The following is a 113,922-nucleotide window of genomic DNA, read 5'->3' as shown; positions in this document are numbered from 1 at the left end:
TTCTCGGCGGTGGGTAACTTGATGGGCAACCTCACCGGCAGCGTGATGCTGGAGGGCTGGCTGGCGCGGATGTTCTATGTGTCGTTGTATCGCATGCACCAGATGGCGCTGTATGGGTTCTTCCGTACGGCGATGCTGATGCTGGGCAGCAGGATCGGACGTGGGACTGAGCCACGCCTCAAATTGCATTAACAACCGGGTCTAGAATGTGACCTGATAAATGTGGGAGCGGGCTTGCTCGCGAATTCGGGGGTTCAGTGCCAGATGCACTGACTGACACACCGCATTCGCGAGCAAGCCCGCTCCCACATTTGCTTAGCGGTGAATTCAGGTTTTTTGCACACAAAAAAAATCCCCGTATCTTTCGATACGAGGATTTTTAATATGGTCGGGGTAAGGGGATTCGAACTCCTGACATCCTGCTCCCAAAGCAGGCGCGCTACCGGACTGCGCTATACCCCGGTAAAAAAAAGGCGACCTTTCAGTCGCCTTCTTCGATCAGTGCTTTTGGCCTCTGATCTTAAGATTCGATTCCAGTGTTAACTGGTCTCAAAAATGGTGGGTCGTGTGGGATTCGAACCTACGACCAATTGGTTAAAAGCCAACTGCTCTACCAACTGAGCTAACGACCCAAATATGGTCGGGGTAGGGGGATTCGAACTCCCGACATCCTGCTCCCAAAGCAGGCGCGCTACCGGACTGCGCTATACCCCGATATTGAAATTGGCTCCGTGACCAGGACTCGAACCTGGGACCCAATGATTAACAGTCATTTGCTCTACCGACTGAGCTATCACGGAACTACATATTTCAAAGTACTACGTTACTGCTTACTACCTTCTCTTCGGCTTGCCCGTATCGCTACGTTCATGTCTCTGAGGCGCGCTATTCTACAATCTTAAAAACCCCTGTCAACCCTTTAAATTGCTTTTAAGACAATGATTTGCGCTTGTTTCTGATTTCTTCTTGGGGAGAAGAAACCCGTGGGCTGACGTTGCTGCGGGGCGCACTTTACAAGCCTTTGCCTTACAGTTCAACGCCCTATCGAAAAAAAAGGCCCCGCAATGCGGGGCCTTCCGTTTTCATCTTGCCCGCGGGGCTTAGTGGAAGACGATCTCGTCGTTTTCCACACTCGCCTTGACGCTGGTGCCCGGCATGAAGCTGCCCGATAGGATCAACTGGGCCAGCGGGTTCTCGATCCAGCGCTGGATCGCACGTTTCAGTGGCCGTGCGCCATACACCGGGTCGTAACCCACCGCGATCAGCTTGTCCAACGCCTCCTGGCTCAGGTCCAGGGACAACTCGCGCTCTGCCAGACGGCCGCGCAGGCGACCCAGCTGGATCTCGGTAATGCCCGCGATCTGATCCCGCGCCAACGGCTCGAAGATCACCACTTCGTCGACCCGGTTGATGAATTCCGGGCGGAAGTGCGAAGTCAGCGCATCCATCACAGCCGCACGTTGCGCTTCACGATCACCCACCAGCTCCTGGATCTGCGCCGAGCCCAGGTTGGAGGTCATCACGATCACCGTATTACGGAAATCCACGGTACGCCCGTGACTGTCGGTCAGGCGGCCGTCTTCCAGCACCTGCAACAGGATGTTGAACACATCCGGATGCGCCTTCTCGACCTCATCCAGCAGGATCACCGAGTAAGGCTTGCGTCGCACGGCTTCGGTCAGGTAACCGCCCTCCTCGTAGCCTACGTAGCCTGGTGGAGCACCGATCAAGCGAGCCACCGAGTGTTTCTCCATGAATTCGGACATATCGATCCGCACCATGGCCTCTTCGGTATCGAAGAGGAACTCTGCCAGAGCCTTGCACAGCTCGGTCTTACCCACGCCGGTCGGGCCGAGGAACATGAACGAGCCACTCGGACGGTTCGGGTCGGACAACCCGGCCCGCGAACGCCGTACCGCGTTGGACACCGCCACCACAGCCTCTTCCTGGCCGATCACACGCTGGTGCAACAGGCTTTCCATCTTCAGCAGCTTGTCGCGCTCGCCTTCGAGCATTTTCGACACGGGAATCCCGGTCCACTTCGAGACGACTTCGGCAATTTCTTCCTCGGTCACCTTGCTGCGCAGCAGTTGGTTCTCAGGCTTGCCGTGCTGGTCGACCATCTGCAGGCTGCGCTCCAGGTCCGGGATCACCCCGTACTGCAACTCGGCCATGCGGTTCAGGTCACCTTTACGGCGTGCCGCTTCCAGTTCCTGGCGCGACTGCTCGATCTTTTGCTGGATCTGCGCAGAGCCCTGCACTTCGGCTTTTTCCGAGGTCCAGATTTCTTCCAGGTCCGAATACTCGCGCTCCAGACGGACGATTTCTTCCTGGAGTTTTTCCAGGCGTTTCTTCGCCGCGTCGTCTTCTTCTTTCTTCAGGGCCTGGGACTCAACTTTCAGTTGAATCAGGCGCCGGTCCAGGCGGTCGAGCACTTCCGGCTTGGAGTCGATCTCCATGCGGATGCGGCTGGCCGCTTCGTCGATCAGGTCAATGGCCTTGTCGGGCAACTGACGGTCGGTGATATAGCGATGGCTCAGTTTGGCCGCCGCAATGATCGCACCGTCGGTGATCGCCACCTTGTGGTGGACCTCATAACGCTCTTTCAGGCCACGCAAGATCGCGATGGTGTCTTCTTCGCTCGGCTCTTCCACCAGTACTTTCTGGAAGCGACGCTCAAGGGCCGCGTCCTTTTCAATGTACTGGCGGTATTCGTTGAGCGTGGTGGCACCGACGCAGTGCAGCTCACCCCGCGCCAAGGCCGGCTTGAGCATATTGCCTGCATCCATGGAGCCTTCGCCTTTACCGGCGCCGACCATGGTGTGCAGTTCGTCGATAAACAGAATGATCTGCCCTTCCTGCTTCGACAGTTCATTGAGCAGGGACTTCAGGCGCTCTTCGAACTCGCCACGGAACTTGGCACCGGCGATCAAAGACCCCATGTCCAGGGACAACAGGCGCTTGCCTTTGAGGCCGTCCGGCACTTCACCATTGATGATGCGCTGGGCCAAACCTTCGGCAATCGCGGTTTTACCCACGCCAGGCTCACCGATCAGCACCGGGTTGTTCTTGGTACGACGCTGCAGCACCTGGATGGTGCGACGGATTTCATCGTCACGACCGATCACCGGGTCAAGCTTGCCTTCTTCGGCGCGCTTGGTCAGGTCGACGGTGTATTTATCCAGGGCCTGGCGCGACTCCTCATGGTTGGGGTCGTTCACCGCGTCGCCGCCACGCAGGTTGTTGATGGCGTTTTCCAGGGCTTTCTTGCTCACGCCCTGACCGAGCAACAACTTGCCGAGCTTGCTGTTCTCGTCCATGGCGGCGAGCAGCACGAGTTCGCTGGAGATGAACTGGTCGCCCTTCTGCTGGGCCAGACGATCCGCCTGGTTGAGCAGGCGCGCCAGGTCCTGGGACATATTCACGTCGCCGGTTGGGTTTTGGATTTTCGGCAGTTGGTCGAGCTCTTTGCTCAACTCCTTGCGCAGGCTGTTGACGTCAAAGCCCACCTGCATCAGCAAGGGCTTGATAGAACCACCTTGCTGTTCCAGGAGCGCCTGCATCAAGTGCGCAGGCTCAATGGCCGGGTGGTCGAGGCCCACCGCCAAGGATTGAGAGTCAGACAGTGCCAACTGCAATTTGCTGGTTAAACGATCAATACGCATTAGTCACCTTCCTTTTGAGCAGGCCGGAGCTATAAAACATCCTGAATGAAGAAACCTGCCAGATACCCTTATAGATGGGGTGGATTCTGGAAGATTCAAGCACGCGACGGCGGATATGGACCGGGTTTGACCCAGATCAAGGGAGTCTAGCGTTCAAGCCAGACAAGGGAGGCAAAACGTCCGGTGCGAGGGCTGCGCCGGTAGGAAAAGAAGCGCGGGTCAGTCACGGTGCAGTACCCACCACCATACACAGCAGTAACGCCACGCGCGGCAAGGCGTAGGCGCGCGAGCTTATAGATGTCGGCCATGAACTTGCCTGGGTTGTGGCTGGGCACGAACGCTTCGGCAGTGATCGGCAACGGCTGCATGAAGGCTTCGCGTACTTCCGGGCCGACTTCGAAGGCTTGTGGGCCAATCGCCGGGCCGAGCCAGACCAGCACGTCTTCAGGTTCGGCGCCGAGGCTTTCGAAAGCCCCTTCCAGCCCCCCCGCCGCCAGGCCGCGCCAGCCAGCATGGGCTGCAGCCACGCGGGTGCCAGCGCGGTTGCAGAACAACGCGGGCAGGCAATCGGCGGTCATTGAGGTGCAGGCGATGCCAGGGGTGCTGGTCCAGCTGCCATCAGCTTCGGCAATGCGTGACGGGTCAGCCTCGACCACAGTTACCCCGTGGACTTGGCGCAACCAGGCAGGCTGAATATTGAACGCGTCGGTAAGACGGCGGCGGTTTTCGAGGACCGCGTCAAGATTATCCTCGACATGATCGCCCAGGTTGAGGCTGTCGAACGGCGCCAGACTGACGCCGCCCGCTCGAGTGGTGACGCAGGCTTTCACCTGAGCCGGCGCGGGCCAGTCAGGTATCAGCCAGTCACTCATCCGACAAACGCCTCGCGATCCTGCTTGAGCAGCGTCAACAACCAGACCAGATCGTCCGGCAGAGGCGATTCCCAGCTCATCCGCTTACCGCTCGTCGGATGATCCAGTTCCAGGAAGCGTGCATGCAACGCCTGGCGCGGGAAGTTTTTCAGCGATTCAACCATGGTCTGGCTCGCCGCCGGTGGAATGCGGAAGCGACCGCCGTAGGCCGGATCACCGACCAACGGGAAGTTGATGTGTGCCATGTGCACGCGAATCTGGTGGGTACGGCCGGTTTCGAGCTTGACCCGCACGTGGGTGTGGGAGCGGAAGCGCTCCAGCACACGGTAGTGACTGACGGCCTGCTTGCCGCCTTCCATCACCGCCATACGCTGGCGCTGCTGGCCGTGACGGCCAATCGGAGCGTTGATCTTGCCACCGGCCACTACGACACCGATCACGATGCACTCGTAGATCCGGCTGACGCTGCGGCTCTGCAACTGTGTAACCAGCTGCGTCTGCGCCTGAATGGTCTTGGCCACCACCATCAGACCGGTGGTGTCCTTGTCCAGGCGGTGCACGATGCCACAGCGCGGGACATTGATGATGTCCGGCACATGGTGCAACAAGGCATTGAGCAAGGTGCCATCAGCATGCCCGGCTGCCGGGTGAACCACCAGGCCTGCGGGTTTGTTGATGACCAGGATGTCGTCGTCTTCGTAGACGATATCCAGCTCGATGTCCTGGGCGACCCATTCTCCCTGGGCTTCCTGCTCGGCAGTCAGCTCAAGAATCGCACCGCCATGGACTATGTCTCGCGGGCGGCTAACCGCTCCATCCACAGTCAGGCGGCCGTCTTTGATCCAGGCGGAAAGGCGCGAGCGCGAGTGCTCAGCGAATAATTGTGCGGCGACTTGATCGAGGCGTTGGCCGCCCAATTCGGACGGCACCTCTGCGCGAAGTTCAATTTTATCGGACATGCTCAGACTAGGCGTGGCACAGCCTTTGGTTTCGGCTGCGCGCTTGTGGTTAAATACGGCGTCTTTTGCCCCGAGGCTTTCAACGGGGCGCTCATCATAACAGGACGGCCCCGCCCAAGACAGCGGCCGTCATAGGGACGCAAGCCGCCATGCAAGTGAAACACCTGCTGCTGATCGCCATCCTCGCCATGACTGCTGCTTGCTCGTCAACAAAGGAAGTCGTCGACGAAAACCTGAGCGAAGTCGAGTTGTACCAACTGGCTCAGAAAGACTTGGACAATAATAGCTACACCAGCGCCACAGCGAAGCTGAAGGCCCTGGAGTCGCGCTATCCGTTCGGGCGCTACGCCGACCAGGCCCAGCTCGAGCTGATCTACGCCAACTACAAGAACGCCGAGCCGGAAGCCGCCAAGTCCGCCGCCGAGCGTTTCATCCGCCTGCACCCGCAGCACCCGAACGTCGACTACGCCTACTACATGAAGGGCCTGACCTCGTTCGACCAGGACGTTGGCCTGCTGGCGCGCTTCCTGCCGCTGGACATGACCAAGCGTGACCCGGGCGCTGCCCGCGACTCCTACAACGAGTTCGCCCAGCTGACCAGCCGCTACCCCAATAGCCGCTACGCGCCGGACGCCAAGCAGCGCATGATCTACCTGCGCAATCTGCTGGCTTCCTACGAGATCCACGTGGCCCACTACTACCTGACTCGTCAGGCGTACGTCGCAGCTGCCAACCGTGGCCGCTACGTTGTGGAAAACTTCCAGGAAACCCCTTCCGTAGGTGACGGCCTGGCCGTGATGACCGAGGCCTACCAGCGCCTGCACCTGGACGAACTGGCCAGCACCAGCCTGGAAACCCTGAAGCTCAACTACCCGGACCACTCAAGCCTGAAAGACGGCCAGTTCGTGCCTCAGGTGGCCGAAGCCGACAACCGTTCGTGGCTGAGCAAGTACACCCTGGGCCTGATCGAGTCCCGTCCACCGCTGCCGCCGGGCGAAACCCGCGCCAACCAGGACGTGATCAAACAGTACCAGGATGCCAAGGACGCCATCCCTTCGGAACTCAAGCCGCATGATGAAAACGGCGACGTGATCGAAGAGGAAGCGCCGCAGGCCCTGGGCAATAACCAGGACCGTTCGTGGTTCAGCTACATGACCTTCGGTGTGTTCGACTGATAGCACCTCGCGTCATCAAGAAGGAGCCTTGCGAGGCTCCTTTTTTGTGGGCGGTATTATTGCGCTGTGCGCCTGGCACGTCCTTGGCTAAACTGGTGCATTCCTTGTCGAGAAACTGCCCATCATGCTTCGTCTACTGTTCTGGATTGCCGTCATTGCCGCCGCAGTATGGTTCTGGCGCAAATTCAAAAGCCCGGCCGCCAGGCAGCATCGTGCCAGCGAGCCTGACGCGGCCCTGATGGTGCGCTGCGCCCACTGCGGCGTGCATCTGCCGCAGGATCGCGCCTTGAGCTCACGCCAGGAGTGGTATTGCACCCAGGCGCACCTGGAGCAAGGGCCGAAATCTATCCAGCGTTGAGCCGACCGGCCGGCGCATACGGCGCCGGGTCGATGATCGGTGCACGCGCCAGTAGCAAGTCAGCAAACAATTGGCAGGACGCCGGCGCAAGCACCAGGCCGTTGCGGTAATGCCCGCAGTTGAGCCACAGGCCATTGAAGCCCGGCACACGACCGATGTAGGGAATGCCTTCGGGCGAACCGGGACGCAGACCGGCCCAATGTCCAACCACTTCGGCGTCCGCCAGGGCGGGGATCAGTTCCACCGCTGACGCCTTGAGGCTTTCCAGCGCGGTTTCGGTGGGGGTCTTGTCGAAACCTTCATGTTCCAGGGTACTGCCGATCAGGATGTGCCCGTCCCGCCGAGGGATCGCGTAACGCCCCTTGGCTAATACCATGCTCGACAGGAAGTCCGAAGCGCATTTGTACAGAATCATCTGGCCTTTGACCGGCTCGACCGGCAGCGACAGGCCCAACGTGCCGAGCAGCTCACCGCTCCATGCGCCGGCCGCCAGTACGACCTGATCGCCGAAGATCGGCCCATCAGCGCTGTTCACACCCACGACATTACCCGCATCCAAGACAAAGCCTGTCACTTCGCACTGTTCATGAATGGTCACGCCAGGCAGCGCCAGCAGCGCAGCCTTGAGGGATTTGACCAGGCGCGGGTTGCGCACATTGGCAACGTTGGCCATGTAGATCGCCTGGGAGTAACCGCCGCCCAGCACCGGAACGGCGTCATGGGCGGCCGACACGTCCACCTTGCTCAAGGGCCGGCCTTCACGCGCGGCCCAAGAAAGTGCTTCGGCTTCGTCATCCAGATCGAGCCAGTACAAGCCCGTGGTGTGAACCTCCGGATCAACGCCCGTCGCAGCGAACAGACGCTGCGCCAGCTGTGGATAAAAATCCTGGGACCAATGAGCCAGGGCCGTGACCGCCGGGCTGTAGCGCCAGGGATACAGGGGCGAGACAATGCCACCACCCGCCCAGGAGGACTCCTGCCCCAACCCTACGCGCTCCAGCAGCACCACCGCCTGCCCCTGGGTGGCGAGGTTGAACGCCGTCAACAAGCCGATGACTCCGCCACCGACAATCACTACCTGCTGTTGCTCTGCCATCATTTGATCCAGCCGATAAATAGGAACAAGCGCACCCGGCGCCCAATCATCGAGCACCCTCATCATTGGCCCCAACACAGCTTTCGCGACATCTGCGGTGCAGCGCCCGGGTTGGTCCGCGTACCCGTACCGGTCAGGCTGAAGTCACCGCAAGGATCGCCAGCCATTAACGAGCCGGCGACCGGCGTGGCCACCAGTTGGAAGTCCTGAGGGTTCAATGCAGCGGTGATTCTATAGCGATCATTGCCTGCACTGACGCCGGCTGCATCAATAAAACTGCCGTTCCTCGCATAAAAGCGCTCCAGGTACTGTGCTTGCTCGGTCAACAGCGCGACGATTTCAGCGCGATAGACTTTTTTCAGATGGCCGGTGTAACCGGGGTAAGCAATCCCGGCCAGAACCGCAATGATCACCACGGCGATCAGTAACTCGATCAGGGTAAAACCCTGGCTGTCCATGCCCATTCCACTACTCCTTATTGAAGTTGTCGCCATGCCACTCGCCGAAACCGCGAGCCACCCTCCTCTTCTACCCGCGCATAGGTACTCTCCAGCACCGTGCGCAATTGCCCGTGCAGCCCGACAGCCGTCACTCGATACACCGCTGCAGGGATTTGCGCTGGCAAATGCGCGAGCCCTACCGCAGGCCCGAGGGATTGAACCCCGTATAAGCCACCTTTCAGTGCCACCCAACTGATGCCTGAAACAGGGTCCACTCCAGGCCCGACCACCAAAAATGCCGCCTCCGGCGGTGCACAGTTGACGATCGATTGGCATAGCGGCAACGCTGCAAATGAGCGCTGTATGGCAGATTCCCCGAGTCTCAGGCCACTCTCGGCACTTTGCAGCGACTGATTGCGGTGCCAGAAGCTACCGGCAATCTTTTGCTGAGTAAGCGCAGCCTGCATCGATGACAAACCAATCAACGACAACAGCAGCAACAACACCAGGCAAACCAGCAGCACCATGCCCGCCTGTCGCAGACGAAAACCTTCTGCAAGCATCATGGCAGCCCTACCCCAGCCGGTTTCGCAGCGCCGCCACGACGCTGTAGGTTTGATCTTTCACCCGGGCGGCTGGGTCTTGCAGCGTCATCACAATGCGCACACTGCGTATCAAGGATTCGTCGGCCGGGCCGGCGTCGTAGCGCACCACTTCCGTTGACGCAGGTTTGGCGGACACGCCGAAACTGATATCGAACGCCTTCACGTTATCCACCAATACCGCCTTGGCGGGTGATGCAGGCGTACTGACTTTCAACTGCCCTGCTTCGAAGGTGTAGGTAACTTGGCGTAACGCAAAACGGATTTGCCCGGGTGCCGATGCCGGGGCGCTTCCCGCGTAGGCGTGGGCGCTGCCTGTGCAATCGGACAATACAGTCCAGTCAGGCGTGCCGCTTCCAACGGCGACATCCGTAGTCACCAGCGTCAGCGAGGTTGATCCGCCTCCGACACGCCAAGCGACAGGCCGGTCAAAAGCGGGCGGGGCGTTGTCGATAAACGCTGTCGCCAGACAGCCGAACATGCCCGCCTGACGGATATCCTGGAGCAGCTTGCCCAGCACAAACCGCGCATCATCCTGCATCAACAAAGCGGCCTGCTGGCTGGCGTTGGCGGCCCTGGCATTGATTGCCACCTGGCTGGCCCAGAGCACCAGTACCAACCCCATCGCCAAGGCCAGCAGCAACTCCACCAGGCTGAAACCTCGAACAAGACACCTCATTGCGCCACTCCCGGTTTATCGCGGATGCGACTGGTCAGGGTGAAGGTTTCCCGGGCACCCGGCCTGCCTGTACCTCGACTGTCATCCCAACTGATGCTGACCGTCACCTCGCCGCCACTGATCGACACCGAGCCTTTGGCGCTCTCCCCGGCAAAACCGAGAATGTTGGCCTCGAAATCATGCAAGTCCAGGTCGCGCACACTGGCGGCAACGTTGCCGGCCAAGGCACGCTCGGCCCGGCCCCACGTGTAGTCGGCAGCAGAATTGGCACGGATCCGGTCGAGCAAGTCGTAGGCAATGAAACTGGCCTGGCTGGTCATCCTGGAACTGTCGGTGTACTTGAGCGCATTGAGTTGGATCACCGCCGCACCCAGCAGGCCAATGGTGAGAATCAACACCGCGACCAGCACTTCGATCAGTGTCGTACCGGCTTGGTAGCGGGATAAGGCGTTGGGCAAACAGGTGTTCGTGCAGGCAAGCATTACCGTCGTCATCCGTGTCGAGGTCCGAAAAAGAGCAGGTAAACCCTGCTATGCGGCCCAAGACTAGCGCCGGTTTTTCACCTGCGCTGCAACCGGAACAAAGGGAAATACTTTGGACATGAAGGCCATCATCCGCACCACAGACGGGACGCTATACCTAGGACTACACCCAAATCCACGGAGGGATGGCACATGCAACAACGAGGGTTCACCTTGATCGAACTGCTGCTGGGACTGATCGTGAGCGGCATTCTGGCCAACCTGGCGGTGCCGAGTTTCAAGAGCCTGCAGGAGTCACAGCAGCGACAGAGCGCAGCACAGTCCTTGGCGCAAGGCCTGCGTTATGCACGCACCGAAGCCATCGCACGCAACCGGGCGGTGGTCATTCACGCACTGAAGGATGATTGGGGCCTGGGGTGGCGGGTCATCGTGGACATCAGCGGGCGCGGCCCCCTGGACGATGACAACCCGGTGCTGTTGGAGCACCAGGCCAGCAGGCAAGCGCCGATCGTGGGCAATGGGCCGCTCAAGAACCAGGTGCGCTTCAGCGGGATGGGTGAGCCCATCTTTTCAGGGGGAGGCTTCCGTGCCGGCACTTTGCATGTGTGTGCCACGGACCAGGCGCAGAGCCTGCATCAGGTAGTGCTGGCGCCCAGCGGGCGCATCAGCCTGCGCAGCGAGCGTGCCGAGCAGGCATTGTGCCGGAGTTGATCCGGCACACCGGGTCTTCACAGCAGCGAGCGAACCCGCAGCTCCTTGGGCATGGAGAACGTGATGTTCTCTTCGCGGCCAGCCAGTTCATCGGCACCGGTAGCGCCCCAGGCGTGCAACTGCTGGATAACACCGCGCACCAGCACTTCCGGCGCCGAAGCACCCGCCGTGATGCCAATGCGCTCGACACCGTCGAACCAACTGCGCTGCATATCTTCGGCACCATCGATCAGGTACGCCGGCGTCGCCATGCGCTCAGCCAACTCACGCAGGCGGTTGGAGTTGGAACTGTTGGGGCTACCAACCACCAGGACCACATCGCATTCGTCTGCCAGTTGCTTGACCGCGTCCTGGCGGTTCTGGGTGGCGTAGCAGATGTCGTCCTTGCGCGGGCCGCCAATGGCCGGGAAGCGGCTGCGCAGCGCGTCGATCACGCGGCTGGTGTCGTCCATGGACAGGGTGGTCTGGGTCACGAATGCCAGGCGCTCGGGGTTCTGTACCTGCAGGTTGGCGACGTCTTTTTCGTCCTCCACCAGGTAAATCGCCCCGCCATTGCTGGCGTCGTACTGACCCATGGTGCCTTCGACTTCCGGGTGGCCGGCGTGGCCGATCAGGATGCACTCGCGACCATCACGGCTGTAGCGCGCGACTTCGATGTGCACCTTGGTGACCAGTGGGCAGGTAGCATCGAAGACTTTCAGGCCGCGGCCTGCCGCTTCGGTACGCACAGCCTGGGAAACACCGTGGGCGCTGAAGATGACGATCACATCGTCCGGCACCTGGTCGAGCTCTTCGACAAAGATGGCGCCGCGGGCGCGCAGGTCTTCGACCACGAATTTGTTGTGGACGACTTCATGACGCACGTAAATCGGCGGCCCGAAGACTTCCAGGGCGCGGTTGACGATTTCGATCGCCCGGTCCACACCGGCGCAGAAGCCACGGGGGTTGGCGAGTTTGATTTGCATGCTGTGCCTCGTGTCTTGCAGCCACTTGGGTTCAAGCTAGACGCTAACCCACCTGACAGTAGAGATCAAAGGTGGGAGCGGGCTTGCTCGCGAATGCGGTGGGTCAGTAAATAAATCTGTTGACTGACACTCAGCATTCGCGAGCAAGCCCGCTCCCACATTTTTAACCGCGTCGTTGATCAGAGCGCTTTAACGTCGATGATTTCAACGTCAAAGGTCAAGGTTTTACCGGCCAACGGGTGGTTGAAGTCGATGGTCACTTGCGCGTCATCGAAGGTTTTCACCACACCCGGCAGTTCGGTATTCGCCGCATCGTTGAAGATCACCAGCAGGCCCTCCGACAGGTCCATGTCCTGGAACTGCGAACGCGGGATGATCTGTACGTTTTGCGGGTTGGGCTGGCCAAAGGCGTTTTCCGGCAGGATCTGCAGGGTACGCTTGTCGCCGGCCTTGAAGCCGAACAGGGCCGCTTCGAAACCCGGCAGCAGGTTGCCGTCGCCGACCTTGAAGGTGGCCGGGGCTTTGTCGAACGTGCTGTCGACCGTGTCGCCATTCTCCAGGCGCAGTGCAAAGTGCAAAGTGACTTCCGTGTTCTGGCCGATGCGTTGCTCAGCCAATACCTGATCAGTCATTGACGGTCTCTCCGGTTTTCTTGCTTTTGAACATGTCCAACGCCAGCATGATTGCACCGACGGTGATGGCGCTGTCGGCAAAGTTGAACGCCGGGAAATACCAGCGGTTCTGCCAATGCACCAGAATGAAGTCGATCACATGGCCCAGGGCAATGCGGTCGTACAGGTTGCCCAGCGCGCCACCCAACACCAGGGCCAACGCGATGGCCAGCCAGGTATCATCGCGCCCCAGGCGCTTGAGCCACACCACCAACACTGCGCTGACCACCACGGCAATCAGGGCGAACAGCCAGCGCTGCCAGCCACCGCTGTCAGCCAGGAAGCTGAAGGCGGCGCCGGTGTTGTAGGCCAGGGTCCAGCTGAAGTAATCCGGGATCACCACGATCTGCTGGAACATCTGCAAGGAGCCTTCGAAATGAGCCTTGCTGACCTGGTCGATGACCAGGACCAGCACACTCAGTACGAGCCAGCCCAGACGTCCAAAACGGCTGGCGTTAGGCATAGTGGCGAACCTCGCCAGCACCCGAGATGTTGTCGACGCAACGACCGCAGATTTCCGGGTGCTCAGGATTCACGCCAACGTCCTCACGGCAGTGCCAGCAACGGGCGCACTTAGGGAAGGCCGACTTGACCACTTTGAGCTTGAGGCCCGGCACTTCGGTGGCGACCGCGTCCGCCGGGGCCTGGGCGAATGGCGCCAGGCTCGCGGTAGAAGTGATCAGCACGAAACGCAGTTCGTTGCTCAGCTTGGCCAGGTCGGCGGTGAGACCGTCTTCGGCAAACAGGGTGACTTCGGCTTGCAGGTTGCCACCGACGGCCTTGGCCGCACGCTGTACTTCCAGCTCCTTGTTCACCGCAACCTTCACGGCCATCACGCCTTCCCAGTACTCGCGGCCCAGTTCGAAGTCGGCCGGCAGTTCGGTCAGGCCTTCGTACCAGGTGTTGAGCATCACCGACTCGTTGCGCTCGCCCGGCAGGTATTCCCACAGTTCGTCGGCAGTGAACGCCAGGATCGGTGCGATCCAGCGCACCAGCGCTTCGCTGATGTGGTACAGCGCGGTCTGCGCCGAACGGCGGGCCTTGCTGTTGGCGCCGGTGGTGTACTGGCGGTCCTTGATGATGTCGAGGTAGAAACCACCCAGCTCCTGCACGCAGAAGTTGTGGATCTTCGAGTACACGTTCCAGAAGCGGTACTCGCCGTAGTTTTCCTGCAACTCGCGTTGCAGCAACAGGGTACGGTCCACGGCCCAACGGTCCAGCGCGAGCATGTCCTCGGCCGCCAGGATGTCGGTGGCCGGGTTGAAACCGGTCAGGTTCGACAGCAGGAAGCGCGCGGTATTACGGATACGACGGTAGGCATCGGCGCTGCGAGCCAGGATCTGGTCCGATACGGCGATTTCGCCCGAATAGTCGGTCGACGCGACCCACAGACGCATGATGTCGGCGCCCAGGGTGTCGTTGATCTTTTTCGGCTCGATCACGTTCTTCAGCGACTTGGACATCTTGCGGCCCGTCTCGTCGACGGTGAAGCCGTGGGTCAGCAGTTCGCGGTACGGCGCGTGATTGTCGATAGCGCAACCGGTCAGCAACGACGAGTGGAACCAGCCACGGTGTTGGTCCGAGCCTTCCAGGTACAGGTCGGCACGCGGGCCGGTTTCGTGACCCATCGGGTGCGAGCCGCGCAGCACGTGCCAGTGCGTAGTGCCGGAGTCGAACCACACGTCGAGGGTGTCGCTGATCTTGTCGTACTGCGGCGCTTCATCGCCCAGCAACTCGGCAGCGTCCAGCTTGAACCAGGCTTCGATGCCTTCCTGTTCGACACGCTGCGCCACTTGTTCCATCAGTTCGACGGTACGTGGGTGCAGCTCGCCGCTTTCCTTGTTCAGGAAGAACGGGATCGGCACGCCCCAGTTACGCTGGCGCGAGATGCACCAGTCAGGGCGGTTGGCGATCATCGAGTGCAGGCGCGCCTGGCCCCAGGCCGGGACGAACTTGGTGTCTTCGATGGCTTTGAGCGAGCGGGCACGCAGGGTGTCGCCGCTGGTCGGCTCTTTGTCCATGCCGATGAACCACTGCGCGGTGGCGCGATAGATCAGCGGGGTCTTGTGGCGCCAGCAGTGCATGTAGCTGTGCTGGATGGTCGCGGTCTGCATCAGCGCACCGACTTCGCGCAGCTTGTCGATGATCGGCTGGTCGGCCTTGAAGATGAACTGGCCGCCGAAGAACTCCAGCGAAGGCACGTAGACGCCGTTGCTTTGCACCGGGTTGATGATGTCGTCGTTGACCAGGCCGTACTTCTTGCAGATGACGAAGTCGTCCACGCCGTAGGCCGGCGAGCAGTGCACGATGCCGGTACCCGAACCCAGTTCGACGTAGTCAGCCAGGTATACCGGCGACGGGCGGTCATAGAACGGGTGGCGGAATTTGATCAGTTCCAGCGCGGAGCCGGTGGTGGTGGCGATCACCGAACCTTGCAGCTCGTAGCGGGCCAGGCAGGCTTCGACCATTTCTTCGGCCAACACCAGCAGGCGGTCACCGACGTCCACCAGGGCGTAGGTGAATTCCGGATGCACGTTCAGCGCCTGGTTGGCCGGGATGGTCCACGGGGTGGTGGTCCAGATCACGATGGCGGCCGGCTTGCCCAGGCTTGCCAGGCCGAAGGCCTCGGCCAGCTTGGCGTCATCGGCGACCGGGAAGGCCACGTCGATGGTCGAGGACTTCTTGTCTTCGTACTCGACTTCCGCTTCAGCCAGGGCCGAACCGCAGTCGAAGCACCAGTTCACGGGCTTGAGGCCCTTGAACACGAAACCGCCCTTGACGATTTCGGCCAAGGCGCGGATTTCACCGGCCTCGTTCTTGAAGTTCATGGTCTTGTACGGGTTGTCCCACTCGCCCAGCACGCCCAGGCGGATGAACTCGGACTTCTGCCCTTCGATCTGCTCGGTGGCGTAGGCACGGCACAGTTCGCGGGTTTTATCCGCGCCCAGGTTCTTGCCGTAGGTCACTTCGACTTTGTGTTCGATCGGCAGGCCGTGGCAGTCCCAACCCGGAACATACGGCGCGTCGAAGCCCGACAGGGTTTTCGAGCGCAGGATCATGTCCTTGAGAATCTTGTTCAGCGCATGACCGATATGAATCGTGCCGTTGGCATAAGGAGGGCCGTCGTGCAGGACGAATTTCGGACGATCCTTGCCAATCTCGCGCAACTTTCCGTACAGGCCAATACTGTCCCAGCGCTGCAGGATCTGCGGTTCGCGCTGTGGCAGGCCGGCCTTCATTGGGAAGGCGGTGTCCGGAAGGTTTAGCGTGGCTTTATAGTCGGTCATTTAAGGCTCTTCGGTTAGCGATGGGCGCTAGGTGCGGCTAGTGCACGGGCGGCGGCGACATCCGCATTGATCGCCGTTTTCAACGCCTCAAGGGAGGCGAAACGCTGCTCTTCACGCAGCTTCTGGTGGAAAACCACCGTCAAACGCCGGTCATACAGATCACCGGCAAAATCCAGCAGATGTACTTCCAGGTGGGCCTTGCCATCACCTGCAACCGTGGGCCTGACGCCTATGTTGGCGACTCCCGGCCACGATTGGCCGTCGATGTCGACGCTCACCAGGTAAACCCCGGTCAGCGGCACACGACGGCGCTTGAGTTGCACGTTGGCGGTTGGCGTGCCCAATTGGCGCGCCAGCTTCTGGCCGTGCAGGACCCGCCCGGCAATGCGGAACGGGCGACCGAGCAAACGCTCGGCCAAGGCGAAGTCGGCAGCCGCCAGGGCATTACGCACCTGGGTACTGCTCACGCGCAGGCCGTCCAGCTCGACGGTTTGCGCGGCTTCGACGGTAAAACCCTGGCTGACGCCGGCCTGTTGCAGGAAATCGAAATCCCCGACCCGGTCGCAACCGAAGCGGAAGTCGTCACCGACCTCCAGGTGCTGTACGCCCAGGCCATCGACCAGGATGCGGTCGACGAACTCGGCAGCGCTCAGGCTTTGCAAACGCTGGTTGAAAGCCAGGCAGAGGACGCGGTCAACGCCCTCTTCAGCCAGCAACTGCAGCTTGTCACGCAGACGGGCCAGGCGTGCCGGCGCAGTCTCGGGCGTAAAGTATTCCCGTGGCTGCGGCTCGAAAATCACCACGCAGCTGGGCACGCCCAACTCGACCGCACGTTCGCGCAGCCTGGCCAGGATAGCCTGGTGGCCACGGTGAACACCGTCAAAGTTGCCAATAGTGGCGACGCAGCCCCGATGCTCGGGGCGCAGGTTGTGGAGACCTCGAACCAGCTGCATAACGCGCTTCTTGCTCATAAAGTGGTCGATTATAACCACACCCGGCCCCGGACGACAGGCAACTGAACGGGCCAAATGGGTCGAATCGATAAAACAACCGTTTTATCGCGGCAAACTCTCTAACCCAGGGACTTGCGATTGAAATCCCGCAGGCGGAAGCCCTGCAGCAGCAACATCCCGAAGTACACCACCACACCCGCGACGACCAACACGCCAAGACGCATGAAGCGCTCCAGCATATGGCCTTCATCCCACGCCGGCATGAAGTGCATCAACCCCAGCAACACGGCCGACATCGCCCCGACCGCCACCAGCAGCTTGAGGGTAAACAGGCCCCAGCCCACCTGAGGCTGGAACATCTGCTGCTTGCGCAACTGGTAAAACAAAAGCCCTGCGTTGATGCACGCGCCCGCACTGATGGCCAGGGCCAGGCCGGCATGGGCCAGCGGGCCGATAAACACCAGGTTGAGCAGTTGCGTGACGATCAGCGTGAAAATCGCGATTTTCACCGGTGTACGGATGTTTTGCTGGGCATAGAAGCCTGGCGCAAGCACCTTGATCACGATGATGCCGAGCAGACCGACGGAATAAGCGACCAGCGCGTGCTGCGTCATCAAGGCGTCATGGGCATCGAACTGGCCGTATTGAAACAGCGACACGGTCAGCGGCTCGGCCAGAATTCCCAGGGCCAGGGCGCACGGCAACACCAGCACGAAGCACAGGCGCAGGCCCCAATCGAGGATGCGCGAGTATTCCTGGCGGTCCTTGCTGGCGTAGGTGCGCGACAGGGTCGGCAGCAGAATCGTGCCCAGGGCCACGCCGAGCACCCCGGAGGGCAGCTCCATCAGGCGGTCGGCGTAGTACATCCACGACACCGAGCCCGATACCAGCAGCGAGGCGAATGCGGTGTTGATGATCAGCGAAATCTGGCTGACCGACACGCCGAGGATCGCCGGCAGCATATTGCGCATCACGCGCCATACGCCGGTGTCCTTGAGATTCAGGCGTGGCAATACGAGCATGCCGATCTTTTTCAGGTGCGGCAGTTGGTAGAGCAGTTGCGCCAGGCCACCGGCCAGCACGGCCCAGCCGAGCGCCATCACTGGAGGGTCGAAGTACGGCGTGAGAAACAGCGCGAAGATGATCATGCTGACGTTCAGCAGGGTCGGCACGAAGGCTGGCACCGAGAAGCGGTTCCAGGTATTGAGGATTGCCCCGGCCAGGGATGACAGGGATATCAGCAATATATAAGGAAAGGTCACTCGCAGCAGATCGGTGGTCAGCGCGAATTTTTCCGGAGTATTGGCAAAACCGGGGGCCGTTGCCCAGATCACCCAGGGGGCGGCGAGCATGCCGAGGATCGTCACCAGCATCAGCACTAGGGTCAGCAGGCCGGACACATAGGCAATAAAGGTGCGGGTGGCTTCCTCGCCCTGCTGGGTCTTGTACTCGGCCAGGATCGGCACGAATGCCTGGGAAAACGCACCTTCGGCGAAGATCCGCCGCAGCAGGTTGGGCAATTTAAACGCAATAAAGAAGGCATCCGTGGCCATGCTGGCGCCAAAAATGCGCGCCAGCAGGGTGTCACGCACAAACCCCAGAACCCGGGAGATCATCGTGATAGAGCTGACGGCGGCCAACGATTTGAGCAGATTCATTGAAAGAGTTTGCGCCTTTAGATAAAGAGCAGGCGTACAAAGCGCCCACTTATGCGATACTGCGCGCCTGCAACAGCACAGAGCCAAAGCTCGCGAGTTTACAGGTCAAGCGCCGGAAATAAATCACCCGCCTCTTCAGATCGACCACTCAGCAGTTCGCATCAGCCGCCCTTGACAACCCATCAAGTCATCGGCATGATTCGCGGCCTATTTTGTTTGCTATTTCCTAAAAAGTCTTTCGAGGAGCTCGACGGTGGCCAACACACCTTCCGCCAAAAAACGTGCAAAACAGGCTGAGAAGCGTCGCAGCCACAACGCCAGCCTGCGTTCCATGGTTCGTACCTACATCAAGAATGTAGTTAAAGCCATCGACACCAAAGACGCTGAAAAAGCCCAAGCTGCTTACGTTCTGGCTGTGCCAGTTATCGACCGTATGGCCGATAAAGGCATCATCCACAAGAACAAGGCCGCTCGCCATAAGAGCCGCCTGAATGGCCACATCAAGGCTCTGAGCGTTGCTGCTGCAGCCTAAGTGGTAACAACTGCCACGCAGCCCCGGTTGCGAAACAGTTAAGAAATGCCCCGTACCGAAAGGTCCGGGGCATTTTTGTTGTGGGAGGGGGCTTGCCCCCGATGACGGTGGGTCAGTAAAGAATGCACTGACTGACACACTGCAATCGGGGGCAAGCCCCCTCCCACATTTTTTCAGGCACAAAAAAACGCCCCGAACCAGTCGGGGCGTTTTTGCTACCGATTGATCAAACCACAATCAATGGTGGTGACCGCCTTCACCATGAACGTGGCCGTGGGCCACTTCTTCTTGGGAAGCGTCGCGGATGGCAACGATCTTCACTTGGAAGTTCAGGCGCTGGCCAGCCAGCGGGTGGTTGCCGTCGACGGTGACGTCATCGCCGTCGAGGTCACGGATGGTGACGATCTGCATTTGGCCGTCCGGCGCGGAAGCGTGGAACTGCATGCCCACTTCCAGCTCGTCAACGCCTTCGAACATGCTGCGGCTCAGGGTGCTGACCAGTTCGGCCGAGTACTCGCCGTAGGCATCTTCAGGTTCTACGGCAACGGTCAGCTCATCACCGACATTCTTGCCTTCCAGGGCTTTTTCCAAGCCTGGGATGATGTTACCTGCGCCTTGCAGGTAGACCAGCGGCGCGCCGCCGGCTGAGCTGTCGATGACCTCACCAGCGTCGTTGGTCAGGGTATAGTCGATGGAGACAGCCTTGTTAGCGGCGATCGTCATGGGGCGAGACCTTTTGCATAAGAATGAAGAACGGACAAGTCTAAACAAGGATTTGCCCGAAAGCGAACAGAACCCGGACAGACGGGACCGATCAACGGCATCCTTCATCATCGGGTTCCACCAGGACGACGACCAGTACTGGGTCGCAGAGCTGTCCTGCGGCCACACCCAGCACCTGCGCCACCAGCCACCCTGGCAGTCACGCGCCTGGGTGCTGGACCCCGCGCAACGTATTGAAAAATTAGGCCAGCCCTTTGCCTGCGGCTGGTGTGCGCAGGAGCGCGATTAACGATAACCTTGGCGCCTGATTCGCGGTAGACGCTCAGCCATAGAGCGCCACCCAAGCCATGCACCTCAAGAGAATCCGCATGCAGACTTTTTTTATCGCGCCCACCGATTTTGGTGTGGGTCTGACCTCCATCAGCCTTGGGCTGGTGCGTACCCTTGAGCGAGCCGGGCTGAAAGTCGGCTTTTTCAAGCCGATTGCCCAGCCGCACCCCGGCGACACCGGCCCCGAGCGCTCCACCGAGCTGGTGGCGCGCACCCACGGCCTCAAGCCGCCGCAGCCTCTGGGCCTGGCCCACGTAGAGCGCATGCTCGGCGACGGCCAACTCGACGAGTTGCTCGAAGAAATCATCACCCTCTATCAGCAAGCCGCGGTGGGCAAGGACGTATTGATCGTCGAAGGCATGGTGCCCACCCGCAGCGCCAGCTATGCGGCGCGGGTCAACCTGCACCTGGCCAAGAGCCTGGATGCGGAAGTGATCCTGGTGTCCGCACCGGAAAACGAGGTGCTCACCGAGCTCTCCGGCCGTGTTGAGCTGCAGGCCCAGCTGTTCGGCGGCCCGAAAGACCCCAAAGTGCTCGGCGTGATCCTCAACAAGGTGCGCACCGACGAAAGCATGGAAGCCTTCTCGGCTCGCCTGAAAGAACATTCGCCACTGTTGCGCAGCGGTGATTTCCGCCTGCTCGGCTGCATTCCCTATCAGCCCGAACTCAACGCACCGCGCACCCGCGACGTGGCCGACCTGATGGGCGCGCAGATCCTCAACGCCGGCGACTACGAAACCCGGCGCATGACCAAGATCATCATTTGCGCGCGCACCATGCGTAACACCGTGGAGCTGCTCAAGCCCGGCGTGCTGGTGGTGACGCCCGGCGACCGCGACGACATCATCCTCGCCGTCAGCCTGGCCGCGATCAACGGCGTGCCGCTGGCCGGCCTGCTGCTGACCAGCGACACCCTGCCCGACCCGCGCATCATGGAGTTGTGCCGTGGCGCGTTCCAGGCCGGGCTGCCGGTGCTGTCGGTGAGCACCGGTTCCTACGACACCGCCAACCAGCTCAACAGCCTCAACAAGGAAATCCCGATTGATGACCGCGAGCGTGCGGAAATCATCACCGATTTCGTCGCCAGCCACCTGGATGCACGCTGGCTGCACCAACGTTGCGGCACGCCACGGGAGATGCGTCTGTCGCCAGCCGTGTTCCGCTACCAATTGATCCAGCGCGCCCAGGCCGCCAACAAACGCATCGTGTTGCCCGAAGGTAGCGAGCCGCTAACCGTGCAAGCCGCCGCGATCTGCCAGGCACGGGGCATTGCCCGGTGCGTGCTGCTGGCCAAGCCGGCTGATGTGGAAGCGGTGGCCCGCGCCCAGGGTATCGAACTGCCCGAAGGCCTGGAGATTCTCGACCCGGACCTGATCCGCCAGCGCTACGTCGAGCCGATGGTGGCACTGCGCAAGAGCAAAAGCCTCAACGCGCCGATGGCTGAGCAGCAACTGGAAGACACCGTGGTGATCGCCACCATGATGCTCGCCCTCGATGAGGTGGACGGCCTGGTCTCCGGCGTCATTCACTCCACCGCCAACACCATCCGCCCGGCCCTGCAGCTGATTAAAACGGCGCCGGGCTGCACCCTGGTGTCGTCGGTGTTCTTCATGCTGTTCCCCGAGCAGGTGCTGGTGTACGGCGACTGCGTGATGAACCCGCACCCGAGCGCCGCCGAACTGGCAGAGATTGCCCTGCAAAGCGCCGACTCGGCAGCCGCGTTCGGCATCACCCCGCGCGTGGCGATGATCAGCTACTCCAGCGGCGATTCGGCCAGCGGCGAAGAAGTGGAGAAAGTCCGCGAAGCCACCCTGCTCGCCCACGAACAGCAAAGCTCGCTGCTGATCGACGGCCCACTGCAATACGACGCCGCCGCCAACGAAAACGTGGCCCGACAATTGGCCCCCAACAGCCAGGTCGCCGGCAAGGCCACGGTGTTCGTGTTCCCCGACCTGAACACCGGCAACACCACGCACAAGGCCGTACAGCGCAGTGCCGATTGCGTGAGCCTGGGGCCGATGCTCCAGGGCCTGCGCAAACCGGTTAACGACCTGCCGCGCGGCGCCCAGGTGGACGACATCGTGTACACCATCGCGCTCACTGCGATCCAAGCCGCCAACCGACCTATGGATATCTAAATGCTGGATTTTCTACCTGCCGCCGTGCGCGGGGTGATTGCATCGCTGTTGTTGGCGCTGAACACGATCCTGTTGTGTTCGTTCCTGTTTATCGTGGCGCTGTTCAAGGCCCTGCCGTTTGCCAAGCGTTTCAGCGAATGGCTGATGAACCACACCCATGAGGCATGGGTGACCAACAACAAGGGCTGGATGAACCTGGTGCGACGCACGCGCTGGCACCTCACCGGGCTGGAAGGGCTGGACTACCAGCACTCGTACCTGGTCACCAGCAACCACCAGAGCTGGGTCGACATCATGGTGCTGCAATACGTGCTGAACCGGCGGATTCGCCCACTGAAGTTCTTCCTCAAGCAGGAGTTGATCTGGGTGCCGGTGATTGGCCTGGCGTGGTGGGCGCTGGGCTTCCCGTTCATGAAGCGCTACACCAAGGCCTACCTGGAGAAGCACCCGGAAAAGAAAGGCAAGGATCTGGAAACCACCCGCAACACCTGTGCGAAGTTTCGCGACAACCCGGTGGGTATTTTCAACTTTGCCGAGGGCACGCGGTTTACTGCCGGTAAACATGCCCAGCAGAAATCGCCGTTCCGCTACCTGCTCAAGCCCAAGGCCGGAGGCATCGCGTTTGTGCTGGATGCCATGGGGGAGCAGTTGAAGTCACTGGTGAACGTGACCATTCACTACCCGGCTGGGCGCCCAGGGTATTGGGATTTGCTGTGCGGGAATGTGCGGGACGTGGTGGTGCAGTTTGAAGAGGTGCAGATCCCGGCCGAATTCATTGGCAAGAATTATGAGCAGGATGGGGAATATCGGATGGCGTTCCAGGGCTGGATCAACCAGCTCTGGGAACAGAAGGATCAGCTACTGGAGCAGCTGCACAGAGAATTCCCAGGCAAACAATGATCAAGAATGTGGGAGGGGGCTTGCCCCCGATGGCGGTGGGTCAGTAACAGATGTACTGACTGACACTCCGCTATCGGGGGCAAGCCCCCTCCCACATTTGATTGCGACAGGCTTTAGATCGCGCCGCGCTGACGCAACAGCTCCAACACTTGCTTGACGCTTTCTTCCAACGACAAGGCCTGGGTGTCGATCACCAGATCGGCATTCAACGGCACGTCGTACGGGAAGGATTCGCCCGGGATGTTATCCCCACCGGCCGCGTAGAGGCCTTGCGGATCACGCTCGGCGCACACCAGTGGCGAGGCCTGCACGTAGACGGTCAGCAGGCGATCGTCGCCGATCAGCGCCTTGGCCTGTTCACGGCCTTCGGCATCCGGCGCAACGAACGCGGCCAGGGTCAGCAGGCCGGCTTCGTTGAACTGACGCGCCACATGCGCGGCGCGACGCCAGTTCTCGGTGCGACCGGCACGGTCCTGCGGCAAGCCCTTGTTCAGGTCGTGACGCAGGTTCTGGCCATCCAGCACGAACACCGCACGACCCATGTCGAACAGCTTGCGCTCAACCGCGTAGGCCAAGGTGCTCTTGCCAGCGCCGGACAGGCCGCTGAACAACACGGTGGCCGGTTGCTGGCCGAAGCGCAGTGCACGCTCCTCGGTGGCCACATGGGCCAACTTGCCGTGCTGCGCCGCGCTGCCGTGGCCAACCGGCGGCGCGATGATCATGCCCGCTGCCACGGTGCCGTTGGTCAAACGGTCGATGACAATGAACGCGCCCGTGGTGCGGTTGCTGTCGTAACCGTCCAGGGCGATGGCGGCGTCGAGGCTGACCTTGACCCGGCCAATTTCGTTCAGTTGCAGCGCGCTCGCCGGGCCTTCGGCCAGGGTGTTCACGTCCACGCGGTGCACGATGCTGGTGATGGAACCCGGCACGTAGCTGGTGGCGCGCTTGATGTCGTATTTCTTGCCCGGCAGCATCGGCTCTTCGGCCATCCACACCAGCATGGCATCGAAGGCGTCAGTCACTTGCGGCACGTTGTCGGCGTGTACCAGCAAGTCGCCACGGGAGATGTCGATCTCGTCTTCCATGGTCAGGGTCACGGCCTGGCCGGGACCTGCGTGTTCCAGCTCACCTTCGAAGGTGACGATGGATTTGACGCGGCTGCTCTTGCCCGACGGCAGCACCACGACTTCGTCGCCCTTGTGCACGATGCCGCTGGCCAGAGTGCCGGCGAAACCACGGAAATTCAGGTTCGGACGGTTGACGTACTGCACCGGGAAACGCAGGTCGGTGTAGTTGCGGTCGTTGGCGATCTCGACGGTTTCGAGGATCTCCATCAGCGACTGGCCGGTGTACCAGGGCGAACGCTCGCTCTTGTTCACCACGTTGTCGCCCTTGAGCGCCGACATCGGTACGAAGGCCAGGGTGCTCGGCTTGAAGGCGATACCGTCGGCGAACTTCAGGTAATCAGCCTTGATCTGCTCGAATACGCTCTGGTCGAAGCCATTGATGTCCATCTTGTTGACGGCCACCACGATGTGCTTGATGCCCAACAACGAGGCGATGAAGCTGTGGCGACGGGTCTGGGTCTGCACGCCGTAGCGCGCGTCGATCAGGATGATCGCCAGGTCACAGGTGGAGGCACCGGTGGCCATGTTGCGGGTGTACTGCTCATGGCCGGGGGTGTCGGCGATGATGAATTTGCGCTTGGCGGTGGAGAAGTAGCGGTAGGCGACATCGATGGTGATGCCCTGCTCCCGCTCGGCCTGCAGGCCGTCGACCAGCAAGGCCAGGTCGATGTCGTCACCGGTGGTGCCGGACTTCTTCGAATCGCGGGTGATGGCTTCCAGGTGATCTTCGTAGATCATCTTGGAGTCGTGCAGCAGGCGCCCGATCAGGGTGCTCTTGCCGTCGTCGACGTTGCCACAGGTCAGGAAGCGCAACATTTCCTTGCGCTCGTGCTGGCCCAGGTAGGCGAGGATGTCCTCGCTAATCAAATCAGATTGATGCGACATGACAGCCCCTTAGAAATAACCTTGACGTTTTTTATCTTCCATCGAGCCTGCGCCATCGTGGTCGATGACACGGCCCTGGCGCTCGGAAGTTCGCGTCAGGAGCATTTCCTGAATGATGTCCGTCAGCGTCTCGGCTTCGGACTCCACCGCGCCCGTCAACGGGTAGCAGCCAAGGGTACGGAAACGTACTTTCTTTTTGACGATGCGGGCTTTGTCTTCGTCGGACAGGTGCTCGAGGATGCGGTCGTCGTCGATCATGATCAACGTACCGTTCTTCTCGATCACTTCACGCTCGGCGGCGAAGTACAGCGGTACGATCGGGATGCCTTCCAGGTAGATGTACTGCCAGATGTCCAGCTCGGTCCAGTTGGACAGGGGGAACACGCGGATCGACTCGCCCTTGTTGACGTTGCCGTTGTAGACGTTCCACAGCTCGGGGCGCTGGTTTTTCGGGTCCCAGCGGTGCTTGCTGTCACGGAACGAGTACACGCGCTCTTTGGCACGGGATTTCTCTTCATCGCGACGAGCACCGCCAAAGGCTGCGTCGAAACCATGCTTGTCCAGGGCCTGCTTGAGGCCTTCGGTCTTCATGATGTCGGTGTGCTTGGCACTGCCGTGGGTGAACGGGTTGATGTTCTGCGCCACACCGTCCGGGTTGATATGGGTGATCAGGTCCAGGCCCAGCTCTTCGACCATCTTGTCGCGGAACTTATACATCTCCTGGAATTTCCAGCGGGTGTCGACGTGCATCACCGGAAACGGCAATTTGCCCGGGAAAAAGGCCTTGCGTGCCAGGTGCAGCATCACGGCGGAGTCTTTACCGATCGAGTAGAGCATCACCGGGTTGTCGAACTCGGCGGCGACCTCGCGGATGATGTGGATGCTTTCCGCCTCCAGCTGTTTCAGATGCGTCAGTTTGTCGACCATGGTTACTCACGGAAAAACGATCTTATGGACGGCCAGCTGGCCGTGTTCGAGCGGGGCATGCTAGCACAGCACCTGCTTCTATTCAGGCGGCCTACTAGACCGAAACGGTATATGGATATACCACGGAGTTTGGGGTTAATCGCGGTCAAGTGTGGGAGGGGGCTTGCCCCCGATAGCGATGTGTCAGTCACTGCATGAGTAGCTGATCCACCGCCATCGGGGGCAAGCCCCCTCCCACATTTGTTCGGTGGTGTTTGTTAGATTGGGTTGGGGCAGTCGATAAACAAATGCTCCAACGCGAAGCGTCGCGCCAGGTAATCGCCCAGCGCCTGCACGCCGTAGCGCTCAGTGGCATGGTGACCGGCGGCGATAAAGCTGATGTCGTTTTCGCGGGCGCTGTGGAAGGTCTGCTCGGAGGCTTCGCCGCTGAGGAACAGGTCGACACCGGCCGCAATCGCGTCGTCGATGTAGCCCTGACCACCACCGGTGCACCAGCCGACGCGGCGGATCATCTCGCTGCCTTCGATCAGCAACGGCTCACGGCCCATGACTTCCTGCACGCGGCGGGCAAAGTCGCGAGGCGAAAGCGGCTCGGCGAGTGAGCCGACCAGCCCGACGATTTTGGGATTGCTCGGGTCCAGCGGGCCTTCGACGGTGATGTCCAACTGACGAGCCAACTGCACGTTATTGCCGACCTCGGGGTGCAGGTCCAGCGGCAGGTGATAGGCCAGCAGGCTGATGTCGTGCTTGAGCAGCGTCTTCAGGCGGCGCTGCTTCATGCCGGTGATGCAGGGGTTTTCGCCTTTCCAGAAATACCCGTGGTGCACCAGGATCAGGTCCGCCTGGGCTTCGACGGCCGCGTCCAGCAGCGCCTGGCTGGCGGTCACGCCACTGACGATGCGCATCACCTGGGGCCGGCCTTCGACCTGCAGGCCATTGGGGCAGTAATCGGCAATTTTTGCGCTGCCGAGGTAGCGGTCCGCTTCCTCGACGAGGGTGGTAAGGGGGACGGCCATAAAAGACTCCTAAATATCCGGTTCGCAGGCGTCACAGCCTCGTATAATGCGCGACATTATGGGCGCTCTCCCGCCCCCTGCAACCTGTCAGGACTTACTTGATGCTCAAGGCGCTGCGTTTTTTTGGATGGCCATTGCTGGCTGGCGTGCTGATCGCGATGCTGATTATTCAGCGTTACCCCGAGCTGGTGGGTCTGCCCAGCCTGGATGTGAACCTGCAACAGGCGCCGCAAAGCAATTCGGTGGTGCAAGGCCCGGTGACCTACGCCGATGCCGTGGTGATCGCCGCCCCCGCCGTGGTCAACCTGTACACCACCAAGGTCATCAACAAACCGGCTCACCCACTGTTTGAAGACCCGCAGTTCCGCCGTTACTTCGGTGACAACGGGCCCAAGCAGCGACGTATGGAGTCGAGCCTGGGTTCCGGGGTGATCATGAGCCCCGAAGGTTACATCCTTACCAACAACCACGTGACCACCGGCGCCGACCAGATCGTGGTGGCCCTGCGTGACGGCCGCGAAACCCTGGCCCGCGTGGTGGGCAGCGACCCGGAAACCGACCTTGCGGTATTGAAGATCGATTTGAAGAGCCTGCCCTCCATCACCCTCGGCCGTTCCGACGGTTTGCGCGTGGGTGACGTGGCACTGGCCATCGGCAACCCGTTCGGCGTGGGCCAGACCGTGACCATGGGCATCATCAGCGCCACCGGGCGTAACCAGTTGGGCCTCAACAGCTACGAAGACTTCATCCAGACTGACGCGGCGATCAACCCGGGCAACTCCGGCGGTGCGCTGGTGGACGCCAATGGCAACCTGACGGGCATCAACACGGCGATCTTCTCCAAGTCCGGCGGTTCCCAGGGCATCGGGTTTGCAATCCCGGTGAAGCTGGCGATGGAGGTGATGAAGTCGATCATCGAGCACGGCCAGGTGATTCGCGGCTGGCTGGGGATCGAGGTGCAACCGTTGACCAAGGAACTGGCCGAGTCGTTTGGCTTGACCGGGCGCCCTGGCATCGTGGTCGCCGGGATCTTCCGCGACGGTCCGGCGCAAAAAGCCGGCCTGCAACTGGGGGATGTGATCCTCAGCATCAACGGCGAACCGGCAGGCGATGGCCGCAAGTCGATGAACCAGGTGGCGCGGATCAAGCCGACCGACAAGGTGGCGATCCAGGTGATGCGCAACGGTAAAGAGATCAAGCTGCTGGCGGAAATCGGGCTGCGTCCGCCGCCTGCGCCGGTCAAAGAAGAGGAATAAGCCGCCACTTGCAGGTGCCCTCTCCCGGGCACCTGTAAGTTGATGTTTCAAAGCAATCCATTCTCATTGGACATGTTATATTGTTTCAATACCGCTATTGGAACGCTCTATCATGCCGTCTCGAAGAATCGCCCCCTTGGCTGGCCTGGCCTTGGGTTTGTTGCTCGACCCCGCCTTCGCCGAAGAAAACACCCTGGAACTCGACACTATCAGCGTCACCACCGACGCCTATGAGTCCGCCACCGGCTCGGTCAAAGGCTACCGCGCCACCCGGTCCGCCAGCGCGACAAAAACCGACACCGCCATTCGTGACATCCCACAATCCATCAGCGTGATTCCCGCCACCGTGTTCAAGGACCTGGGCAGTACCAACGTGGAACGCGCCCTGGAATTTGCCGGCGGCGTGTCCAAGCAAAACAACTTCGGCGGCCTGACTCTGTACGAATACAGCGTGCGCGGCTTCACAACGTCCGAGTTCTACCAGGACGGTTTCAGCGCCAACCGTGGCTACCCGAGTACACCGGACGCGGCCAATATCGAGCGCATCGAAGTACTCAAGGGCCCCTCCGCCAGCCTGTATGGACGCGGCGATCCCGGCGGCACCGTGAACATTGTCACCAAAAAGCCCCAGCCAGAAGCCTTCACCACGGTGCAGACCAGCGCCGGCAGTTGGGACCGCTATCGCACCGCCGTGGACGTGAACACCCCGCTGGACAGCGAAGGCAACGTGCTGTCGCGGGTCAACCTGGCGGTGGAAGACAACCACAGCTTCCGCGATCACGTGCAGAGCAAGCGGGTATTCGTCGCGCCGTCGTTCAGTTGGCAACTGGACCCGGACACCAGTCTGCTCGTCGAGAGTGAATTCGTCCGCCACAGCTCTACCTTCGACCGTGGCATCGTCGACGCCCCCGGTGTATCTCGCTCCACCTTCCTCGGCGAACCCAACGACGGCGATGTCGACAACCACAACAACCGTCTCCAGGCCACCCTTGAGCATCACCTCAACGATGCCTGGAAACTGCGCCTGGCCAGCCACTACAAACAAGGCAGCCTGTGGGGCGACGCCTCGGAAAACCGTGCACTGAACGCCGACGGTCACACCATCGACCGCCGCTACCGTGAACGTTCCATGGGCTGGCACGACAGCATTACCCAGCTCGAGCTACGCGGCCTGTTCGACATCGGCAGTTGGCAGCACGAACTGTTGATCGGCACCGAATACGAGGACTATCGCAAGAAAGAGCGCGTCACGGCCATTGGCGGTAGCCGCTACAGCATCGACATCTACAACCCGGTCTACGGCCAGGCCAAACCCAACGGCCTGCGTTCCGGCACCGACTTCTTCGAACAGACCAAGAGCCACGCGCTGAACCTGCAAGACCAGATCATCTTCACCGACCGCCTGCGCGGTATGGTCGGGGCGCGCTTCGAGCATTTCGAGCAGCGTATCGACGACTTCACCCGCAACCACGCCAAAGCCGAGCAAACCCACGACGCCTTTACCCAGCGCGCCGGCCTGCTCTATCAGCTCACGCCGCAAGTCGGCGTATTCGCCAACGCCTCTACTTCGTTCAAGCCCAACAGCGGCCTGGACGCCAACAACAAGTCCTTCAAGCCTGAGGAAGGCGTGGGCTATGAAGTGGGGATCAAGAGCGAGCTGTTCGACGACCGCCTAAGCGCCACCCTCGCCGCATTCCATATCGAGAAGGAAAACGTGCTCACCCTCGACCCCGCCACCAACCTGAACCGCGCCGTGGGCAAGGCGCGCAGCCAGGGCCTCGACCTGCAACTGACCGGGCAAGTGACCGACGCCGTACGGGTGATTGGCGCGTTTGCCTACATTGATGCTGAAGTGACCAAGGGCGACAAAGTCATTCCTGCCGGCAGCCGGATACTCGGCGTGGCCAAGCGCAGCGGCAGCCTGTTGGGGGTGTATGAGTTCCAGGATGGCGCGTTGCGCGGCTCGGACCTGGGCGCGGCGTTCACGTATGTGGGCGATCGTTTAGGGGAGGCCGGCACGCAGTTTGAGCTACCGGCCTATCACACCGTTGATCTGCTGGCCCATTACAAGGCCACTGACAACGTCACTGTCGGACTGAACCTCAACAACCTGTTTGATGAGATGTACTACGAGCGGTCCTACAGCAACTATTGGATCAATCCGGGTGAGCCGCGCAATCTCACGGTCAGCCTGACCCTCAACCTGTAATGCGGTAAAAACTGTGGGAGCGGGCTTGCTCGCGAATGCGGTGTTTCAGTCACTGATTACTTGACTGATCCACCGCATTCGCGAGCAAGCCCGCTCCCACAGGTTGATCTTTACTGACTTCGGTTACAGCGTTGTCGGCGCCCGCTCGCACAAGGTATTGAGCGCCTTCGCCCACTGCGGATCATCATTCAGGCACGGCACCAATACCAACTCTTCCCCCCCAGCCTCGCGGAACTGCTCGAGCCCACGATCGCCGATTTCCTCCAGAGTCTCAATGCAGTCGGCGACAAACGCCGGGCACATCACCAGCAGCTTTTTCACGCCTTGCTTAGCCAGGGCTTCCAGGCGCGCTTCGGTGTAGGGTTCGATCCATTTGGCGCGGCCCAGGCGTGACTGGAACGCCACCGACCATTTATCTTCCGGCAAGCCCAGTCGTTCAGCAAAATCGCGGGCGACGCTGAAACATTGCGCGCGGTAGCAGGTTTTCAACACCTCAGGCGAGGCGTTCTTGCAGCAGTCGGCATCCTTGAAGCAATGCTGGCCTGTCGGGTCAAGTTTGGTCAGATGACGCTCTGGCAGGCCGTGGAAACTCAGCAGCAGGTGATCGTAATCCTGCTCCACATAGGAGCGGACGCTCGCCGCGAGCGCGTCGAGGTATTCCGGCTGGTCGTAGAACGGCTGCAAGATCGAGAACTGCACGCTCAGCTTCTTATCACGTACAACCCGCTTGGCCTCTTCAATCACCGTGGTCACAGTGCTGTCGGCGAACTGCGGGTACAGCGGTGCCAGGGTAACTTTGCGGATGCCCTGGGCGGCGAGGCGCGTCAGCACGCTTTCAATGGACGGCTCGCCGTAGCGCATCGCCAACTCCACCGGGCCTTGAGTCCACTGTGAGGTCATCTGCTGTTGCAGGCGGCGGCTGAGCACCACCAGCGGCGAGCCCTCGTCCCACCAGATGGAGGCATAGGCATGCGCCGACTGCTCGGGGCGCTTGATCAGGATCAGCGACACCAGCAAGCGCCGCACCGGCCACGGCAGGTCGATCACATAAGGGTCCATCAGAAACTGATTGAGGTAGCTGCGCACATCCGCCACCGAAGTGGACGCCGGCGAGCCCAGGTTGACCAGTAACAACGCGTGATCCGTCATGCAACATCCTATCTTCAGAGGCGGCTGGACAAGTCATCCAAAGCCGCACGCAACTCAGTGAACTGGAAAGTGAAACCGGCAGCCAGCAAGCGCTCGGGCAGCGCCTTCTGCCCGCCCAGCAACAGGCCGGACAATTCGCCCAGGCCCACCCTCAATGCAAAGGCCGGCATCGGCATGAACGCCGGGCGGTGCAGCACCTGGCCCAGGGTTTTGGCAAACTCGCGATTGCGTACCGGGTGTGGCGCGCAGGCATTATAGGGACCGCTGGCGTCGGCCTGGTGCAGAAGAAAATCAATCAGGGCGATTTGATCCTCGATATGCACCCACGGCATCCACTGCCGACCACTGCCGATAGGCCCGCCCAGCGCCAGTTTGAACGGCAGCAACAGCCGCGACAAAAAGCCGCCCTGCGCCGCCAGCACCAGGCCGGTACGTACCAGCACCACACGCATCCCCAGGGCTTCGGCGCGCTGGGCGGTTTCTTCCCAGGCGATGCACAACTGGCTGGGGAAATCGTCCTTCACCGGGCCGCTGGCTTCGGTCAATTCGCGCTCGCCGCCATCGCCGTACCAGCCCACCGCCGAACCGGAAATCAACACTGCGGGTCTGTGCTCCAAGCCCTCAAGCCACGCCAGCAAGGTCTCGGTAAGGCTGATGCGGCTGCTCCATAGCAACGCCTTGCGCTTGTGGGTCCAGGGACGGTCGGCGATGGGCGCGCCCGCCAGGTTAATGACCGCGTCGACCGGGCCGATAACCTCTTCAAGGCGGCTGACTCCCGACACCTGGGCGCCGCACACCTTGGCGACCTGATCCGCGTGACGACTCCACACGGTCAGGCGGTGGCCCTGGGCAAGCCAGTATTGGCAGAGTTGGCGGCCGATCAAACCAGTACCGCCGGTCAGCAAAATATGCATGGGACGCTCCTCATGTAACGTTCGCCGCCGATCACTGGTCTATTTTATAAACAGGGATCATTTGTTAGCAGGCGTAACGCGGGCTTAAGCCTCAGCTTTAACCATAGGTTACGCCGTTAGAACAGGTACGCCAAAACTTATACCAAAAAACAATATTGTACAGCTATTGGTGTCCGCGTAGTCTGTGCACAACGGTAAAACGAGGCCTCCCATGACTGTTCCCATCGCGATCATAGGCACCGGCATCGCCGGTCTCTCCGCCGCCCGAGCGTTACGAGACGCGGGGCACGCTGTACAACTCTTCGATAAAAGCCGCGGCAGTGGTGGCCGCATGTCCAGCAAGCGCAGCGATGCCGGCTCCCTGGACATGGGCGCGCAATATTTCACCGCCCGCGACCGGCGCTTCGTCAACGAAGTGCAACGCTGGCAAAGCCACGGCTGGGCCGAGCAATGGAAGCCCCAGTTGTACAACTTCAAGTCCGGTCAGCTCACTCCCTCCCCCGATGAACAGATCCGCTGGGTCGGCACACCGCGCATGAGCGCGATCACCCGCGCCCTGCTCGATGACCTGCCGGTGGTGTTCGGTTGCCGCATTACCGAGGTGTTCCAGGGCAAACAACATTGGAACCTGCTGGACGCCGACGGCGAAAACCATGGCCCCTTCAGCCACGTGATCATCGCCACCCCTGCGCCCCAGGCCACCGCCCTGTTGGCCGCCGCGCCCAAGCTGGCGAGTGCCGCCGCCGGGGTGAAAATGGACCCGACCTGGGCCATCGCCCTGGCCTTCGACAAACCCCTGGATACGCCGATGGAAGGCTGCTTCGTACAAGACAGCCCCCTCGACTGGCTGGCACGCAACCGCAGCAAACCAGGGCGCGACACCACCCTCGACACCTGGGTGCTCCACGCCACCAGCGCGTGGAGCAAGGCGCACTTGGACCTGCCCAAAGAGGCGGTGATCGAACACCTGCACGGCGCCTTTGCCGAACTGCTGCACAGCGCCATGCCCGCGCCGTCATTCAGCCTGGCGCACCGCTGGCTCTATGCTCGACCATCCGGCAGCCACGAATTCGGCGTGCTGGCCGATGCCGACCTGGGCCTGTACGTGTGCGGCGACTGGTGCCTGTCGGGCCGCGTGGAAGGGGCCTGGCTCAGCGGCCAGGAAGCCGCGCGACGCCTGATCGAGCACCTGCAATGAACCGCATCAATCCCGCCAAATTGCTGCTGTCAAAATGGACAGCAGCCCACCCTCGCAACAAAGAAAAACACTTTCTGGTCACCGAGCTGTTTCGTGATGAAGAAGGCACGGTGCTCGACATAGAACTGCAGGCCGTGATGACACACCGCAGCGAACGCCTGCCCTGGCAAACCCTGCAGGATATCGACGCCTGGAAAATCGGCTGGAAATAGCGCACTCGCAAAACTTGTACAAATAATTTGACTTGTACAGCATCGAACCTATGATGAGATTTAGTTGTACAGGATTTAAATCTTGTACAGGAATCTTGCAGAGGGTTCGGGCATGTCCAGCACCACCAAACCGAAGATCGCCATCAGCGCCTGCCTGTTGGGCGAGAACGTGCGCTTCAACGGCGGCCATAAACAATCCCTGCTGTGCAGCCAGACACTCGCCGACTATTTCGACTTCGTGCCGCTGTGCCCCGAAGTCGCCATCGGCCTGGGCATTCCACGCGAACCGATCCGCCTGGTAGGCGACCCCGCCCACCCGCAAGCCGTCGGCACCGTGAACCGCCAGTTGAACGTCACCCAGCCGCTGGACGATTACGGCCAGCAGATGGCTGCGGAACATACCGACCTGTGCGGCTATATCTTCATGCAGAAATCGCCGTCGTGCGGCCTGGAGCGGGTCAAGGTCTACCGCGACAACGGCACGCCGGTGGACGGCGGCGGGCGCGGCATCTACGCCCAGGCCTTCTGTGCCCGCCACCCCAACCTGCCGGTGGAAGAAGACGGGCGATTGAACGACCCCGTGCTGCGGGAAAACTTCCTGACCCGGGTATTCGTCTACGCCAGCTGGCAACGACTGCTGGCCGAAGGCCTGACCCGTCACCGCCTGCTGGCCTTTCATTCGCGCTACAAATACTTGTTGATGGCCCACAGCCCGGCGCACTACAAAAGCCTGGGCCACCTGCTGGGCAGCATGACCAAGGAGGCCAACCTCGATGAGTTGGCGACGGGTTACTTCAGCGAGCTGATGACCGGCCTCACTAAGTGCGCCACTCGCGGCACCCACACCAACGTACTGCAACACATCAGCGGTTACCTCAAGCAGGTCATCAGCGCCGACGACAAGCAGGAAATGCAGACCGTCATCGGCCAGTACCGTCACGGCATCGTGCCGCTGGTGGTGCCACTGACCCTGCTCAAACACCACTTTCGTCAACACCCGGACCGCTACATCGCGCAGCAGGCCTACCTGCAACCGCACCCGGAAAACCTCAGCCTGCGAAATGCGATCTAGACCATGAAAGCTGCCCTGCTAGACGAACCCGGCGAAGACATCGCCCAAGCCCTGGAAGAGGGCTGGCTGCCGATTCGCGAAGTGGCGCGCCAGACCGGCGTCAACGCCGTGACCCTGCGCGCCTGGGAACGCCGTTACGGCCTGATCGTGCCCCAGCGCACGCCCAAGGGCCATCGGCTGTTCAGCGCCGAGCATGTGCAGCGCATCCACACCATCCTCACCTGGCTCAATCGCGGCGTGCCGGTGAGCCAGGTCAAAGGCCTGATCGACTCGGCCCAGTCTCTTCCCGAGGCGGTGGAAAACGAGTGGCACAGCCTGCGCCAGAACCTGGTGCAAGCCATCAGCGAATTGAGCGAACGCCGGGTCGATGACGCCTTCAACCAGGCCATGGCGCTGTACCCGCCGCGCACGTTGTGCGAGCAATTGATGCTGCCGCTGCTGCAAGAGCTGGAACAACGTTGGCAAGGCCAGTTCGGCGCGCAGATGGAGCGGGTGTTTTTCCTCTCATGGCTGCGCAGCAAATTCGGCGCACGCATTTACCACAACAATCGCCAGCTGCACGGCGCGCCGTTGTTGCTGGTCAATCAGTCCGACCTGCCCCTGGAGCCACACCTGTGGCTCAGCGCCTGGCTCGCCAGCAGTGCCGATTGCCCGGTGGAAGTGTTCGACTGGTCGTTGCCCGCCGGTGAACTGGCCCTGGCGGTGGAGCACCTGCAACCGCGGGCCGTGCTGCTGTATTCGAGCAAAGCGCTGCATGTGTCGGCGCTGGCAAAACTTTTGGGCGGCGTCCGTTGCCCAAAGTTGGTCGTCGGACCAACGGTATGCATCCACCAGGCCGAGCTGGCCGTATTAACCCATGACACCCCTGAATTGTTCGTCGCCGAAGAGTTGTTGTCGGCCCACCAGCTACTGATCCAGCGTGGACTCGTTTAAATGCATTTGATCTGGCTGCGCACCGACCTGCGCCTACACGACAACACCGCCCTGACCGCCGCGAGCCAGCGGGGGCCGATCGCCGCCGTGTACCTGATCACGCCCGAACAATGGCTGGCCCATGACGATGCACCGTGCAAGGTGGATTTCTGGCTGCGCAACCTGGACGACCTGAGCAAGGCACTCGGCGAACTGAACATTCCCCTGCTGATCCGTACCGCCGCCACCTGGGACCAGGTGCCCGACGTGCTGGGCACGCTGTGCCGTGAACTGGCGGTGGAGTCGGTGCACGTCAACGAGGAATACGGCATCCATGAAAGCCGTCGTGATGCGGCCGTGTCCAAGGCATTGGAGTCGGTGGGCATCAGCTTCCACAGCTACCTGGACCAACTGTTCTTCCAGCCCGGCAGCGTGTTGACCAAGACCGGCACCTACTTCCAGGTGTTCAGCCAATTCCGCAAGGTCTGCTACAGCCGCCTGCACAGCGCCCTGCCCCGGATAGTCGCGGCACCCAAGGCCCAGGCTGCGCTCACGCTGAAAAGCGACCCAGTCCCGAAGACAGTCGACGGTTTCGAGCCGCCCAGCGAGACTCTGCGTGCCCTCTGGCCCGCCGGTGAAGACGAAGCTTGGCGCCGCCTCGACGCCTTCGCCGACCAACAGATCAGCTACTACAAGGACGAGCGCGACTTTCCCGCCAAGCCCGGCACCAGCCAGCTGTCGGCGTACCTCGCCGCCGGCGTGGTATCGCCGCGCCAGTGCCTGCACGCCGCGCTGCAAACCAACGGCGGCGAGTTTGAAAGCGGCGACATGGGCGCCATCACCTGGATCAACGAACTGCTGTGGCGTGAGTTCTACAAACACATCCTGGTGGGTTACCCACGGGTGTCGCGCCACCGGGCGTTCCGCCCCGAGACCGAAGCCGTCGCCTGGCGCAACGCGCCCAAGGACCTGGCCGCCTGGCAGCAAGCGCGCACCGGCCTGCCGATCATCGACGCGGCCATGCGCCAACTGCTCGAAACCGGCTGGATGCACAACCGCCTGCGCATGGTGGTGGCGATGTTCCTGACCAAGAACCTGCTGATCGACTGGCGCGAGGGCGAGCGTTTCTTCATGCGCCACCTGATCGACGGCGACCTGGCGGCCAATAACGGCGGCTGGCAGTGGAGTTCGTCCACCGGCACCGACTCGGCGCCATACTTCCGGATTTTCAGCCCCTTGAGCCAGTCGGAAAAATTCGACAGCGAAGGCGTGTTCATCAAGCACTGGCTGCCGGAACTGGCCGCGCTGAATAAAAAAGAAGTACACAACCCCGAAGCCGTCGGCGGTTTGTTTGGCGTGGCGGATTACCCGCGTTCGATTGTCGACCTGAAGAAATCCCGTGAGCGCGCCCTGGCCGCCTTCCGCAGCCTGCCCTCGCGACAAGCCGCAGGGGGCGAGTATGAGTGACTTCCTGCGCCGCTTCGCCCAGGCCTTTTCCACGCTGGACAAGCACAACCTGCACCTGCTCGACAGCCTGTACAGCCAGGACATCCGCTTTGCCGACCCACTGCACGAGGTGCAGGGCCTGCCCGCCCTGCACCGCTACTTCGTCGAGCTGTACAGCAACGTCAGCCAGCTACGCTTCGACTTCCACGGTTTCGACCAGGTAGCCGAAGGTGAAGGTTACCTGCGCTGGAAAATGAGTTTCTGCCACCCACGCCTGGCCAACGGCAAGGTGATCCGGGTGGAGGGCTGTTCGCACTTGATGTGGCGCGACAAGGTGTACCGCCATCGTGATTATTTCGATGCCGGCGCCATGCTCTACGAACACTTGCCCGTGTTGGGCAACGTCGTTGGCTGGCTGAAAAGGAGAATGGGATGAGCCGTACATTGCCTCGCCGTTATTGGCTGACCGGCGCCAGCAGTGGCATCGGTGCCGCGCTGGCCGTGGAGTTGCTCAACAGCGGCGCCCACGTCGCCTTGAGCTCACGCTCGAAAGGCCCGCTGGAAGCCCTCGCCCAACGTTACCCTGGCCAGGTGCTGGTGGTGGCCGGCGACCTGACCGACAGCCAGACCGTGCGTGAGATCGGCGAACGCATCGGTGTGGCCTGGGGCGCCCTGGACACGGTCATCCTCAATGCCGGCACCTGTGAGTACGTGGATGCCCGGCAGTTTGACTCATCGATCATCGAGCACGTGGTGCGTACCAACCTGCTGGCCAGCAGTTATTGCATCGAAGCCGCCCTGCCGCTGCTGCGCGCCGGGCACACGCCGCACCTGGTGGGTGTCGCCAGCGCCGTGACGTACCTGCCTATGCCCCGCGCCGAGGCCTATGGCGCGTCCAAGGCGGGTCTGCGCTACCTGTTCGAATCCTTGCGTATCAGCCTGTCGCCGGAAAATATCGACGTCACCGTGATCAGCCCGGGCTTTGTCGACACGCCGCTGACCGAGCGCAATGACTTCCCCATGCCCCTCAGTTGGTCGGCGGATAAAGCCGCACGGCACATTTTCGCCAAGCTGGAAAAGCGCCCGCTGGAAATCGCCTTTCCCGCCTTGTTCATCGCCACGTTGTGGCCCCTGTCGAAACTGCCGAACCGTGCGCAACTGATCATCGGCAAGCGCATGTTGCGCAGCCCGCCGCCGAAAAAGGACGACCTGTGAAGATCGCCATTATCGGCAGCGGCATCGCCGGGCTGACCAGCGCCTATCTGCTCAGCCGCCGTCACGACATCACCCTGTTCGAAGCGGGCGACCGCATCGGCGGGCATACCCACACGGTCAACGTCACCGTCGAGGGTAAACGCTACGCGGTCGACACCGGCTTCATCGTGTTCAACGACTGGACCTACCCCAACTTCATCCGCCTGCTGGGGCAGATCGGGGTGGCGTTCAAACCGACCGAGATGAGCTTTTCGGTGTGCGACGAGAACACCCGGTTCGAGTACAACGGCAACAACCTCAACAGCCTGTTTGCCCAGCGTCGCAACATCCTGTCGCCGGGGTTCTGGGGCATGTTGCGCGATATCCTGCGCTTCAACCGCCAGGCGCCGCTGGATCTGCAGGAGCAGCGCATCAACGCCGACATGACCCTGGGCGACTACCTCACCGCCGGCGGTTACGGCGAGCGGTTTGTGCGGCACTACATCGTGCCGATGGGCGCGGCGATCTGGTCGATGTCCCTGGCCGATATGCTGGGGTTCCCGTTGCAGTTCTTTGTGCGCTTTTTCAAGAACCACGGGTTGCTCTCGGTGAACAACCGTCCGCAGTGGTGTGTGATCGAGGGTGGTTCAAGCAACTACATCGAACCCTTGACCCGCAGCTTTCGCGAACAGATCCGCCTCAACTGCGCTGTGCATAAAGTGGCGCGCACCGATGACGGCGTGGTCATCCACAGCCCTGCCGGCAGTGAAGTCTTTGATTGCGTGGTGTTCGCCTGCCACAGCGACCAGGCCCTGGCGTTGCTGGCCGACCCGAGCCAGGCCGAACAGGAGATTCTCGGCGCCATGCCCTACGCCGACAACGACGTGGTGCTGCACACCGACACCCGCCTGCTGCCCGACCGCAAACTCGCCTGGGCCAGTTGGAATTACCGGCTGACCGGCAATCGCCAGGCACAGGCGGCGGTGACCTATGACATGAACATCCTGCAAGGCATCGACAGCGCTACCACGTTTTGCGTCAGCCTCAACCAGACGCCAATGATCAACCCGCTGAAGGTGCTTGCCCGCTACACCTACGCCCACCCGCAATACAGCCTGGCGGCGGTGGCGGCACAAGCGCGTCGCGAGGAAATATCCGGTGTGCGCCATACGTTCTATTGCGGCGCGTACTGGGCCAACGGCTTTCACGAAGACGGCGTGGTCAGCGCATTGCGCGTGGCCGAAGCCTTTGGGGAAACCCTGTGAACAGCGCCCTGTACAGCGGCTGGATCGCCCATCGGCGGTTTGCGCCCAAGGCCCATGCCTTTCGTTACCGCATCGGCCTGCTGTACCTGGATTTGAGCGAAGAACACCAAGTGCTTGGGCTCTCGCCCCTGGCCGGGCGCAGCCGCTTGGCCCCCTTCGGTTTTCGTCAGCAGGATTACCTGCGTGAATGGACGCGCACCGGCATGAGCTTGAGCGATGCCGTGCGCCAGGAAGTCGGCAAGGCACTGGGGCATACACCCCAGGGCGTTATCTGCCTACTGACCCAGGCCCGCAGTTGGGGCCTGGCTTTTAACCCCGTGAGTTTCTTCTACTGCTTCGAGGCCGACGGACGTCTGGCCGCGATCCTGTGTGAAGTGACCAACACCCCATGGCGCGAACGCTATCACTACGTGCTGCCGGCTCAGGCCCTGGGCGCCGATGAGCACCAGCATTTCGCCGTGGCCAAGGCGTTCCATGTGTCGCCGTTTCTATCCCGCGACCTGGAATACCGCATGAGCTTCAGCCCTCCCGCCGCCAGGCTCGGCGTGCACATGGCCGATTGGCAGGGCACGCAGAAAGTCTTCGACGCCACGTTGAGCCTGGAGAAAGAAACGCTGGATCGCGCCAGCCTGCATCGCTACCTGTGGCGCTTCCCCTGGATGACCGCCAAGACCTGTCTTGCCATTTATTGGCAGGCCCTGCGCCTGTTGCTCAAACGCACGCCGATTTTTTCCCACCGGGCCGCCGATGGCGCCTCTCGCACCGCAGTCGGGTACACCAAGGATCGCCGCCATGAAATCCCCTAGCTTATCGGTCAAGACTCACCGCCTGAACGTCAACGGCATGACCGCCGCGCTGCTGCGCAAGGCGGTATTGCGCCAGCTCAGCCAACTGCGCCATGGCCAGTTGGTGGTGATCGAGGACGGCGAGCGGCAAGTCTTCGGCGCGCGGGAAGCGCACTTGCTGGGAGAAATCCAGATTCTGGACTCTGCCGTGTGGGGCCTGGTGGCCGCCAGCGGGTCCATCGGCGCCGGCGAAGCGTTTATCCACGGTTACTGGACCAGCCCGGACCTGACCGCCGTGGTACGGGTGATGGTCAGCAACCTGGACGTGCTCGACGCAATGGAAGGTGGCATGGCACGCCTGGCGCGGCCGTTCACCCAGGGCCTGCACTGGCTCAACCGCAACACACGCAAGGGTTCGCAGAAGAACATCGCCGCACACTACGACCTGGGCAACGACCTGTTCGAAGAATTCCTCGACCCAACCATGATGTACTCGGCGGCGCAGTTTCTGACGCCCGACGACACCCTCGAACAGGCGCAGTTGAACAAGCTGGAGCGCATCTGCCAGAAGCTTGCCCTCAAGCCCACCGACCACCTGCTGGAGATCGGCACCGGCTGGGGCAGCATGGCGCTGTACGCGGCGCAGCATTACGGCTGCCAGGTCACCACCACCACCCTCTCCAAGGAACAGTTCGCCTACACCCGACAGCGCATCGAAGCCCTGGGGTTGCAAGGCCAGGTCACGCTGCTGCTGCAGGACTACCGCGACCTCACCGGCCAATACGACAAGCTGGTGTCCATCGAGATGATCGAGGCGGTGGGCCATCGCTTCCTGCCGACCTACTTCAAACAGTGCGCGCATTTGCTCAAGAACGATGGGCTGATGTTGCTGCAAGCCATCACCATTCGTGAGCAACGCTTTGAACAGGCCAAGCGCAGCGTGGATTTTATCCAGCGCTATATCTTCCCCGGCGGCGCCCTGCCCTGTGTGCAGAACATGCTGCACATCGTCAGCCGCGACACCGACATGAACCTGCTGCACATGGAGGATTTCGGCCTGCACTACGCACGAACCCTGCGCCTGTGGCATGAGAACTTCCGCCGCGCCCACGGTCGCCTCGCCGAGCTGGGTTACGACGAATACTTCCTGCGCCTGTGGGAGTTCTACCTGTGCTACTGCGAAGGCGGCTTCATGGAGCGCACCATTGGCACCGCGCAATTACTGCTGGCCAAGCCATCGGCGATCAACCCGCCGCTGCTCGGGCGCTTCAATGCTTAAGACGCTGGCCAATGCCGTGCTGTTTCAGTGCGGTTGGTTTGCCTGTGTGCTGGGTGGGGACAGCGCGTGGTTAATGGTGGGGCTTGCCGTGCTGGCAGTTCACCTGCTGTGGATAAGTTCGTGGGCTGAAGACGGCAGGTTGATCCTGAGCGTGGCGGTGTTGGGTACGTTGGTGGATACGGTATTGCGCACCGTTGGTTTCTTTCAGTTCATCGAGCCTGGGCCTTTGATTCCGCTCTGGTTGATGCTGCTATGGGCGCTACTGGCAACCACACTGCGTCATTGCCTGGCGTGGAGTACCCAGCCCTGGTGGCGCGCAGCCTTACTGGGTGCCGTGGGCGGGCCGATGTCCTACTACGCAGGCAGTCAATTGGCAGGCGTGAGTTTCGGGTACGCCCTGGGGCCGAGCCTGTTCGGATTGGCACTGCTGTGGGCTTTGCTCTTTGTACTGCTGGCAAGCGCTGCCAGAAAAAACTGAAACCGGTCGGCTTTTACTTGCAGCTTGCCGCTCAAAGCTTGAAGCTGCCGCCATGCCCAACATCCCCCACACTCAAATCGCCGAACCCGCCGTTACCTGCTCGACGTGCGCGGCCTGCTGCTGCCAGCTGGAAGTGATGCTGATCACCGACACCGGCGTACCGGAACGCTATATCGATACCGATGACTGGGGCGGTGAAGTGATGCTGCGCCTGGACGACGGCTGGTGCGCGGCGCTGGACCGGGACACCATGATGTGCACGATCTACGAGCGACGGCCACTGATTTGTCGGGAGTTCGAGATGGGCGCGCCGGAGTGCCTGGAAGAACGACAGGGTATCGCTACCGCCTACCGCTGAACATTGGCTTTTGTAGTGAGCGGGCTTGCCCCGCGCGAGGCAAGCTCGCTCACTACAAGTCTGCGTGTTAACCGTTGTTTCGAGGGTTATAACGGCAAGGTGTAGTGCAACGAGTAGCTCTCTACACCATCGTTATTGCTGCTGATACCCGCATTGGAGTAATGCGTGGCACGAATCCCCACCTCATGCCCACCCGCGAAGCGCAGGCCGAAACCCAGGCGGTCTTCGAACTGAAAGGCCTGGCCGATGTTGTTGTCTTCCAGCTTGGTGCGGGAAAACACTGCGACCCCGATCCCGGCCTCGATGTAAGGCTTCACCGATTCCCCGGCAAATTCATACACAAACACCGGCGAGAACGACAGGCTGCTGGCGCTGGCTCGCTTGTCCCCATCCCAATAGGTGTAGGCACCACTCCAGTAACCGGTCAATCGACCGGTATCGCTCTGCCACCAACTCTTATCCCAGTCCGATGTCAGCCCCAGCCGGTAGGTCATGGTCGAATCGCTGGTGCTCCCCACCCCCAGTTCCAGGCCAGCGGCCTGTGCCGAAACAGAGTGCCCCACTACAGCGGCCGCAATCGCAGCCAAACAGAACAAGCGCTTCATAAGAAACATCCTTTCCGAACGAAGTTATATGGTTTTGTACAGGCTATCTCGCTATAGAAGCTGGCGTGTAATCAGAAGTTCCAGCTAATAACGCTGGAATTTCACGAAATTTTCACGAGCCGAAGCTTCTCACAACGCCCGGATATTTCCATAGTGTCGGTAGGATATTTCTTAGGTGACACACATCTCCGCTGGTCCAGAACTGTGCTGGTGCTGGATTGCCGACGGCCAATAGGTCGCGCTCCCCCAGCAAACGCTTGAGCTGGCGGGCCACGGCGGCGCCGGTGTCGATGAGGATAATGCTGGGGGGCAGCATGTGCGCCAGGAGTGGCTTGAGGAAGGGATAGTGGGTGCAGCCGAGGATGATGGTGTCACAACCGGCGCTGAGCAACGGGTCGATATAGCCCTGCAATAACTGGCGCAAGGCCGGGCTGGTCAGGTCACCGCTTTCGATCAGCTCCACCAGGCCCGGGCACGGCTGGGTGATGACCTTCACATCGGTGGCGAAACGGTCGAGCAATGCGGCGAACTTGGCGCTTTGCAGCGTGCCGGTGGTGGCAAGCACCCCGACCACGCCACTGCGGGTGGCCGCAGCGGCAGGTTTGACGGCGGGCTCCATGCCCACCAGCGGCCAATCCGGATAATCCAGGCGCAGATCGGCGACAGCGGCAACGGTGGCGGTGTTACAGGCAATCACGAAGGCTTTGGCGCCCAGCGCCTGGAAAAATGCCGCCACCTGCCGGGAGCGTTCAAGGATAAATGCCGGGCTTTTCTCGCCGTAGGGGATGTGTCCGCAATCGGCCACGTACAGCAGTGATTCCTGGGGCAATAGCTGCTGGATTTCGTCCAGCACGGTCAAGCCACCGATACCGGAATCGAACACACCGATCGGCGCGCCCTTAACCATGTGGCGTCCCGCACACGCTGCAACCGGGGTCACGCTTGACGCGCAACTCGCGAAAGCGCGTGGCCAGGGCGTCGATCAGCAACAAGCGGCCTACCAACGGCTCACCGAAACCGGCCAGCAGTTTCAATGCTTCCAGGGCTTGCAGGCTGCCGACCACACCGACCAGTGGGCCGACCACACCAGCCTCGCTGCAGGTGAGTTCGGTATCGCTGCCGTGCCCATATAAACAGTGGTAGCACGGGCTGTCGGCGCGACGCGGGTCGAACACCGACAGTTGCCCTTCAAGACGGATCGCCGCGCCGCTGATCAAGGGCTTGCCGGCGGCGACGCAGGCCGCGTTGACGGCTTCGCGGGTGGAGAAGTTGTCGCTGCAATCGAGCACCACATCGACCGCTTCAACCGCCGCCGCCAGGGAGTCGGCATCCAGCGCGGTGCGATGGGGGACCAGTTGAATCTCGGGATTGATCGCCGCCAGGCGACGTAGAGCCGAGTCGACCTTGGTCTGCCCGACGCTGTCGGTATCATGGATGATCTGGCGTTGCAGGTTGGTCAGGTCGACCGTGTCGAAGTCCGCCAGATGCAACTCGCCGACGCCGGCAGCTGCGAGGTACAACGCGACGGGCGCACCCAGGCCACCGAGGCCGACGATCAAGGCACGGCCGTTTTTCAGGCGCGACTGGCCGTCGATGTCGACATGCTGCAACAGAATCTGCCGGCTATAGCGCAACAGCTCCTGATCGGTCAGCACGGCCGGCGCCCCAGGGTGATGCGCTCATGGCCGCCGAGGTCGATGCGGCTGTGCACCTCTTCAAACCCTTCACTCAACAGCAGGTCGCGCACGGCCGGGGCCTGGTCGTAACCGTGCTCCAGCAACAGCCGGCCACCGGCATTCAGGTGGGCCGGGGCTTCTTTGATGATCAGGCGCAGGTCGTCCAAGCCATCATGGCCGGCCACCAATGCGCTGGCCGGCTCGAAACGCACGTCGCCCGCCACCAGGTGCGGATCGTTGGCGGCAATGTACGGCGGGTTGCTGATGATCAGGTCATAACGATGACCTTGCAGCGCGCTGAACCAATGGCTGTTCAGCACCGTGGCGTTAGTGAGGTACAGCCGCTGGCGGTTGCGCTCGGCCAGGGCCACGGCTTCCAGCACACGGTCGACAGCGGTGACCTGCCAGGCGGGGCGTTCGCTGGCCAGAGCCAGGGCGATGGCGCCGCTGCCAGTGCCGAGGTCGAGGACCTTGACTGGCGTGGCGGGCAACAATTCCAGGGCGGTTTCCACCAGCAATTCGGTATCCGGGCGCGGGATCAACGTGTGGGGCGCGACCTCCAGGTCCAGCTTCCAGAAGCCTTGCTGGCCGAGGATATAGGCCACCGGCTCACCGCCGCGACGGCGTTGCAGGTAGCCGGCAAAGGCCAGCGCGTGCTCGCTGCTGACGATTTTCTCGGGCCAGGTATGCAGGTAACTGCGCGACTTGCCCAGGGCAGCCGCCAGCAACAATTCGGCATCCAGGCGCGCCGTGGGCGAGTCGGGCAGGTCGGCGGCGCGCAGCAAGCTGGCGATGATGGTCATTTATTCACCTATCGCGGCCAGTTGATCGGCCTGGTATTCGGCGAGCAACGGCTCGATCACCGCGTCCACGCCTCCGGCAAGGATCTCGTCCAAGGAGTAAAGGGTGAGGTTGACCCGATGGTCGGTGACCCGGCCCTGGGCAAAGTTGTAGGTACGAATGCGCTCGGAGCGGTCGCCTGAACCCACCAGCAATTTGCGCTCGCTGGCAATCGCGTTGGCGGCGGCGCTGGTCTGCTGGTCATTGAGTTTGGCCGACAACCAGGACATGGCCCGCGCACGGTTCTTGTGCTGGGAGCGTTCTTCCTGGCACTCCACCACGATGCCCGACGGCAAGTGCGTGATGCGGATCGCCGAGTCGGTCTTGTTGACGTGCTGGCCACCGGCGCCCGAGGAGCGGTAGGTGTCGATGCGCAGGTCGGCCGGGTTGATCTCGATGGCTTCCTGCTCGTCCGGTTCTGGCAACACGGCAACGGTGCACGCCGAAGTGTGGATACGGCCCTGGGACTCGGTCGCGGGGACACGCTGCACGCGGTGCGCGCCGGACTCGAATTTGAGCTTGCCGTAGACGTTGTCGCCCTCGACCCGTGCGATAACTTCTTTATAGCCGCCGTGTTCGCCTTCGTTCTCGGACAGGATCTCTACGCGCCAGCCGCGACGTTCGGCATACCGCGAGTACATACGGAACAGGTCGCCGGAGAAGATCGCCGCCTCGTCACCGCCGGTGCCGGCACGGATTTCGAGGAACACGTTGCGCCCGTCATTCGGGTCCTTGGGCAGCAGCATGCGTTGCAGGTCGCCTTCCAGCTCGGCGAGTTTTTCCTTGGCTTCGCGGACTTCTTCCACGGCCATTTCGCGCATGTCCGGGTCGCTGTCCTTGAGCAGTGCCTGGGCACCTTCAAGGTCGGCCTGCACCTTCAGCAGATTCTTGTAAGTGGCCACAACGGGCTCAACTTCGGCGTATTCCTTGGAATAGGCACGGAATTTGGTCTGATCGGAGATGACCTCGCCATCGCCGAGCAAGGCGGTCAGTTCTTCGAAACGGTCCTGGAGCACGTCCAGTTTATTGAGCAGTGACGCTTTCATTGCGGTTTTTTATCCGAAGAGCTATCTGACGCGCCCTCACCGAGGGCAAAGAGTTCCTGGGCCATGGCCAGCGCATCGAGGCGGCCTTCGGCGGTAAGCTTTTTCAGTTGCACACTGGGTGCATGCAGCAATTTGTTGGTGAGGCCACGGGCCAGTTGCATCAGCACCTCCTCGGCGCTGCTGCCGTTGGCCAGCAAGCGCTGGGCCTTGATCAATTCCTCGTCGCGCAGGCGTTCGCCTTGCTGACGATACGCCTTGAGCACGTCCACCGCCGCCAGTTCACGCAGGCGCACCATGAAGTCTTCGGCGCCGGTGCTGACCATTTCCTCGGCAGCCTGGGCGGCGCCCTGGCGGCTCTTGAGGTTTTCGGCGACCACTTCGTGCAGATCGTCGACGCTGTAGAGGTAAACGTCGTCCAACTCGCCGACTTCGGGTTCGATATCCCGGGGAACGGCAATATCCACCATGAAGATCGGCTTGTGCTTGCGCAGCTTCAGCGCGCTCTCGACCGCGCCCTTGCCCAGGATCGGCAGTTGGCTGGCGGTGGAGCTGATGACGATATCGCTTCGCACCAGTTCGGCCGGAATGTCCGCCAGCAACACCGCATGGGCGCCGAACTGCTCGGCGAGGATGCTGGCGCGCTCCAATGTGCGGTTGGCGACCACGATACGCTTCACGCCCAGGTCATGCAGATGGCGGGCAACCAGGGTGATGGTCTCGCCAGCGCCGATCAGCAGCGCCTGGCTGCGTTGCAAGTCACTGAAAATCTGTTTGGCCAGGCTGACGGCGGCAAACGCCACGGACACCGGGTTTTCACCGATGGCGGTGTCGGTGCGCACCTGCTTGGCAGAATTGAAGGTGGCCTGGAACAGCCGCCCCAGCAGCGGGCCGACAGTGCCGGCCTCACGCGCCACAGCGTAGGCGGACTTCATCTGGCCCAGAATCTGCGGCTCGCCCAACACCAGCGAATCGAGACCGGCCGCCACACGCATCATGTGACGAACTGCCGCATCCTCTTCGTGCACATAAGCGCTGGCGCGAAGGTCATCGAGGTCCAAATGATGGTAATCGGCTAGCCAGCGCAGCACGACATCCGCTGAAAGATGCTCCTGCTCTATATAAAGCTCGCTGCGGTTGCAGGTCGAAAGGATCGCAGCTTCGCGACTGTCGGTGAGCCGACAGAGCTGCTGCAGGGCCTCAACCAACTGCTCCGGCGTGAACGCCACGCGCTCGCGCACGTCTACGGAGGCAGTCTTGTGGTTAATACCGAGTGCGAGGAAGGCCATTCAATATCGCTGATGATGTCGGGAAGCCGACAATTGTCCTACTTCGAAAGATTCAGAACAACCACCGTCGTCTATTGTCCTAATGCCTTGTGTCTATAAAGGCATCAACTGAGACTCGGTTATGTTTGGCCGAAGGCTTGTGTCATGATGATCCGACCGCAGGTTAGTCGTCCTCTTCCTATATGAATAGATCTTCCGCGTTGCTCCTCGCCTTTGTCTTTCTCAGCGGCTGCCAGGCCATGGCCCCCGTGTCGCCGGACGGTACGCCACCGGTGGAAGACAGCACACCCGCCCCTGAAAAGCCCAAGGTTTATTCCTCGTTCACCGAAGAAACGGTGTACAGCCTGCTGACCGCGGAACTGGCCGGCCAGCGCAATCGCTTCGATATTGCGCTGGATAACTACGTGACCCAGGCCATCAACACCCAGGATCCGGGGATTTCCGAGCGAGCCTTCCGCATCGCCGAGTACCTGGGGGCCGATCAGGCTGCACTGGACTCCTCGCTGATCTGGGCGAAAAACGCACCGGACGACCTGGAGGCACAACGGGCCGCGGCCATTCAACTGGCACGCGCCGGGCGCTATGACGACTCCATGATCTATATGGAGAAAGTCCTGCAGGGCAAGGGCGACACCCATTTCGACTTCCTCGCGCTGTCGGCTGCCGACACCGACCAGGACACGCGCAATGGCCTGATGAAGAGTTTCGACCGCCTGCTGCAAAAGCATCCGAAGAACAGCCAGCTGATTTTCGGCAAGGCGTTGCTGCTGCAGCAGGACGACGAAGCCGACGCGGCGCTGAAGCTGCTGGAGCAGAATCCGCCGGAAGAAGGCGAAATCGCGCCGATCCTGCTGCGCGCACGCCTGCTGCAGAACCTCAATCGCGGCAAGGAAGCGATTCCGCTGCTGGAAAAAAGCCTCAAGAAGTATCCGGACGACAAGCGCCTGCGCCTGACTTACGCACGCATGCTGGTGGAACAGGACCGCATGGAGGACGCCAAAGTGCAGTTCGCCAACCTGGTCCAGCAATACCCGGATGACGACGAATTGCGTTATTCCCTGGCACTGGTGTGCCTGGAAGCCAAGGCCTGGGACGAGGCCAAGGGTTACCTGGAGGAGCTGATCCAACGTGAAAGCCATGTGGATTCGGCGCACCTGAACCTCGGCCGTATCGCCGAAGAGCGCAACGATCCGCAAGCCGCCCTGCTCGAATATGCCCAGGTCGGCCCCGGCAACGACTACCTGCCCGCCCAATTGCGCCAGGCCGACATCCTGATGAGCAACGGCCGCACCGACGAGGCGGAGAAACGCCTGGCCGCCGCGCGGGATGCCGAACCGGACTACGCGATCCAGCTCTACCTGATCCAGGCTGAAACCCTGTCGGCCAACAACCAGGGCGAGCGCGCCTGGAAGCTGTTGCAACAAGCCTTGCTGCAATTCCCGGATGATTTGAACCTGCTGTACACCCGCGCCATGCAGGCGGAAAAACGCAATGACCTGGCGCAGATGGAAAAAGACCTGCGCCTGATCATCAAGCGCGATCCGGACAACGCCATGGCCCTAAACGCCCTGGGCTACACCTTGTCCGACCGCACCACGCGCTACGACGAAGCCAAGGTGCTGATCGAGCAAGCCCACAAGCTCAACCCGGAGGACCCGGCCGTGCTCGACAGCCTGGGCTGGGTGAATTACCGCCTGGGCAACCTGGACGAAGCCGAACGCTTGTTGCGCCTGGCACTGGAACGCTTCCCCGACCAGGAAGTCGCCGCGCACCTGGGCGAAGTGCTGTGGGCCAATGGCAAACAGCGCGAAGCACGCCAAATCTGGGAAAAATTCCTCAAGGAACAACCCGAAAGCCCCATCCTGCGCAGCACCATCAAGCGCCTGACCGGATCCGAGACCCTTTAAGCTTATGTTTTTGCGCCACGTTGTTATGTTCAGCTTCATCGCCCTGCTCGCCGGTTGCGCGGGCATCGGCAGCCGTGAATCCGTTGAAGGCCAGGGCAACCCGGCGCAATGGAAGCAGCACAAAGACCAACTCAGCAGCATCGATGGCTGGCAGATCGAAGGCAAAGTGGGGGTTCGCGCGCCGAAAGATTCCGGCAGCGGAACGCTGTTCTGGCTGCAACGCCAGGACTACTACGATATTCGCCTGTCGGGTCCGCTGGGCCGTGGTGCCGCACGCCTGACCGGCCGGCCGGGGCAAGTCAGCCTTGAAGTGGCCAACCAAGGCCGCTACGAAGCGACTTCTCCGGAAGAATTGCTGGAACAACAGATCGGCTGGAAACTGCCGGTGTCTCACCTGGTGTGGTGGGTCCGTGGCCTGCCCGCGCCTGACAGCAAGAGTCGCCTGAGCCTCAACGGCGACAGCCGCCTGGCCACCCTGGAACAGGATGGCTGGCAGGTCGAGTATTTGAGCTACGTAGAGCAAAGCGGCTATTCGCTGCCCGAGCGCATCAAGCTGCACGGCCCCGACCTTGACGTCACACTGGTGATCAAGGACTGGCAACCACGCAAACTGGGGCAATAACGTGTCCGTACAAACATTGACCCTGCCCTCCCCGGCCAAGCTCAACCTGATGCTGCACATCCTGGGTCGCCGTGAAGACGGCTACCACGAATTGCAGACGTTGTTTCAATTCCTCGACTACGGCGACGAGCTGACCTTCGCCGTACGCGACGATGGCGTGATCAAGCTGCATACCGAATTCGAAGGCGTGCCTCACGACAGCAACCTGATCGTGAAGGCCGCAAAAAAACTTCAGGAGCAATCCGGTTGCCCGCTCGGCATCGATATCTGGATCGATAAAATCCTGCCCATGGGCGGTGGCATCGGCGGTGGCAGCTCGAATGCCGCGACGACTCTGCTGGGTCTGAATCACTTGTGGCAACTGGGCTGGGACCATGATCGCCTGGCCGCACTGGGCCTGAAACTGGGCGCCGACGTCCCGGTTTTCGTGCGTGGGCACGCGGCTTTCGCCGAGGGCGTGGGGGAGAAACTCACCCCGGAATACCCCGAAGAGCCGTGGTATGTCGTGCTTGTGCCGCAAGTATCTGTAAGTACAGCAGAAATTTTTTCAGATCCGTTGTTGACACGTAACTCTTCTCCCATTAAAGTGCGCCCCGTTCCCAAGGGAAACAGTCGAAATGACTGCTTACCGGTTGTAGCAAGGCGTTATCCAGAGGTACGTAACGCTTTGAATTTGTTAGGTAAATTTACCGAAGCAAAATTAACCGGAACTGGAAGTTGTGTGTTTGGGGGCTTCCCAAGCAAAGCTGAAGCTGATAAAGTCTCGGCCCTTCTTACAGAGACCCTTACAGGGTTTGTAGCAAAGGGAAGCAACGTTTCGATGTTGCATCGCAAGCTGCAAAGTCTGCTCTAAAGGAACCGAGTGTTAGGCACTCGTTGCAACAGATACAGGGGCGTCGCCAAGCGGTAAGGCAGCAGGTTTTGATCCTGCCATGCGTTGGTTCGAATCCAGCCGCCCCTGCCATTTTCCTATACTCATCCAGGTTACCCTCAGCCTCTAGGTACTGCGCGTGTCCAAGATGATGGTCTTTACGGGGAACGCCAACCCCGATCTGGCTCGACGTGTCGTACGTCAGCTGCATATCCCTCTCGGTGACATCTCTGTCGGTAAATTCTCCGACGGCGAAATTACAGCCGAGATCAATGAAAACGTCCGCGGTAAAGACGTCTTCATTATTCAGCCGACCTGCGCTCCGACCAACGATAACCTGATGGAACTCGTCGTGATGGCTGATGCCTTCCGCCGCTCCTCAGCGACTCGAATCACAGCTGTAATCCCTTACTTTGGTTATGCCCGTCAGGATCGCCGTCCGCGTTCCGCACGTGTGGCCATCAGCGCGAAAGTCGTTGCTGACATGCTGACCGTGGTAGGTATCGACCGTGTTCTCACGGTTGACCTGCACGCTGACCAAATCCAGGGGTTCTTCGATATTCCGGTAGATAACATCTACGGCTCCCCCGTATTGGTGGATGACATCGAAGACCAGCGCTTTGAAAACCTGATGATCGTGTCCCCGGACATTGGTGGCGTCGTGCGTGCACGGGCCGTTGCCAAATCCCTGGGCGTGGACCTCGGGATCATCGACAAACGCCGCGAGAAAGCCAATCACTCTGAAGTGATGCATATCATCGGTGATGTCGAAGGGCGTACCTGTATTCTGGTTGATGACATGGTCGACACCGCCGGCACCCTGTGCCACGCGGCGAAAGCCTTGAAAGAGCACGGTGCGGCTAAAGTCTTCGCCTACTGCACACACCCTGTGCTGTCGGGCCGAGCGATCGAGAACATCGAAAATTCCATGCTGGACGAACTGGTGGTGACCAACACCATCCCGTTGTCCGCAGCTGCTCAAGCCTGTTCGCGTATCCGTCAACTGGATATCGCACCGGTTGTTGCCGAGGCGGTTCGCCGCATCAGCAATGAAGAATCGATCAGCGCGATGTTCCGCTAAGGGTCAAACCTTCGGTACATTCCACTGACGAAAAGCGCCCCGCCCCGACATTCTGTTGGGGCGGGGCTTTTTTGCCCATGTCGAGGCCGGCGCTGGTCGCAAACGCCGCTCGATGATGGCTATTTTGGAGATACAAAATGACTGACTTTACTCTGAACGCCCAAGCGCGTACTGACCTGGGGAAAGGTGCGAGCCGCCGCCTGCGTCACGCCGCCAACATCCCAGCCGTTGTATACGGTGGTAACAAGCCTGCTGAATCCGTGACCATCCTGGCCAAGGAAATCGCCAAGCTGTTCGAAAACGAAGCTGCCTACAGCCATGTTATCGAGCTGAACGTCGACGGCGCCAAGCAGAACGTCATCGTTAAAGCGATGCAGCGTCACCCGTCCAAGCAGTTCATCATGCACGCCGACTTCGTTCGCGTTGTAGCTGGCCAGAAACTGACCGCTATCGTGCCTGTTCACTTCATCGGTGAAGAAGCGCCGGTCAAGAAAGGCGGCGAAATTTCGCACGTTCTGAACGAAGTCGAAGTGACTTGCCTGCCGAAAGACCTGCCTGAGTTCATCGAAGTCGACCTGTCGGCTGCTGAAATCGGCACCATCGTTCACCTGTCCGACCTCAAAGCTCCTAAAGGCGTTGAGTTCGTTGCACTGGCTCACAACGATGACAAAGCTGTTGCCAACGTTCACGCTCCACGCGTTGCTCCAGAAGCTGAAGAAGGCGCTGCAGAGTAATTCACTCTGTATTGCCGGAGCTTGAGGAAACATCGCGGACCGAAACGTAGCGAGAAAGCGGGCGATAACGCGGCGTTTACTCTTGAGTAAATGATGTAGTGTCGTCCACTTTCGCCGCACTCAGGTCTGGCGATGTTATCCACAACTCCAAAGGAAGGGCCCCTGTCGTGACTGCCATTAAACTGATCGTTGGCCTGGGAAATCCAGGCGCCGAATACGAACAGACCCGGCATAACGCGGGGGCCCTTTTTGTTGAGCGCATCGCCCACGCCCAAGGTGTGAACCTGGTGGCCGATCGCAAATATTTCGGCCTGACCGGGCGCTTCTCGCACCAGGGTCAGGATGTTCGTCTGCTGATTCCCACCACCTACATGAACCGCAGCGGCCAGGCTGTCGCGGCGCTAGCGGGCTTCTTCCGGATCAAACCCGAAGAAATCCTGGTGGCCCATGACGAACTGGATCTGCCACCCGGCGTTGCCAAGCTCAAGCTGGGCGGCGGACATGGCGGGCACAATGGCCTGCGCGACATCATCGCGCAGTTGGGTAATCAGAATAATTTCTACCGCCTGCGGCTTGGCATTGGCCACCCAGGCGTTGCCAGTATGGTTTCAAATTTCGTCCTGGGTCGTGCGCCACGCGCCGAACAGGAAAAACTCGATGCCAGCATCGACTTTGCCCTCGGCGTGCTGCCGGATATCTTCGCCGGTGAATGGAACCGCGCGATGAAAAACCTGCACAGCCAGAAGGCCTGACTCTTATCGAGGGGAAACACCATGGGATTCAATTGCGGCATCGTCGGCCTGCCCAACGTCGGCAAATCCACCCTGTTCAACGCCCTGACCAAGTCCGGTATTGCGGCGGAGAACTTCCCCTTCTGCACCATCGAGCCCAACAGCGGTATCGTGCCGATGCCGGATCCACGCCTGGACGCCCTGGCGGCCATCGTCAATCCCAAGCGCATCCTGCCGACCACCATGGAATTCGTCGACATCGCCGGCCTGGTTGCCGGTGCGTCGAAAGGTGAAGGCCTGGGCAACAAGTTCCTGGCCAACATCCGCGAGACCGATGCCATCGCCCACGTGGTCCGCTGCTTTGAAGACGAGAACGTGATTCACGTCTCCAACAGTGTCGACCCGAAACGCGATATCGAGATCATCGACCTGGAACTGATCTTCGCCGACCTCGACAGCTGCGAGAAGCAACTGCAGAAAGTCGCGCGTAACGCCAAGGGTGGCGACAAGGACGCGGTTGTCCAGAAAGGCCTGCTGGAGCAGTTGATCGCGCACTTCACCGAAGGCAAGCCGGCACGCAGCCTGATGAAGAACATGGGTGCCGACGAGAAGGCCGTGATCAAGGGTTTCCACCTGTTGACCACCAAGCCGGTGATGTACATCGCCAACGTCGCTGAAGACGGTTTCGAGAACAACCCACTGCTGGACGTGGTCAAGGCCATCGCCGACGAAGAAGGCGCCATCGTGGTGCCGGTGTGCAACAAGATCGAAGCGGAAATCGCCGAGCTGGATGACGGTGAAGAAAAAGACATGTTCCTCGAGGCCCTGGGCCTGGAAGAACCTGGCCTGAACCGTGTGATCCGCGCCGGTTATGAAATGCTCAACCTGCAGACCTACTTCACTGCCGGCGTCGAAGAAGTGCGCGCCTGGACCGTCAAGGTCGGTGCCACCGCACCACAGGCTGCCGGCGTGATCCACACCGACTTCGAAAAAGGCTTTATCCGCGCCGAAGTGATTGCCTACAACGACTTCATCCAGTTCAAGGGTGAGGCCGGTGCCAAGGAAGCGGGCAAGTGGCGTTTGGAAGGTAAGGAGTACATCGTGAAAGATGGCGATGTGATGCACTTCCGTTTCAACGTGTAAACGTCGCTGCTGTGAATCAAAAGCCGATGCCCTGCATCGGCTTTTTTGTACCCCCTTTAAACTTTTACACACTTATACACACTATTTGAAGCACCTAAAACGAGACCGGCCCAACACAAATCAGTCTCCCATCAAACTACTCCATCAAAATTAAAGACTCCCCCTACACCCGTAAGAACATATAAGCCGAACAGCCTCTTGCATTTTCCAAGAACTTTCCCATTCAGACTTGTCAGCAACCGCCCTTCCATGCAAACACGATGACAACCTTGTTGGTTTACGGTTTACTGAAACCGACGCCCCCCACAAAGTTGCGAAAGTAGTGGAGCATTATGCTGATCCCTGACCAAAACAACTTGTTGAATGACATACCTTTCATCGACTGCCCTGACATTGAATACGCTATCAGCAATACCGCCCCACTCAACATTGATGTTCTGTTACTCGGAGAAACAGGCACAGGAAAAGACACTCTGGCGCAACGCATACATTGTTTATCCGGACGCAAAGGAAACTTTGTTGCGGTCAACTGTGCCGCCATACCGGAAACCCTTGCCGAGAGCCAATTGTTCGGTGTCAACAGCGGTGCCTATACCGGCGCGATGCAATCGCGGGCCGGCTTTGTAGAAGCCGCCCATTTGGGCACCTTGTACCTCGACGAAATCGATAGCATGCCGTTGTCGCTCCAAGCCAAGCTGCTGCGGGTACTGGAATGTCGAGGGGTCGAACGCCTGGGCTCGACCCGATTCATCCAAGTGGATATGCGTGTCATCGCTTCTGCCCAGCAGTCCCTGCATGAGATGGTGGAACGAGGCGCCTTTCGACGGGATCTGTATTTCCGTCTCAATATCGTCAATATCCATCTTCCCCCTTTGCGGGAGCGACGGGAGCTCATTATTCCGTTGTTTCTTAATATGATCAAACAAGAAGCAGAGGCCTTTAAGTGCCCCGTGCAAGCGCCAGCAGGCGCGCTACTACAGCAATTACTCTGCCACCCCTGGCTCGGCAACGTTCGCGAACTTCGTTCAGCCGCTAAACGCTTCGTGTTGGGCCTAACCCCGCTCCCTACGAGCGTTACCCCCCAGACAGAGATGAATTTGAAGGCACGCCTGCAACAGATCGAAAAAGTATTGATTGAAGAGTCGCTGCAGCGGCATGAACACAGCGTCGACAGTGCAGCCACAGAGTTGGGGGTCGCGCTTCGCACGCTTTACTATCGAATGAAACAACTAAAAGTATTCACCCCTTGAAGCCAAGCAGAGTTAGCCGAGCTGATTTCAAGCTCACTCACTTTAAACAAGCTTGAAATATTTACAAACATACACCTTGTTAAAATCAGGAACGAATCTCACGGCATCAGTCACTCAGGATATGAGCAGCACAATCGCTCAAAAACTGTGCAGACGCAGAACCACCGCTGCACACTCTCATATTCAGTAAAGAGGTAACTTGAATGACTACTCCAATTAGTCCGGTAGATAGTACAGCAGCGTGGGCCAGGCTACAAAATCAGCAAACTGCCGTTGAGAGACTCATAGAAGGCGTCCAAGACACGAAGACAAGCAAGGCGGTTGATAGCGCCAACTCGAAAATGACGATCGCTGGCAAGGTCCAATATCCACGCTAAGTAATCCTGGCCTCCCCTGCTGGCGCTGGGGAGTGCCAGTACCCCTGTCATCGCCAGCACTGTAATAGACAGATTTCAAGGAGTTTCATATGTACATCGACGACGCCGAGCGCGTGAAAATAGGGTCCAGGGGGGTTCTGGCTGAATCGCCCGCCGCATTTGATGAGATCGCTGATATGAATTTCTTCAACGCGCAACTTGATCATTCCGCAGAGCTCTTCAAAAGTACCCCCCCTGTTATTCCCGTTAGCTTATTCAACCTGAGCGCTTCTGAGTCGTCGTTCAAGCGCGTGAAAAAAGGGATGGATGACACCCTGCGGAACAAGCAGACCAAAGAATCCTATGCACTGCCACAATCACTCGCCCTCGCGAATTTTGAAGTGGTCAGTCGAGTCAAGGTGCTCGGCATGCTGGTGAAAGGCGTCGATAAAATCTCCAACCTGGCTTAGACGCATGCATCGCTATCTATCCATCACACTCTTTTGTTTATCGACATTGATGCTCGCCGGCTGCGGTGAGAGTGTTGAACTCCATCGCCAGTTGTCCGAGCAGGAAGCCAACGAAGTCGTTGCCGAGCTGGCGGACAAGCAGATCCGCGCCCAGAAGATTCCGGCCAAAGACGGCGTGGTCGTTCGCGTCCGGGCCAACGACATCAGCCGTGCTGTTCGCACGCTGGAGGCCGCCGGTCTACCCAAAGTGGGCCGCTCCACGTTAGGAGATATCTTTCGCAAAGAGGGGGTAATTTCCACCCCGCTGGAAGAGCGGGCGCGCTATATCTATGCACTGTCACAAGAATTGGAAGCCACGCTGTCGAACATCGATGGTGTGATCGTTGCGCGTGTCCATGTTGTGCTGCCGGAGCGGGTGGCGCCTGGAGAACCGGTACAACCGGCGTCCGCCTCGGTGTTTATCAAGCATGATCCGCGACTAGACCCCGACAACATTCAACCGCGCGTGCGCAGAATGGTTGCCAGCAGCATCCCCGGTATGGCCTCAGCGATAGAAAATACGCAAAAACTGACCGTCGTTTTCGTGCCGGCTACCGCTTATCAGGAGACGCAGCAACTCAACTACCTCGGGCCCTTCCTGGTACCGGAGCAAGACCTCGTGTTCTGGCGCACCAGTATCATGGCCTCCTTGATCGCCTTACTGCTGGGAGGTGCTGCATGGTTATTCTGGCGCCGACGGACCAAGGACAACCCGCCGAAAGAGTCTGCGACCGTACCTTCTTATGAATAAGAACCTCATGTGGGTTCGATGGTGGGTTTCCCCATGGGAAAACGCGCACCGCGACTGGCGCATGCAGAACCGCTTTGTGGAAACAGAGGCGCTTTCACGCGCTTATCATCAACGGGTGAGCCTTCTGTTCGAGATCGAGCCTGAACTTCCTCCCCGCCCTTCTGAGCCTGTATTTCAACTGGTACTGACCTGTAGTCCGTCACAACAAGACCTTGCTCTTTTATTGGTCAGAGAAATAGACAACCCCAGCCACGACAGCCGCTTGAACCAGGCACATCACCTCTGGTGCCAGCGCCTGACCAAGGCAATGACACCCGAGGTGCTGTTGCCGGTGAACGTTGACGACCCGCTGCATTACCTGCGCGCCTGGGTATCACCGGCCATCTGGCAGCGTTTGCGTCTGAGCTTTGCCCGCGAGCGAGTACTTGAACTGGAATCCCACCCCAGGTTGCTCAGCACCCACGGCCGCTTGGACACCATGTGGCAAGCCGCGCTCTGGCGGGCAACTTCAACCCCCCTCAACGAAACCCAACACCTGCCTTCGTGAGAACCCCCAGTATGTTCTGCGGCAAAAAAATCGAGGTGCACACCGTTAACACACCGTTGCCGTCGGCTCTGATTCCTCGGGAAATGCTTGTCGACTTCACTCAGGCCAGCAAGTTGATCGAGCACGCCCAAGCTCAGGCACGTTCACTCATAGAACAGACTCAAGCCCAGTGTGAGCGTGTGGTGGAAGATGCACGCGAACACTTCTGGCAACGCGCCAACCCCATTCTGCAACGCTGGGAGTCGGAACGTCAGGCGATGCATGAGGGCCTGGAACAGGTCGCGACCTCAGTGATCAACACCGCCATTCGGGGTTTCCTGGATGAGACCGTGCCCCCTCAACGCATCAGCGCCCTACTCAACCAACTGCTGGCGGCTCAACTGCCGCCCGTCAGCGCAACCCTGCTGTGCCATCCACAAGACCGAGAAGCCGTCGAGCAGTGGCTCGCTCGCCGGGGGGATGTGCCTTGGACACCTCGAGTCGACAACGAAGTCAGCGCCCAGTCACTGCTGCTCGAAACAGAAGACGGCGGCCTTCATATCAATTGGGTCGATGCTCTGGACCATCTGATACCCCCCCCCTCAAGTGACTCACGGTGTCGGTGAGCGATGTTTTTTAACAAATTTCCAGACAGATGGAACCTGTTACACATCTGCGGCCACACATCAGCTAGCAACCACCGGAGACAACCCATGATTGGTGACGACCGCAGGCTTCCGAAGCTATACCGAGAGCTGGCCCAGGACGAAAGAAACTTCAGTCAATTCACAAATGGCATTCATGAAATGCAAGACATAGAAGAGCTGAAAACGCTGTTCACCCAGATGACCGAGCAATCACTCGGCATGGCCAAGAAAATGTCGATGGCGTCAGCCTTGCACAGCCTCAAGAACGAGACGATCAACTATGTTCTCGCAAACAGCTCCTGATGATTGGCGCTCAGCCTTGCTTGATTGTTTGAATGGCCATCAATCGAACGCGAGGCTGTATGAAAACGACGACGAGCTGAGCCTGAATTGCCATGAAAATCATCTGCTGCTGCGTATTCAACTGACTCGCCCTGGTCTCACAAGCTACCCATTGCAGGCCTGGCTGCGTCTCGGAGGACCCAGCCTGGCGCATTTCAAGGGCACACTGGCCCTATGTCCCAGTACCGGCCACCTCTGGCTGATGCAAGGCCTGTCACGGGGTTGCAGCCTGGACCAACTGTTGAACGCTCTTGAGGCACTCCTGAACCAGCGCGATACCTGGCGCAGAGTCGTTGCTCGCCAAGCGAAACCTGCGCGCAAGAGCCACGCCACTGCGTTACGTAAGCCGCTGCACTGAAATAGAGAACCTATCATGTATAACAAACACCACAAGCGCAGCAGCTTGCGCGTAAACCCGCCTGAAATTTCACTTCGACGTGCAGGTTGGCGATGCCTGATCGCACTGGCCTGTGTGCTCGCTCCGGCGCACAACAGTTTTGCTGCCATTCCCGCCGAGTGGAAGAACACCGCCTATGCTTATGAGGCAGAGCACAAACCGCTAAGGGACGTGCTTGAAGACTTCGCTCAGACCTTCGGCACACAGTTGCAAATCGAAGGCCTGCTGGAAGGCAACGTCAACGGCAAGATCCGCGCGAATACCCCGCAGTCCATGCTGGACAGGCTGGCCGTCGAGCATCGTTTTCAGTGGTATCTGTACAACAACACCCTATTCGTCAGCACGCTGGACCAGCAGGAGTCCGCGCGCCTGGAGGTCTCTTCAGAGACGATAGCGGACCTCAAGCAGGCGCTCAGCGATATTGGCCTGCTCGACAGCCGTTTCGGTTGGGGCGAGTTACCGGAAGACGGTGTGGTACTCGTCTCCGGTCCCAAGCGTTACATCGAACAGATCAAGCACTTCAGCAGCCAACGCCGCTCACCAGATGAGAAACAGAGCGTGCTCAGTTACCCACTGAAGTTCGCCAATGCGGGGGACCGCCAGGTGGATTACCGTGGCGAAAAGCTCAATGTGCCTGGGGTCGCCAGCATTTTACGCGGGCTGCTGGAACCGCGTTCCGCTTCGACGCTCACAGGACAGCTCCAACGCCCAACATCCCAGCCAGCCCCTCTCACGCCAAATGTGCCGCGGTTGGGAAACCCGCTGCTGGGCCAGATACTCGGTGCCAACGGCCACACAGGACACGTGGACGCAGCGCCGGCACTGACCCCGCGAGCACCGGTGTCCGGCGGTCGAATACGCGTCGAAGCCGATGTGCGCAACAACGCGGTGCTTATTTATGACCTGCCTGAACGCCAGGCCATGTACCGCGAGCTGATCAACCAACTCGATGTCGCGCGCAAGCTGATCGAAATCGATGCGATCATTCTCGATATCGAGCGTACGCAGCTGCGCGAATTCGGGGTGAACTGGAGTTTCCAGAACAGCCGCTTCCGGGGTGGCGTCAACATGGCACCCGGGACCTCGTCGCAGCTGTCGATTGAACACCGCGATCGCTTCTACGCCGACATACGCGCGCTCGAAGAAAAGGGACTGGCAACCATGGTCTCGAACCCTTCGGTGCTCACCCTGGAAAACCAACCAGCGGTAATCGACTTCAACCGCACCCAGTACCTCACTCGCGGCAGTGAATACGCAACCATTTTGCCGGTCACCGTGGGCACCAGTTTCCAGGTGATCCCCAGGGTTACCACCAGTCGCGGCAGTCACCAGATCCATTTGGCCGTGGACATTGAAGATGGCAATTTCGACGAGAGCAACCCTGATCCCAACCACCTTGATGTACGCCGGGGCAAGGTCAGCACCCAGGCCGTGATGGCGGAAAAGCGCTCGCTGGTGGTTGGCGGCTTCCATGTCACTGAAAGTGCCGACAGGCAAAGAAAGGTCCCTCTATTGGGCGATATTCCGCTGTTGGGCAAGGCATTGTTTTCCTCGAGCGAACGCCAGAACAATCGCCGTGAACGCCTGTTCATCCTCACCCCACGCGTCATCGGCGACCAGGACGACTCGTCGCGCTACTTGCCGCAAGCCGATCAAGCCGAGTTGCAAGCGGCCCTGGCACCGCTGGCCAGACGCTACGCCCCCCATCAGCCCGTCATAAAACGCAGTGACATCACCGCCACCCTGGCGCATCTGGTCAGCGGGGAAGTCCCCAAGGCTTTCAAGGCGGCACCGATGCCTCTGGGGCTGAACACCCTATGCAGCACCCGCGACCTGCTGTCACTGAACACAGAGCGCAGCCAGTGGTACGCAGGCCCGGAATACAACGTGGCGGTCGTGGTATTGCGCAACCAGTTCAACCGTAACGTCCGTATCGACGAGAAAGAGTGCAGCAACTCGCAGACACTGGCAGTCACCGTGTGGCCGCGCGCCTGGCTCAAGCCGGGCGAAGAGGCCGAGGTATTTGTCGCCATGCGCCCCGTAGTGAAGGATGAACACCTCAGTGTGCCCCGCCCCTCCTTGATCACACCCGCTCAGAAGGCCATGCCATGAAATACAGACCGTTACCCATCATCTTGATCGGTGCAGCATTGCTCGTCAGCGGCTGTACGCCCACCTGCAAAGGTGATTCGTGCTCACGCCCACAATCGACCAAAGACAAGATGGTGATCTGGTGGCCCTCATCGATGCGCGTCGAACCCGGCCCCGCCGGCGAGCGTGCGGACTACCAGACCGTGTCACTGGAACGATGAATCGCCAGCGAATGCCTGACGATCAACGCCAGGTATTTCTGGATAACCTGGTGAGCGGCACTGCCGCTCACCTGTCCCTGGCACCCGGTATCAGCGCTTGCGCACTGCAGGCTGGAAACCGCCCGGGACTGGCACTGAAGATCGCTCGCGAAGCAGTGCAGGCCGGGCAATTGCAGCGGGTGTTGGAAAGGCGATTTGAGCAGGCGCTGGCGTTCGATGGTTGTTTTATCTACGTCGACGACCAAGACGCTCTGGTGATCTGGCACGCCCTGCCCACAACCCACAGTACTGTGGACAGAGTCCTCAGCCGGCTGCTGTCGCTGGCCAATCTGCAAACCTTGGACGCAGATAGAATCCGCTGATCAACGTTGCTCAAGCTCCGGCAACTCCAGGGTTTCGCGCTTGGCTTCATCATCGAGCTCACGCAAGGTGCGGTAAATCACTGCAACCGCCTGCAGGGTTTCGCGGGGGATACTGGCACCCAGCTTTCTCGTGTAGAGCGTACGGGCCAGCCACACGCACTGGATCACCGGTACGTCGGCAACCTTGGCGCGATGGATCAGTTTACGGGCTTCTGCATCCGTACCTTTGCTGACCAGCAAGGGCAGCGGGGTTTTACCGGGACGGTAATACAAGGCGACAGCAAAGTGCGTCGGGTTGACCACCAGCATATCGGCCTCTTCCAGCTTGGGCAGCTTGACCTTCGGCTCCTCCTGGGCCAATTGTTGCGCCAGTGCGCGCCGCTGGCCTTTTACATGGGGGTCGCCTTCCATGTCCTTGTACTCTTTGACCACCTCCACCTGGGTCATGCGCATGCGCTTGGCAAAAAAGTGCTTCGCCATGATCAGGTCGATGAGCGCCAGCACCAGCAGCATGCCGAGGCAGACATGCAACAGGTGACGGAACAACGCGATCAACGCCAGGATGTAACTCTGCAGATCACTGGTGGCCAAATTGATCAGCGTGCCCAATGAGGGCCAGATCACCACATACAGAATCAACGCGATCAGGCAGGCTTTTGCGACGCTCATCAACAAGTTCATCAACTGCTGGGCCGAGAACATTTGCTTGATTTGGCTGATCGGGTTGAGGCGATTGAAATCCAGCTTCAGGGTCTCCGGTGCAAACAGCAATCCGAACTGCATCCAACTGCTGATCAGCTTGGCGGCGATCGCCACCCCGGCCATCAACAGGGCAAATGAGAAAAAAACCACCATCCCTTCAAACAACACCTCCTCCAACGCTCGCGCAAAGGGCTGAGCCAGGCGTGACATCGGCAGCAGCATCAATTGTTGGAAGCGTTGCAGGCTGCTCTCGGCGGTGAACAAGGCAATTTCGCTGATGGCCGTCAACGCCACCAGCTTTGCCACATCCTGGCTTTGGGCAACCTGGCCCTTCTTGCGCTGGTCACGCAGCTTCTTGGCAGACGCCGGGTGCTTTTTTTCGCCGGAGTCACTCATGGGATAGCGACCTTGATCAACAGCCCCACTGAATGCTTAAGATCGCCCAACAGCCCCATGCGCCCGACGATCAGGTCCTGCAACAGCGCGTAGTAGAGCAAGAGAATACCAATCCCCGCCAGGCTCTTTACCGGTGGCGCCAGCGTACTCACTTGTAACTGTTGGCTGTAGACCCCCAGCAGAGCGATGCCGAACTCCAGCAACAACAGCACCGCAATAAACGGCGCAGCGTAGAGCATCATGTGCGTAAAGGTGTCACCCAACAGACCAATGAACACACTCATGCCATTCGCCGCCGGCAACGGGAACCACACAGTGGGTGGCCAGATCAGGTAACTGTCCCAGATGACTTGGGTCAACGCGCCCAACCCCAAGCTCGCCATCAGCAGGAAAATCGCCAGTTGCTTGAACAAGTGCCCGATCGGCGTCGCGTCCGGTCCCAGCGACGGGTTGAGCTGACCACCGGCCAAGGCGCCGCGCTGGTTATCCAGCAGCGCACCCACGGACTCAAACATCCAGAACGGCATCGATAGCAGCACGCCCAGTAAAACGCCCAGAGCCACTTCCTTGAGCACCAGCGCAATCAGCAGCATCGAGGAGTAATCCTGTCCCGCCAGCGCCGCATGGATACCCGGTGCAGGCATCAAGGCCAACACCATCACGATGGTATGGCGCGGCATGCCCTTTATATGCTGAAAACAGAACGCCGCGACCAAAATGCCACAAGGGTAGATGCGCGCCATGCCGATCACCAGGCTGGGCAAATACTCGAGATAGAGCTGCATGGGCAGGGTCTCAGTTCAAGGCCGACCGGCCGATCATGTCAAAGGTCAGGTTCATCAGCTGGATCAACTCCACGCCAATCCAACGGCCGGTCATGATGAGTGTGATCCCCACCGCCACCAGCTTGATGCCGAAGGGCAATGTCTGGTCCTGCACCTGCATCAACGCCTGCACCAGGGACGTCATCACGCCCACCACCACTGCTATGATCAACGGCGGTGCCGACAGCACAACCACCAGCAACATGCCTTGCTTGAACAGCACGATGGGTTCCATAAACCACTCAGAGATAAGAGAGGGACAGACTATCGAACAACCGTGACCAACCGGACACCAGCACGAACAACAGTAATTTGAGCGGCAGGGAAATGGTCATCGGCGAGACCATTTGCATGCCCAGCGCCAACAGCAGGTTGGAGACAATCAAGTCGATGACGATGAAGGGGATATAGATCAGGAAGCCGATCTCGAACCCCGCCTGCAGTTGCGACAACACGAACGCCGGGATCAACAGGATAAAGTCCTCGCGCTGCACCTCTTGGGCCATCTGCGCCGGCCACAGGCGTGCGGTGTTTTCAAGCAGGTGTGTCAGCACATCCGGATCGATGTTGCGCAACATGAAGGCACGCAACGGTTTGATGGCTTCATTTCCGGTCTGCAAGAACGTTTGCACGCTGCTCAGGTCAAGCGGCGACGCTTTGACGTTCTCGGCGACTTCATACCCCACAGGCGCCATGATAAACAGCGTGGCCGCAAGCGCGATGCCATTGATGGCCATGCTCGGCGGCACCTGCTGCACACCAATGGCGTTGCGGGTGATCATCAGCACAATCACGATCTTCAGGAACGCCGTGCAGACGATCAACAGCATGGGCATCAACGACAACGTTGCCAGTAGTAAGGCCAGGATTAAGGGGTCCACCCCCTGAAACGTCATCGGTCGAACATCACGCGGGAGAGTTGCAACCCCAGGCGCCCATCGACTTCCACCAACTGCCCCTGACCAAGCGGTCGGTCACCGTAATAGAGCCCAGCCGTGCCTGGCGCGTAACCGGTAATGCCCAGCACCGCGCCTGGCGCGAGGTTGCGCAACTCGCCCAGGGTCAGGTTCAACGTGCCGCAGCGTACGTTCAGCGCCATGCTCAACTCATCGAACGGCTCGTGGCCGAATACGTCCATCACAGGCTCATCGCCCTCATCCCCGGCGTAGTGGGGGGCTATAAATTCTTCGTCCACAGACGTCTCCTCGATTGAAGTTAGGATCAGGCACAACGGCCCGCTGTCATCGCCAATGCACCCATGCAGTCGCTGTTTGCCAACCTGGACATGGCCACTGCCCTGGGGGTGGAAAAAGGTCTGCTCAAGCACCAACACATCCCCAGTGCGCAGACTGCGTGCTTGGGCGATCGGTAATTGCAAGTGCCCAAGGGGCACCGCAATCGCCAACCGAAACGACGCGGGCAACGGCCCGGCCGTGGCACGCCATAGCCCAGCGTCGCAAAATGCCAGGAAGCTCTCGGCGCTCATCCACATATACCCCTCGACCCGGGATTGCCCGAGGGTCACACTAAGTCGGCAGCCAAACGCCTTGGAGGGTTTGGTCTCCAGCAAGCGAATATTACCCAGCAGGGCTTTTACCTGAGGACTCAGGTGATACTGGAACAACGTCCAAAACCAGGAGTCCGGATCGTTGCCCGACGGAGCCAGCGTCACAGGACACTCACCCAGCAGGCTGAGCAGCGGCCCCGCGTCGGCCAGCGCCAGTACGCCATACACCGTATCGAAGCACGCCACCTCACCACGTGCCGGGGCACGCCCAGGTTCGAGCCTCAGCTGACCTCGCTGCCCGGCTACCTGAAACGGCATGCACAGGCCACGCCCCAGCCTGCGTCGGGCAGCAACTGTGTTGCCATTGACCGTAGGTAATGTCAGCAACGGCACTAGCATGCGCAGCCGGCATCGGGTAAAAACACGCTGACCGGCTGTCCCAGCATGCGTGCGAAGCGATCCTCACATTGTTGCCGCATACCGCTGAGCCATCGCGCCGTCGCTTCCTCTTGCGCCTCCAAATCGATACTCCAACTGCTCTGCTCGCGGTGCACACTGGCATTGATTCGCCCCAGACGAGGCAAGTGGAACACCGCCTGAAGCGGCCACTGCGAGGCGCCCTGCAGACGCGTCGCCAGCTGTTCGGCAAGCGCCTCGATCATCGCGGCACCGCCCAGTGACTTTGATCTCGATAGGTAAGCGCCCCCGCCTGAGCCCTCACCGTCCTCAGCCCACATCTGGTTGAACAACCGCGTCAACTCCACAGGCACGACGCCTCCTGCTCCGGGCTCACGCTCTTCTCGTTGTTCAAGCCCCCGTGGACGTTCAGCGGGTTTATCTGAAACCTGGGTCATACCGACTCCTGCACCAGTAAAAAGGATAACTCCTGAAGTTTTTCCACTTGTCGCAGGCATTCAGTGGCCTGTTTCTGGGCACTGCCGACACAGGCTTGCTTCTCTTCTTGCTGGCCCCGCAAAACCTCCAACTGCCCGATATTCCGCTGGGTATTGGCAGACAAACCGCGCTCCTGCGCGCCCCAGGATTTCAGGGCCTGCAGGCTCAGTACCTGGCCCTGATGCTGGCTGAGCAAACGAGCACTCTGCCGGGCCTCTTCCTGCCGGGTTTGCTCAAGGGTGTCCTGGGCCTGTTGGATATGTGCAAGCAGGGCCTGCTGGGCCCGCTTCGCTTCACGCAGGGCGCGCTCGGCGCGGTCTGCCCGATGGCGGCGCAGGCGCCGCAGCGTTTCGACTTCACCTAGCAGCTCGTCAGAATGGGACATAAGCGGTCAGCTCCTTGAGTTGCTCCAGCGTCATTGCCATCGGAGAAGGCTCACGCAAGTCCTGACGCAGGAAACCATCGACGGCCTGGCGGCTGTCCACTGCCAGGTCGGTCAAGGCATCACTGCCTGGCTGGTATTCCCCCAGCTTGAGCATCAGTTCGATCTGCTGATAGGCCGACAACAACCGTCGCAACGCGGTACCCGCCTGGATATCCGCAGGCTCGGCGACATTGCTCAGTATCCGCGACAAGCTCGCCAGCACATCCACCGCCGGGTAGTGCCCGCGCTCAGCCAGCTTGCGGGACAACACGATATGGCCGTCGAGCAGCGAGCGAACTTCATCGGCCACCGGGTCATTCATGGAGTCCTGCTCGATCAGCACCGTATAGATCGCCGTGATCACGCCCTCATTGGTCAACCCGGCGCGCTCTACCAGCCGCGGTAGAAGGCTGTAGACCGACGGAGGCAAGCCGCCGCGGCCAAGGGGTTCGCCAGCGGCCAGGCCGATTTCACGCTGCGCCCTGGCGAAACGCGTCAGGGAGTCGATCAGCAGCAACACACGTTGCCCCTTGCGGCGAAAACCTTCAGCCAGAGCGGTTGCCGTAAATGCCGCACGGGCTCGCTCCATGCTGGAGCGATCGGACGTGGCACACACCAGTACCGCCTTGGAGCGCAGCTGTTCATCCAACTCGTGATCGAGAAACTCACGCAGCTCACGGCCCCGCTCACCGATCAAGCCGAACACGATGACATCGCACTCCACGTTTCGGGCGATCTCGGCCAACAGGGTAGTCTTGCCGCAACCCGCACCGGCGAATAGGCCCACACGCTGGCCTTCGCCCAGCGTCAGCAGGCCATCGATCGAGCGTACCCCGGTGGCAAGCGCACGGTTGATCCGTGGCCGTTCGGTGGGCAACGGTGCCTCACACAATACTGCGCTGGTATCCGGCAAATCGGCCTCAACAAAGGCGCTGGGACCGTCTCCCGCGATCGGTCGTCCGAAACCATCCAACACCTGACCCAGCAATGCTTCGCTGACCTGTACCCGATGTGACACCCCAAGACGCTCGACGCCGGCGCCCACCCGCACGCCTTCCAGGTTACCCAGGGCACTGAGCACAGCATCCTGCTGATCAAAACCGATGATCTCGGCGAGCATGTAGTCGCCAGGCTTTTTCTCCACTTGGCATAAATCACCGATACGCGCCTGGGGCAGTCGGCACTGCAGTAACATGCCATTGACGCGCTGGATGCGCCCACGCATTGTCACGGGCGCGAAAGTCGCCAACGACTGCGCCTGACGCTGTTGCCAGGCGTCGAGACGCGCTTGCATTTGCGTACTCACCAGCGCACCTCATAACGCTGCGCCCCATCGAACACGACTTTGCTGTTATCGATCAGCACCAGGCGCAGGCCATCCACTTCATCGCCGATAAACAGCCGGCTGCCCTCCTCCAGGACCACATGACCATTGGGCCCGCCCACAATCTGCACAATCTTGAACGGCAAGGTTGCATCGCGCACGCGCACACGGCTGATCACCGGTACCGCGCTGTCATATTGCTCGCCAAAACGGTTGAGCATGCGCGCCACCATCGCTACATCATCCTGGGATACGTCGCCATCGAGCGCGACCTGGCCATTGATCACCTGCAAGTTGACTCGCTGGCCCAACTCGCGTTCGTTGAGCATCTTCAACAGCTGTTGGCGCACTTCGAACGGTGAGGCCAACGCCTGCTTCTGCACCACTGGCGGCCTCAAGGACGCCTTGGCCTCCGGGTCCCCGGTGGACGCCATGCCCACCACGATGAAAATGACCGTTATCGCCAGCACCAGGCTGATCAGGCGCTTTTGCTGGGAATGGGAGATAGCCGACAACGTGAGTTCCCGCGCCGGCTCATTGAGCGCGGGCGGCGCTACCGGTGCAGGGGCGGGTGATTGAGGCCAGGGCTCGTCGGCCAAGCTGACACACAGCCGCACGCCCCCCACCCAAAAGACGCCATTGAGCGCCAGGCAGGCGATCTGGGCCAGCACCTGACCATCAGCGCCACGTAACAACCCGGCTTCGGCCTGCACCGACCAGTTCGCGTCTATGAGCCTCAGCCTTGCATGCTGCTCGGCGATGCCTGCATCGTTGAGCACCAAGTCTGCATCGCCCTGGGCACCGATGCTCCACTGCTCCCCAAACAAAGGCAGTGCAGCCCCCTGGTGCAGTCCATCAAGCACGCGTAACTCGAACATCATCAAGCCCTCATGCCACCGCACCGCGCATCAATTCGTCCTGGCCCAGGTCAAAGCGGCCCAACACCTTCACCTTGGAAGTACTACCCAGCTCGGCGAAAGACAGCACCGGCACATGATTGAACTCTTCCACCAGTAACGTGCGCAGAGGGCTGCGCAAATCCTGCGCGACCAGCATCACGCTCTTGAATTTGGGGCGCGCGGAAAAGGCTTGATTGAGCAGGTTGATCAACGCCGCGCTATGCTCTTCGTCGAGTGCGAAGAACACGCCGGTCTGGGTCTGGCGCAATGCCTCACGCAGGATGTTTTCGGTCTGCGGCGACAGTAGCCATGCCTGCAGGCCGTCGGCTTCGCGGTACTGATGGTAGATCTGCGCCTTGAGCGCAATGCGCGCGTAGTCAGCCAGTGCGTCCGGTTCACGCTCATGCTGGCCGTACTCGATCAGTGATTCGACAATCAGCCGCACCGCCCGCAACGGAACACCTTCACTGGCCAAGCGTTGCAACACCGCCGAAAACCGCGACAGCGGCATGATCCGCTGCAGTTCCTGGACCAATTCCGGTTGGTTTTGCTCCAGCCAGCTGAGGATCGATTTGCTCTCCTGGATCCCCAGGAACTGTGGCCCGCTGAACATCATCGCCTGTTTCATGCGCTCTACGATCAGGCTCGCCGCGGTGAAGCGCTCCAATAGCGGATCATCGAGCAGCGGATCATCCGGCGCCAACCAGAGCCACTCCTGTTCATCGCGCTCCGCCTGCCCCGGTATGGCGTGAGCCGGCTCAACCGTGAGCGCCTTGCGCTCAACCGCAACCAGGCTGACGACCGAGGCCTTGACCATTGGCACTTCGTGCACACAAAAGCGCATTTCATCGTCGGCCAGCGTGTCATCGAGTTCCACCTCGAACGGTGGCAATGTCAGGCCGATATTGGCGACCAGCGCATTTCGCGCCTGGCGAATCGCGTGAATAAGATCGGTCACCTCAGGCGTCCCACGCAGCACTGGAGAGAACTGCAACAGGTACGGCCTTGAAGGATCAAACCCACGCAAGTCCTCACGACCGTTCTCTTCCGGGCGCACCGCTTCTGCAGCTTCAGCGCTGGGTTGTTCCAGCCGCTGGCGCTGTCGCACCAAGTAATACCCCAGGCTGCCAGTGACCAACGCTATGAGGATAAATACCACGGTGGGCATGCCAGGCACAGCCGCAAAGGCCAGCATCCCTACCGAAGCGATCATCCAGCTCTTGGGTTCGCTGGTCATCTGCCGGGCAATTTCGGCGCCCATGTTCGTGATGCCCTTGCGGCCATCCGGCGCTACGCGGGTGATGATCATGCCGGCCGTGAGAGAAATCAGCAGCGCCGGGATCTGCGCGATCAGGCCGTCGCCGATGGTCAGCACCGAGTACAGGCTGATAGAGTCGGAAGCGCTCAAGCCATGCTGGAACATGCCTGTGGCGAAGCCGCCCAACAGGTTGACCACGACAATGATCAGGCCTGCGATAGCGTCGCCCTTGACGAATTTCATCGCACCGTCCATGGCCCCGAACAGTTGACTCTCACGGGACAACTGATCCCGTTTGTCCCTTGCTTGCATGCCGTCGATAAGGCCGGCGCGCAAGTCGCTGTCGATGGACATTTGCTTGCCGGGCATCGCGTCCAGGCTGAAACGCGCCGCCACCTCAGCCACTCGCTCCGAGCCTTTGGTGATGACCAGAAAGTTGACCAGGGTCAGGATCAGGAAGATCACCATGCCCACGGCCAGGTTTCCGCCGACCACGAAATTACCGAAGGCCTCGACGATGTCACCAGCGTCTTGCTCCAGCAGGATCAGACGCGTGGTCGCAATCGACAGTGCCAGGCGAAACATGGTGGTCAACAGCAGAATCGATGGGAACGATGAGAACGCCAGTGGCCCTGGCAGGTACAGCGCCAATACGATCAACAGGCACGAGATGCAGATGTTCAGCGCGATCAGAATATCCACCAACCAGGTGGGCAGCGGCACGATGAAAATGAACACGATGGCCATCACCACCACGGCGCCCAGCACTTCGGCGCGCTGCGCGACTTTCAGCAAAAAACGGTTGATGGCCGAAAGCGCAGTCACGCAAAAGTCTCCGGCGTTGCTGTGGCTTGCAGGTACTCACGCTCCATTTGCGTGAGTTCCCCCGCTCTTACCAACAGGTTGTGCAGAAGCTCCTCACGTGTCCGGTGGTCAAACCACAACGCCAGAGGGAACTTCTTGAATACCGAGTAAATGGCATTGAGGGCTATCAGGGTGCGGCTAAGTTGGCTGCCCGCGTCCAGTTCCTCCAAGAGTTGTTGAAACTCATGGGAGTCCATGCCTGTAGTGGTGTAACCCAACAAGCGCTGCATCAGCTTCGACGTAACGCGCTCTATCCTCAGACGCTCGATCAATGCCTGGCACAGGGCAAATACTCCACTCAACTGCCAACAGCTTTGCAGGCCCAGGAGCAAGGTACGCAAATGCGCCGGGGGCAATGATGGCACCTTCGCCGCGATATCGTCCGCCAAGGCTTTTTGCATCACCTTGAGCCCTTTTGAAAACCGATCGACACCGAATAGATCCAGCAGCTCCTGCAACATCTTCGCCAGGGATTGGTGCAAAACCACACAGGTGTAATAGCGCATTCGCACCGCCAGACGCTCTTGCAGGTCGGGACAGCCCTCCTCAAGTGCAACCGCAGTATTCAGACCGGCCTGGATCTGTCCTGCGAACCTAGCCTCCAGCTTGATGCGTGCATCGCGTGCCAACGCTGCTTCCGCGCCCGCCTGGGCCTCCACATTCTTGAGCACAAGACAGGTGAGCGTGGGGTCGCCTGCGCAAACCTCAAGCAACTCACCAACATCGGCACGTATTTGCAGATGCTGCTTGAACTGCAATGTGGCCATTGCCAAGGTCTTCTTGGCGGGATGACCCAATTGGTTATAAAGCTGCCTGAGTATCTGAACCGATGCCACAGGCAGGATGAGCGGCCGCTGATTCAGCGCCCGGCTGTTGGCTACCACTTCCTCGTTGAACAGAAGAGCCAGGTCATCGGTAACCGGGCCAGCAACAGCAGTAGCAGGTGTTGAGGGTTGGCTGATGCTTGTCCGATCCCCGGGGTGGATCTTTTGCAGTTCGGAAGGGAAATCAACCATGACTGGACCTGAACAGGAGGAATGTTTCCCTGTGTGGCAAGACCTGCCCAAACAGTTCCATCAACAAACGGCCGACTGCACATTTGAAAAGACTTGCACGCGCTTGCAACGCTCTATGCAAACCCTTGCACAAAATCGCATCAATACAAGATATTTATGTATATAAATCAATATCTTATGAGTTTTTTCCGCCTGGCACAGCCAGTGCAACCGGGGTTCTCGTCGACACCTTTCGACTGCGTCTACTCCAAGGAAAAATCCATGAATATCCCTATTGAAGCTTTAGCGCACCTGGTTGGCAGCTCGCCTCAATTCATGCTTCACCTGACAGACGACCAGCAAAAAAAACTTCGGCGCTTCATTCACAAGCGCGTACTCAACCCCGAAGATGCAGACGACCTTCTGCAATTGACCTACCTGGAAGCCTGGCGCAACCGTGAACGTTTCAGCGGGAATGCCACGCTCAGCACTTGGATGTGCGGTATCGCGCAAAACCTCATACGCAACCACTTCAGACGCCTGTATGCCAAACCCGTGCATTGCGAATTCGATGAATCGCTGTGGCATGGCCAGGAAGACACGCAAAACCTGGACTGGGAATTTGAAATCAATCGGCGCCTGGAGAAAACCTTGAGCGCCATAGACCACCTACCGATAGAAATGCGCAAGACGCTGTACGCCTCACTGGAAACTGACGGCAGCTACCAGGACACCGCCGACGCACTAGACATTCCGATCGGGACGGTTCGATCACGCCTATCACGGGCGCGCGAACAGCTTAAACGTGCCACCCACAACTCGAAGTATCCCTAAAGCCAGACCCACGTTGGGCGGCAGGGATATCTGCCCAACGTGATCAGGCCTTTCTGGCGGTGCAGACGGGTGAATCGCGAACCACTCGTCGCCCGATCCGGTGATTTCGCTTAAACAGTTGAAAGCGCAGATAAAAATTCAAAATAAATACTTGACGCATTGCCGTTCTGCGCGAATAATGCGCGCCACTTGGCTACATAGCTCAGTTGGTTAGAGCATAGCATTCATAATGCTGGGGTCCGGGGTTCAAGTCCCTGTGTAGCCACCAAGTACTAAAAACGGCTTACCGAAAGGTAGGCCGTTTTTTATGCCTGGCAAAAAGTGCTGGGGCGATGGTATTGCGGTTACAAGCGGCGCACTTGCGTCCGAAAAAAGGCGCCATCTGTATTTTGACGCCCTCTTGACCCGCTGTTAGTGTCCAGCCTCCCTTCTACGCGCGGAGTGCTCCACGGTGAAACTGGACATCTACCAAGTCGACGCTTTCAGCCAGTCCCCCTTCGGCGGCAACCCGGCAGCGGTCTGCCCGCTCACCAAGTGGCTCAGCGATGAGCAACTGCAAGCCGTCGCCGCCGAAAACAACCTTTCCGAAACCGCCTATTTTGTACCTCGCGACGGCTTCTACGAACTGCGCTGGTTTACCCCCGAAGTCGAAGTGGACCTGTGCGGCCATGCCACGCTTGCAGCGGCGTGGGTGTTGATTCACCAACTGGCAGATGCGCCAGAGGTGTTGCGCTTTGCCACGCGCAGCGGCGAACTTCGGGTGACACGCAATGGCGATGAGCTGGCGATGGACTTCCCCGCCAAGCAACCGCAACCCTGCGAGCCGCCTGATGGCATGTTGAGCGCGCTCGGCATTGAACAGGCTGACGTGTTCAGCACCGATGACTACATCGTACTGCTGGACGACGAAGCGCAAGTCGCCGCACTGACACCGGACTTCGCCCGCCTCAAGGGCCTGCCCAAACGCGGCATTGCCGTCACGGCCAAAGGCGCGCGGTTTGATTTCATCTCCCGTTGGTTCGGGCCGAATGTGGGTGTGAATGAGGACCCGGTGACCGGTTCGGCCCACACGTCGTTGGCGCCATTCTGGGCTGAGCGCTTGGGCAAGAACCTGTTGACCGCCGAACAGGGCGGCAAGCGCCGTGGTCAACTGCGCTGCGAGTTCAAGGGTGATCGCGTGATCATTTCCGGCCACGCGGCGCTTTACCTGAAAGGCACCATTTACCTGTAAACAGCAGTACCTCAAGGACAACAGATCATTCTCAAAATGAACGGAGTTCAGCGCGTGCTTTCGATTTCCCGCCGTCAACTGTCGGTGATTGCCGCAGCCTTTGCCCTGGCTGCCTGCCATACCCCTGTCAACGAACAGCCACCGGCACCGGAGCTGGGCTCCGGTTATCGCACCGACCTCACCACTCAACACGCCGAGCGCCATATGGCCGCGGCGGCCAACCCGCTGGCGGCGCAGGCCGGGCGCGAGATGTTGCGCATGGGCGGTTCGGCGATCGATGCGGCGATCGCGATGCAGGCGGTATTGACCCTGGTGGAGCCGCAGTCTTCCGGCATCGGTGGTGGTGCGTTCATCATGGTGTGGGACGGGAAAAACGTACACGCCTATGACGGCCGTGAAACCGCGCCGGCCGGGGCTACCGAGCGTTTGTTCCTGCGCAGCGACGGTACGCCGATGGCATTTCCAGAGGCGCAGATTGGAGGACGCTCAGTCGGTACTCCAGGGGTATTACGTGCGCTCGAAATGGCGCACAAGAAGACCGGCCGGTTGCACTGGGCCACGCTGTTCGAGCCGGCGATCCGCCTGGCAGAACAGGGCTTTGCGATTTCTCTGCGCCTGCACAGCCTGATCGCGGCTGACCGGTACATTGTGCAGTCACCCGACATGGCGGCGTATTTCCTGAACGCGGATGGCACGCCGAAAGCCACCGGCACCGTGTTGAAAAACCCGGCGCTGGCCAATGTGTTCAAACGCATCGCCAAGGAAGGGCCGGACGCGCTGTATCAAGGGCCGATTGCCGATGAGATTGCACGCAAGGTGCAGGGCCATGGCAACGCGGGCAGCCTGTCCCAGGTGGACCTGAAGGACTACACCGCCAAGGAGCGCACGCCGCTGTGCACCGATTACAAGCAGTGGAAAGTCTGCGGCATGCCACCGCCGTCGTCGGGCGGGATCGCCGTCGCGCAAATCCTGGGCACCTTGCAGGCGCTGCAAGCCCGGGACATCGCAGCAATGCCACCGCTGAAAAGCGCATCGCCTGCCGGCCTTGAACCAACGCCCGAAGCCGTGCACCTGCTGGCCGAAGCCGGTCGCCTGGCCTTTGCTGATCGCGGGCTCTACGTCGCCGATACGGACTTCGTGCCCGTGCCGGTCGCGGGTCTGGTCGCACCGCAATACCTGGCCAAGCGCGCGGCGTTGATCGGCGAGCGCAGCATGGGCATCGCCAAGCCGGGCGTACCGGCAGGTATCCAGGTGGCCTATGCGCCGGACCGCTCGCCGTTGCGCATCTCCACCTCACAAGTGGTGGCGGTGGATGACCTGGGTGGCGCCGTGTCGATGACCACCACGATTGAGGCGGCATTTGGCTCCCATCTGATGGTCCAGGGTTTCTTGCTCAACAACCAGATGACCGACTTCTCGTTTATCCCTGAAGAAAATGGCCAGCCGGTGGCCAACCGCGTCGAGCCCGGCAAGCGCCCACGTTCGGCCATGGCGCCAACCCTGGTGTTCGACCGCAAGAGCGGCGAGCTGCTGGCCACGCTCGGCTCGCCCGGCGGCTCGCAAATCATCGAGTACGTGAGCAAGTCCCTGGTGGCGATGCTTGACTGGCAACTTGGCCCGCAAGCGGCCATCAGTCTGCCGAACTTCGGCAGTCGCAATGGCGCCACCGAGCTGGAGGCCGGCTTGTTCAGCCCCGAGCTGAAACAGGCACTCAAAGACAAAGGGCATGCCCTGAGCGAGATCGACATGACCAGCGGCATCCAGGCCATCGTTCGCACGCGGGATGCTAAGGGCAAGGTGTCGCTCAGCGGCGGCGCCGACCCTCGGCGTGAAGGCGAAGCGGTCGGCGACTGAACACTTCAATCAACGGAGAAAGCGCTCGTGCAACAGGCAGACAATCTCGGCGCCATCCCAGGCGTCGACCACGGTTTTTGTTCGATCAATGATCCGCTGCGCCCGGATGAGGTGTTCATCTGCAAGCAGGTGCACAGCGCTTCGGTGATCGAGTGGCAGGCCGACCAGGTGCCCAACACCGTTGAGGCGGACGGGGTGTGCACAGGTGAGCATCAGCCCATCGCTGTGATCACCGCTGACTGCCTGCCCCTTCTTATTGCCGCGCAGAACGGCGAAAAGGTCGCTGCGGTGCATGGAGGATGGAAGGGGCTGCAAAGCGGGATCATCGCCAATGCAATCAAGCGTTTTACCGACGCAGGGATTGCAGTCGACCAGTTGCGCGTGGCGATCGGACCGTCGATCAAACAGTGCTGCTATGAGGTGAGCGAGGGCTTTGTTGCGCAGTTCCAGGCTGACCAGGGACACCTGTGGTCAACCGGGCGGGCGCCGTGGAGCGCAGCGCAACCCGCACCATTATTGCCCCCGCAAATTGCACCGCCCCACGCCAGGCAAGCAGGAAGCGCGTGGTTTGACTTGAGCGGGTATGGCGTGATGTTGCTGCAAGCGGCCGGCATCCGGCGTGAACAAATCGAGGTGAGTGAGGTGTGCACTTACTGCACCTCCCCCACCTTTGCCAGCTACCGCCGCAGGACGCATCACCCAGAGGAAGTGAAGACACTGATTTATTCGTGGATTGCTCGCATCACCGACTGATCTTCAACCCCTTGCGCCCCGCATGCCGCTCCAGCGCCAGCTCGATCAGCCGGCTCACCAGTTCGCTGTAGCTCATGCCCGCCGCCTGCCACAGCTTGGGGTACATGCTGATGCGAGTAAAACCGGGCAGTGAGTTGATTTCGTTGATCAGCACTTCGCCATCGTCGGTCAGGAACACATCGACCCGTGCCAGGCCGGAACAGCCCAGCACCTCGAAGGCCTCGATGGCCAACCGACGAATACGCTCGCTGGCTTCATGGCTGATATCGGCCGGCACCACCACCTGGGCGGCCTGGTCGTCGATGTACTTGCTGTCGTAGGAATAGAAACCGCTGCTCACCACAATCTCGCCGCAACCACTGGCGATGGGGTGTTCATTGCCCAGCACCGCACATTCGATTTCACGGCCTTTTACCGCCGACTCGACCAACACTTTTTGATCAAAGCCCAGCGCAAGTTCGACGGCTGCGTGGTACTCGGCTTCGTCGCCGACTTTGCTCACGCCCACCGATGAGCCTTGGTTGGCCGGTTTGACGAACATCGGCAGGCCGAGCTTGCTCACTGCCATATCAAAGGCGGTACGCGCCGCATTGCTGCGGGTCAGGGTGATGAATGGGGTGACGGCAATCCCGGCATCGCGCAGCAAGCGCTTGCTGATGTCCTTGTCCATGCACACTGCCGAGCCGAGTACGTCGGAACCCACGAAAGGCAGGTCGGCCATGCGCAGCAGGCCTTGCAGGCAGCCGTCCTCACCGAGGGTGCCGTGCACGATAGGGAAGATCACGTCGACATGTTCCAGCAGGCCACTGCCGGAAGTCTCCACCAGTTGCTGGCTGGCCTTGCCGGGCACCACCGCCAGCTCACGGTTGGACTGGTTGAGGGCGATCAAGGCTGGGTTTTCCTGGTTGAGCAGGAAGTTCGAAGTGTCGTTGAGGTGCCAGTGCCCGGCCTTGTCGATACCGATCAACACCGGTTCGAAGCGCGAGCGGTCGAGCGCATCGACGATATTGCGCGCCGATTGCAACGACACTTCGTGCTCAGCCGAACGGCCACCAAAAATAATGCCTACCCGCAACTTGCCCATGACCCGACCTCACTGTTGAACGTAAGGCTTCTTACCACGGGCCGTCAGCGATTCGCTACCAGATGTGCTCCGAACAACACATAGCAGCCACCGGCAAAGCGGTCGAGCCACTTGCGCGAACGACTGTAGAGGCTGGCCATGCGCTCACTGGAAAACACCAGGGCTACGCTGGAATACCAACTGAACGACAAGGTGGCCATGGTGATCACCGCCAGGGTCAGCAGCATCGGCGACGGCGAAGGCGGCATGGTTGACGCGAAGATGGTGGCAACAAACAAGGCGGCCTTGGGGTTGGACAAATTACCCAGCAACCCCAAGCGCCATGCGGAAAACAACGAGCGCCGGGCTTCGTCCGGCAACACGTTCTGACTCATGCTCGGTGAAGAGCGCTTGAACAGTTTCAACCCGAGGTAGATCAGGTAGCAGCCGCCGATGATCTTGAACGCCAGGTACAGCATCGGTGCCGCCGTAAACAGCGACTTGATGCCCAGGCCACCCGCCAGGCCCCACATGATCGTACCCGTGGCCACTCCGGCGGATGCCACCACACCATGGCGGCGCGAACAACTGGCGGCCAATTGCGCCGTGTTGAAGAAGTTGGGGCCGGGCGTGACCACCGCGACCGTCCACAGCAAGGCCAGCGAAACCAGGGGCATCACATAGGCAGGGTTGAGAAAAACCATGGTAGGCAGCTCCATCAGCGCGAGGCACGAGCGACGATCATAGGCCGCTGCCCAGCCCTGCACAATCGTACAAGACCCCGGCAGACAAGGGATGCAGACTGGGTTAACGTATTTCCCTCTCTTTTTTGTGACCCCTCACCATGGGCAAACCCACCGCCACCCTCGACTGGCTGCACCGCGCGCCCCATGCCAGTGGCCTGGACCGTATCGAAGCGTACTTTGCCGGTTTCGCCTTCGACCCGCATCGCCATGACACTTACGCCATCGGGCGTACGTTGACCGGCGTGCAGAGCTTTCACTATCGCGGCGAGATGATCCACAGCGTGCCGGGCACGACCATGGTGCTTCACCCCGATGAAACCCACGACGGTCACGCCGGCAGCGACGAGGGCTTCAAATACCGGATGATTTACGTCGAGCCCTCGCTGATCCAGCAGATCCTCGGCGGCAAGCCGTTGCCGTTTATCCCGGGCGGCCTGTCCACCGATCCCAGGCTGTTCCGCGCCAGCGAAGTGCTGCTGCAGAACCTCGACAACCCCATCGACCCATTGCAGGAACAGGACGCCCTGTTCGACCTGGCCCACGCACTGAACAACGTCTCGGGCGGGATCATCAGCCGCAAGACCTTCGACTACGTGGCCGCCGAGCGCGCCCGCGAATTCATCCACAGTGCCCTGGGCCGTAGCATCACCCTGGATGAAATGGCCGACCACGCCGGTCGCGATCGCTGGGCCTTGTCGCGGGATTTTCGCCTGCTGTTCGGCACCAGCCCCTATCGCTACCTGACCATGCGCCGCCTGGACCTGGTGCGCAGCCTGCTGGCCCAGGGCCAATCGCTGGTGGACGCGGCGATGACGGCCGGCTTCACCGACCAGAGCCACATGACCCGGCAATTTCGCAGCACCTACGGTATGCCGCCGTCGCGCTGGGTGAAGATGCTCGGGCGCTGACAAAGCTTAGAGCGCGTGCCCATCAATCGGCTGGCCGATGCTGAGAAAATGCCCGCCCGCCACATGGTGCAAAGTACGCAATTCATCATGCCCCTCGAAATGCCAGTGCCCTTCGCTGAACACGCGCTCGTCGGCATAGGCCGCGATCACTTCGCCGAGGAACAGGTCGTAGGTCTGCTGATTATGCGGCTCGGGCAACAGTCGGCATTCCAGCCAGGCCACGCAGCCTTCCAGCAGCGGCGCCTGAGTGTATTCGCCATTGAATGTTTGCAGGCCGTAAGCGGCAAACTTGTCGGTGTCGGCACCGGTGACGTTACCGACGGTTTGCACCAGATCGGCCTGCGCCACGCAAGGCACCTGCAACACAAAAGTGCCGGCGCCTTCCAGCAGTTGGCGGGTCCAGGTGGCCTTGTCCAGCACCACCGCCACTTTCGGCGGTTCGAAATCCAGCGGCATGGCCCAGGCCGCGGCCATGATATTGCGCTGGCCGTTGTGGGCAGCGCTCACCAGCACCGTAGGGCCGTGGTTGAGCAAGCGGTAGGCCTTGGGCAGTGGGACGGGGCGACGGTGGGTAGGGCTCATGGACGATCGGCTCTTCATGCAAGAAAGCCCCTACGATACCTGAAGCCCTACGCTCAACTCGACAGTTGGTTGGCGAACTGCCCCACCGCGCTGACCACCTTCTGCGCACCGTCCTGGATTTCCACGATCACCGTGCCCGCTTCGGCCGCCAGCGCCAGGCCTTGTTCGGCTTGCAGGCGTCCGTCGGTCATCAGGGCAACCGCGTCGCGGGCCATGTCCTGGTTCTGACGCACCACGCCGACAATCTCTTCGGTGGCCTTGCTGGTGCGCGAGGCCAACTGCCGTACTTCATCGGCAACCACCGCAAAACCTCGTCCCTGTTCACCGGCACGCGCCGCTTCGATGGCGGCGTTGAGCGCCAGCAGGTTAGTCTGTTCGGCAATGCCGCTGATGGTCTTGACGATGGTGCCGATCACCTGGGACTGGGCGTTCAGCGCCTCGATGCCGTCACCGGCTTGCTGCATATGCTTGGCCAGGTCGCGCATCACATCCACCGCCTGAGTGACCACGGTGGTGCCACGCTGGGCGCTGTTGTCGGTTTGCAGCGAGGTGCTGTAGGCAATGTTCGCCGCTTCCGCGACCGCCTGCTCCTGGTTGACCTGATCGGTGATGACCGTGGCGAACTTGACCACTTTGTACAACCGGTCATTGGCGTCCAGCACCGGGTTATAGGTGGCTTCCAGCCACACCACACGGCCATGGCTGTCGACCCGTTTGAAGCGGGCCGCAACGAACTCACCGGCGTTCAAGCGCTTCCAGAAGTCTTGGTACTCGGTGCTGTTGTATTCCTCCGGCTCGCAGAATATCCGGTGATGTTTGCCCTGAATCTGCGCCAGGCTGTAACCCATGCCTCCAAGGAAACGGTCATTGGCGGTCAGCACGTGCCCGCCGAGGTCGAACTCGATTACTGCGGTAGAGCGCACCAGGGCGTTCATGAGGTTTTCATGCTCGCGGGAGGCTTCGATGGTGCGGGTAAGGTCGCTGGAATAGATCGAAAAATGCTTGATGCGCCCATCGGAACTGCGCACCGGCTGCACAATCGAGCGCAGCCAGGCTTCCTGGCCATTGCCCCGCATCAGGCGCACGGTGCCGGCGAAATGCTCGCCGCGCACCAGGGCGTTCTTGAAGCGTTGCTGGAACTCATCCCTGCGCACGTGGGCCGGCTCCAGGTCTTCGATCGCGCGCCCCAGCAGTTGGCCACTCTGGTAAGCCAACTCTTGTAGGAAGTTGGCGTTAGCCCATTCCACCCGGCCTTCGGCGTCCAGCGTCAGGCACAGCATTTCACTTTCCAGGCTCTCCTTGACCTGATTCAAGCTGGACAATTCTTCGCGAAGAGCCGACAGCTCCTGCTTCAAACGGGTGTTGAACATGGGGCACCGATGGTCAAATGAGGGAGAGGAATCTGACCTGCATCGGCGCTGCTGGCATTTTCTTAAGCGGTCTTCCGGCCCTGGCCCAACTATTTTTTTGGATCCATCAGCCACCGTTATTTCGGCACACGCCCATCACTTGATACTCAAGGGTATTGAGCTTGCCGTTGGAGTCTTCATAGGTCATGCGCGACGGCACCGGGTTGCACGAGCGGATCGGCGGCGTGACGTTGACCACCGTGGCGATGTCCAGCTTCATGCCGTAGCGATAGGCCTGCACCTCGGGCGCCGGCTTGCCCTTTTTGGCGGCGTAGTCGGCCATGGCTTTTTCGTTGCGCTCCATCATCAGTGCGAACGTACGGTCCCCCCCACCTTCAGCCAGCGCACCGAACGACAAGACTGCAGTTAAAACACCCAGCGCGACTTTATAAAGTTTCATGATTAGTTCCTCGACTGAAAGATTCAGTGCGCAGACTAACCAACTGACCCTGACGCAATCTTCACCAGAACATTACTTATTTGTTAGATAAGTGTGAGCTTCCAGAATTGTAATCTTCGCGCCACTTCTTCGTTATCTGTGGTTTGCAACTATCAGCCCGGGCCAGATCAATAAGAACGCCCACTCTCATAAGAAGCTGAAACTGCCAAGAACCAGGAGCGAACCATGCGTATCCGTCTTTACAGCCTTCCCCTTTCACTGTGCGCCGCTTTCCCGCTGGCTGCCGTGGCCGTGGAGGACCCGCCCGAGGGTTTTATCGAAGGCAGCCGGCTAAATGTGCTGGCGCGTAATTTCTACTTCAACCGCGATGATCGCAAAGGCCAGTCCAGCCCCACCGGCAATGGCTATTCAGAGGCGTGGGCGCAGGGTTTGACCGGCCGCTTTGAGTCCGGCTTCACCCAGGGCACCGTGGGCTTTGGCGTGGATGCGTTCGCCATGGTCGGCATAAAGCTGGACTCGGGCACCGGTCGCAGCGGCGGCAAAGGCTCGTTCGGCGTGCTGCCGGTGGACAGCGAAAACCACCCCGAGGACACCTACAGTAAAGTCGGCGGTGCCGCGAAACTGCGCGTGCTGGATACCGTCATCAAGGCCGGCGACGTATTCCCGCTGACCCCGGTCGTGGCCTACGGCGATTCACGCGTGTTGCCGGAAAGCTTTCGTGGCGTGACCGCACAAAACACCAGCCTCGAGGGCCTGACCCTGCAAGGCGGCCGTTTGAGCGGCATGAGCCAGCCGAGCGAAAGCGGCATGAACAAAGGCTTCGCGACCTTCTACGCCGGGCCCGTCGACTCACCTTGGATCGGCTATTTCGGCGGTGATTACACCGTCAACCAACACCTCAGCGTCAGCCTCTACAGCAGCCGCTTGAAAGACGCCTGGGACCAGTACTACCTCGGCAGCGCCGCCAGCTATCCGCTGGCTGAAGAAGTCTCGCTGTTCGGCGACGTCAACTATTACAAGGCGGTGGACGAAGGCCAGAAAAAGCTCGGTGAATTCGATAACAACATCTGGAGCGCCAGGCTCGGGGTGAAGGTCGGCGCCCACAGCCTGGCCCTGTCCCACCAGCGCAACAACGGCGATGACGACTTCGACTACCTGCGCCAGTCAGACTCGATCTTCCTCAACAACTCGATCCAGTACAGCGACTTCAACTCGCCCAAGGAGCGCTCGTGGATGGTGCGCTACGACCTGGACATGCAGGCATTCGGCATCCCCGGCCTGTCGTTCATGACTCGCTACGGCAAAGGCACCGGCGCCGACTACAGCAACGCCAACGCGGTGTACATGCGTCGCGATGCAGCCGGCAACCCACTGACCGATCAACGCCGCTGGGAGCGGGATATCGAGGCCAAATACGTGGTGCAAAGTGGAAACTTGAAGGACTTATCACTGCGACTGCGCCAGGCAACCGTGCGCTCAAGTGCATTTGAGTCAGACTTGGAAGAAGTTCGGCTGATTATCGAGTATCCAATTGCGGTGCTTTAAGGTAGGCCAATTACATTCACTTGCCGATGCACTACATCTCTTCACAGGTTGAAGTCTGTCAGAACTGTAATATGGGTCTCACCTTCTTGTTAAGTTGCACTTTCTACACTGCACACCGAACACATCTCATCTCTGCGGCTTTTGTGTAGCTCCTTTGGAACAGAGATGAATTTTTGCGCCCCGCTCGGGGCGTTTTTTTTGTGTGCAGGTGCAGTGACGAATCGTCGCACCTGCCTGACATGGCTTGACCCTAAAGCTACTTCACGGTTCAGAGTTTTCCTACAGCCTCCCCCGCCTCGCCATGAGGCCATGCCCTTTTCGTTTTCTTTGAAGGTAACTCCCCATGCGTATCCTTGTGGTTGAGGACGAGCAAAAAACCGCCGACTACCTGCAGCAAGGCCTGACCGAAAGCGGTTATGTCGTCGACTGCGCCGCCAGCGGCATCGATGGCCTGCACCTGGCCCGACAGCACAGCTACGAATTGGTGATCCTTGATGTAAACCTGCCCAACACCGACGGCTGGGAAGTGCTGGAGCAACTGCGCCGCGACGGCAACCAACGCGTGATGATGCTGACCGCACGCGGCCGGCTGGCCGACAAGATCAAGGGCCTGGACATGGGCGCCGATGATTACCTGGTCAAACCCTTCGAGTTTCCCGAACTGCTCGCTCGCGTGCGTACGTTGCTACGGCGCAGCGAACACATTCCGGTGCCGGACGTGCTGCGCGTCTCGGACCTGGAACTGGACCCACGCCGGCATCGCGCCTATCGCGGCAACCGCCGGATTGACCTGACCACCAAGGAGTTCGCCCTGTTGCACGTGCTGATGCGCCAGGCCGGTGAGGTGATGACCCGCACGCAAATCATCTCGCTGGTGTGGGACATGAACTTCGACTGCGACACCAATGTGGTGGAGGTCTCCATCAGCCGCCTGCGGGCCAAGGTCGATGACCAGAGCGAGGTGAAGTTGATCCACACCATTCGCGGCGTGGGTTATGTGCTGGAGGCGCGGCCATGAAGACCAGCAGCCTGTCGATGCGCCTGGGGTTGACCGTCAGCCTGATGGGCGCCGGGTTGGTTGTGCTGCTGGCGACCCTGGCGTACCTGGCCCTGACGCACGAGTTGGACAAGCTCGCCCGCAAGGGTCTGGAAAACAAAATGGAGCAACTGGCCCATACCCTCGGCCAGGGCCTCGACGAACACCGCATCACCAACCGCCCCCATTCACTGCTGGACCTGGTGATGGGCCACGACAACATCTACCTGACCATCATCGGCGCACGGCCCGATGCACCGGTACTCCTCAGCGTCGGCGCCAAGCCCCAGCAACCGCTGCTGCTCGACGTGCCCACCGGCAAGAACCTGGCCTATTTGAACTGGGTCGATGGCCAGGGCAACCGTATTCTCAGCGCTACGCGCCTGATGCCCTTGCAAGGGGGCGAGTACGTACGCGTGCTGCTGTCGCTGGACCGCTCCGATGATGAAGCGCTGCTCAGTGCCTACCTGCGCTCCACGGTGATCGCCCTGCCGATGCTGTTGATCCTGATCGGCATGGGTGCCTGGTGGCTGGTGCAACGCGGGCTTGCACCCTTGCAGCAGTTCAGCCGGGTGGCGGCCAAGGTCAGCACCCAGGACCTGACCCATCGCCTGGCCCTGGACAACCTGCCCAAGGAACTCGGCGAGTTGGCCCAGGGCATCAATTTCATGCTGCATCGCCTGGACGCCGGGGTGCAGCAGTTGTCGCAGTTCTCCGACGACCTGGCCCACGAACTGCGCGCACCGCTGACCAACCTGATGGGCAAGGCCCAGGTGACCCTGTCCCGCGAGCGGCCCTCGGCGGAGTACAAGGCCGGCCTGGAATCCTGCACCGAAGAAATGGAGCGTCTGTCGCGCATCGTGTCCGACATGTTGTTCCTGGCTCAGGTCAGTCACCCGGCGGCACGGGCCGGGTTTGCCCCGGTGTCGCTGGCCGAGGAAGCGCAACGGGTGATGGAACTGTTCGCCCTCAGCGCCGAAGACAAGCACGTGACCCTGAGCCTGCGCGGTGATGCCTGGGTGACCGGGGACCGCTTGATGATCCAGCGCGCCATTTCCAACCTGCTGTCCAATGCCATTCGCCACACCCCCTGCGACTCCAGCGTGTTATTGCTGGTAGAGAGCTACGACCTGAACGTGTCGCTGTCGGTCGGCAACCCGGGGCGTGGAATCGAAGCCCATCACTTGCCCCACCTGTTCGAACGTTTCTACCGTGCCGACAGCAGCCGTACCCGTGCCGAAGGCGGCACCGGCCTGGGGCTGGCGATTGTGCAGTCGATCATGCACCTGCATCAGGGGCACGCCGACGTCAGCAGCCAGCCGGGCCGGTTCACACGGTTCAGCCTGGTGTTTCCTCTTCCTTGAACACGCCGTGTTTCAGTAAGCCGGCTTGATGTGGTGAGCGGGCTTGCCCCGCGCCGGGCTGCGCAGCAGCCCCATCACCAGCTCCATGTCTCCTCAAATAAAAATGCGGTGCCTGGTTTTGGGGCGGCTTCGCCACCCAACGCAGGACAAGCCTGCTCACCACAACGATCACACCTCAGGTATTTGCTCTTCCTTGCGATGCGCCCACTGATACAGCGCCGGTAGCACCAGCAGGGTCAGTAACGTCGAGGAAATGATCCCGCCGATCACCACCGTCGCCAGCGGCCGCTGCACTTCGGCGCCCGTGCCGGTGGCGAGCGCCATGGGGATAAACCCGAGGGACGCCACCAATGCTGTCATCAACACCGGGCGCAGTCGGGTCAGCGCGCCTTCGTTGATCGCCATCGACAACGAGCGCCCTTCCTCACGCAGGTTGCGGATAAAGGCGATCATCACCAGGCCGTTCAGCACCGCCACGCCGGACAAGGCGATAAAGCCCACGCCCGCCGAGATCGACAGCGGAATATCCCGCAGCCACAGCGCCATGATCCCACCGGTCAAGGCGAACGGAATCCCGGTGAACACCAGCAGGCCGTCCTTCAGATTGTTGAACATCATGAACAACAGGCCGAACACCAGCAGCAACGCCACTGGCACCACGATGCGCAGGCGCTCGGAGGCTTCCTTCAACTGTTCGAACTGGCCGCCCCAGGTGGTCCAGTAGCCCGCCGGCACTTTCACCTGGGCGATCAAGGCAGCCTCGGCCTCCTCGACAAACGAACCGATATCCCGCCCCCGCACGTTGGCGCTGACGATCACCAGGCGCTTGCCATTCTCGCGGCTGATCTGGTTCGGGCCGAGCACCAGGTCCAGGCTGGCGACCTGGGACAAGGCGATAAACCCCAACTGGCCAGACGCGCTACCCGGCACCGGAATCAACAGGCGTGACAGCCCGTCGATATCGGTGCGCAGCGCGTCGGACAAACGCACGACCATGTCGAAACGCCGGTCACCTTCGTACAACGTACCGGCCTGGCGCCCGCCCACGGCGACGGCAATGGTGTCCTGCACATCACCCACATTCAGGCCAAATCGCGCTGCCTTGTCACGGTCGATATTGATGGTCAGCACCGGCAGGCCGGAGGTTTGTTCAACCTTGACTTCCGAGGCGCCATTGAGCTTTTTCAGCGTCTCGGCGATTTCCCCGGCGGTCTTGTTGAGCACGTCCATGTCATCGCCGAACACCTTCACCGCCACATCACTGCGCACGCCGGAAATCAGTTCGTTGAAGCGCAGTTGGATCGGCTGCGACAACTCGTACGCACTGCCCGGCACAATCGCACTGGCACGTTGGATATCGGCGATCAGGGTTTCCCGGGACTTCTTGGGATCCGGCCATTGGTCCTTGGGTTTAAGCATCACGTAGCTGTCGGAAATGTTCGGTGGCATCGGATCCGAAGCAATTTCCGCCGTACCGGTACGCGCGAATACGCGCTCGATTTCCGGCACCTGGGCCATCAAGGTTTTTTCCAACTGCTGCTGCATCTGCACCGATTGCGTCAGGCTGGTGCCGGGCACACGCAAGGCTTGCTGGGCAAAATCACCTTCGCTAAGGCTAGGAATAAACTCACTGCCCATGCGACTGGCGACAACGCCAGAGGCGACGATGGTCAGCACGGCCAGGCTGAACACCAGTGGTCGGTGCGACATCACCCAATCCAGCACCGGTGCATAGACCCGGCGCGCGCTGCGCATGACGATATTTTCTTCTTCCTTGACCTTGCCGGTGACGAACAACGCAATCGCCGCCGGCACGAAGGTCACCGACAGGATCATCGCGCCCAGCAGGGCAATCACCACGGTAAACGCCATCGGGTGGAACATCTTCCCGGCCACCCCGGTTAGGGCGAAGATCGGCAGGTACACCACCATGATGATCAGTTGCCCGAAGATCAGCGCCCGCCGCGCTTCCTTGGCTGCGGCGAAGACTTCATGCAGGCGTTCACTGCGGGTCAGCAGGCGACCATGACGCTGTTGCGCATGGGCCAGGCGGCGGATGGCGGTCTCGACGATCACCACCGCGCCGTCAACGATAATGCCGAAGTCCAGCGCGCCGAGGCTCATCAAGTTGGCGCTGACCTTGTTGGTGAACATCCCGGTAAAGGTGAACAGCATCGCCAGGGGAATCACCATCGCGGTGATCAGCGCAGCGCGGATGTTGCCGAGGAACAGGAACAGCACCGCCACCACCAGCAGCGCACCTTCGAAGAGGTTTTTCTTCACGGTGGCGATGGCTTTTTCGACCAGGTTGGTGCGGTCGTAGACCGTGACCGCCACTACGCCCTTAGGCAGCGAGCGGTTGATCTCTTCGAGTTTTTTCGCCACGGCCTGGGAAACGCTGCGGCTGTTTTCGCCAATCAACATGAACACCGTGCCCAGTACGACTTCACGGCCGTTTTCCGTGGCGGCGCCGGTGCGCAGTTCGCGGCCGATCTCGACCTGAGCCACATTGCGCACGCGAATCGGCGTGCCGTCCGAGCTGCTGATGACGATATTGGCAATGTCATCGATGGACGCCAACTGTCCCGGCGCACGGATCAGCAATTGCTCGCCGCTGCGCTCGATGTAGCCGGCGCCGACGTTGGCGTTGTTGCGCTCCAACGCCGTGACCAGGTCATTCAGGGTCAGGTTGTAGGCGGCCAGGCGCTTGGGATCGGGGGCAATCTGGTACTCCTTGGCGAAGCCTCCAATGGTGTTGATCTCGGCCACGCCCGGCACGTTGCGCAGTTGCGGCTTGATGATCCAGTCCTGGATGACCCGCAGGTCGGTCGGCGTGTACGGCGTGCCGTCCTCTTTGCGGGCGCCGTCCTCGGCCTCGACGGTCCATAGGAAAATTTCCCCGAGGCCGGTGGAGATAGGCCCCATGACAGTTTCGATGCCGGAAGGTAATTGTTCGCGAGCCACTTGCAGGCGTTCGTTGACCAGTTGGCGGGCGAAGAACAGGTCGGTGCCGTCCTTGAAGATCACCGTCACCTGGGACAAACCGGAACGCGACAATGAGCGGGTCTGCTGCAAGCCAGGCAAACCGGCCATGGCGGTTTCGATGGGAAAGGTGATGCGCTGTTCGGTTTCCAGCGGCGAATAACCGGCCGCCGCCGAGTTGATCTGCACCTGCACGTTGGTGATATCGGGCACCGCGTCGATGGGCAACTTCTGGTAGCTGGCGATGCCGACACCGGCCATCAACAGCACCGCCAACAGCACGATGATGCGCTGCTCGATGGCAAATTGGATAAGGCGCTCAAACATGGGAAATCACTCGCAGGATCAATGGGCGTGCTCGGCCGAGCCTTTGCCCAGTTCGGACTTGAGGGTGAAGCTGCCGACCGTGGCCACCTGCGCCCCGGCGTCGAGGCCCTGGCGCACTTCGACGTAGCCGTTTTCACTGGCGCCGAGCTCCAGGTGGCGGGTGATAAAACCCTCTGCGGTGCGGACGAACACCGAGGGTTTGTCCTCGACGGTCTGGATCGCGGTCTGCGGGACGGTGACCTTGGCCTGGTAGGAATCCGTCGCCAATTGCACGCTGACAAACAGCCCAGGGCGCCAGGCGTCGTCGGGGTTGGGCACACTGATGCGCACGGTGGCCGTGCGCGTCTGTTCACCGAGCAGGTTGCCGACATACGCCACAGTGCCCTGCACTTCGGTGCCCATTTCGCTGGAGCTGACGGTGACCGGTTTGCCGACCCGGACCTTGTTCAAGTCCTTGGGAAACACACCGAAGGTCACCCACACTTGGGACAAATCGGAGAGGGTGAAAGCGTTGCTGGTCTCGCTCACGACTTCACCAACGCCCAGGTGTTTTTCCACCACCACGCCAGCGAACGGGGCGCGCAGTTCGTAGCGATTACCGCCGACCAGCACAGCGCTGCCGCTCAACGCAGTCATTTTTTGGCGAGCATTGTTGAGGGCAATCTCGGCTTCCTGCATAGCCTGGCGCGCCAGCAGGTAATCCTGTTCGGCGGAGATCTTGTCCTGCCACAACTGCCGTTCGCGCTGGAAGGTGGTGCGCGCCAACTCAACCCGGCGCTCGCTGGCGGCCAGCTCACTGCGTTGGTCAGAGATCTGCTGGCTGGCAATCACCGCCAACAGCTCGCCCTTCTTCACCGCCTGGCCGAGGTTGGCCTTGACTGACTCCACCACACCCGCCACACGCGGAATAATGTGGGAGGTGCGGTCTTCGTCGAAACGCACTTCGCCGGGCAGTACCAGCATCGTGCTGAGGGTGCGGGGCTCGGCCAGGGCCAGTTGAATGCCGGCGGCCTGGATCTGCTGTTCGGTGAGTTCAAGTGCGCCTTCGTCTTCGTCGGCCCTGGCAAGGCCGGACAGCATCAGGCCGAGGGCGACGGCGAGTGCCACACCGTGTCGGTTGTTCATAAAGGACTCCAAAGACAATCAAAACCGGGCGAGGTCGCCGTAGATCCGTTCGATACGCACCCAGGCGTCAGTGGCCTGGGCGGTGGCGGTGAGGTACTGGGTGCGCGCAGCGATCAGGGTGCGCTGGGCGTCGAGCACGTCGAGGAAGCTGAACTTGCCCATTTCGAAACCACGGGTGGCACTGTCCACCGCACTTTGCGCGGCGGGCAGGATCTGCTGGTTGAACGCGCGCACTTCGGTATTGGCGGTTTGCCACAGGTCCAGCGCCTGGCGGGTTTCGGTGCGCAAGCGCAGCTCGGTGGCGTTGCGCAGGTCGCGGGCCTGGTCGGCGCGGCGGGTGGCGGCGAGCACGTTGCCTTGGTTGCGGTTGAACAAGGGGATCGGCATCGACACGCCCACCAGGTTCACGCGCTCGCGCACGCTGGCGTCGTACTGGCTGCCGATGGACACATCGAGGTCGGGAATGCGCTGGGCTTTTTCCAGGCCGACGCTGGCTTCGGTTTGCAGGATGTTCAATTCGGCCAGGCGCAGTTCCGTGGTCTGCTCAAGGCGCGTCAACAACTGCGCAACCGGCGGCAGGGGCGGTGTGGATTGGGGCGGTGTGGCGACGGCCTGGAAATCCGCGCCGCCACTGCCAGTACTCGCGGCCAGGCGGCGATAGGCGTCGGTGAGGCCGACCTGTGCACGGTTCAATTCCAGGCGCATTTCCGACAGCTGTACCTGCGCACGGGTTGCCTCCACCGGCGACGCTTTGCCCGCCGTGACGCGACCATTGGCAACGCGCAGGCCGCGCTCGGCCACAGCCATGGAACGCTGCGCCAGGTCGAGGCGTTCCTGGGCACGCAACGCGCCGTAGTAGTTGTCGATGACGTCGGCACGCAGTGTGTTGCGGCGCTGTTGCAAGGCCAGGGCGGCGGCGTCCTGGGCACGGCTGGCCACGTCAATGCGCGCACCACGCTTGCCGCCCAGTTCCAGGGCCTGGCTGAGCTTGATCGAGGTGGTTCGAGAGTTGCGACGGGTGTCTTCGGCATCCCAGGAGAGCACCGGGTTGGGGAGCAACCCAGCCTGCTGGCGGCCGCCCTGGGCGATGTCGATTTCCCATTGTGCAGCCGCCAGGTCAGGGTTGTTGGCGAAGGCGGTTTGCAGGGCCGAATCGAGGGTCAGGGCCTGTGCCTGGGCAGCGCCGGCAACCAGCAACAACGCCCCCGTCCCCAGAAGTTTTCTAACGGAAATTGCCATAACGAGAGTTCCACGCCCATGAAGTACAAGCGCAGGCAATGTAGCGAGCGCGACTTATCAGGGCGGTGGAGCAAAGATTACAAATCCGACAGCAATGGCTCTGCGGCGGGCATTTCGGCGGCCTGCCGCTGATCGCACCAAAACGATACATAAGCACTTGGCTATCGCGGTATCAGGTATGCTTTTCGGGCAGGAAACAAAAAGAAACAATTCTCCCAACCTGTTCGATAAGGAGTCCCGCCTTGGAGTTATCGACTGCCGCGTGGATGGTTCACGACACTCGCCTTATGTTCTGTGTACTGCTGGCCATCGCCAGCATCATCGTGTTGATCAGCGCGACCAAATTGCCGCCATTCCTGTCGATCCTGATCGGCACCTTCATCGCCGGTGTCGGCGCCGGCCTGCCGCCGGAAGAAGTGGCCAAGGCCTTCAGCAAAGGCGCCGGGGCGATCCTTGGTGAAGCCGGGATCATCATTGCCCTGGGCTCGATGCTCGGCGCATTGATGGCCGAATCCGGCGCGGCCGACCGCATTGCCACCACCCTGCTCGGGCTGGGCAAGGGCAAGTCATTGCCGTGGGTGATGGCGCTGGTGGCGATGGTGATCGGCCTGCCGCTGTTCTTCGAAGTGGGCCTGGTGATGATGGTGCCGATCATCTTTGTAATGGCCAAGCGGTCGAACCAGCCGCTGCTGAAAATCGCCATCCCGGCACTGGCCGGCATGACCACCCTGCACGCCCTGATGCCACCGCATCCGGGGCCGCTGATTGCGGTGGGCGCGTTGCACGCCGACCTCGGCCTGACCATGTTGCTGGGTTTCTGCCTGGCGGTGCCGGCGGTGATCCTGGCCGGCCCGATCTACGGCAACTGGCTGTCCAAACGCCTGCAGGTGGATGCACCGGCGGACATCGGCGCACTGTTCAGCGCACCGCCCAAGGCGCCGCGCCAACCGAGCTTCGGCGTGTCGTTGCTGATCATTCTATTGCCGGTGATCCTGATGCTCGGCAGCACGCTGGCCAAGGTTGCGTTACCAGCGGACAGCAGCGTCGGCCTGACATTGAAATTCCTCGGCGAGCCGCTGATCGCCCTCGGCCTGGCCGTGATCGCCGCCGTGATCTGCCTGGGCTGGGCCGCAGGCATGCCAAGAGCCGACGTGGGCAACACCCTGCGCAAAGCCCTCGCCCCCATCGCCGTCTTGCTGCTCACCATCGGCGCCGGCGGCGGCCTCAAGCAAACCCTGCTGGATGCCGGTGTGAGCCAGACCATCAGCAAGGTCGCCGAAGGCGCGCACATGCCCTACCTGCTGCTGGCGTGGCTGATCGCAGTTGCGCTGCGCCAGGCAACGGGTTCGGCGACAGTCGCCACCACCACGACGGCGGGCATTCTCGCGCCGATGATGGCCGGGCTGGCGGTGACGCAAAGCTCGTTGGTCGCGCTGGCAATCGGCGCCGGCTCGGTGTTCTTCTGCCACGTCAACGACGCCGGGTTCTGGATGGTGCGTGAGTACTTTGGCTTGCAGTTGAAGCAGACGATCTGGGTGTGGTCGGTGTTGCAGACGATTGTTTCAGTCGTCGGCTTGGTGGGTACGCTGGTGCTTTGGCACTTCTTGACCTAACCCCTACGCAGCCAAGGTGTGGCGATTGCCAAACAACGCCACACTCCCCACCCCCACCGCCCCCATCACCACGCAATACCCCACGCAGATCCACGGGCTGGTCGGCATCAACGCAATCAGCAGCAGCGGCGTGGTACTCGCCCACAGCGCGTAGGCAATGTTGTAGGTGAAGGAAATCCCCGACACCCGCACCTGCGCCGGAAACAGGCCGACCATCACCGACGGCACCGCGCCGACCACGCCGCAACTGAGGCCCGCCACGGCATACGCCGCGCCCAGCCATATCCCGCCGTTGATCAGGCTGGCGTACAGCACCGCAATCCCCAGCGGCAGCAACAGGCTGTAGACCAGCACCGCGCGCCAGGCGCCGATGCGGTCCACCAGCAGGCCGGCCAGTACGCAACCGATGTTCAGGAACACGATGCCCAAGGCGCTCAAGGCGAAGGTGTGGCTGGGGCTCATGCCGAAGGTTTTCTGCATCATGGTCGGGGTGATGACTACCAGTACGACCACGGCGGAAGTGAGCACGCAGGTGAGGATCATCGCCGGTAGCAGCACGGCGCGGTGGTCGCGCAGCACGGTGCGCAAGGGCAGTTCGGCGGCGGCCTGGCGGCGGGCCTGCATTTCGAGGAACACCGGGGTTTCGCTGAGCCAGCGGCGCAGCCACACGCCGATCACGCCGAACACACCGCCGAGCAGGAATGGGAAGCGCCAGGCGTAGTCGAGGATTTCTGCGGGGGTGAAGACCTGCGCCAGCAGCGTGGCGGTGAGGGCGCCGAGCAGGTAGCCGAAGGTCAGGCCGGCTTGCAGGAAGCCCAGGGCGTAGCCGCGATGATGGGGCGGCGCGTGTTCGGCGACGAAGGTCCAGGCGCTGGGCACTTCACCCCCGACCGCCGCACCTTGCAGCACGCGCAGCGCCAGCAGGATCAATGGGGCGAAGTAACCGATTTGCGCATAGGTGGGCATGATCCCGATCAGCAGGCAAGGCAAGGCCATCATCAGGATGCTCAGGCTGAACACGCGCTTGCGTCCCAGGTGATCGGCGAAGTGCGCCATCAGGATGCCGCCCAGCGGGCGCGCCAGGTAGCCGGTGACGAAGATCCCGAAACTTTGCAGCAGGCGCAGCCACTCGGGCATTTCCGGCGGGAAGAACAGTTGGCTCAAGGTCAGTGCAAAAAACACGAAGATGATGAAGTCGTAGATTTCCAGGGCACCGCCCAGGGCGGCCAGGCCCAGGGTTTTGTAGTCGGAGCGGGAAAAACGCTGCGCCTGTGTAGGAAAGGTGGCAGTCATGTGAAGGCTCGGCAGACAAACAAAATGGCGTGCAGGTTATGAGCTGCGCCCAATGATGGCAATCGCGGCAGATATATTTGTTTTCCTCATGGATCGATGAAGATAACTGCATTCCCATATCAATGGCCGTAGCGGAACATGCCGGAAAATTGCCTGCACCCTAATAACTATAAGAGGAAAGACTCGTGGCCGATGCTATCGAAGAAAGCCGCTATGCTCGATTTGCCCTGCGCTGTTCCAATTTCGCCGAGCGTTGGTTTCCAGACTCCTGGGTATTCGCCGCCCTCGCCGTGATCATCGTCGCCGTGGCGACCCTGGGTATGGGCGCCGCACCGACCGAAGCCGCCAAGGCCTTTGGCGATGGGTTCTGGAGCCTGATCCCGTTCACCATGCAGATGGCCTTCGTGGTGATCGGCGGGTATGTGGTGGCCAGCTCGCCGCCCGCGGTGAGACTGATCGACCGCCTGGCGCGTATTCCGAAGAACGGCCGCTCAGCGGTGGCCTGGGTGGCGCTGATCTCGATGGTCGCCTCGTTGCTGAACTGGGGCTTATCCTTGGTGTTTGGCGGTTTGCTGGTGCGGGCGCTGGCGCGACGCACGGATCTGCGCATGGATTACCGTGCTGCCGGTGCCGCCGCGTATCTGGGGCTTGGCGCCGTGTGGGCGTTGGGGCTGTCGTCATCGGCGGCACAGCTGCAGGCAAACCCGGCGAGCCTGCCGCCGTCGATTCTGTCGATCACGGGGGTGATCCCGTTCACCGACACCATCTTCCTGTGGCAATCCGGCGTGCTGTTGCTGGCGTTGATCGTGGTGTCGCTGATTATCGCCTACGCCACCGCACCCGGCCCGAACAGCGCCCGCGATGCCAAGGCCTGTGGGGTCGACCCGGCGTTCAACCTGCCCAAGCTGCAAGCCCCGACCCGGCCGGGCGAGTGGCTGGAACACAGTCCATTGCTGACTATTTTGCTGGCGCTGCTGGCGGCCGGTTGGCTGTTCCATGAGTTCTCGACAAAGCCGGCGATCAGCGCGATCTCGGGGCTGAACACCTATAACTTCCTGTTCATCATGACCGGTGCCCTGCTGCACTGGCGCCCGCGCAGCTTCCTTGACGCGGTGGCGCGGGCGGTGCCGACCACCACTGGCGTGCTGATCCAGTTCCCGCTGTATGGCTCGATCGCAGCGCTGATGACTGTGGTCAAGGGCGGTGACGGCCAGACCCTGGCGCACCATATCTCGACCTTCTTCACCTCCATCGCGTCCCACGACACCTACGCGTTGTTGATGGGTGTGTACTCGGCGGTGCTGGGTTTCTTCATCCCGTCGGGCGGTGGCAAGTGGATCATCGAAGCGCCGTACGTGATGCAAGTGGCCAATGACCTGCAATACCACCTGGGCTGGGCCGTGCAGATCTACAACGCCGCCGAGGCGCTGCCGAACCTGATCAATCCGTTCTATATGCTGCCGTTGCTGGGGGTATTGGGGCTGAAGGCACGGGACTTGATCGGATTCTCGTTCGTGCAGTTGCTGGTACATACGCCGCTGGTGTTGTTCCTGCTGTGGGCGCTGGGGACGACGTTGAAGTATTTGCCGCCGGTAATGCCCTAATCAATGGATGAAGCACCTGTTGCTGCAACAGGTGCTTCATTCAGGCGCAACAGGAAGACATTCCAATAGATCAGGCAGGGCGCTCTGGATCGTGTCCCAAACCACATCAAGGTTGATATCGAAATAACCGTGGGCGATTCGGTTGCGCATTCCGCACATGCTACGCCATGGGACTTGCGGGTGACGTGACGCAAAATCCGGATGCTGGTCCATGATTTTCGTAGAAGCTTCACCAATGATGATCAGGCTCATGATCACCGCTTGCTGAGTACGCCGATCTTCCAAAAAACCTTCTTTACCCAAGCCGTCAACAAAGGTGATCGCATCAGTGGCAGCTCTGCGGATGTGACTCAGATAATCTTCAAGACGGTTCATTGTCATACCGGCCGCGCCTCAGCCAAGACTTTTGCGCGAAACGTCAAAGGCAAATCGGCCGGCGTCAGCAAGTCCACATTGACACCCAGCAGATCCTCAAGTTCTACCTGCAGCCCACCCAGATCAAAGAGAGTGGTTCCCGGCGGAGCATCGACCAGCAAATCCAGATCGCTGCCCTCTTGGTCGGTACCCAGTAATACAGACCCAAATACTCTCGGATTTGAGATGCGAAAACGGCCTACCACTTCTCTTACGGCTGCACGCTGTAGGTCAAGGGCGGTTGAAGGTTTCACGGTTCACCTCAGTGGTATCCATTACTGATCCAGTCTAGCAGCGCTGACCGTCTGTAGACACATGCATACGGCCCGTGGCGGTGTTACCAAGAGATTCGATACAGCCCAAACATCTGATCCTTATAAATACGGCACATGTCTGATCGAACGCGTGGGCATATCTCACGCGGATGAATGGCAACCTCTGGCTCCACCCACCAATACCTTTGATTAACCTGACTCGGACTCCTACTCACCTAGCACCAAGGAAACTCCGATGACGCCCCTATCCAAATCACTGGAAGAGTTGATCACTGATATCTACCAGGACGGCAACGTTTCAGTCACTGAATACAGGACCTTGCGCGACGACGCAGATCGCCGCATGGCCGCGGTGATCAAGGAATTCGGCCTGCACAACAACGTGACCGCCTTCCAGAAATCGATCGACGTGGCCATGCAGTTGTTGCAGACCAGTGTCATCGATGCAAAGAAAGCCAGGCTGACCGACACGGGCGAGGCCATCGTCAAGGACGCGGTGACGGCCCAGGTCGAGTACTTGCGCGCCGGCAGCGAGTTGGCACTGCGTCTGCTGTGATCCTCTGATTCAAATCACTGTCTTCGTTCCGTCACATTGCATTGCTACCGTCCTGCGAAATATCTTGCAACATCTCGCCAAGGACTCCCCCGCAATGAGCGACGAGCACGAAGACCGCCCTTCCCCCGATTCCACAGCCCAACCGCCCGTCGACACCAGCCGCCGGCGTTTCCTGGGGGGCGCGGCGGTGTTGGGGGTCGGTGCGACCCTGAGTGCCTGCGGCAATACCAGCGAAGCACCGGGCAAACCGGTGGCACGGCCGCTCACGCCGCAAGAGCTGGACAAAGCCTTGCACGAGCAGGTGAAAACCGTGGTGGTGATCTACGCCGAGAACCGCAGTTTCAACAACCTGTTTGCGGATTTCCCCGGCGTTGAGAAACCGCTGTCGGCGCTATCCGCTGCCGACACGCAGCAGCGTGACCGCGATGGCAGCTTGTTGACCAGCCTGCCTCCGGCGTGGGGCGGCGTGCTGCAAGTCGGCCCGCAAACGGTGGACGGGGTGACCTACCCCAGCGAAGTGCAATTTCAGGAAAACCTGCCCAACGCGCCCTTCGCCCTCAAGGGCCCGAACGCCGAAGACCTGCCCCTGAACCTGGTCACCCGTGACCTGTGGCACGTGTTCTACCAGAACCAGATGCAGATCAACGGCGGCAAGAATGACAACTTCGTCGCCTGGGCCGACTCTGGCGGCCTGGTGATGGGGCATTACGCCCAGAGCCGTTATGCCCTGCGCCTGTGGGACGTGGCCAAGGAGTTTGTGCTCTGCGATAACTTCTTCCAGGGTGCGTTTGGCGGCTCGTTCCTCAACCACCAATACCTGATCAGCGCCACCGCGCCGTTTTACCCGAATGCCGCGCAATCGGTGGCCAAGGCGCAGATCGCCACGCTGCAAAGCGATGACCCGACCGACCCGCGCCTCAAGCCCCTGGACAAGTCCCCCGCCAGCGCCATGAGCGGCCCGCCGCAGTTCGGCCCCAGCGCGCTGACCCCGGATGGCTACGGCGTGAACACCCTGGCCCCGCCCTACTGGCCGACCTGGATCCGCGACCCGGAAAACCCGGATTACTCCAAGCCTGACCTGCCCAACGTGCTGGTGCCGCAAACCCACGAACACATCGGCGACAAGCTGTCGAAGAAGAACGTCGACTGGGCGTGGTACGCCGGCGCGTGGCAAGCGACGCTGGACCAGTTCAAGGATTCGGGCGGTATTCCGAAAATCCCGAACTTCCAGTATCACCACCAGCCGTTCAACTACTTCAAGCAGCAGGGTCCCGAGAACCGCACCGAGCGCGACAAGCGCCTGCGTGATGGCGGTTTGGGAGACGAGTCGAGCACCAACAAGTTCTTTGCCGACGCCCAGGCCGGCAAGCTGCCCGCTGTCACCTTCTACAAACCCCAGGGCAACCTGAACATGCACGCGGGCTATGCCGACGTGGCCTCGGGCGACCGCCATATCGCCCGTGCCTTGAAGGTACTGCAAGAGAGCCCGCAGTGGAAAAACATGGTGGTGGTGGTGACGGTCGACGAAAACGGCGGTTGGTGGGACCACGTGGCACCGCCCAAGGGCGACCGCTGGGGCCCTGGCACGCGGATTCCGGCGCTGGTGGTGTCGCCGTTCGCCCGCAAAGGCACGGTGGACCATACGGTGTACGACACCGCATCGATCCTGCGCCTGATCACCCGGGTGTTCCAGCTGGAAACCCTGGACGGCCTCAAGCAGCGCGATGACGCGATGATCGCCCGCGGCCAGAAACCCATGGGCGACTTGAGCAACGCGTTGCAGTTCAGCGTGTAGGTTTTCTTATCCAATAGCGACACGCCCGGTGATTTAGCACGCGGTTTTCCTGGTCAGCCGCTACTGTGTTGGGGTGGGCTTTCACCCCGCGCAGACGGGCTTTCGCTGACAAGGAAACAACCATGTTCAAACCAACCAGGCTGTCCTTCACCCTGGCCGCACTGATGGCGAGTGCGGCAGTACAGGCCGACATCGAGGTGCCGCTGGGGAGCACGCAACGTGTGACTCAACTATTCGCTTTCCCCAACAACTGCAACGTGATCTGCTTTCGGCCCTGGACGCTGGAACAGACTGCCGAACATTACTTGAACCAGAGCCTGCAACGGGATGGGTACAGCCGGGCGAAAGTCAGCGTCAAGACCCATGACGGTCAGGTTTCGGCGACTTTCAGCGGTGTGCCGGACAGTTATGGCCAACCGCTGACCACCCTGCTCAATACCGCCGACCTGGCTTATCAAGGCGCCAGCAAGCTCAACAGCGATGGCAAGTGGGCCTACAACTGGTACCTGTTCCTGCCGCTGGGCATGGCCCTGGAAAATCGCAAAAGCATCGAGCTACTGCACTTCCCGCCGGACTACTCGCTGACCCAGGCCCAGGACTACCTGGAATCGGCCACCACCGACCGCTGGGCCACTCTGCTGACCGACAATGGCATCCCGGCCACCGAAACCCCGGCCTACCAGACCATCATCGATATCGCGCCCATCGCCGCGCCGTCCAATGCGGGCAAGGACCTGGAAGGCCTCTACAGCTACTTCACCGATTACCAGACGCGCATGGTCCGGGAGTTGAGCCTGCCGGCCAAAGGGGCATTGCCCATGGTGGCGTTCGGCGCACCGGTGCGCAGCTGGATCAAGCAACAATACGGGCAGACGGTAGGCGTGCTGGGCCTGGCGCAGATCAGCCCAGCCGCCGGCCAAACCGTTTCGGTGCTGGGTTCGAACCACCCCAGTTACATCTGGTATGCCGCGAGCCCCGACACCTACGACGGCAACGAGCAGAAAGCCGACGAGGCCGGCTTGAAGGTCATGGGCCAGGACCTGAGCGCCGCCTGCTGGCAGGCCGGGATGGGCCAGAAACCCGCGAGCGATCCGAATGTATTGCTCAAGGCCTGCATGAATACCTGGCAAGTCACGCGCAAGGAGCAGACGTGCGAGCTGTTCTACACCTCGGTGCGCAATCTTTCCCCGCAAGACGCGAATGCCAAGTGCGCTACGCCCACCATCAAGACCCAGTTAAAACAGCTGCGCAATGCGGCCCCAGCCCCGACGGTCAGTGCGCCGGCGCTGTAAATTACACAAAAAAAAGCCGATTTCTACTGTCAACATTGACAGTAGAAATCGGCTCCATGTTCAGCGAGTCTTGAGCCGCGCCCATCCGCTGCAAGACTGGTAGTCAGCCACCACCCGCAGGTCGATGCAGCCTAAACCAGGAGAGTTATGAAAACTCAGGCCATGGATAAGGCTAAAACCGCTGCGAGTGACTGCCTTTATCCCTTCGCGAGCACGTCTTTTACGCGTGGCTACCCTTCGAGCCGTGAATTTCAGGTGGTCCACGACCCAGAGGGGGAACCCACGGGAATAAAGGCTCGTATCAATTTTGGCAGCCGGACATGCATCGCCAAGGTATCAGGCTATGCGTTGAGCGAAAGGTGCAAGCATACCTTTCAGATTTCTTCGCGCATTTACCTGTATGACCGATGGTTCTGCGGCCAATTGCGCCACTCCTGCAGCCCAAACACCTTTCTCGATACTCAATACTTGGAGCTTTGGGCAGTGGCTCCGATCTGCGCAGGAACCTGGATCACGCTCGACTACGCCAGCACCTGCGACATCCTGGACGTTCAATTCGCTTGCACCTGCGGCGCGCCCTGCTGCAAGGAGTGGATCAAAGGCTGGAATGAACAGATCAATGCAGAGGGGCTGCGCTTCCTCGAAGAGAAGCGCAGCCTGGGCGTCCCTTAGGCCTCACCCAATGGACGCAAGCGATACTGCGGTGGCAACTGCTCGAAACCACTGATAGTGGTATTCAAGCTCTTCCAGCGCCCATCCTTGATGCCGTAGATGCAGCCGTGGATCGACAGGCTCTGCCCACGGTGCCAGGCGTTCTGCACGATGCTGGTGTGACCGACGTTGGCCACTTGCTGGATCACGTTCAACTCGCAAAGGCGGTCGACGCGTTCTTCTTCAGTCGGTAATTGGGCCAGCAGGTCGCGGTTCTCGTAGTAGAGGTCGCGAATCGTGCGCAGCCAGCCGTCGATCAGGCCGAACTGGCGGTCCTGCATCGAGGCGCGCACGCCGCCGCAACCATAGTGGCCAGTCACGAGGATGTGTTTGACCTTGAGCACGTCCACCGCGTACTGGATCACCGACAGGCAATTGAGGTCGGTGTGCAGCACCACGTTGGCCACATTACGGTGCACGAACAGATCCCCCGGCAGCATGCCGACGATCTCGTTGGCCGGTACGCGGGCATCGGAACAGCCGATCCACAGGTATTCCGGGGTTTGCTGGCGGGCGAGCTTGGCGAAGAATTCGGGATCTTCCTGTTTGATCGCGTCCGCCCAGCGTTCATTGTTATCAAGCAGGTCTTGTAGTTCGTTCATCAGGGAAAGCCTCAGGAATGATGCGCAGTTTTGTGACTGACAACCCCGCGTCCAGGTCACGCTCAGCACGAATCAGCTTGAATCTTTAGCCTTCCGTGCCTGTCCACACACTATAAGCCCCACAGTATGAGGATTGGCCATGACTGAATCACGACGTCCCTACGGCGCTACACAGCCCGAACCGATTGATGACAATGAAGATCGCATGGGCTCGATGCGTGAGCTGGATTTTGACGAAGACGCGCCCACCACGCATATCGGCGACGAACGGGTGCGCGAGGCCGGGCTGACCGGGGCTTCGACCGAAGACCATGAAGCGACGGACGATGACATGAGCCCTGAAACGCTGATCCATGAAGATGGAGCACGGGATGCTCAGGAAGCGGGCGAAGGCGAACCGGCGGACTGGGACCTGAGTATCGTCGATGAGGATGAGATCGGTGGGGGCAATGGCCTGGATGAGGCCGAATTGGCGGATATTGATCCAGTAGACGGTAACCGCTGACAAAACGTGGCCCTACAGGTGGGAGGGGGCTTGCCCCCGATAGCGGCATGTCAGACTGATAAGGTGTCTGGTACACCGCCATCGGGGGCAAGCCCCCTCCCACAATGGGGCGATGTATTTAGTCGACCAGGGTGCAGGCCATGACGACCGCATCTTCGCGGCCACCGACAGCCGGGTAGTAGTCCCGGCGACGGCCAATCTCGTTGAAGCCATAGCGCTCATACAGGCGAAACGCGCCGGTATTGCTGTCGCGCACTTCCAGGAAGCATTCCCGTGCACTGGCGGCATAGGCGCGGGACATCAGGTGTTCCAGCAGCGCCAGGCCAAGGCCGCGTCCCTGGTTTTCCGGTTTGACGGTGATGTTCAGCAGATGCGCCTCGTCGAGGATGATCTGCACCACGCCGTGCCCCACCTGCTGTTCACCTTCAAACATCAGCCAGATCTGGTATTTGCCCAGCCCATCGAGAAAGATCCCACGGGTCCAGGGGTGGCTGAACGCCGCATATTCGATTTTCAGCACAGCGTCGAGGTCGGCCTCGGTCATCGGGCGGAAGGATAAAGCCTCACTCATCGGTTGTTTTCCAGCGCGCCATCAGCCGGCGCATGGCTTGCCAGACATCAGCCTTACGCTGTGGCTCTTCCATTAATAATTCCAGACCCGGCAGGGCCCACACCGAACCCAGGCTTTCGACCTGCAGTTCGCGGTACCAGGCTTCGGCATTGGCCTCGCCCGCAAAACGCACGGCGGGCAGGCCGATCAGCCACAGGCACACGCAGGGTTCGTCCTCCAGGCGCGCAGACACAAAACCTTGCACAAAATCCCGCGCGGCCTCGGGGCCCTGGTCCATGTTGCCGCGCACCAGCAGCGGCCAACGCACCGGGTCGCCGACGATTTGCGGGCTGTCGGGCAGGCCGGCGGCGCGCAGCATGTCCTTGAGCAGCATGTAGGCGGGGTCGCGGGTCTGGAAACGTTCGCCGGTGGGTAACTCCACCAGCAGCAGGCAGCGCCCGGCGCGCAGCAATTGCAGGGCAAAGCGCGGTGGCGGCACCACCGGGGCCTTGACCACCGGGGCCGCCTCTTCGACCACCTTGGCGGCCTTGGTGATTGGCGCAGGACGCGGCACTTCGATCTTGGCGCGCTCGACCACCGGTCGCGTCTCCGGCGTGGGCTTGACCACCGCCACCGGCGCAGCCGCTTCCTCGCCCGAAGACTCGAACGCCTCATAGGGCTCAAGCGCCTGCAACAGCTCGGGCCGCGACGGCGCGGCAAACGGCAGTTCGGTGCGGGGCAGCCAGTTGACCACCTGCATGGCGGTCAAGTAAGCGCGACGTCGGGACTCGATAAGCACAGCTCGGCCACTTGTGGATAACTAAAGAGCGGCGATTCTACCGCTGTTCGGCAACAATCGCCCACTGCGTACTGACCGGCTGTGGATAAATCCCGCGTCCGATGCAGTACAATCGCGACTTTTAATCGCCAACCAGCCGGCCATTCCAATGATCGAACCCAAGCGCGTCTTGCGCGCCCTCGCCGAACACTGGGCCCTGCTTGAGCCACTGTGCGAACACTTCGACCAAGGCACCCTGAGCCTGAGTGAACTGCGCGCACAACTGGCCGCCCAACAACTGGACAGCACGCCACAGGACATCACCAGCCTGCTGGACGTGTGGATTCGCCTGGACATCCTGGTGCCTGTCGCCAAGAGCCCGAACCGTTTCGAGCTCAATGCACAGATCCACGATTTCCTGGCCTATCTTCGCAAGGAGCACCGGCTTGGCCTGTGCCTGGAAATCGAAGCCTACCTGCGCCACCTCGAGCGCCTGGCCGGCTACATCCAGGACGCCTTCGACATCCGTGACGGCCACGACCTGGCCCGTCAACTGCGCCTGCTCGACATGCGCGTGCGCGATGTGCTGAAAAAACTCGCCAACGACGAACAGGCCCTCGCCGCCGTGGCAGACCGCGCCAAGACCAGCGACCGGCAGATCCCGTTGCGCCAGCGTTATGCCGAGGTCCTGGCGACCTGGGACGAATACGTCGAACCGATGATCCAGCTGGTGAACGCCGACGGCGCCTTCGAACAAGGCGTGCGCAAGGTGGAAAATGTGTTGCTGCGCATGCTCACCGAACAGCAGCGCCTCGGCCACCTGGTGGACGACGACATGTTGCTGCGCACCCACGCGCGCATTCTGGAAATGCAGACCAGCGCCCAACTGACCTTGCGTCATGCCCGCGAACTGCTGCTGCCGCTGCGTGAAGAAGCGCGTCGGCACAACGCCGTGACCCGTGGTGCGGCGCTGGCCTTGTCGGCGATCCGCCGTAAAGGCCTGGACGCAGTGCCACAGGCGGCGATGCCGATGTTCACCCGGCCGCAGAGCACCTTCCTCGGCAGCGCCAGCCAGGTCGAAGCCTATGTGTATGCGCTGGCGAATTTCGAGCCGAAACCGGCGCGCTTTCCCAAGGCGCACAAGTCCCACAAGGGCGACGCCCAGCGTGCACCGCGCACGGTCAAGGAGATGCTCGAGCGCTGCGAAGACGCCCTGCCGATGCCGGACCTGATGACCTGGCTGCTGGAGCAGGAACCAGACGGCGCCACCGACGAATTGCTGTACTGGTTCTCGCGCCTCTCGCGGGAAAAACGCTTCAAGCGCGAACGCCTGGAACGCCGCGATTACCACACACACGAGCACCAGGTCAGCCTGCGCTCATTCGCCCTGCTCCCGGCCGGATCCGACGCCGCCGAGCACCCTGCGAGTACACCTCATGCATCTTGATCTATCCGAACTGTCCCAGCTGGCGCCAATCTTTCGCGAGCTGTTCAAGGGTTACCACGTCAGCCGCCGCGACCCGGAGCTGTACGCACAACTGTCGAACTTCCAGGACCAGTACCGCACGCTGTTCAAGGCCCTGGGCTTTGAACTGGTGTGCGACACGCGGGGCTTCTACTACTTCGTGCCGGACACTGCCGTGGCCGCCGCGCAGGTCAACAAGACCGCCCAGCGCCTGGCGCTGTTCACCTTCATCATCGTCGAGCACCTGGCCGACCAGGGCCGCGACCCGATCGCCGTGCTTGACGGTGGCAGCCTCGGCCGTGATGAGCTGCCGTCGTTGCTGGAGAAATACCGTGACCTGTTTATCCAGGCCGAAGTGCAGACCCAGGAAGAACTCGAAGAAAAAATCATGCGCCGCATGACCCAGCTGGGTTTTGCCAGCGAAGACAACGGCATCTATCGCTTCCTGCCGCCGATGCACCGCTTCCTCGATGTGTGCCTGTCGGTGCAGCAAGACCGCGACCTGGCAGCCAGCGTGCACAGCGTGTTGCCGCTGCCGGCACCGGTGATCATCGACGAAGACAGCGATGAGAAATTGCTGAAAACCGATGACCCACTCGACTTGAGCGACTTCGCCGATGAAAGCGAAGAAGACGCCCTGGCCCGCGCCATTGCCGAAGAACAGGAGACCGATGCATGAGCAAGGAACGCTACGGCATCCGCCGCTTCGCCCTATTGAACACCGCCGGCTACAGCCTGGGCCTGTTCCCGCTGGAAGAGCCGCTGTCCGTGTATGGCGCGAACAACCTGGGTAAATCCGCCTCGATCAACGCCTTGCAGTTCCCGATCCTGGCGCGCATGTCGGACATGAGTTTCGGCAAGTACACCCTGGAACAATCGCGGCGCTTCTACTTCGCCACCGACACCAGCTACATCCTCGTGGAAGTCTCGCTGCCCCACGGCCCCCATGTGATCGGCGTGGTCGGGCGTGGCCCGGGCGGTGGTTTCGGTCACCAGTTCTTCGCCTATGCCGGCAAGCTGGACCTGGCGCACTACCAGAAGAATGACACCTGCCTGCGTCAGAAAGAGCTGTTCACCAACCTCGAGCGCGAAGGCCTGAAAGCCTACGAACTCAAGCCGGATGAACTGCGTCGCTTGCTGGTGGGCGGGCATACGTCGATCCCGCTGGACCTGACGTTGATTCCACTGCGCTCCACCAGCGAGCAGAGCCTGAAGACCTTCCGCGCACTGTTTATCAACCTGCTGCACATGCGTGAAATCACCGCGGCCAAGCTCAAGCAATTGTTCCTGGATGCGTTTGAGCACAGCCTGCGCTCGGGTAGCGTGGACTACATCGCGGCGTGCGAAGAAGCCTTCCGTGATGTGCGACGGATGGAGCAGGACTACAACTCCCTGGTTGCAGCTGGCCCGTTGGTTGAAGCGCTGTCCAATGGCGTGAAGCAGCGCGACATTTTGCGCGGCAAATTGCATCGCCTATCGCCGCTGCTGGATTCGTTGCTCGGCACTTGGTCGGACTACGCCAGCGCGCGCAAGGAAGAACTGACGATCCAGGCCGAACACTACCGCAACGAGCAGGACGCGTTGCAGAACGACCAACGTGGCGGCACCCAGGAGCTGATGCGCCTGGAGCGGGAAATCAGCGGTATCCAGCGTTGGCTGGGCGAGTTGTCGGTGCTCAAGCATCGCTTTGCCCTGGTGGATGACGTGAAGGTGCTGGAGCAGCAACTGCTGGCGGCCAAGGATGCCCACGATGAACTGGCGGGCGCCCTGGCGCAGTCGCGGCAGTTCAGTGCCGAGGATCTGGACGAGCGTTTGCGCGATCTGGAAAAGCGCCTGAAGTCGGTCAAGCAGCAGCTCGATCACGCGGACAACAACAGCTACGCCAAACTGCGGGAGGAATTCTCACAGCAAGACGTCGAGCGTCTGATGCGCCTGTTCAACAGTTCGTTGTTCAGCCTGCCGTTGGGCGAACATGGCATCACGCTGGACGAGGACGGCCAGTGGGTCAAATCCCTGGAGCAGATACTCGACGGCTTCAAGGGTGAGCGCTTTGAAGTACCGGGGCTGTCCATCGACATCTCCCATATCGAACCGCCGGCCTTGCAGGCCCTGGCGGATCGCGCGGCGTTGCGCGACCAGAAAGAGCGCCTGGAGAAAGAACTCAAGCAACTGAAAACCCAGCAGGCTGTCGCGTCTGACCGTGCCGCGAGCAAGACTCAGACAGAAGCGCTGTACCAGCAGGTGCTCGATGCGCAGAAGGCGCTGGAAGACTTCCGCCGTGCGCAAACCCTGAGCGCGGAGGAAGGCGAAAAGCTGGAAAACCTGGCGCAGATGGAAGCCGCACAAGACGAGTTGAAGCGTTCCAGTGATGCGTTCACCGAGCGTGTTCAGCAACTGTCGGCGAAGCTGCAACTGGTGGGCCGCCAGATCGGCGACATGGAAGCCAAGCAACGCACGCTGGACGACGCGTTGCGTCGCCGTCAATTGTTACCGGCGGATTTGCCGTTCGGCACACCGTTCATGGACCCGGTCGACGACTCCATGGACAACCTGCTGCCGCTGCTCAATGACTATCAGGACAGCTGGCAAGGCTTGTTGCGCGCCGATGGCCAGATCGAAGCGCTGTACGCCCAGGTCCGCCTCAAGGGCGTGGCCAAGTTCGACAGCGAGGATGATGTCGAGCGCCGCCTGCAATTGCTGATCAATGCCTATGCGCACCGCACGGATGAAGCGCTGACACTCGGCAAGGCCCGCCGTGCGGCGGTCACCGATATCGCACGGACCCTGCGCAACATCCGCAGCGACTACGACAGCCTTGAGCATCAACTGGCGTTGTTCAACCGTGAGATCAACAAGCGCCAAGTCTCCAACCTGCAAAGCTTCCGCATCGTGCTGGCGCCGAACAAGGAAGCGCTCAAGCATATCGACCAGATCATCCACAGTGCCGGTCAGTATGAAGAAGGCGAAACCCTGTCGGTGTTCGACCTGAGCCAGAGCGCCGAGCAGGACAACAAGAACGAAGAAGCCAAGGAGTACCTGGCGCGGCTGGTGGCAGCCAACCATAACCAGCTGGGTCTCAAGGACTTGTTCGAGCTGGCGTTCGAGATCACCAAGGTGCATGGCCAGCCGGTGATCCACACTGACATCGATGGCGCCGCGTCCAACGGCACCACCATGACCATCAAGGCGCTGACCAACATGTACTTGTTGCTGCACTTGATGGACCGTGACCAGGCCGGGCGTGTGCGTTTGCCGTACTACCTTGACGAAGCGGCGGACATCGATGAGAAGAACCAGGCTGCCCTGTTGGAGACCAGCTTGCAGCTGGGCTTCGTACCGATCCTGGCCAGTGTGAAGCCGCAGGTCTCCGCCCAGGTGGCGATCGACCTGGAAGGCGGCAGCGGGCCGAATGGGATCTACATCGATGAGGCGGACTGGAAGTACATCCGTCGTCATGATGTGGTGAAGGCGACGATGAATGTGCAGGCGGATGAGCCGGAGCTGGATGAAGTCTGACGTCATGCGCTGAAATGCAAAAAGGCCGCGATCTATGGATCGCGGCCTTTTTTGTGGCGCTTATTTGCCGAGCGGAATTTTAGGTGCCCAGGTCAGCCACTCATCTTCAAACTTGTCGAACAGCGGGAAGGTTTGCTGTGGCCGGGCGGCATTGCCCATGCGCTCGCCATCGGGTGTGGCGAAGGCGATACCGCCAGCGACCAGCGTTTCCAAGGATTCCGTGCGTACGGTTGCGCCCTTGAACAGGCCGAAGTCGAGGCCAAAGCCGCTGGTGTTCCAGAATCGGCTACCGCTGCGGACCAACGGGGCATATTTGGGCTCGATCAGAATGTGGATCAACACGCGGTCGGCGGTTTGGCCCAGCTCGTAGCCGGTGACTTTGCCCACGGTGACTTCGCGGTAGGTGACTGGTACGCCCTCCTTCAGCGAACCGCGGCGTGCGGCGCTAAGGGTCAGGCTCAGGCCGGCTTCCTGATGGGCAGCTTCAGGGGGCTGGTCCAGCGCGACGAAACTCTTCTGCGGGCCGGCGTTTTTCACAGCCGGTTGTACTTCGATGTATTGCCCGGTGACCAGGGTTTCCAGGTTGGCGGTTTTCATCAGGCCCAACTCAGGCTTGACCACCCAGAACTGGCTGCCGACGCGGGCGATCCGATCCGCCACCTGGGTGATACGTGCACTGAGCAACACCGACTGCATGTCGGCACTGAGGTCGACACTTTCGATCTTGCCCACGTCCAGACCTTTGAAACGTACCGGTGTACCAGGGCGCATGCCGTCGGCGCGGTCGACCTTGATGGTCACCAGGGTACCGTGCTGGTTGGCGGCCTCGCGGTCGGCAAACAGACGGAAACGTGGGATGCGCTTTTTCAGCGGAACGTTCTGCTCGGGTGTTTCGAAGGCGATACCGCCAGCCATCAAGCTGGCAAGGGATTCACTCTTCACTTGGATGCCGCCAGTGAGGCCACCGGTCAGGGTGACGCCGCTGGCATTCCAGAAGCGTGTCGAACCGTTGACCAGGTTTTCGTATTCCTTCTCGATGTGGACGCCGATCACCAATTGTTTGTTCTTGCGCGAGAACTGGTAGCTCTGCACCGAGCCGACCTTGACCTGCTTGTAGAGAATCGGGCTGCCGACATCCAGAGAGCCGAGGTTGTCGGTAAACAGCACCATGTGCAGGCCAGGGGAACGCAGGTCCAATGGTGGCGCCTTGGCCCGTGCGACGTACTCACGCTGTGGAGGCGTCCCTTTGTCACCTGGGCGAATGGCGATGTAGTTACCTTTGACCAAGGCTTCAAGCCCAGTGATACCCGCCAGGGAAATAGACGGTTTGACCACCCAGAACTGAGTGTCCTGTACCAGGTAATCTTCAGCCAGGGGATCAAGGGTCAGTTCGGCGTTAGCACTGGAAAGGTCTGGGTTGATCTTCAGCGTTTTCAGGCTGCCGACCTGAATACCTTTGTACATCACCGGTGTACGGCCGGCCTGCAGGCCTTCGAAGTCGGAGAGTGTGACCTTGACCTTGATGCCGGCCGCAGCGGCGTCGAAATCTTCGTACAGCCGGAATGGCAGGCTCGGATCCGTAGGCGGACTGTCCTTGCGGTTCTCCGGCGTGGCGAAGGCGATGCCGCCGGCAACGATGCTGGAGAGGGATTCGCTGCGCACTTTCACGCCGGAGAGGTTCGCATCGATGCTGATGCCGCTGGCGTTCCAGAAACGTGTGTGTTTGCGCACGAGACTGGCGTAGGTCGGTTCGATATAGACCTTGATCTCGACGGTACTCTGGTCTTCGGAGAGCAGATAGCTTTTGACCTGGCCCACCTGGATCTGCTTGTAGAACACCGGGCTGCCACGGTTGAGCGAACCGAGACGGTCAGCCTTGATGGTCAGGTGCAAACCGGGCTTGGCGTCGGACAGGGGCGGCTCTTCGGAGAGCGCCTTGAACTTGCGTGTGGGCTCACCGTCGCCCGGGCTGGCGGCGATGTAGTTACCCGACACCAGGGTTTCCAGGCCGGTGATGCCAGCGAGGCTGACACTCGGCTTGACCAGCCAGAAACGGGTATTGGTCTTCAGGTATTGTTCGACGTCCTTGTTCATCTCGATGGTGGCAATCACCCCGCGATTGTTACCCTCGTCATCCAACGCCAGGGCCTTGACCTTGCCCACCGGCATGCCTTTGTAGACCACTTCGGTCTTGTTGACCTGGATGCCTTCGCCGCTTTCAAAGCGCACCTGGATGTCGATGCCCTGCTGGGAATAGGCACGCCACCCCAGCCATCCACCGATGATCAGGGCAATCAGAGGCAACACCCAAATGGCCGACCAGTTGGAGGCTGGGCGGGTTTTAGCTTTTGGCAAATCACTCATGGTCGTCGTCCGACTCCGTGTTGTCCCAAATCAGTCGGGGATCAAAAGTTACTGCGGCAAGCATCGTCAAGATCACCACACTGGCGAACGCCGCAGCGCCGAGATTGGCCTCGACACTGGCAAGTCGCCCAAAGTTAACAACCGCCACCAGGATGGCGATCACGAAGATATCCAGCATGGACCAGCGGCCAATGAATTCGATAAAGCGGTACATCACAATGCGTTGTTGCGCGGACAACGGTTGGTGACGCTGCACCGAGAACAGTAGCAGACCTATGCCGACCAGCTTGAAGGTTGGCACCAGGATGCTGGCGATGAACACCACAGCCGCGATCGGGTACATGCCATGCTGCACCAGTTGAATCACCCCAGCCATGATAGTGCTGGGGTCACCCTGGCCAAGCGAATTGATGGTCATGATAGGTAACAGGTTGGCGGGAATGTACAAGATCGCCGCGGTGATCAGCAGCGCCCAGGTACGGGTAAGGCTGTTGGGGCGACGGGCATGGATCAGCGCACCACAACGGGTACAGGTTTGCTCGTCGCTATCAGCGTCTTGCTTGTTCAACTCGTGGCATTCGGTACAAATCAGAATGCCTGCATCAATCGCCCGCATGATCATCCTCTCCTGATAGCGCTTGCCAGATCTGGTGGGGCGACATCACCACCTCAAGCAACACCTGAACCACCAATAGGCTGACAAAGCAGACCAGCCCCAGGCCGACCGTGATGGCGGCCATGTCGGCGAGCTTTACGATCGCCACCAGTACGCCCATCAAATAGACCTCCAGCATTCCCCAATCTTTCATGTGATGGTAAATGCGGTACAGCAGTAGCCCATAACTACGCCCGACATTCCAGCGGATGCTGAGCAGCACTGCCAATTGGCAAAGCAGCTTGAGCAAGGGGATGCCCATGCTGCACAGAAAAACGACAACGGCGACACCTTGCATGCCGGTGTCGAACAAACCAACGACGCCACTCCACACGGTGTCTTCGGAAGACTGCCCAAGTAGATTGAGCTGCATGATGGGTAGAAAGTTCGCGGGGACATACAGCAGCAGTGCTGCCAGCACCAAGGCGAGACTTCGCTCAACGACATTGTGGCGGTGAGCGTACAGCTCGTAACCGCAACGCGGGCATTGGGCTTTTTCGCCGAGGGCGAGCACCGGTTTGCGCATCAGCAAGTCGCACTCATGGCATGCCACCAGGTCGTCCAGTGGTAAATCCGATAGCTCGAGGGCATCAGCCGGATCGGGCATAGATAGGGCTCTGACTCTAAAAATGGTTAGGTGCCTATTCTAGTGCTCTGGTTCAGAAATAACTGTGCAAATTTGTCGGGGGATAAGTAGCGCTTGAGTTTTCGACCGCCCAAAACAAAACCCCTGACTGCATAAGCAATCAGGGGTTCTGGAATTTAATCTTGACGATGACCTACTCTCACATGGGGAAACCCCACACTACCATCGGCGATGCATCGTTTCACTACTGAGTTCGGGATGGGATCAGGTGGTTCCAATGCTCTATGGTCGTCAAGAAATTCGGGTACTGAGTCGTGGCCTAGGCCTCGCTTCAGCAAATTGGGTATGTGACAGCTTTCGGTGTTTTGTGAACGTCGAACTTTCGGTTCATTTCGTCTTCACACACCGCAATCTGATGCTCGTTAGAGTAGTCAAATTGCTTGGGTGTTATATGGTCAAGCCTCACGGGCAATTAGTATTGGTTAGCTCAACGCCTCACAGCGCTTACACACCCAACCTATCAACGTCGTAGTCTTCGACGGCCCTTCAGGGAACTCAAGGTTCCAGTGAGATCTCATCTTGAGGCTAGTTTCCCGCTTAGATGCTTTCAGCGGTTATCTATTCCGAACATAGCTACCCGGCAATGCCACTGGCGTGACAACCGGAACACCAGAGGTTCGTCCACTCCGGTCCTCTCGTACTAGGAGCAGCCCCTCTCAAATCTCAAACGTCCACGGCAGATAGGGACCGAACTGTCTCACGACGTTCTAAACCCAGCTCGCGTACCACTTTAAATGGCGAACAGCCATACCCTTGGGACCGGCTTCAGCCCCAGGATGTGATGAGCCGACATCGAGGTGCCAAACACCGCCGTCGATATGAACTCTTGGGCGGTATCAGCCTGTTATCCCCGGAGTACCTTTTATCCGTTGAGCGATGGCCCTTCCATACAGAACCACCGGATCACTAAGACCTACTTTCGTACCTGCTC

109 protein-coding genes, 6 tRNA genes, 2 rRNA genes and 3 pseudogenes (2 of these 120 cut by a window edge) are annotated in these 113,922 nt (G+C 60.5%); 59 read left to right on the top strand and 61 right to left on the bottom strand.

Annotated features, from left to right (window positions below):
• Nucleotides 1-192, top strand: the end of a protein-coding gene (locus tag BLR69_RS25685) for an NAD(P)/FAD-dependent oxidoreductase (protein WP_058423065.1). 1,107 nt of this gene lie to the left of the window's left edge; the window shows 192 of its 1,299 coding nt (coding positions 1,108-1,299); its start codon lies off the left edge, out of view; it ends in the stop codon at nt 190-192.
• Between the two features lie 193 nt (nt 193-385).
• Here BLR69_RS25685 and BLR69_RS25680 read toward each other — a convergent pair.
• The 7 genes from BLR69_RS25680 to rluD form a co-directional block, all read right to left on the bottom strand.
• Nucleotides 386-462, bottom strand: a tRNA-Pro gene (locus BLR69_RS25680).
• Between the two features lie 94 nt (nt 463-556).
• Nucleotides 557-632 (bottom strand) — tRNA-Lys (locus tag BLR69_RS25675).
• 5 nt (nt 633-637) lie between these two features.
• Nucleotides 638-714: transfer RNA gene (locus BLR69_RS25670), tRNA-Pro, on the bottom strand.
• Between the two features lie 10 nt (nt 715-724).
• Nucleotides 725-800: transfer RNA gene (locus BLR69_RS25665), tRNA-Asn, on the bottom strand.
• Between the two features lie 300 nt (nt 801-1,100).
• Nucleotides 1,101-3,665: an ATP-dependent chaperone ClpB gene (clpB, locus tag BLR69_RS25660; RefSeq protein ID WP_071494197.1), complete on the bottom strand. Its 2,565-nt coding sequence runs from the start codon at nt 3,663-3,665 to the stop codon at nt 1,101-1,103.
• 146 nt (nt 3,666-3,811) lie between these two features.
• A complete protein-coding gene (gene pgeF, locus BLR69_RS25655; protein WP_071494198.1) occupies nt 3,812-4,537 on the bottom strand; it encodes a peptidoglycan editing factor PgeF in 726 nt (241 codons plus the stop codon).
• Complete coding sequence (rluD, locus tag BLR69_RS25650) at nt 4,534-5,496, bottom strand: 23S rRNA pseudouridine(1911/1915/1917) synthase RluD (RefSeq protein ID WP_071494199.1); 963 nt, start codon at nt 5,494-5,496, stop codon at nt 4,534-4,536. The genes pgeF (BLR69_RS25655) and rluD overlap by 4 nt, the downstream gene beginning before the upstream one ends.
• A 149-nt stretch (nt 5,497-5,645) precedes the next feature.
• On the opposite strand from rluD, the gene BLR69_RS25645 reads away from it, so the two are divergent.
• Both BLR69_RS25645 and BLR69_RS25640 read left to right on the top strand, forming a co-directional pair.
• On the top strand, nt 5,646-6,671 hold the full coding sequence (locus BLR69_RS25645) for an outer membrane protein assembly factor BamD (RefSeq protein WP_071494200.1): 1,026 nt from the start codon (nt 5,646-5,648) through the stop codon (nt 6,669-6,671).
• Nucleotides 6,672-6,795: 124 nt separating this feature from the next.
• Nucleotides 6,796-7,029, top strand: coding sequence for a PP0621 family protein (locus BLR69_RS25640; protein ID WP_071494201.1), 234 nt, complete (start codon nt 6,796-6,798; stop codon nt 7,027-7,029).
• On the opposite strand, the gene thiO is transcribed toward BLR69_RS25640, so the two are convergent.
• From thiO to pilV, 5 genes are all read right to left on the bottom strand, one after another.
• Nucleotides 7,016-8,125 carry a glycine oxidase ThiO gene (gene thiO, locus BLR69_RS25635; protein WP_071494202.1) on the bottom strand — a complete coding sequence of 370 codons (1,110 nt, stop codon included), beginning with the start codon at nt 8,123-8,125 and terminating at the stop codon, nt 7,016-7,018. The two genes, BLR69_RS25640 and thiO, sit on opposite strands and share 14 nt — an antisense overlap.
• Before the next feature lie 62 nt (nt 8,126-8,187).
• The gene (locus tag BLR69_RS25630) at nt 8,188-8,589 is read right to left on the bottom strand and encodes a type IV pilin protein (RefSeq protein WP_071494203.1); all 402 of its coding nucleotides are present in this window, start codon (nt 8,587-8,589) and stop codon (nt 8,188-8,190) included.
• 11 nt (nt 8,590-8,600) lie between these two features.
• Nucleotides 8,601-9,131, bottom strand: coding sequence for a pilus assembly PilX family protein (locus tag BLR69_RS25625; RefSeq protein ID WP_071494204.1), 531 nt, complete (start codon nt 9,129-9,131; stop codon nt 8,601-8,603).
• 7 nt (nt 9,132-9,138) lie between these two features.
• Nucleotides 9,139-9,846 (bottom strand): PilW family protein, encoded by a 708-nt coding sequence (locus tag BLR69_RS25620; RefSeq protein WP_071494205.1) that lies wholly within the window; start codon nt 9,844-9,846, stop codon nt 9,139-9,141.
• Nucleotides 9,843-10,328 (bottom strand): type IV pilus modification protein PilV, encoded by a 486-nt coding sequence (gene pilV / locus BLR69_RS25615; RefSeq protein WP_071494206.1) that lies wholly within the window; start codon nt 10,326-10,328, stop codon nt 9,843-9,845. The genes BLR69_RS25620 and pilV overlap by 4 nt, the downstream gene beginning before the upstream one ends.
• A gap of 192 nt (nt 10,329-10,520) precedes the next feature.
• On the opposite strand from pilV, the pseudogene BLR69_RS25610 reads away from it, so the two are divergent.
• Nucleotides 10,521-11,103, top strand: a pseudogene (locus tag BLR69_RS25610) (GspH/FimT family pseudopilin).
• Here the strand turns inward: BLR69_RS25610 and ispH are convergent.
• The 6 genes from ispH to murJ all read right to left on the bottom strand — a co-directional run bounded on the left by ispH (nt 11,057) and on the right by murJ (nt 18,573).
• Nucleotides 11,057-12,004, bottom strand: a complete 948-nt coding sequence (ispH, locus tag BLR69_RS25605) for a 4-hydroxy-3-methylbut-2-enyl diphosphate reductase (RefSeq protein WP_012722142.1) — start codon at nt 12,002-12,004, stop codon at nt 11,057-11,059. The pseudogene BLR69_RS25610 and the gene ispH sit on opposite strands and share 47 nt — an antisense overlap.
• Before the next feature lie 179 nt (nt 12,005-12,183).
• Entirely contained in the window at nt 12,184-12,621 is a 438-nt protein-coding gene (gene fkpB, locus BLR69_RS25600; protein ID WP_010213263.1) for an FKBP-type peptidyl-prolyl cis-trans isomerase, read from the bottom strand.
• Between the two features lie 7 nt (nt 12,622-12,628).
• Entirely contained in the window at nt 12,629-13,138 is a 510-nt protein-coding gene (gene lspA / locus BLR69_RS25595; protein ID WP_071494207.1) for a signal peptidase II, read from the bottom strand.
• The gene (gene ileS / locus BLR69_RS25590) at nt 13,131-15,962 is read right to left on the bottom strand and encodes an isoleucine--tRNA ligase (RefSeq protein ID WP_071494208.1); all 2,832 of its coding nucleotides are present in this window, start codon (nt 15,960-15,962) and stop codon (nt 13,131-13,133) included. The genes lspA and ileS overlap by 8 nt, the downstream gene beginning before the upstream one ends.
• 14 nt (nt 15,963-15,976) lie before the next feature.
• Nucleotides 15,977-16,915: a bifunctional riboflavin kinase/FAD synthetase gene (ribF, locus tag BLR69_RS25585; protein ID WP_071494209.1), complete on the bottom strand. Its 939-nt coding sequence runs from the start codon at nt 16,913-16,915 to the stop codon at nt 15,977-15,979.
• Nucleotides 16,916-17,034: 119 nt separating this feature from the next.
• Nucleotides 17,035-18,573 (bottom strand): murein biosynthesis integral membrane protein MurJ, encoded by a 1,539-nt coding sequence (murJ, locus tag BLR69_RS25580; protein ID WP_071494210.1) that lies wholly within the window; start codon nt 18,571-18,573, stop codon nt 17,035-17,037.
• Nucleotides 18,574-18,826: 253 nt separating this feature from the next.
• Here murJ and rpsT point away from each other — a divergent pair, with 253 nt between their 5' ends.
• Nucleotides 18,827-19,105 carry a 30S ribosomal protein S20 gene (gene rpsT / locus BLR69_RS25570; RefSeq protein ID WP_016976313.1) on the top strand — a complete coding sequence of 93 codons (279 nt, stop codon included), beginning with the start codon at nt 18,827-18,829 and terminating at the stop codon, nt 19,103-19,105.
• A 237-nt stretch (nt 19,106-19,342) separates the two neighbouring features.
• Here rpsT and BLR69_RS25565 read toward each other — a convergent pair whose 3' ends face one another.
• On the bottom strand, nt 19,343-19,828 hold the full coding sequence (locus BLR69_RS25565) for an FKBP-type peptidyl-prolyl cis-trans isomerase (RefSeq protein ID WP_003188398.1): 486 nt from the start codon (nt 19,826-19,828) through the stop codon (nt 19,343-19,345).
• Here BLR69_RS25565 and BLR69_RS25560 point away from each other — a divergent pair.
• The 3 genes from BLR69_RS25560 (at nt 19,827) to BLR69_RS25550 (ending at nt 23,196) form a co-directional block, all read left to right on the top strand.
• Nucleotides 19,827-20,117: a DUF3565 domain-containing protein gene (locus BLR69_RS25560; RefSeq protein WP_071494211.1), complete on the top strand. Its 291-nt coding sequence runs from the start codon at nt 19,827-19,829 to the stop codon at nt 20,115-20,117. The two genes, BLR69_RS25565 and BLR69_RS25560, sit on opposite strands and share 2 nt — an antisense overlap.
• 79 nt (nt 20,118-20,196) lie before the next feature.
• Nucleotides 20,197-22,296 (top strand): phosphate acetyltransferase, encoded by a 2,100-nt coding sequence (gene pta / locus BLR69_RS25555; protein ID WP_025856577.1) that lies wholly within the window; start codon nt 20,197-20,199, stop codon nt 22,294-22,296.
• Nucleotides 22,297-23,196, top strand: coding sequence for an acyltransferase (locus tag BLR69_RS25550; RefSeq protein WP_071494212.1), 900 nt, complete (start codon nt 22,297-22,299; stop codon nt 23,194-23,196). It abuts the gene before it with no gap.
• Between the two features lie 113 nt (nt 23,197-23,309).
• On the opposite strand, the gene cysN is transcribed toward BLR69_RS25550, so the two are convergent.
• The 3 genes from cysN to BLR69_RS25535 form a co-directional block, all read right to left on the bottom strand.
• Nucleotides 23,310-25,208, bottom strand: a complete 1,899-nt coding sequence (cysN, locus tag BLR69_RS25545; RefSeq protein ID WP_071494213.1) for a sulfate adenylyltransferase subunit CysN — start codon at nt 25,206-25,208, stop codon at nt 23,310-23,312.
• 9 nt (nt 25,209-25,217) lie between these two features.
• Nucleotides 25,218-26,135 (bottom strand): sulfate adenylyltransferase subunit CysD, encoded by a 918-nt coding sequence (gene cysD, locus BLR69_RS25540; RefSeq protein ID WP_016971196.1) that lies wholly within the window; start codon nt 26,133-26,135, stop codon nt 25,218-25,220.
• A 257-nt stretch (nt 26,136-26,392) separates the two neighbouring features.
• Nucleotides 26,393-27,151 (bottom strand): Nif3-like dinuclear metal center hexameric protein, encoded by a 759-nt coding sequence (locus BLR69_RS25535; RefSeq protein WP_071494214.1) that lies wholly within the window; start codon nt 27,149-27,151, stop codon nt 26,393-26,395.
• Nucleotides 27,152-27,252: 101 nt separating this feature from the next.
• Here BLR69_RS25535 and algW point away from each other — a divergent pair, with 101 nt between their 5' ends.
• Nucleotides 27,253-28,407 carry a Do family serine endopeptidase AlgW gene (gene algW / locus BLR69_RS25530; protein ID WP_058423087.1) on the top strand — a complete coding sequence of 385 codons (1,155 nt, stop codon included), beginning with the start codon at nt 27,253-27,255 and terminating at the stop codon, nt 28,405-28,407.
• Between the two features lie 112 nt (nt 28,408-28,519).
• Entirely contained in the window at nt 28,520-30,616 is a 2,097-nt protein-coding gene (locus BLR69_RS25525; protein ID WP_071494215.1) for a TonB-dependent siderophore receptor, read from the top strand.
• A gap of 123 nt (nt 30,617-30,739) precedes the next feature.
• Here BLR69_RS25525 and hemH read toward each other — a convergent pair whose 3' ends face one another.
• Nucleotides 30,740-31,765, bottom strand: a complete 1,026-nt coding sequence (hemH, locus tag BLR69_RS25520; protein WP_071494216.1) for a ferrochelatase — start codon at nt 31,763-31,765, stop codon at nt 30,740-30,742.
• A gap of 14 nt (nt 31,766-31,779) precedes the next feature.
• The gene (locus BLR69_RS25515) at nt 31,780-32,679 is read right to left on the bottom strand and encodes a TIGR01777 family oxidoreductase (RefSeq protein WP_071494217.1); all 900 of its coding nucleotides are present in this window, start codon (nt 32,677-32,679) and stop codon (nt 31,780-31,782) included.
• A 211-nt stretch (nt 32,680-32,890) separates the two neighbouring features.
• Here BLR69_RS25515 and BLR69_RS25510 point away from each other — a divergent pair, with 211 nt between their 5' ends.
• From BLR69_RS25510 to BLR69_RS25455, 12 genes are all read left to right on the top strand, one after another.
• Nucleotides 32,891-33,877, top strand: coding sequence for an NAD(P)/FAD-dependent oxidoreductase (locus tag BLR69_RS25510; protein ID WP_071494218.1), 987 nt, complete (start codon nt 32,891-32,893; stop codon nt 33,875-33,877).
• A complete protein-coding gene (locus tag BLR69_RS25505; RefSeq protein WP_058423092.1) occupies nt 33,874-34,089 on the top strand; it encodes a TIGR02450 family Trp-rich protein in 216 nt (71 codons plus the stop codon). Before BLR69_RS25510 ends, BLR69_RS25505 begins: the two co-directional genes overlap by 4 nt.
• 112 nt (nt 34,090-34,201) lie before the next feature.
• Nucleotides 34,202-35,161 (top strand): YbgA family protein, encoded by a 960-nt coding sequence (locus tag BLR69_RS25500; RefSeq protein ID WP_071494219.1) that lies wholly within the window; start codon nt 34,202-34,204, stop codon nt 35,159-35,161.
• A gap of 3 nt (nt 35,162-35,164) precedes the next feature.
• A complete protein-coding gene (locus BLR69_RS25495) occupies nt 35,165-36,094 on the top strand; it encodes a MerR family transcriptional regulator (RefSeq protein WP_071494220.1) in 930 nt (309 codons plus the stop codon).
• Complete coding sequence (gene phrB, locus BLR69_RS25490; protein WP_071494221.1) at nt 36,095-37,540, top strand: deoxyribodipyrimidine photo-lyase; 1,446 nt, start codon at nt 36,095-36,097, stop codon at nt 37,538-37,540. It abuts the gene before it with no gap.
• Complete coding sequence (locus BLR69_RS25485; RefSeq protein WP_071494222.1) at nt 37,533-37,955, top strand: nuclear transport factor 2 family protein; 423 nt, start codon at nt 37,533-37,535, stop codon at nt 37,953-37,955. Before phrB ends, BLR69_RS25485 begins: the two co-directional genes overlap by 8 nt.
• Entirely contained in the window at nt 37,952-38,734 is a 783-nt protein-coding gene (locus tag BLR69_RS25480) for an SDR family NAD(P)-dependent oxidoreductase (protein ID WP_071494223.1), read from the top strand. Before BLR69_RS25485 ends, BLR69_RS25480 begins: the two co-directional genes overlap by 4 nt.
• Nucleotides 38,731-39,978, top strand: a complete 1,248-nt coding sequence (locus tag BLR69_RS25475) for an NAD(P)/FAD-dependent oxidoreductase (protein ID WP_071494224.1) — start codon at nt 38,731-38,733, stop codon at nt 39,976-39,978. The genes BLR69_RS25480 and BLR69_RS25475 overlap by 4 nt, the downstream gene beginning before the upstream one ends.
• The gene (locus BLR69_RS25470) at nt 39,975-40,784 is read left to right on the top strand and encodes a DUF1365 domain-containing protein (RefSeq protein WP_071494225.1); all 810 of its coding nucleotides are present in this window, start codon (nt 39,975-39,977) and stop codon (nt 40,782-40,784) included. Before BLR69_RS25475 ends, BLR69_RS25470 begins: the two co-directional genes overlap by 4 nt.
• Nucleotides 40,771-42,042 carry an SAM-dependent methyltransferase gene (locus BLR69_RS25465; protein ID WP_071494226.1) on the top strand — a complete coding sequence of 424 codons (1,272 nt, stop codon included), beginning with the start codon at nt 40,771-40,773 and terminating at the stop codon, nt 42,040-42,042. Before BLR69_RS25470 ends, BLR69_RS25465 begins: the two co-directional genes overlap by 14 nt.
• The gene (locus BLR69_RS25460) at nt 42,035-42,520 is read left to right on the top strand and encodes a DUF2878 domain-containing protein (protein ID WP_071494227.1); all 486 of its coding nucleotides are present in this window, start codon (nt 42,035-42,037) and stop codon (nt 42,518-42,520) included. Before BLR69_RS25465 ends, BLR69_RS25460 begins: the two co-directional genes overlap by 8 nt.
• Before the next feature lie 52 nt (nt 42,521-42,572).
• Nucleotides 42,573-42,878, top strand: a complete 306-nt coding sequence (locus BLR69_RS25455; protein ID WP_071494228.1) for a YkgJ family cysteine cluster protein — start codon at nt 42,573-42,575, stop codon at nt 42,876-42,878.
• 86 nt (nt 42,879-42,964) lie between these two features.
• Here BLR69_RS25455 and BLR69_RS25450 read toward each other — a convergent pair whose 3' ends face one another.
• The 6 genes from BLR69_RS25450 to hemA all read right to left on the bottom strand — a co-directional run bounded on the left by BLR69_RS25450 (nt 42,965) and on the right by hemA (nt 48,331).
• Entirely contained in the window at nt 42,965-43,483 is a 519-nt protein-coding gene (locus BLR69_RS25450; RefSeq protein ID WP_058423103.1) for an acyloxyacyl hydrolase, read from the bottom strand.
• 112 nt (nt 43,484-43,595) lie between these two features.
• A complete protein-coding gene (murI, locus tag BLR69_RS25445) occupies nt 43,596-44,390 on the bottom strand; it encodes a glutamate racemase (protein WP_071494229.1) in 795 nt (264 codons plus the stop codon).
• Nucleotides 44,383-45,138, bottom strand: coding sequence for a molybdopterin-synthase adenylyltransferase MoeB (locus BLR69_RS25440; protein WP_071494230.1), 756 nt, complete (start codon nt 45,136-45,138; stop codon nt 44,383-44,385). The genes murI and BLR69_RS25440 overlap by 8 nt, the downstream gene beginning before the upstream one ends.
• On the bottom strand, nt 45,132-45,962 hold the full coding sequence (gene prmC, locus BLR69_RS25435; RefSeq protein WP_071494231.1) for a peptide chain release factor N(5)-glutamine methyltransferase: 831 nt from the start codon (nt 45,960-45,962) through the stop codon (nt 45,132-45,134). The genes BLR69_RS25440 and prmC overlap by 7 nt, the downstream gene beginning before the upstream one ends.
• The gene (gene prfA, locus BLR69_RS25430; RefSeq protein WP_071494232.1) at nt 45,963-47,045 is read right to left on the bottom strand and encodes a peptide chain release factor 1; all 1,083 of its coding nucleotides are present in this window, start codon (nt 47,043-47,045) and stop codon (nt 45,963-45,965) included.
• On the bottom strand, nt 47,042-48,331 hold the full coding sequence (gene hemA / locus BLR69_RS25425; RefSeq protein WP_058423108.1) for a glutamyl-tRNA reductase: 1,290 nt from the start codon (nt 48,329-48,331) through the stop codon (nt 47,042-47,044). Before hemA ends, prfA begins: the two co-directional genes overlap by 4 nt.
• A gap of 182 nt (nt 48,332-48,513) precedes the next feature.
• Between hemA and BLR69_RS25420 the strand changes: the two genes are divergently transcribed.
• The 18 genes from BLR69_RS25420 to BLR69_RS25335 all read left to right on the top strand — a co-directional run bounded on the left by BLR69_RS25420 (nt 48,514) and on the right by BLR69_RS25335 (nt 62,872).
• Complete coding sequence (locus BLR69_RS25420) at nt 48,514-50,238, top strand: tetratricopeptide repeat protein (protein ID WP_071494233.1); 1,725 nt, start codon at nt 48,514-48,516, stop codon at nt 50,236-50,238.
• A gap of 4 nt (nt 50,239-50,242) precedes the next feature.
• Nucleotides 50,243-50,860: a lipoprotein insertase outer membrane protein LolB gene (lolB, locus tag BLR69_RS25415; protein ID WP_071494234.1), complete on the top strand. Its 618-nt coding sequence runs from the start codon at nt 50,243-50,245 to the stop codon at nt 50,858-50,860.
• Nucleotide 50,861: 1 nt separating this feature from the next.
• Complete coding sequence (gene ispE, locus BLR69_RS25410) at nt 50,862-51,713, top strand: 4-(cytidine 5'-diphospho)-2-C-methyl-D-erythritol kinase (protein ID WP_071494235.1); 852 nt, start codon at nt 50,862-50,864, stop codon at nt 51,711-51,713.
• 36 nt (nt 51,714-51,749) lie between these two features.
• Nucleotides 51,750-51,824 (top strand) — tRNA-Gln (locus BLR69_RS25405).
• A 46-nt stretch (nt 51,825-51,870) separates the two neighbouring features.
• A complete protein-coding gene (locus tag BLR69_RS25400; protein WP_003208392.1) occupies nt 51,871-52,812 on the top strand; it encodes a ribose-phosphate pyrophosphokinase in 942 nt (313 codons plus the stop codon).
• 137 nt (nt 52,813-52,949) lie between these two features.
• Nucleotides 52,950-53,546: a 50S ribosomal protein L25/general stress protein Ctc gene (locus BLR69_RS25395; RefSeq protein ID WP_071494236.1), complete on the top strand. Its 597-nt coding sequence runs from the start codon at nt 52,950-52,952 to the stop codon at nt 53,544-53,546.
• A gap of 167 nt (nt 53,547-53,713) precedes the next feature.
• Nucleotides 53,714-54,298: an aminoacyl-tRNA hydrolase gene (gene pth, locus BLR69_RS25390; protein WP_010213318.1), complete on the top strand. Its 585-nt coding sequence runs from the start codon at nt 53,714-53,716 to the stop codon at nt 54,296-54,298.
• A 21-nt stretch (nt 54,299-54,319) separates the two neighbouring features.
• Nucleotides 54,320-55,420 (top strand): redox-regulated ATPase YchF, encoded by a 1,101-nt coding sequence (gene ychF / locus BLR69_RS25385; protein ID WP_003171595.1) that lies wholly within the window; start codon nt 54,320-54,322, stop codon nt 55,418-55,420.
• A 332-nt stretch (nt 55,421-55,752) separates the two neighbouring features.
• Complete coding sequence (locus BLR69_RS25380) at nt 55,753-56,670, top strand: sigma 54-interacting transcriptional regulator (protein ID WP_071494237.1); 918 nt, start codon at nt 55,753-55,755, stop codon at nt 56,668-56,670.
• A 466-nt stretch (nt 56,671-57,136) separates the two neighbouring features.
• On the top strand, nt 57,137-57,496 hold the full coding sequence (locus BLR69_RS25375; RefSeq protein ID WP_071494238.1) for a hypothetical protein: 360 nt from the start codon (nt 57,137-57,139) through the stop codon (nt 57,494-57,496).
• A 4-nt stretch (nt 57,497-57,500) separates the two neighbouring features.
• Nucleotides 57,501-58,286 (top strand): type III secretion system inner membrane ring lipoprotein SctJ, encoded by a 786-nt coding sequence (gene sctJ, locus BLR69_RS25370; protein ID WP_071494239.1) that lies wholly within the window; start codon nt 57,501-57,503, stop codon nt 58,284-58,286.
• Nucleotides 58,279-58,833, top strand: a complete 555-nt coding sequence (locus tag BLR69_RS25365) for a type III secretion protein (protein WP_071494240.1) — start codon at nt 58,279-58,281, stop codon at nt 58,831-58,833. Before sctJ ends, BLR69_RS25365 begins: the two co-directional genes overlap by 8 nt.
• Nucleotides 58,834-58,868: 35 nt before the next feature.
• Entirely contained in the window at nt 58,869-59,438 is a 570-nt protein-coding gene (gene sctL / locus BLR69_RS25360; protein ID WP_232000937.1) for a type III secretion system stator protein SctL, read from the top strand.
• An 87-nt stretch (nt 59,439-59,525) separates the two neighbouring features.
• Nucleotides 59,526-59,762: a hypothetical protein gene (locus BLR69_RS25355; RefSeq protein ID WP_071494242.1), complete on the top strand. Its 237-nt coding sequence runs from the start codon at nt 59,526-59,528 to the stop codon at nt 59,760-59,762.
• Nucleotides 59,740-60,159 (top strand): hypothetical protein, encoded by a 420-nt coding sequence (locus BLR69_RS30840; protein ID WP_076955288.1) that lies wholly within the window; start codon nt 59,740-59,742, stop codon nt 60,157-60,159. The genes BLR69_RS25355 and BLR69_RS30840 overlap by 23 nt, the downstream gene beginning before the upstream one ends.
• Nucleotides 60,160-60,174: 15 nt before the next feature.
• Nucleotides 60,175-62,310 carry a type III secretion system outer membrane ring subunit SctC gene (sctC, locus tag BLR69_RS25345; protein WP_071494244.1) on the top strand — a complete coding sequence of 712 codons (2,136 nt, stop codon included), beginning with the start codon at nt 60,175-60,177 and terminating at the stop codon, nt 62,308-62,310.
• The gene (gene hrpT / locus BLR69_RS25340; RefSeq protein WP_071494245.1) at nt 62,307-62,510 is read left to right on the top strand and encodes an HrpT family type III secretion system protein; all 204 of its coding nucleotides are present in this window, start codon (nt 62,307-62,309) and stop codon (nt 62,508-62,510) included. The genes sctC and hrpT overlap by 4 nt, the downstream gene beginning before the upstream one ends.
• A gap of 11 nt (nt 62,511-62,521) precedes the next feature.
• A complete protein-coding gene (locus tag BLR69_RS25335; protein ID WP_071494246.1) occupies nt 62,522-62,872 on the top strand; it encodes a transcriptional regulator in 351 nt (116 codons plus the stop codon).
• On the opposite strand, the gene sctU is transcribed toward BLR69_RS25335, so the two are convergent.
• From sctU to BLR69_RS25280, 11 genes are read right to left on the bottom strand one after another with little or no spacing between them, the layout of a single operon-like run.
• Complete coding sequence (sctU, locus tag BLR69_RS25330; RefSeq protein WP_071494247.1) at nt 62,873-63,970, bottom strand: type III secretion system export apparatus subunit SctU; 1,098 nt, start codon at nt 63,968-63,970, stop codon at nt 62,873-62,875.
• Nucleotides 63,967-64,755, bottom strand: a complete 789-nt coding sequence (gene sctT, locus BLR69_RS25325) for a type III secretion system export apparatus subunit SctT (protein ID WP_071494248.1) — start codon at nt 64,753-64,755, stop codon at nt 63,967-63,969. Before sctT ends, sctU begins: the two co-directional genes overlap by 4 nt.
• A gap of 10 nt (nt 64,756-64,765) precedes the next feature.
• Entirely contained in the window at nt 64,766-65,029 is a 264-nt protein-coding gene (sctS, locus tag BLR69_RS25320) for a type III secretion system export apparatus subunit SctS (RefSeq protein WP_071494249.1), read from the bottom strand.
• 7 nt (nt 65,030-65,036) lie between these two features.
• Nucleotides 65,037-65,690, bottom strand: a complete 654-nt coding sequence (gene sctR / locus BLR69_RS25315) for a type III secretion system export apparatus subunit SctR (protein ID WP_071494250.1) — start codon at nt 65,688-65,690, stop codon at nt 65,037-65,039.
• Nucleotides 65,687-66,700 (bottom strand): FliM/FliN family flagellar motor switch protein, encoded by a 1,014-nt coding sequence (locus tag BLR69_RS25310; protein WP_071494251.1) that lies wholly within the window; start codon nt 66,698-66,700, stop codon nt 65,687-65,689. Before BLR69_RS25310 ends, sctR begins: the two co-directional genes overlap by 4 nt.
• A complete protein-coding gene (locus BLR69_RS25305) occupies nt 66,694-67,155 on the bottom strand; it encodes a type III secretion system HrpP C-terminal domain-containing protein (protein WP_071494252.1) in 462 nt (153 codons plus the stop codon). The genes BLR69_RS25310 and BLR69_RS25305 overlap by 7 nt, the downstream gene beginning before the upstream one ends.
• On the bottom strand, nt 67,152-67,580 hold the full coding sequence (gene sctO / locus BLR69_RS25300; protein ID WP_076955289.1) for a type III secretion system stalk subunit SctO: 429 nt from the start codon (nt 67,578-67,580) through the stop codon (nt 67,152-67,154). Before sctO ends, BLR69_RS25305 begins: the two co-directional genes overlap by 4 nt.
• On the bottom strand, nt 67,567-68,913 hold the full coding sequence (locus BLR69_RS25295; protein WP_208527878.1) for a FliI/YscN family ATPase: 1,347 nt from the start codon (nt 68,911-68,913) through the stop codon (nt 67,567-67,569). The genes sctO and BLR69_RS25295 overlap by 14 nt, the downstream gene beginning before the upstream one ends.
• 8 nt (nt 68,914-68,921) lie before the next feature.
• A complete protein-coding gene (locus tag BLR69_RS25290; RefSeq protein ID WP_071494293.1) occupies nt 68,922-69,821 on the bottom strand; it encodes an FHA domain-containing protein in 900 nt (299 codons plus the stop codon).
• 10 nt (nt 69,822-69,831) lie between these two features.
• The gene (gene sctV / locus BLR69_RS25285) at nt 69,832-71,925 is read right to left on the bottom strand and encodes a type III secretion system export apparatus subunit SctV (protein WP_071494255.1); all 2,094 of its coding nucleotides are present in this window, start codon (nt 71,923-71,925) and stop codon (nt 69,832-69,834) included.
• Nucleotides 71,922-72,980 (bottom strand): HrpJ domain-containing protein, encoded by a 1,059-nt coding sequence (locus tag BLR69_RS25280; protein ID WP_071494256.1) that lies wholly within the window; start codon nt 72,978-72,980, stop codon nt 71,922-71,924. The genes sctV and BLR69_RS25280 overlap by 4 nt, the downstream gene beginning before the upstream one ends.
• 261 nt (nt 72,981-73,241) lie before the next feature.
• On the opposite strand from BLR69_RS25280, the gene BLR69_RS25275 reads away from it, so the two are divergent.
• The 5 genes from BLR69_RS25275 to pgeF (BLR69_RS25255) all read left to right on the top strand — a co-directional run bounded on the left by BLR69_RS25275 (nt 73,242) and on the right by pgeF (BLR69_RS25255) (nt 77,631).
• Nucleotides 73,242-73,793, top strand: a complete 552-nt coding sequence (locus tag BLR69_RS25275; RefSeq protein ID WP_071494257.1) for an RNA polymerase sigma factor — start codon at nt 73,242-73,244, stop codon at nt 73,791-73,793.
• A gap of 191 nt (nt 73,794-73,984) precedes the next feature.
• A tRNA-Met gene (locus BLR69_RS25270) sits at nt 73,985-74,061 on the top strand.
• A 183-nt stretch (nt 74,062-74,244) separates the two neighbouring features.
• Complete coding sequence (locus BLR69_RS25265; protein ID WP_071494258.1) at nt 74,245-75,024, top strand: PhzF family phenazine biosynthesis protein; 780 nt, start codon at nt 74,245-74,247, stop codon at nt 75,022-75,024.
• A 36-nt stretch (nt 75,025-75,060) separates the two neighbouring features.
• Nucleotides 75,061-76,878, top strand: a complete 1,818-nt coding sequence (ggt, locus tag BLR69_RS25260; protein WP_071494259.1) for a gamma-glutamyltransferase — start codon at nt 75,061-75,063, stop codon at nt 76,876-76,878.
• Between the two features lie 27 nt (nt 76,879-76,905).
• On the top strand, nt 76,906-77,631 hold the full coding sequence (pgeF, locus tag BLR69_RS25255) for a peptidoglycan editing factor PgeF (protein ID WP_071494260.1): 726 nt from the start codon (nt 76,906-76,908) through the stop codon (nt 77,629-77,631).
• Here pgeF (BLR69_RS25255) and ddlA read toward each other — a convergent pair.
• Both ddlA and BLR69_RS25245 read right to left on the bottom strand, forming a co-directional pair.
• Entirely contained in the window at nt 77,621-78,715 is a 1,095-nt protein-coding gene (gene ddlA, locus BLR69_RS25250) for a D-alanine--D-alanine ligase (protein ID WP_071494261.1), read from the bottom strand. The genes pgeF (BLR69_RS25255) and ddlA overlap by 11 nt on opposite strands.
• A gap of 44 nt (nt 78,716-78,759) precedes the next feature.
• On the bottom strand, nt 78,760-79,398 hold the full coding sequence (locus BLR69_RS25245; RefSeq protein ID WP_071494262.1) for a LysE family translocator: 639 nt from the start codon (nt 79,396-79,398) through the stop codon (nt 78,760-78,762).
• Nucleotides 79,399-79,538: 140 nt separating this feature from the next.
• Between BLR69_RS25245 and BLR69_RS25240 the strand changes: the two genes are divergently transcribed.
• Nucleotides 79,539-80,348, top strand: a complete 810-nt coding sequence (locus BLR69_RS25240) for an AraC family transcriptional regulator (protein ID WP_071494263.1) — start codon at nt 79,539-79,541, stop codon at nt 80,346-80,348.
• A 6-nt stretch (nt 80,349-80,354) separates the two neighbouring features.
• On the opposite strand, the gene BLR69_RS25235 is transcribed toward BLR69_RS25240, so the two are convergent.
• The 4 genes and pseudogenes from BLR69_RS25235 to BLR69_RS25225 form a co-directional block, all read right to left on the bottom strand.
• The gene (locus tag BLR69_RS25235) at nt 80,355-80,930 is read right to left on the bottom strand and encodes a flavin reductase family protein (protein WP_071494264.1); all 576 of its coding nucleotides are present in this window, start codon (nt 80,928-80,930) and stop codon (nt 80,355-80,357) included.
• A 53-nt stretch (nt 80,931-80,983) separates the two neighbouring features.
• Nucleotides 80,984-81,415: pseudogene (locus BLR69_RS31605) on the bottom strand (methyl-accepting chemotaxis protein); the annotation flags it as partial.
• A 108-nt stretch (nt 81,416-81,523) separates the two neighbouring features.
• Nucleotides 81,524-82,210 (bottom strand): annotated as a pseudogene (locus tag BLR69_RS31600) (PAS domain-containing protein); the annotation flags it as partial.
• A gap of 196 nt (nt 82,211-82,406) precedes the next feature.
• Nucleotides 82,407-82,739, bottom strand: coding sequence for a DUF2790 domain-containing protein (locus BLR69_RS25225; RefSeq protein WP_071494266.1), 333 nt, complete (start codon nt 82,737-82,739; stop codon nt 82,407-82,409).
• Between the two features lie 225 nt (nt 82,740-82,964).
• Between BLR69_RS25225 and BLR69_RS25220 the strand changes: the two genes are divergently transcribed.
• From BLR69_RS25220 to BLR69_RS25210, 3 genes are all read left to right on the top strand, one after another.
• Nucleotides 82,965-84,284 (top strand): OprD family porin, encoded by a 1,320-nt coding sequence (locus BLR69_RS25220; protein ID WP_071494267.1) that lies wholly within the window; start codon nt 82,965-82,967, stop codon nt 84,282-84,284.
• A 343-nt stretch (nt 84,285-84,627) separates the two neighbouring features.
• Nucleotides 84,628-85,302, top strand: coding sequence for a heavy metal response regulator transcription factor (locus tag BLR69_RS25215; protein WP_058423142.1), 675 nt, complete (start codon nt 84,628-84,630; stop codon nt 85,300-85,302).
• Nucleotides 85,299-86,684 (top strand): heavy metal sensor histidine kinase, encoded by a 1,386-nt coding sequence (locus BLR69_RS25210; protein ID WP_071494268.1) that lies wholly within the window; start codon nt 85,299-85,301, stop codon nt 86,682-86,684. The genes BLR69_RS25215 and BLR69_RS25210 overlap by 4 nt, the downstream gene beginning before the upstream one ends.
• A gap of 168 nt (nt 86,685-86,852) precedes the next feature.
• Here the strand turns inward: BLR69_RS25210 and BLR69_RS25205 are convergent, their stop codons facing one another.
• Genes BLR69_RS25205 through BLR69_RS25195 form a run of 3 tightly spaced genes read right to left on the bottom strand, consistent with a single transcriptional unit; the run spans nt 86,853 to nt 92,357 of the window.
• Nucleotides 86,853-89,993 carry a CusA/CzcA family heavy metal efflux RND transporter gene (locus BLR69_RS25205; protein ID WP_071494269.1) on the bottom strand — a complete coding sequence of 1,047 codons (3,141 nt, stop codon included), beginning with the start codon at nt 89,991-89,993 and terminating at the stop codon, nt 86,853-86,855.
• Nucleotides 89,994-90,011: 18 nt separating this feature from the next.
• Complete coding sequence (locus BLR69_RS25200; RefSeq protein ID WP_071494270.1) at nt 90,012-91,118, bottom strand: efflux RND transporter periplasmic adaptor subunit; 1,107 nt, start codon at nt 91,116-91,118, stop codon at nt 90,012-90,014.
• A gap of 18 nt (nt 91,119-91,136) precedes the next feature.
• A complete protein-coding gene (locus tag BLR69_RS25195; RefSeq protein WP_071494271.1) occupies nt 91,137-92,357 on the bottom strand; it encodes a TolC family protein in 1,221 nt (406 codons plus the stop codon).
• Nucleotides 92,358-92,599: 242 nt separating this feature from the next.
• On the opposite strand from BLR69_RS25195, the gene BLR69_RS25190 reads away from it, so the two are divergent.
• Nucleotides 92,600-93,970: a GntT/GntP/DsdX family permease gene (locus BLR69_RS25190; RefSeq protein ID WP_071494272.1), complete on the top strand. Its 1,371-nt coding sequence runs from the start codon at nt 92,600-92,602 to the stop codon at nt 93,968-93,970.
• Nucleotides 93,971-93,973: 3 nt separating this feature from the next.
• On the opposite strand, the gene BLR69_RS25185 is transcribed toward BLR69_RS25190, so the two are convergent.
• Complete coding sequence (locus tag BLR69_RS25185) at nt 93,974-95,263, bottom strand: MFS transporter (protein ID WP_071494273.1); 1,290 nt, start codon at nt 95,261-95,263, stop codon at nt 93,974-93,976.
• Nucleotides 95,264-95,448: 185 nt separating this feature from the next.
• Between BLR69_RS25185 and BLR69_RS25180 the strand changes: the two genes are divergently transcribed.
• Nucleotides 95,449-96,867, top strand: coding sequence for a short-chain fatty acid transporter (locus tag BLR69_RS25180; RefSeq protein ID WP_071494274.1), 1,419 nt, complete (start codon nt 95,449-95,451; stop codon nt 96,865-96,867).
• Nucleotides 96,868-96,903: 36 nt separating this feature from the next.
• Here the strand turns inward: BLR69_RS25180 and BLR69_RS25175 are convergent, their stop codons facing one another.
• On the bottom strand, nt 96,904-97,248 hold the full coding sequence (locus BLR69_RS25175) for a HepT-like ribonuclease domain-containing protein (protein WP_071494275.1): 345 nt from the start codon (nt 97,246-97,248) through the stop codon (nt 96,904-96,906).
• Complete coding sequence (locus tag BLR69_RS25170) at nt 97,245-97,535, bottom strand: nucleotidyltransferase family protein (protein WP_076955290.1); 291 nt, start codon at nt 97,533-97,535, stop codon at nt 97,245-97,247. The genes BLR69_RS25175 and BLR69_RS25170 overlap by 4 nt, the downstream gene beginning before the upstream one ends.
• A 256-nt stretch (nt 97,536-97,791) precedes the next feature.
• On the opposite strand from BLR69_RS25170, the gene BLR69_RS25165 reads away from it, so the two are divergent.
• The 4 genes from BLR69_RS25165 (at nt 97,792) to BLR69_RS25150 (ending at nt 101,871) form a co-directional block, all read left to right on the top strand.
• The gene (locus BLR69_RS25165) at nt 97,792-98,112 is read left to right on the top strand and encodes a hypothetical protein (RefSeq protein WP_071494277.1); all 321 of its coding nucleotides are present in this window, start codon (nt 97,792-97,794) and stop codon (nt 98,110-98,112) included.
• 94 nt (nt 98,113-98,206) lie between these two features.
• Entirely contained in the window at nt 98,207-99,907 is a 1,701-nt protein-coding gene (acpA, locus tag BLR69_RS25160; protein WP_071494278.1) for an acid phosphatase, read from the top strand.
• Nucleotides 99,908-100,029: 122 nt separating this feature from the next.
• On the top strand, nt 100,030-101,199 hold the full coding sequence (locus BLR69_RS25155) for a hypothetical protein (protein WP_071494279.1): 1,170 nt from the start codon (nt 100,030-100,032) through the stop codon (nt 101,197-101,199).
• Nucleotides 101,200-101,346: 147 nt separating this feature from the next.
• Complete coding sequence (locus BLR69_RS25150; protein WP_071494280.1) at nt 101,347-101,871, top strand: SET domain-containing protein; 525 nt, start codon at nt 101,347-101,349, stop codon at nt 101,869-101,871.
• On the opposite strand, the gene can is transcribed toward BLR69_RS25150, so the two are convergent.
• Nucleotides 101,868-102,512 (bottom strand): carbonate dehydratase, encoded by a 645-nt coding sequence (gene can / locus BLR69_RS25145; RefSeq protein ID WP_010213394.1) that lies wholly within the window; start codon nt 102,510-102,512, stop codon nt 101,868-101,870. The two genes, BLR69_RS25150 and can, sit on opposite strands and share 4 nt — an antisense overlap.
• A 139-nt stretch (nt 102,513-102,651) precedes the next feature.
• Between can and BLR69_RS25140 the strand changes: the two genes are divergently transcribed.
• Nucleotides 102,652-103,017 carry a serine kinase/phosphatase gene (locus tag BLR69_RS25140; protein WP_071494281.1) on the top strand — a complete coding sequence of 122 codons (366 nt, stop codon included), beginning with the start codon at nt 102,652-102,654 and terminating at the stop codon, nt 103,015-103,017.
• 118 nt (nt 103,018-103,135) lie between these two features.
• Here BLR69_RS25140 and rimI read toward each other — a convergent pair whose 3' ends face one another.
• Nucleotides 103,136-103,588, bottom strand: a complete 453-nt coding sequence (rimI, locus tag BLR69_RS25135; protein WP_005784514.1) for a ribosomal protein S18-alanine N-acetyltransferase — start codon at nt 103,586-103,588, stop codon at nt 103,136-103,138.
• Nucleotides 103,581-104,327 (bottom strand): energy transducer TonB, encoded by a 747-nt coding sequence (locus BLR69_RS25130; protein WP_071494282.1) that lies wholly within the window; start codon nt 104,325-104,327, stop codon nt 103,581-103,583. The genes rimI and BLR69_RS25130 overlap by 8 nt, the downstream gene beginning before the upstream one ends.
• 187 nt (nt 104,328-104,514) lie before the next feature.
• Between BLR69_RS25130 and mksB the strand changes: the two genes are divergently transcribed.
• From mksB to mksF, 3 genes are read left to right on the top strand one after another with little or no spacing between them, the layout of a single operon-like run.
• Nucleotides 104,515-105,792 carry an Mks condensin complex protein MksB gene (gene mksB / locus BLR69_RS25125; protein ID WP_071494283.1) on the top strand — a complete coding sequence of 426 codons (1,278 nt, stop codon included), beginning with the start codon at nt 104,515-104,517 and terminating at the stop codon, nt 105,790-105,792.
• Nucleotides 105,782-106,489 (top strand): Mks condensin complex protein MksE, encoded by a 708-nt coding sequence (gene mksE, locus BLR69_RS25120; RefSeq protein ID WP_016974932.1) that lies wholly within the window; start codon nt 105,782-105,784, stop codon nt 106,487-106,489. Before mksB ends, mksE begins: the two co-directional genes overlap by 11 nt.
• Nucleotides 106,486-109,326: an Mks condensin complex protein MksF gene (mksF, locus tag BLR69_RS25115; protein WP_010213400.1), complete on the top strand. Its 2,841-nt coding sequence runs from the start codon at nt 106,486-106,488 to the stop codon at nt 109,324-109,326. Before mksE ends, mksF begins: the two co-directional genes overlap by 4 nt.
• A 60-nt stretch (nt 109,327-109,386) precedes the next feature.
• On the opposite strand, the gene BLR69_RS25110 is transcribed toward mksF, so the two are convergent.
• From BLR69_RS25110 to BLR69_RS25090, 5 genes are all read right to left on the bottom strand, one after another.
• A complete protein-coding gene (locus tag BLR69_RS25110; protein ID WP_071494284.1) occupies nt 109,387-111,690 on the bottom strand; it encodes a PqiB family protein in 2,304 nt (767 codons plus the stop codon).
• Nucleotides 111,683-112,306 (bottom strand): paraquat-inducible protein A, encoded by a 624-nt coding sequence (locus tag BLR69_RS25105; protein ID WP_058423161.1) that lies wholly within the window; start codon nt 112,304-112,306, stop codon nt 111,683-111,685. The genes BLR69_RS25110 and BLR69_RS25105 overlap by 8 nt, the downstream gene beginning before the upstream one ends.
• Nucleotides 112,293-112,952, bottom strand: a complete 660-nt coding sequence (locus BLR69_RS25100; protein WP_071494285.1) for a paraquat-inducible protein A — start codon at nt 112,950-112,952, stop codon at nt 112,293-112,295. The genes BLR69_RS25105 and BLR69_RS25100 overlap by 14 nt, the downstream gene beginning before the upstream one ends.
• Before the next feature lie 159 nt (nt 112,953-113,111).
• Nucleotides 113,112-113,227: ribosomal RNA gene (gene rrf / locus BLR69_RS25095) — 5S ribosomal RNA — on the bottom strand.
• A gap of 155 nt (nt 113,228-113,382) precedes the next feature.
• Nucleotides 113,383-113,922, bottom strand: a 23S ribosomal RNA gene (locus BLR69_RS25090); it runs 2,352 nt beyond the window's last position.

The sequence above is a fragment of the Pseudomonas azotoformans genome (genome assembly GCF_900103345.1).
Lineage (GTDB): Bacteria > Pseudomonadota > Gammaproteobacteria > Pseudomonadales > Pseudomonadaceae > Aquipseudomonas > Aquipseudomonas azotoformans.
The sequence above is the reverse complement of the archived record's forward strand: the minus strand, read 5'-3'. Positions and strand labels throughout refer to the sequence as shown.

Bases quoted from the DNA above. Each gene is read 5' to 3' on its own strand.
- BLR69_RS25195 (WP_071494271.1), bottom strand. From the start codon at position 92,357: ATGGCAATTTCCGTTAGAAAACTTCTGGGGACGGGGGCGTTGTTGCTG.
- BLR69_RS25100 (WP_071494285.1), bottom strand. From the start codon at position 112,952: ATGCCCGATCCGGCTGATGCCCTCGAGCTATCGGATTTACCACTGGAC.
- BLR69_RS25550 (WP_071494212.1), top strand. From the start codon at position 22,297: ATGCTGGATTTTCTACCTGCCGCCGTGCGCGGGGTGATTGCATCGCTG.
- BLR69_RS25105 (WP_058423161.1), bottom strand. From the start codon at position 112,306: ATGCGGGCGATTGATGCAGGCATTCTGATTTGTACCGAATGCCACGAG.
- BLR69_RS25515 (WP_071494217.1), bottom strand. From the start codon at position 32,679: ATGCATATTTTGCTGACCGGCGGTACTGGTTTGATCGGCCGCCAACTC.
- BLR69_RS25395 (WP_071494236.1), top strand. From the start codon at position 52,950: ATGACTGACTTTACTCTGAACGCCCAAGCGCGTACTGACCTGGGGAAA.
- BLR69_RS25485 (WP_071494222.1), top strand. From the start codon at position 37,533: ATGAGTGACTTCCTGCGCCGCTTCGCCCAGGCCTTTTCCACGCTGGAC.
- can (WP_010213394.1), bottom strand. From the start codon at position 102,512: ATGAACGAACTACAAGACCTGCTTGATAACAATGAACGCTGGGCGGAC.
- BLR69_RS25565 (WP_003188398.1), bottom strand. From the start codon at position 19,828: ATGACGATCGCCGCTAACAAGGCTGTCTCCATCGACTATACCCTGACC.
- BLR69_RS25560 (WP_071494211.1), top strand. From the start codon at position 19,827: ATGGGGCGAGACCTTTTGCATAAGAATGAAGAACGGACAAGTCTAAAC.
- mksF (WP_010213400.1), top strand. From the start codon at position 106,486: ATGAGCAAGGAACGCTACGGCATCCGCCGCTTCGCCCTATTGAACACC.
- rluD (WP_071494199.1), bottom strand. From the start codon at position 5,496: ATGTCCGATAAAATTGAACTTCGCGCAGAGGTGCCGTCCGAATTGGGC.
- prfA (WP_071494232.1), bottom strand. From the start codon at position 47,045: ATGAAAGCGTCACTGCTCAATAAACTGGACGTGCTCCAGGACCGTTTC.
- BLR69_RS25505 (WP_058423092.1), top strand. From the start codon at position 33,874: ATGAACCGCATCAATCCCGCCAAATTGCTGCTGTCAAAATGGACAGCA.
- BLR69_RS25175 (WP_071494275.1), bottom strand. From the start codon at position 97,248: ATGACAATGAACCGTCTTGAAGATTATCTGAGTCACATCCGCAGAGCT.
- ribF (WP_071494209.1), bottom strand. From the start codon at position 16,915: ATGCAGCTGGTTCGAGGTCTCCACAACCTGCGCCCCGAGCATCGGGGC.
- pta (WP_025856577.1), top strand. From the start codon at position 20,197: ATGCAGACTTTTTTTATCGCGCCCACCGATTTTGGTGTGGGTCTGACC.
- BLR69_RS25215 (WP_058423142.1), top strand. From the start codon at position 84,628: ATGCGTATCCTTGTGGTTGAGGACGAGCAAAAAACCGCCGACTACCTG.
- BLR69_RS25245 (WP_071494262.1), bottom strand. From the start codon at position 79,398: ATGGTTTTTCTCAACCCTGCCTATGTGATGCCCCTGGTTTCGCTGGCC.
- BLR69_RS30840 (WP_076955288.1), top strand. From the start codon at position 59,740: ATGTTCTCGCAAACAGCTCCTGATGATTGGCGCTCAGCCTTGCTTGAT.
- BLR69_RS25210 (WP_071494268.1), top strand. From the start codon at position 85,299: ATGAAGACCAGCAGCCTGTCGATGCGCCTGGGGTTGACCGTCAGCCTG.
- BLR69_RS25380 (WP_071494237.1), top strand. From the start codon at position 55,753: ATGCTGATCCCTGACCAAAACAACTTGTTGAATGACATACCTTTCATC.
- BLR69_RS25130 (WP_071494282.1), bottom strand. From the start codon at position 104,327: ATGCAGGTGGTCAACTGGCTGCCCCGCACCGAACTGCCGTTTGCCGCG.
- ileS (WP_071494208.1), bottom strand. From the start codon at position 15,962: ATGACCGACTATAAAGCCACGCTAAACCTTCCGGACACCGCCTTCCCA.
- BLR69_RS25495 (WP_071494220.1), top strand. From the start codon at position 35,165: ATGAAAGCTGCCCTGCTAGACGAACCCGGCGAAGACATCGCCCAAGCC.
- BLR69_RS25535 (WP_071494214.1), bottom strand. From the start codon at position 27,151: ATGGCCGTCCCCCTTACCACCCTCGTCGAGGAAGCGGACCGCTACCTC.
- BLR69_RS25185 (WP_071494273.1), bottom strand. From the start codon at position 95,263: ATGACTGCCACCTTTCCTACACAGGCGCAGCGTTTTTCCCGCTCCGAC.
- murI (WP_071494229.1), bottom strand. From the start codon at position 44,390: ATGGTTAAGGGCGCGCCGATCGGTGTGTTCGATTCCGGTATCGGTGGC.
- acpA (WP_071494278.1), top strand. From the start codon at position 98,207: ATGAGCGACGAGCACGAAGACCGCCCTTCCCCCGATTCCACAGCCCAA.
- BLR69_RS25365 (WP_071494240.1), top strand. From the start codon at position 58,279: ATGAATAAGAACCTCATGTGGGTTCGATGGTGGGTTTCCCCATGGGAA.
- thiO (WP_071494202.1), bottom strand. From the start codon at position 8,125: ATGGCAGAGCAACAGCAGGTAGTGATTGTCGGTGGCGGAGTCATCGGC.
- BLR69_RS25275 (WP_071494257.1), top strand. From the start codon at position 73,242: ATGAATATCCCTATTGAAGCTTTAGCGCACCTGGTTGGCAGCTCGCCT.
- BLR69_RS25280 (WP_071494256.1), bottom strand. From the start codon at position 72,980: ATGGTTGATTTCCCTTCCGAACTGCAAAAGATCCACCCCGGGGATCGG.
- BLR69_RS25290 (WP_071494293.1), bottom strand. From the start codon at position 69,821: ATGTTCGAGTTACGCGTGCTTGATGGACTGCACCAGGGGGCTGCACTG.
- BLR69_RS25510 (WP_071494218.1), top strand. From the start codon at position 32,891: ATGACTGTTCCCATCGCGATCATAGGCACCGGCATCGCCGGTCTCTCC.
- sctO (WP_076955289.1), bottom strand. From the start codon at position 67,580: ATGTCCCATTCTGACGAGCTGCTAGGTGAAGTCGAAACGCTGCGGCGC.
- sctR (WP_071494250.1), bottom strand. From the start codon at position 65,690: ATGACGTTTCAGGGGGTGGACCCCTTAATCCTGGCCTTACTACTGGCA.
- sctJ (WP_071494239.1), top strand. From the start codon at position 57,501: ATGCATCGCTATCTATCCATCACACTCTTTTGTTTATCGACATTGATG.
- prmC (WP_071494231.1), bottom strand. From the start codon at position 45,962: ATGACCATCATCGCCAGCTTGCTGCGCGCCGCCGACCTGCCCGACTCG.
- sctT (WP_071494248.1), bottom strand. From the start codon at position 64,755: ATGCAGCTCTATCTCGAGTATTTGCCCAGCCTGGTGATCGGCATGGCG.
- BLR69_RS25640 (WP_071494201.1), top strand. From the start codon at position 6,796: ATGCTTCGTCTACTGTTCTGGATTGCCGTCATTGCCGCCGCAGTATGG.
- BLR69_RS25420 (WP_071494233.1), top strand. From the start codon at position 48,514: ATGAATAGATCTTCCGCGTTGCTCCTCGCCTTTGTCTTTCTCAGCGGC.
- BLR69_RS25225 (WP_071494266.1), bottom strand. From the start codon at position 82,739: ATGAAACTTTATAAAGTCGCGCTGGGTGTTTTAACTGCAGTCTTGTCG.
- BLR69_RS25460 (WP_071494227.1), top strand. From the start codon at position 42,035: ATGCTTAAGACGCTGGCCAATGCCGTGCTGTTTCAGTGCGGTTGGTTT.
- BLR69_RS25335 (WP_071494246.1), top strand. From the start codon at position 62,522: ATGCCTGACGATCAACGCCAGGTATTTCTGGATAACCTGGTGAGCGGC.
- BLR69_RS25620 (WP_071494205.1), bottom strand. From the start codon at position 9,846: ATGAGGTGTCTTGTTCGAGGTTTCAGCCTGGTGGAGTTGCTGCTGGCC.
- phrB (WP_071494221.1), top strand. From the start codon at position 36,095: ATGCATTTGATCTGGCTGCGCACCGACCTGCGCCTACACGACAACACC.
- BLR69_RS25235 (WP_071494264.1), bottom strand. From the start codon at position 80,930: ATGAGCCCTACCCACCGTCGCCCCGTCCCACTGCCCAAGGCCTACCGC.
- BLR69_RS25220 (WP_071494267.1), top strand. From the start codon at position 82,965: ATGCGTATCCGTCTTTACAGCCTTCCCCTTTCACTGTGCGCCGCTTTC.
- BLR69_RS25465 (WP_071494226.1), top strand. From the start codon at position 40,771: ATGAAATCCCCTAGCTTATCGGTCAAGACTCACCGCCTGAACGTCAAC.
- mksB (WP_071494283.1), top strand. From the start codon at position 104,515: ATGATCGAACCCAAGCGCGTCTTGCGCGCCCTCGCCGAACACTGGGCC.
- BLR69_RS25500 (WP_071494219.1), top strand. From the start codon at position 34,202: ATGTCCAGCACCACCAAACCGAAGATCGCCATCAGCGCCTGCCTGTTG.
- pgeF (WP_071494198.1), bottom strand. From the start codon at position 4,537: ATGAGTGACTGGCTGATACCTGACTGGCCCGCGCCGGCTCAGGTGAAA.
- lolB (WP_071494234.1), top strand. From the start codon at position 50,243: ATGTTTTTGCGCCACGTTGTTATGTTCAGCTTCATCGCCCTGCTCGCC.
- BLR69_RS25645 (WP_071494200.1), top strand. From the start codon at position 5,646: ATGCAAGTGAAACACCTGCTGCTGATCGCCATCCTCGCCATGACTGCT.
- BLR69_RS25240 (WP_071494263.1), top strand. From the start codon at position 79,539: ATGGGCAAACCCACCGCCACCCTCGACTGGCTGCACCGCGCGCCCCAT.
- ddlA (WP_071494261.1), bottom strand. From the start codon at position 78,715: ATGGGCAAGTTGCGGGTAGGCATTATTTTTGGTGGCCGTTCGGCTGAG.
- BLR69_RS25525 (WP_071494215.1), top strand. From the start codon at position 28,520: ATGCCGTCTCGAAGAATCGCCCCCTTGGCTGGCCTGGCCTTGGGTTTG.
- BLR69_RS25455 (WP_071494228.1), top strand. From the start codon at position 42,573: ATGCCCAACATCCCCCACACTCAAATCGCCGAACCCGCCGTTACCTGC.
- mksE (WP_016974932.1), top strand. From the start codon at position 105,782: ATGCATCTTGATCTATCCGAACTGTCCCAGCTGGCGCCAATCTTTCGC.
- BLR69_RS25310 (WP_071494251.1), bottom strand. From the start codon at position 66,700: ATGCTAGTGCCGTTGCTGACATTACCTACGGTCAATGGCAACACAGTT.
- BLR69_RS25110 (WP_071494284.1), bottom strand. From the start codon at position 111,690: ATGAGTGATTTGCCAAAAGCTAAAACCCGCCCAGCCTCCAACTGGTCG.
- lspA (WP_071494207.1), bottom strand. From the start codon at position 13,138: ATGCCTAACGCCAGCCGTTTTGGACGTCTGGGCTGGCTCGTACTGAGT.
- algW (WP_058423087.1), top strand. From the start codon at position 27,253: ATGCTCAAGGCGCTGCGTTTTTTTGGATGGCCATTGCTGGCTGGCGTG.
- hemH (WP_071494216.1), bottom strand. From the start codon at position 31,765: ATGACGGATCACGCGTTGTTACTGGTCAACCTGGGCTCGCCGGCGTCC.
- hrpT (WP_071494245.1), top strand. From the start codon at position 62,307: ATGAAATACAGACCGTTACCCATCATCTTGATCGGTGCAGCATTGCTC.
- cysN (WP_071494213.1), bottom strand. From the start codon at position 25,208: ATGTCGCATCAATCTGATTTGATTAGCGAGGACATCCTCGCCTACCTG.
- BLR69_RS25295 (WP_208527878.1), bottom strand. From the start codon at position 68,913: ATGCAAGCGCGTCTCGACGCCTGGCAACAGCGTCAGGCGCAGTCGTTG.
- BLR69_RS25630 (WP_071494203.1), bottom strand. From the start codon at position 8,589: ATGGGCATGGACAGCCAGGGTTTTACCCTGATCGAGTTACTGATCGCC.
- BLR69_RS25205 (WP_071494269.1), bottom strand. From the start codon at position 89,993: ATGTTTGAGCGCCTTATCCAATTTGCCATCGAGCAGCGCATCATCGTG.
- BLR69_RS25450 (WP_058423103.1), bottom strand. From the start codon at position 43,483: ATGAAGCGCTTGTTCTGTTTGGCTGCGATTGCGGCCGCTGTAGTGGGG.
- ychF (WP_003171595.1), top strand. From the start codon at position 54,320: ATGGGATTCAATTGCGGCATCGTCGGCCTGCCCAACGTCGGCAAATCC.
- BLR69_RS25305 (WP_071494252.1), bottom strand. From the start codon at position 67,155: ATGACCCAGGTTTCAGATAAACCCGCTGAACGTCCACGGGGGCTTGAA.
- sctC (WP_071494244.1), top strand. From the start codon at position 60,175: ATGTATAACAAACACCACAAGCGCAGCAGCTTGCGCGTAAACCCGCCT.
- BLR69_RS25165 (WP_071494277.1), top strand. From the start codon at position 97,792: ATGACGCCCCTATCCAAATCACTGGAAGAGTTGATCACTGATATCTAC.
- clpB (WP_071494197.1), bottom strand. From the start codon at position 3,665: ATGCGTATTGATCGTTTAACCAGCAAATTGCAGTTGGCACTGTCTGAC.
- BLR69_RS25200 (WP_071494270.1), bottom strand. From the start codon at position 91,118: ATGAACAACCGACACGGTGTGGCACTCGCCGTCGCCCTCGGCCTGATG.
- sctU (WP_071494247.1), bottom strand. From the start codon at position 63,970: ATGAGTGACTCCGGCGAAAAAAAGCACCCGGCGTCTGCCAAGAAGCTG.
- ggt (WP_071494259.1), top strand. From the start codon at position 75,061: ATGAACGGAGTTCAGCGCGTGCTTTCGATTTCCCGCCGTCAACTGTCG.
- pilV (WP_071494206.1), bottom strand. From the start codon at position 10,328: ATGCTTGCCTGCACGAACACCTGTTTGCCCAACGCCTTATCCCGCTAC.
- ispH (WP_012722142.1), bottom strand. From the start codon at position 12,004: ATGCAAATCAAACTCGCCAACCCCCGTGGCTTCTGCGCCGGTGTGGAC.
- BLR69_RS25150 (WP_071494280.1), top strand. From the start codon at position 101,347: ATGAAAACTCAGGCCATGGATAAGGCTAAAACCGCTGCGAGTGACTGC.
- hemA (WP_058423108.1), bottom strand. From the start codon at position 48,331: ATGGCCTTCCTCGCACTCGGTATTAACCACAAGACTGCCTCCGTAGAC.
- murJ (WP_071494210.1), bottom strand. From the start codon at position 18,573: ATGAATCTGCTCAAATCGTTGGCCGCCGTCAGCTCTATCACGATGATC.
- BLR69_RS25355 (WP_071494242.1), top strand. From the start codon at position 59,526: ATGATTGGTGACGACCGCAGGCTTCCGAAGCTATACCGAGAGCTGGCC.
- BLR69_RS25625 (WP_071494204.1), bottom strand. From the start codon at position 9,131: ATGATGCTTGCAGAAGGTTTTCGTCTGCGACAGGCGGGCATGGTGCTG.
- BLR69_RS25480 (WP_071494223.1), top strand. From the start codon at position 37,952: ATGAGCCGTACATTGCCTCGCCGTTATTGGCTGACCGGCGCCAGCAGT.
- sctS (WP_071494249.1), bottom strand. From the start codon at position 65,029: ATGGAACCCATCGTGCTGTTCAAGCAAGGCATGTTGCTGGTGGTTGTG.
- rimI (WP_005784514.1), bottom strand. From the start codon at position 103,588: ATGAGTGAGGCTTTATCCTTCCGCCCGATGACCGAGGCCGACCTCGAC.
- cysD (WP_016971196.1), bottom strand. From the start codon at position 26,135: ATGGTCGACAAACTGACGCATCTGAAACAGCTGGAGGCGGAAAGCATC.
- BLR69_RS25140 (WP_071494281.1), top strand. From the start codon at position 102,652: ATGACTGAATCACGACGTCCCTACGGCGCTACACAGCCCGAACCGATT.
- BLR69_RS25155 (WP_071494279.1), top strand. From the start codon at position 100,030: ATGTTCAAACCAACCAGGCTGTCCTTCACCCTGGCCGCACTGATGGCG.
- BLR69_RS25375 (WP_071494238.1), top strand. From the start codon at position 57,137: ATGTACATCGACGACGCCGAGCGCGTGAAAATAGGGTCCAGGGGGGTT.